The organism is Streptomyces sp. PA03-3a, assembly GCF_033792735.1.
Classification (GTDB): domain Bacteria; phylum Actinomycetota; class Actinomycetes; order Streptomycetales; family Streptomycetaceae; genus Actinacidiphila.
The window spans coordinates 55,985-171,327 of the sequence record NZ_JARAVM010000012.1 but is presented as its reverse complement, the minus strand read 5'-3'; the positions used below and the strand labels follow the sequence as shown (position 1 = coordinate 171,327).

The window sequence follows — 115,343 nt, the reverse complement described above, 5'->3', positions numbered from 1 at the left end:
CGCGCCCCGCGTGCGCGAAGCGGGCGGCTGCGGAGGGGAGGGCGGGTGCGCCCGCCGTTGCCGGCCTCTGCGGGTGATTCGGGGTGCTGTCGAGCGGTCGGCGGGAGATCAGGCCCTGCTTCGCCGGGGTACCGAGCGGGGGGCATCAAGCTCGCCTTCACCGGCATGGACGTCGGAACAGGGCCCGATCTCGGGAAGCACCCGCGGACGCCGGTCACGGCGGGCGCGCAGACCGGCACCACCGGAAACGCGAACCGCTCCGGAGCCTGAACCCCGGCCGCCCGCCACCCGCACCGCGTCGAGGGGAGAGCCGCCACCCACCCTCCGGTCCGCAGGCCGCCGCTCTGCGCCCCGAAGGGCGCGGGACGGCGGGAGAGCCGAACACAGGCACCGGAGGGCGCCGTCACCCGCGGGAACGCCTGGACGAGCCCGGGCCGGCCGGGCCGTGGAAGGCGGCGCGGTCGGCTGCGGCGGTCCCGCGGGCCCAGCCCTCGTGGTCGCGGCCCCTGAGGCGCTGCGTGCGGGTCTCGGGGAACATCGCGTCCGCGGCGCGGCCGACGGCGACCTCGCGGGCGGCCAGCGCGGGGAGGACCTCCGTGGCTCCGGTGGCCTGCGCGGCCTCCTCCGTCGCGTCGCGTGAGGCGGAGGCCAGGCGCTCGCCGACGCGGCCCGCGTAGGCGATGAGGAAGGACTCGCGGAAGTCCCGCGACAGGTCGCCGCCCCTGCCGCCCTTGCGGCGCGGGCGAGGCGCGGCCGGTTCCGGGGCGCCGCCGCCGCGCATGGCCGCCTCGGCCTGCACCAGCAGCGACGTGTACAGCACCTCCACGGCCTCCAGGTCGGCCTCCCAGCCCACGACCGTCGAGAAGCCGAACTCCGCCGACCACACGGCACGGCAGCGGTTCGCCTCCGCGACCGCGTCCAGCAGCAGGGCCTTCGGCGCCTCGTACGGGCGGTCCACGCCGATCCGCCGCGCGCCCGGGCCGCCGCCCGGCGCCGTACCCGCGACCAGCGCCTCGTCCACGCTGTGCCGCGCCATCAGGTGCTGGGCCTTCGCGCTCAGCGCCTCCGCCTCCTCCGGGAAGGCCGTGGACTCGGCCTTCGCCAGCAGCGCCCTGATCCGCCGCAGCATCGGGTGCCCCGTACCGGCAGACGCCGCCGGGGGCGCGGCCAGCGGGGTGATGCCGGGCAGCCGCCCCAGCAGGCGGACGAGTTCCAGCACGGCCGTCGCCACCGCGAAGCGGTCCAGCCGCTCCGCCGCCCCGTACGCCGTCAGGAGGCCCGCCGGGTCGCCGCCGTCCGCGCTCAGCCGGCCGGCGAGCCGCACGTGCTCGGGGCGCAGTTCACGGCGCACCATCCGCAGCACGTCCGCGTCCTGCCAGCCGCGCGCCCGGCAGCCCCGCAGCAGTCCGCCCACGGCGGTCACCACCGCCCGGCCGACCTCGTCCCAGCCGGCCTCCGCCGCCGCCATGGCCGACGCCCCGGCGTCCAGCGCCATCTCGACGTCCCCCTCCGCCGCCCCCAGAGCGCCGGAGAACGCCGCCTCGACCACCGTCATCGCATCTCGCACGGGGTTCAGGATCGCACCGACACGCCGCGTACGGAGTACGGTGCCCACCCGCCCGCGCGGACCGGGCCGGGGTGTGGAGCCGTGAGCACCGACAGCGGGCGCGCGGGCTGGGACATCCGCACGGCCGGACGCGCACGACGCCGCACGAAGGGCCCTGCTGCTGCCGGGCGCCCTGTGCACGGCCGAGCTCCTCGGCGTAGGCCGCCGGACACCCAAGACGCGGGCAGCGAAGGCCATGAACTGAGTGCGCACCGCGCCGATCCATTGCTCGGCCTGCCGCAACCGGGCCCGCTCGCTCCTCGCCGCGGCGTGCGGGACGTGGTGCCGGGCCGTGGACGCGGGCGCGTCCCCCGGGTGTGAACACGCCCTCACCGCGACGAACCGGACGCCGCGCGACCGGGCCGGTCATCCACCGGTCGCCCACCGGTCGTCCGGCGGACATCCGGTGATGGGACCGTGCGGACGTGACTCGCACGATGGCTCTCGGACTGGCCGGTACCGCCGCGCTGGCGGCCGGCGGCAGCGCCGCGGGGGCGCTGCCGGTACGGGACGGCATCGCGCTGCCGCACGGCGAGGCGGCGGCCGGGCTGCTGGTGGCGTACTTCGGCCTCGGCCTGCTCGTCGCGGCGTGGTGGCGGCTCGGCCGGCTGGTGCGCGGGCCCCGGCCGCCGTCGATCCGCGCCCTGCTGACGACCTTCGCCGTGTGGGCGGCGCCCCTGCTCCTGGCGCCGCCGCTGTTCAGCAGGGACGTCTACAGCTACCTGGCGCAGGGCGCGATGGTGAACGCGGGCATCGACGTCTACACGCACGGGCCGAGCGTGCTCGGGGGCACGGCGGCCGCCGAGGTGCCGGCGATCTGGCGGAACAGCCCCGCGCCGTACGGGCCCGCCTTCCTGGCACTGGCACGCTACGGAGCACACGCCGGGGTCGTCGGGATGCGGGCGCTGGCCCTGCTGGGCGTGGCCCTGTTCGCGACCCTGCTGCCGCGGCTCGCACGGCGCTGCGGCGCGGACCCTGCCGCCGCCGTGTGGCTCGGGGCGCTCAACCCCCTGGTGCTGCTGCACCTGGTGGCGGGGGCGCACAACGACGCCGTCATGCTCGGCCTGCTCGGTGCGGGCCTGGGCGCGGCGCTGGCCCGCCGTCCGATACCGGCCGCCGCGCTGGTGACCCTGGCCGCCCTGGTCAAGGCACCCGCCGCCCTCGGACTGCTCGTCGTGGCGAGCCTGTGGGCGGAACAACTGCAGGGCCGCTGGCGCCTGGCGCGCGCCGGGGCGGCCACGGCGGCGGTCGCCGGCGCGGCCACCGTGGCGGTCACCGCCGTCACCGGCGTCGGCTACGGCTGGATCGGCGCGCTGACCACGCCCGCCTCCGCCTCCAACTGGTCCCTGGTCAACGTCCTGGGCCGGTTCATCGGCACCCCGGACGTCTGGCGGCTGCTCGGCATGGCCGCCGCCGCGCTCGTCATCGCCGCCGTGTGGCTCTTCCGCGAGCGGCTCGGGCCGGTGTACGCCCTCGGCATCAGCCTGCTCGCGGTGGCGCTGCTGGGCCCGGCGATCCGCCCCTGGTACCTGCTGTGGGGGCTCGTTCCGCTCGCCGTCGCCGCGCCCGACGGCCGGGTGCGGCGGCTCGCCGCGCTCGCCAGCGCGGTGCTGGCCCTCGCGGTGCTGCCCAGCGGGTTCGCCGCCACGCCCCGTCAGATCGCCCTGGCGGCCACCGGTGCGGCCCTCGCGCTGCTGCCGCTCGCCGCGATACGGCTGGTCCGGCTCGTCCGTCCCGCGCTCGCCTCATGAGGCGGATCGTGACGGCGGCCGCCGCCGTGGCCGCGACCGCGCTGTTCCTGGCGACCGTGCCGCTGCACCGGCACTGGTTCGACCTCGGCGTCTACTGGGGCACCGTCAACGCCTGGGTGCACGAAGGCGTCGGTGTCTACGACTACCTCAGCCCCGGCACCGCGTACGGCTTCACCTACCCGCCGTTCGCCGCGCTGTGCATGCTGCCGCTGACCCTGCTGACCTGGCCCGCGGCCGTCGTCCTCGCGGCCGCGGTCAACATCTGCGCGGCGGCGGCCGTCCTGTGGTGGACGGTGTGGCCGATCGTGCGCCGCGAGGGCTGGACCCCCTGGTACGCGATGGTGCTGGCCGGGTGTCTGATGTCGCTGCTGGAACCGGTCCACGACACCTTCACCTTCGGGCAGGTCAACCTCGTCCTGCTCGCCCTGGTGCTCGCCGACACCGAACTGCTGCGCCGCGGCAGCCGCTGGGCCGGCTGCGCGATCGGCCTCGCCGCCGCCGTGAAACTGACGCCCGCGCTGTTCATCGGCTGGCTGCTGCTCGCCGGGCACCGCCGCGCCGGGCTCGCCGCGACCGCCACGGCGGCCGGGGCGACCCTGCTGGCGGCGGCCGTCGCGCCCGGCGCGTCCCGCGACTTCTGGACCCGGGCGATGTGGGACACCGACCGCGTCGGCTCGCTGTCGTATGCCTCCAACCAGTCGCTGCGCGGCACCTTCGCCCGGCTCGACGCCCCCACGTGGGTGTGGGCGGTGGCCGTCGTCGCGGTGCTCGCGGTGTGGGTGTACAGGGTCCGCGGGACCGACGTGGTGACGGGCGCCGCCCTCACGGGTGTGACGGCCTGTCTGGTCAGCCCGGTGACCTGGGTGCACCACCTGGTGTGGCTGATCCCCGCGCTGGCGGCGCTGGCCGGCAGGGCGCTGCGGCTGCGGACCCGCGGACTGGTGGTCGCGGCGATCGGCAGTTACGTCCTGCTCTGCAGCAGCCTCGTGTGGCTGTGGCGGGACGACCCCGGCACCGGCGGCGTGGGCGCCCTCGTGGGCGGCAGCGCCTACGTGTGGATCGGTCTGGGGATGCTCGTCGCACCCCGGCCCGGATGGCGTACCAGGGCGCGCCCGCGTCCGATCCTGGCTGACAGGGTGGGGGAGAGGGCCGGCTGACGGCCCGTCGGCCGTGCTGTCCGCCGAGCCCCCGAGGAGATCGACGCATGCGTGTGTCCCTGCGCCGGACGTTCGCCGCAGTGCTCATGACCGCCGTCCCCGCGCTGGCCGCCCTCCCCACGCCGTCCCCCGCGCAGGCGCACTCCCCCGCCGCCCTGGCACCCCTGCTCGGCGTGGGCGCGCCGAACTCCATCCCCGGCCGCTACATCGTCACCCTCACCCCGGGCAGCGACCCCTCCTCCGTCGCGAGCGCGGCCGGGATCACCCCGGCCCATGTCTACGACCGGGTGATGCGGGGCTTCGCCGCCCCGCTCACCGGACGGCAACTGGCGCGGGTGAGGGCCCTGCCCTCGGTGCGCGGTGTGGAGCAGGACACCACCGTCACCCTGCCCGCGGAGGACCGCGTGCCGGTCGCGACCGGCCGCCGTCTGCCGATCGGCGCGCCCCCGGCCGGCACCGGGCGCTTCTGGGGCCTGGAGCGGGTGAACAACCGCGCACCGGCCACCCACGGCTTCACCGTACGGGCGACCGGCGCCAAGGTCACCGCGTACATCATCGACAGCGGCATCGACTTCACCCACCCCGAGTTCGGCGGCCGCGCCAAGCCCGGCATCGACGAGATGGAGGACGACCGGAACGCCGCGGACTGCGCCGGCCACGGCACGCACGTCGCCGGCACGGTGGGCGGGGCGCACACGGGGGTCGCCCGCGCCGTCTCGCTGGTCTCCGTGCGGGTGCTGGACTGCGAGGCACGCGGCCCGAACTCCGGGATCATCGCCGGGATCAACTGGGTGGCCGAGCACGCGGCACGGCCCGCCGTGGCCAACATCTCGCTGGGCGGGCTGTACTCCCCGACGATGAACGAGAGCCTGGACGCACTGGCCCGCTCCGGGGTCTTCCCGGTCGTCGCGGCCGGCAACGACGACGTCAGCTCCTGCGTCATCTCCCCGGCGAGCGCCACGGAGGCCTTCACCGTCGCCGCGACCGACCGCGCCGACCACCGGGCGCCCTTCAGCAACTTCGGCAGCTGCGTCAACCTGAACGCGCCCGGCGTCGACATCGCCTCCGCCTTCCCCAACGGGCTGTACGCGATCATGAGCGGCACCTCGATGGCCGCCCCCCACGTCACCGGTATCGCCGCGCTCTACAAGGACACCTACGGGGACGCCGGCTTCGAGGTGCTGAAGAAGTGGCTGCTCGACCACGCCACCCGCTCCGCCGTCGCCGAACCATGGGGCACCCCGCAGCTGGTGGCGTTCACCGGCGACCTCTGAACGGCGGCGCCGGGCGCGCCGGCTTCGTCCGCCGTCCTCCTCAGGTGAGTTCGCGCGCGAAGTGCAGCGCCGTGATCGCCATGCGGTGTGCGTGGTAGAAGCGGTGCGCCCCGTGGTTGGCGACGCCGGCGTCCAGTTCCAGCCGCTCGCAGCCCACCGCCCGGGCCCTGGTCTCCAGCTCCGCCAGCAACCGCGTGCCCACCCCGGCGCCCCGCGCGTCCAGCGCCGTGACCATGTCGTCGACGAGCAGCGTCCGCCCTCTGCTGGTGGTCAGCACCCGGTGCGTGGCCACCCCCAGGTAACGCTCCCGAGCGTCCAGAGCCGCCGTGAAGACCACGCCCTGATCGTGCGCCTCCGCGGCGAACGCCGCGAACCCGTCGGCGGTCAGCGCGGGCCTCAACGCCCTGATCAACGGGCCTACTTCAGCGGTCATGGCCGGGTCACCAGGCTTCACGTCCACGAACGTCAGTTCCATGGCGTGATCCTAGGAGGCGCCAGCTCCCGCCGCCCTCCGGTACGGATCGACTTCCCCCGGCGTTCAGGCGAGTCGTACTCCATGCGACGAGAACGTGGCACGTTAGCCGGTTGGGCCACCCGTGACGCGGGAATCCTCAACGCCACGGTGGCGAATGTCCCGGTCTGGTAAGAAACGACCGTGGATCATCGCGTCTCGAGCGATGGTCCCGGGCTCACACGCTGGGAGAGATCGACATGCTGAAGCCCACTTGCTCCTGTGACAAGCACCCGGCCGAGGGAGAGCCCCCGGCCGGCACGAACCCCGGCCCCCGTTCCGCCGACGGCCCCGGCGCGGACGGCCCGGCCGCCTCCCCCGTCGACGATGCCTTGGCGCCCGGAGCCATCGGCGCCCTCGCGCCGTCCCGCTGACGGACGGCACGAGGGCGTCGAGCCTACGGGCGGCCCCATGGGGACGTCAGCTCTCCAGCTGCTCCCACCACCAGGAGATCGCCGGGAGCTCCACCGGGGCGTCGCTGCCGGACATCGGCGCCGGCGCCCAGGTGGTCGGCAGGTACGCCGGGTCCTCGGGGTTGAGGTAGCGCTCGCAGGTCGTGCCCCATTCGAGGTTCGCCCGGACCCAGTGCCCGAGCGAGGTCACGTACCGCTGCAGCTCGGGTGAGGCGGTACGGCGCACCTGCGCGCTCAACGCCGTGAAAAGGACCATGATCTGGTCGCGCAGGAACATCCCCTCGGACACCATTCCCTGGACGGGCTTGCCCGCGGCGTGCGCGAGGACGTCGAGCAAATTCTGGTTGTCGCCGTCGCGCACGTGCTCCTTGCGGTACGACAGGATGTCGTTGTCCCAGCCGGCCAGCAGGCAGGTCGCCTCGGTCAGCGCACGGACGTCGGGGCGCTCCAGCTCGGCCGGCGGCAGTTCGTACCCCTCCGCGATGTCGAGCATCATGACGCTGACCTTCATCGCGCCGTTGTGGATGCGCAGGAGAGCATACGTGTCGAGGTCGGGCGTGACCCGCTCGACGCGGTTGGCGGCCTCCCACACCTGGCTGAAGAAGTACATGCGCATGGCATCGGTCCAGCGACCCAACTGGACGGGGGTCGCCACCCGGCCCAGGCGCAGCCGCAGGTCCAGGAAGGCGGCCTCGAAGGAGTGGTAGGGACTGTCCGGGGACAGCGGAGGTTCGGGGGCCTCCAGGATGCGCAGCAGCCGGATCAGCACGCGGCTCAGTTCGCCGGGATCGTGCCCGAGTCGCCCCTCGTCGCAGTGCGCGTCGTCGAAGGCGAACAGCCACATACCGATGTCGGACGATATCTGCGTCGCCTCCCGGGTTCCGAAGGGCGAGGTGAGTGCGGCGAGCCGGCCCGCGCCGACGTGCTCCAGGCGCTGGCGCTGGGACTCGTCCTCGTAGAGACCGAACCGCCGGAGCCACTCGTTGGTGGTCTGGTCGAAGAGGTCCGCCAAGGGGTGCCTGGCGGGTGCGATCGGGCAGTAGAAGGGCGCCAGTTGGAGAGCGGGCACAGTGGTCACGGACATGCTCCTTCGAGCTTGGGGGAGGGCGGGCCAGGCCCGGGCCACCCTCCGCACTGCGTTGCCATGAACTCGCCAAATCACAAAGGGCGACACCCGGCCTCGCCACCGACGGGCACCGGCCGGGGGGCGGGAGGACGCCGCAGCGGAACGACGGGCCCACGCTCCACCGGCAATCACCTCTCAGCTGTCACGACCGTCCCACCTGTGACGCCCCGCACGGGTGGCGGAAATCGAACACAAGTGGATCATTCAACTGACAATTACTCCGGCATATGGCGGAGCAGTCAAGAGACCAAAACGCGTCACCTCAGCGACAGTTGACGCGCATTCCGGTTGTGTTCACGAGCGAGGTGTGTGCGCCCGATGCACGACCTTGGCCGAACCAGCCACGAAGGCCGTACGGCACGGAGGGCGCACGAACAGGCGCACGGGCGCATTCGCCCGTGCGCCCGTCATGAACCGGTCACACAGTGAGACAGAGTGCGGGTGTTACCGCCGCCGCAGTCGCGCGGCCAGCGTGCGCCACCAGGAACGGCGCGGCGCGGGAACCGCGGCCGCGGCCCACGGGGTGGTGTACTCCGGCCCTGCCGCGGGCGGCAGTTCCGCGCCCACCGTGGGCGCCTGCTGCGAAGGCCGCGGGCGGGTCGGCGTCTGCGGGATGCGGGGCTCCTCGCGCACCTGCGTCTCACGCGGCGCGGCCTCCTGGTCCCCGAGGGGCTTGGCCGGGCTGAATTCCGCGGGCAGCGCGACCAGGTGGCGCGTCATCCACGCCGAGCTCGACTCCAGCTCCTCCTCCGGCACGGCCAGCCGCAGGTCGGGCAGGCGCATCAGCAGCGTGTCGATGCCCGTGTCCACGATGGCGCGGGCGATGTCCCGCCCGGGGCACTCGTGCGGACCGCTGCTGAAGGCGAGGTGCGAACGGTTGCCGAACACCGGCGTGCTCAGGTCCGGGCGGACGCGCGGGTCCACGTTCCCCGCAGCGATGCCCAGCATGATCATGTCGCCTTCCTTGATCTTCTGCCCGGCCAGCTCGGTGTCACCGGCCGCCCACCGACCGGGGAAGGCCGCCATCGGCGGCTCGTCCCACAGCACCTGCTCCAGGGCGTCGGGCAGCGTCATGTGCCCGCCGGACAGGTGGGCACGGAAGCGGGGGTCGGTCAGCACCATCTTCAGCGCGCTCGAGATGAAGTTGACCGTGGGCTCGTTGGCGGCCACGAGGAGCAGCCGCAGGTGCTCCGCGATCTCGTCGTCGGTGAGCTCGGCGTCGTCGCGCACGAGCCACGAGGTCAGGTCGCCGCCGGGGTCCGAGCGCTTGCGCCGCACGAGCTGCTGGCAGGTCGCCAGGACGTAGTCGTTGCTGGCCAGGGCGGTCTCGGTGCCCCGCATCAGGTCACGGGCCGCCTCCACCAGCTTCGGCCCGTACTCCTCGGGCATGCCCAGCAGCTGGGTCATGACCAGCACCGGCAGCTGCTCGGCGAACTGGGTCACCAGCTCCGCCTCGCCGGACTGGCAGAACTCGTCGACCAGCTGGTTGGAGAAGCGGATGATGTGCTGGCGGATACCCCGGCGGTTGAGGCGACCCATGCTGGTCGTCACCGCTCCGCGCAGCCGCTCGTGCTCCGCGCCGTCGGCGAAGACGCACAGCGGCTGCCAGGCGACCATCGGCAGCAGCGGCGAGTCCATGGCGACGTTTCCCTCACGGAAGTGCCGCCAGATGCGGGAGTCCCGGGAGAACCGCGAGGGATTCCGCATGGCCTCGAGGTTCTCGTGGTGCCCAAGGATGATCCAGGCATCCAGGTCACCGTGCACGAGCACGGGGGCCACGGGCCCGTACTCGGCACGCAGTTTCTCGTAGAGGGCCGTGGGGTCGGCCTCGGCCTCGGGGCCGTAGAGCCTCCGCAAAGCGCCCGGGCCGAGGCCGTGGGCGGGGCATTCGGGGGGTGGGGTGGTCACGGGACGCTCCTGATCACAGGCGGGGAAGGATCACAGGGCCGATGCGGCGGCGAGGGAGTGGAGATGGCGCATGAGCGTCATCAGCACGTCACGGACGGAGCTGCGGGACCGGGCGTCGCACTCCACGAGGGGAACGTGATCCGGCAGGTCCAGGGCGGACCGCAGCTCGTCGAGCGGGTGTTCCGGCGACTCGGGGAAGGAGTTGACGGCGACGACGAACGGCGTGCCGCGCTCCTCGAGCCGCCCTATCACGTCGAAACTGACCTCGAGGCGCCGCGTGTCGACCAGCACCACCGCACCCAGCGCACCTTCGAAGAGCCCGTTCCACAGGAACCAGAAGCGCTGCTGGCCCGGTGTCCCGAAGAGGTACAGGACCAGTTCGTCGTTGATGCTGATGCGGCCGAAGTCCATGGCCACCGTGGTGGCCGTCTTGCGTTCCACGCCGACGATGTCGTCCACGCCCACGCCGGCCTGGGTCATCGTCTCCTCGGTCGAGAGCGGCCGGATCTCACTGACAGATCCGACCAGGGTCGTCTTGCCGACCCCGAAGCCCCCGACAATGACTATCTTGACCGCGGCGGCTGCCGATTCCGGCAGAGCGTCCTCACTCCGCGGCCCCCTGACGCCGATCGCGTCAGAGCCTTTCAAGTCCATGCATCACCGCCTCAATCAATGCAGCGTCGGGAAGAAGTGCGGGCGCGATGGGCGGTCGTGCCTCCACCCGCTTGTCGGCCAGCAGATCCGCGAGAAGAACGGTCACCACGCTGACCGGGAGGTTCAGGTACGCGGATATCTCGGCGACGGACAGGGGAGAGGTGCACAGCCGCAGGATCGCGGCCTGTTCGGGCGCCATGCCCGGGGGTGGCCCCGAGCGGGCCCGCACCAGGGTGACCAGGTCGATGGCGGTCTCCTCCGAGTTTCCGCTTCGACCCCCCGTCACCACGTAGAGCCGCTCGGGGTTTCCGTTGTCCCACTCCTCCGCAGGTCCGTCGCTCATACGGCCTGCCCGTCCCGGCGCGGAGGACTGGTCAGGTGTGCGCCGATCCGCGCGACCAGGTCCCGCATCCGATTGCCCATGAGCCCGGCGTCGACGCCCTCGTCGGCGAGGACCGCGAGATACGCACCCGCGCCGGCGGCCATGAGGTAGAAGAAGCCGCCCTCCACCTCGATGACGACCAGCCGCATCCGTCCGTCGCCGTGCGGGAACTCACCGGCGATGGCCGCCGCGAGGCTCTGCAGACCCGCGCAGGCCGCGGCCAGGCGGTCGGCCGCATCCGTGTCGCCACCGTACTGGGCCATGCGCAGGCCGTCCGAGGACAGCACCACGACGTGCCGGGTCTCGGGGACGCCCGTCGCCAGGTCCTTGAGCATCCAGTCCATGTTGGCCCGCTGCTGAATCACGGCTACTCACCCTTATCTAACGTCTCGTCACTGTTGCTGTCAGAGGAGGTGGCAGTGCTCTCACCGGACACGGCGCTGGTGAAGGCGGCCAGCCACATGCCCGGTTGCACAGGATCCTTGCCCGGCTTCGGGCCCGACGTGGCAGTGACCGAGCCGTCGGCGGGCACGGCACCCACCCGTGCACCGGGGGCGGGACGCGGGGCCGGAGTGCGCCGCCGCCGCTGGGGGAGCCCGTTCACGTTCCTCTCGTGCACGACCGGTACGTCGTCCTCCGCCCAGACGGCGGCGGGTGGGGACGGCCGGGGACCCGTGACGGCGTCCGCCGCGGCGGACGTCCCGGGCACGGGTGCCGTCCGGGGGTCGGAGGCGCGCTGGTCCGGAACCACGGGCCGGGGGCCCGAGACGGAGCCGATGCCGTGCGCGAGGCCCGTGGCGTTCGCCACTGTGGTGATGACGTCCTGCGGGACGATCACCACGGCGCGCACCCCGCCGTAGGCGGAGGAGCGCAGGGACACCTGGAAGTTCCAGGTCGCCGCGAGGCGCCCGACCACCGCGAGGCCGAGGCGGGGGGTCTCGCCCAGGTCGCCCAGGTCGAAGCCGGCCTGGGCCTCCGCCAGGGCCCGCTCGGCACGGGTGCGGGACTCCTCGCTGAGGCCGACGCCGCCGTCCTCGATCTCGATGGCGATGCCGGACTGCACCTCGACGGCGGTGAGATGGACCCTCGTGTGCGGCGGCGAGTAGCGGGTGGCGTTGTCCAGAAGTTCGGCGATCGCGTGGATCAGCGGCTCGACCGCGGGTCCTACGACGGCCACCTCCGTCACGGAGTGCAGCTCCACGCGGGTGTAGTCGGTGATGCGCGACATGGCGCCGCGCAGCACGCTGAACAGGGGTACGGCCCGTCGCCACTGGCGTCCGGGGCGGGCGCCGCCGAGGACGGCGATGCTGTCCGCAAGCCGGCCGATGAGGGCGGTGCCGTGGTCGAGCTTGAGCAGGTCCCCGAAGACCTCGGGGGTGCGGCCGTGCCGGTCCTCCATCTCCCGCAGGTCACTGGCCTGCTGGTGGACGATGGCCTGCACGCGCCGGGCGATGTTGACGAAGGCCCGCTGCGAGGACTCGCGGACGTCCTCCTCCGCGGAGACGGCCTCCAGCACCGAGTGCAGCATCCGCTGGTGTGCGCGCTGGAATCCGGGTGTGAGGCCCTCGGCGTCCTCGTCGATGTCCTTGAGCACATCGGCGACGAACTCGCCTCGCTGCAGCCGCGCCACCGCGTTCGGCAGCTGCTCCCGGGCGAGCCGTTCGGTCTCCGCCTCCTGGCGGGACAGCCGGAACTGCAGCTCTTCCTCACGCCGTACGAGCTGCTCACGCAGCGCCCGTACGGCAGTGCCCCTTCGGGCGGTTTCGGCACCAAGGACGGCCACGGCCACCGTGGCGGTCAGACCGCACCACAGCACCGCCTCCCGGGCGCCCGACGGGACGGTCCATACGGCCACGGCGGTGACCGCCGCGACTATGCCGACCGGCAATAACCACGCGGACGTGGCCGTGGGCCGGCGGTCTCCGGGGGACGATCCAGCACGAACCATCAGCATCCTCAGGTGATCGCTAGTCATGGAACGAACACAGCACGAGCAGGCGGAGTCCGGCCTCAGCGGCTGGCAATCGGCCATCGGCCGGCGGGTGCGCCTGACCTGGCGTAATTGCTACAACACGCTGAGCCGCAAGTAGCATAGCCGCTTCCATTCCGTGGCTGATGCCTCCTCAAGATGCCTTTGGCACATGCCGATTGACGTATCGATACAGGTTCCACGGCGCTCGCGCAAACTCCCCGCGATCACGGATCCCACACCCGAGGGCCATCGAATCGATCATGACGGGTGACCGATATAAACTGTTTGACCAAGGATGGCTCCATCGACTCCGACGCCGGTTCCCGCACCTCGGGAGGCCCCCATGAGCGAGCAGCAACACGCCGGGCCGGCCGCCTCCGCGAGGGCCCCGGGGCGCCGCTTGCGCACGTCACGCGGCCCCGGCGGGACGCGCCCCGGCCAGGCCCCGCAAGGGCGGCGGGCGGTTCGGGCGGCGTTCGCGGACGGTGCCGGGCCTCCCGCCCAGCGGCCGGCCCCCCGAGGTCTGCCCGGGCGGTACGGCGGGGCCCCCGGGAGCAGGGCGGTGCGACAACGGCGGACGCCGTCCCGCCGCGCGCGGTGCGCCCGGACCGCGGGACCCGGGAGGCGCGCAAAAATTCGCTTCACCCGGAAGAGTGACGGGTACTTGCGCGCGGCGCCTCCAGGGAGCAATGTCACGCGCGCGGGGAGCGGGGACGTCCGATGACGGCCCGCGAACTGCAGGGGCTCGCCGCGATCGTCACCGGCGGCGCCACCGGGATCGGGCTCGCCACGGCGGAGACTCTGGCGGCGCGCGGCGCACGGGTCGCCGTGCTGGACCAGGCCCCCGGCCGGGCACCGGGGCACGTGCACGCACTCGCCGCCGACATGGCCGACGACACGTCCGTGCGCTGGGCGGTCGGCCGGGCCGTGGAGGACCTGGGCGGACTGGACATCCTGGTCAACAACGCGGGGACCGGGGCCGTCGGCACCGTGGAGGAGAACCCGGACGGCGAGTGGCGCCGGGTGCTGGAGGTCAACCTCCTCGGCGTGGTCCGGGCGAGCCGGGCGGCGCTGCCGTTCCTGCGCCGCTCCCCGTACGCGTCGATCGTCAACATCTCCTCGGTCACCGCCACCGCCGGGCTCCCCCGCCAGGCGCTGTACGCGGCGAGCGAGGGCGCCGTCCTCGCGCTCACCCTGGCGATGGCCGCCGACCACCTGGCGGAGGGCGTCCGGGTCAACTGCGTCACCCCCGGCACCGTCGACACGCCCTGGGTGGAGCGGCTGATCGCGTCCGCCCCCGACCCGGCGGCCGAGCGGGCCGCCCTCCAGGCACGCCAGCCCAGCGGGCGTCTGGTCACCGCCCAGCAGGTCGCCGACGCCGTCGCCTACCTCGCCGGGCCCGCGGCCGCCGCGGTCACCGGCACCGCGCTCCCGGTCGACGGCGGCCTGCACGCGCTGCGCCCCACGCCTCCCCTCCCTCCGGAGCGGCTGCCCTGAGCGGCGCGGGGGCAGGGGCAGGGGCATGGCCGCACCGGCTCCCGCGCGAGGAGCCCCCGCGGACGGGACGTCCTAGCATGGGAGACACGTATCCGCGGACATGGGACGCCCCAGATGGTCACGCCGGAGAGAGGCGCGGCGGCGCCGGCGAAGGCGCCGTTCGACCTCGCCTACGCCGCGTCCGCGCTGATCGACGGCATGGGCACGATCGTCGGCTGGACGGCCGCCGCGGAGCACCTGCTGGGCTATCCGCCCGCGGAGGCGCTGCACCGCCCCGCCACGCTGCTGCTCGCCTCACCCGAGCAGGCCGCCGAGGCGGTGGAGCTGGCCGCCCAGTGGCGCGACCACGACATCTGGGGCGGTCTGGTGGCCGCCCGGCACCGTGACGGACGGCGGATCGAGGTGGGCCTGCGAGTGTCCGCCCTGACGGCGCCCGACGGGCAGGAGCGCTGGCTGGTGTCGGCCATCGACCTGGCCAAGACCCCGTCCTGGGCGGTGAGCAGTGCCATCCTGGAGGGCTTCCTCACCCGCTCCCCGATCGGCATGGCCGTGCTCAGCCCCGACCTGCGGTACGTGTGGCTCAACGACACCCTGGAGCACTTCGGCGGCGTGCCGCGCGAGCGCCGCATCGGGATGCGCCTGGCCGACGCCCTGCCCGGAATGGACACCGGGGCCATGGAGGCCGTCATGCGCGAGGTGCTGCTGACCGGTGAGCCGGCGATCGACCACGAGTTCCAGGGCTGGACGCTCGCCTCCCCCTACCACGAGCGGTCCTTCTCCACCTCCTTCTACCGCATAAACGACGCCGAGGGCAGGTCGATGGGCATCTGCTACATGGCCATGGACGTCACCGACCGGTGGCGCGCCCGGGCCAGGCTCGCACTGCTCAACGAGGCCGGGGCGTGCATCGGCAGCACCCTGGACGTCACCCGCACCGCCCAGGAACTGGCGGACGTGTCCGTCCCGCGGCTCGCCGACTTCGTCACCGTCGACCTGCTGGAACCGGTGCTGCGCGGCGGCGAGCCGCCGTCCGGCGGCGGGCTCGGCGGGGTGCCGCTGTGCCGTGCGGGGATGCGCTCGGTGAACCCGGGCACCCCCGAGTCGATCGTCGCGCCCGGCGAGCGGATCAAAGCCGGCGACACCTCCCCTCATGTGCGCTGCATGACCACCGGCCGGTCCGAGGTGGAGGGCGACATCGCCATCGACCGGGCGTCCTGGCTCACCGACGACCCGGCCCGGGCGGCCAAGATCCGCGAGTTCGGGATGCGGTCGGTGATGTGGGTGCCGTTGCGGGCCCGGGGCACCGTCCTCGGCGTGGTGACCTTCATCCGGCACCGCCGCCCCGACCCCTTCGAGCAGGACGACCTGCTGCTCGCGGAGGAACTCGTGGCCCGCGCCGCGGTGTGCGTGGACAACGCCCGGCGCTGGACCCGCGAGCACGAGGCGGCGCTCACCCTGCAGCGCAGCCTGCTGCCCCAGACGCTGCCCGGAGGCACGGCGCTGGAGGTCGCCTCCCGCTATCTGCCCACCGACATCCAGGACGGTGTGGGCGGCGACTGGTTCGACGTCATCCCGCTGTCCGGGGCGCGGATCGCGCTGGTGGTCGGGGACGTGGTCGGGCACGGGCTCACCGCGGCGGCCACGATGGGGCGGCTGCGTACGGCCGTCCACACCCTCGCCGACATGGACCTGCCGCCCGACGAACTGCTGGCGCACCTGGACGACCTCATCATGCGGCTCACCGAGGAGGAGAGCGCCGACCCCTCCGTGGCCGCCACCGTCACCGGCGCCACCTGCCTCTACGCGGTCTACGACCCGGTGACCCGCCGGCTGACCATGGCCCGCGCCGGGCATCCGCCGCCGGCGGTCGTCGACCCCGGCGGCCGGGTCACCTTCGCCGAACTGCCCGCGGGGCCGCCGCTCGGTCTCGGCGCCATGCCCTTCGAGTCCGCCGAACTAGAACTGGCCGAGGGCAGCGTCATCGCCCTCTACACCGACGGCCTGATCGAGACCTTCGGCGAGGACGTCGACGTCGGCCTCGACCGGCTCGCGCGCGCCCTGGCCCACCCCGAACTGCCGCTGCAGGCACTGTGCTCGGGTGTGCTGGAGCGCCTGCTGCCCGGTCCGCCCGCCGACGACGTGGCCCTGCTCGTCGCCCGTACGCACGCGTTCGCCCCGGACCGGTTCGCCGCCTGGGACCTGCCGGTCGACCCGGTGGTCGTCAGCGAGGCCCGCGCACTGGCCGGCCGCCAACTCGCCGAGTGGGGCCTGGAGGAGCTGCGGGCGACCACCGAACTGGTCGTCAGCGAGCTGGTCACCAACGCCATCCGGCATGCCTCGGGACCGATCCGGCTGCGCATGATCCGGCAGTCGGTCCTCATCTGCGAGGTCTACGACGGCAGCAACACCGTGCCGCGGCTGCGGCACGCCCGGACCACCGACGAGGGCGGCCGCGGGCTCTTCCTCATCGCCCAGCTCACCCGCCGGTGGGGCACCCGCTACACCGCCGACGGCAAGCTGATCTGGGCGGAGCAGGAGATCCCGGACATCCCCCGGGGTTGAGCCTTCGACGCGCGACCAGGGCGGTGGTGGTCGGCGAGATCGGGCGGCCCGTCGGCCCGCGCGGGCGGGGGCGGCGCGGGCCGGGGGCGTCGCGGCGGTCAGCCCTGGAACGCCGCCGCGTCCATGTACACGACCTCCCACAGGTGGCCGTCCGGGTCCTGGAAGCTGCGGCCATACATGGGGCCCTGCTCCATGGGCTCGTTCGAGGGGTGTCCGCCCGTGGCCAGGGCCGTGTCGGCCAGTTCGTCCACCCGCTCCCTCGACTCGACGCCGAGGCAGACGATGGCCTCCGTGGTCTTGGTGGCGTCGGCGACCTCCTTCTTGGTGAACTGCCGGAAGAAGGGCTCGACGAGCAGCATCGCGAAGATGCCCTCGCCGATCACCAGGCAGGCGGCGTTGTCGTCGGTGAACCGGTCGTCGAAGGAGAACCCGAGGCCCCCGAAGAACGCCTTCGACCTGGGCAGATCCTGCACGGGAAGGTTGACGAAGATCTGGGTCGACATGGTGCGCCTCGTTCCGTTCCGGGGGTTCTGTCAGTGGTCTGTGCTGAAGTAGATCCGTGGGCGCTCCGGAACTCATCGGAAGGCGGAGGAGAATCATGAGCGATCTCGCTGCACCCCCGGACGTGGCGCAGGAGCTGGAGCGGTACCGCGCGGAGCTGACCGGCTACTGCTACCGGATGCTGGGCTCGGCATTCGAGGCGGAGGACGCCGTCCAGGACACCATGGTGCGCGCCTGGCGCTCGTACGACCGCTTCGAGGGGCGCTCCAGCCTCCGCTCCTGGCTCTACCGCATCGCCACCAACGCGTGCCTGGACATCCTCGGCGGTACGGGGCGCCGCGCCCGCCCGATGGACCTGGCCTCACCGGGCGGCGCCGAGGGCCCGCTGCCCGGCACCCTGCCGGAGAGCACCTGGATCTCGCCCGCCCCCGACGGCCGCGTCCTTCCCGCGACGAGCGACCCCGCCGATCTCGCCGACCAGCGCGAGAGCGTGCGCCTGGCGTTCGTCGCCGCGCTGCAGCACCTCGCGCCGCGCCAGCGGGCCGTGCTCATCCTGCGGGAGGTGCTGGCCTGGAAGGCCGCCGAGGTCGCCGAGCTGCTCGACACCACCGTCGCGTCGGTCAACAGCGCGCTGCAGCGTGCCCGCGCCACGCTCGCCGCCGCCGGCCCGGCCACGACCGACCCGGCCCGTCCGCTCGACGAGGAGCAGCGCGCCCTGCTCGGCCGCTACGTCGCCGCCTTCGAGTCCTACGACCTCGACGCCCTCACCTCGCTGCTCCACGAGGACGCCACGCTGTCCATGCCGCCCTTCGGCCTGTGGCTGCGCGGTCCCGCGGACATCCGGGCCTGGATGCTCGGGATCGGCGCCGGCTGCCGCGGTTCGCGGCTGGTCCCCGTCACGGCCAACGGCACCCCGGGTTTCGGGCAGTACCGGCCCCGCCCCGGCGGGGGGCACGAGCCGTGGGCGCTGCAGGTCATCGAGATATCACAGGGCCGGATCACCGGGCTCAACTCCTTCCTCGACACCCAGCGGCTCTTCCCGCTGTTCGGCCTCCCCGCGCGCCTCGAGCCCGAGGCCCGCTAGCCCGCCCAGCCCGGTGAGCGCGAGCAGTTCCCGCAGCGCGCCCCCGGCGCCCCGCAGCCGTATCCGCCCGCCGTGGCGCCGTGCGGTGAGCTGCAGCCGTACGAGGGCGTCGACCAGCACGACGTCAGGGGCACCCTCGAGCCCTCCCACGTCGCACGTCACCGTGCCGCCGCCGCGCTCGGCCAGCAGTACGCGCACCCGCTCGGCCAGCGGCGCGATCCCGGCGCGGTCGAGCCTTCCGGTCAGGACGAGCACGGCGGGCCCACCGCCCGGCCTGGACGCGGGCGGAGGCGGGGGCGGAGGCGGGGGCGGCGCCGGCCGGGCCATGGGCGACCTCCTGGAGCGGGATCCGGGCGCGGGCGTACGGGTCCCGTACGCCTCGGTACATCCCTAGGACCGGCGGCGCGGCCGTAATCCATCGCCGCCGCGCGTCACCGTCCGAACAGCGCCGCGATCTCCCGGGGGTCCCAGGCCCCGTCCGCGCACTCCGCGAGGTAGGCCGCGATGCCGGGCAGGTCCCAGGCGCCCGTCTCCGCCAGGCCCTCGGCGATGTGCCGCAGGTAGATCCCGGACGGCCTGACGTGCTCGGCCCCGCCCGAGCCCCAGGGCGCGGTGAAGACGAGCACCGGGTGACCGTCCACGTCCCCGGGGTACAGCAGCGTCTCGTAGCGCCCGTCGCCGAGCCGGGCCCTGCCGTGCCGCAGCACCTCGCCGAGGTCGAGGTCGGCGCCCGGTGAACGGTACATCTCCTGGGCGACGATGTCGGAGAACTGACCTACCGTCAGCAGGTGGGCCCGGGCCCGCACTCCGCCGCCCGGCGCGTCGCCGTCGTAGAAGGCCCGGCCGCCCGACCAGACCGGCGAGCGCGTCGCGAAGTACATCCGCCCCGGCAGTTCCAGCGGCACCGACCGCAGCGGCGGCCGCGCGTCCCGGCAGCCCGGGTACTCCCGGCCGCCGCCGGGCGGCACCCCACCGGCGAGATAGCTGCCGAGGCGCACGAGGTGGGTGTTGGAGCCGTAGGCCGCGTACCAGACGACGCCGGGCGGCCGGTCCCGCCGGCCGACGCTCCGGGGCCCCACGCGCTGCGGTGTGGTCACCGTTCCATGATGCGGGTGCGAGCGTGCGCCGCGGGCTCAGGCGGCCGGCACCGTGCCGCGGATCTGCCGCAGGAACGCGGCGTTGTCCGGGGTCGCCCGCAAGCGCTCCAGCAGCGTCTCGAAGCTCCCGGGACCGCGCAGGGCCCGGCGCAGCCCGCGGGCGGCGCTCAGTTCGGCGGGGCTGAGCAGCAGCTCCTCGCGACGGGTCCCCGACGGGGCCACGTCCACGGCCGGGAAGACCCTGCGGTCGGCGAGCCCGCGGTCCAGGCGCAGCTCCATGTTGCCGGTGCTCTTCAGCTCCTCGAAGAAGTAGTCGTCGGCCCGCGACCCGGTGTCGACCAGCGCGGTGGCCAGGATGGTCAGCGAACCGCCCTCCTCGGCGAGCCGCGCGGAGCCGAACAGCCGCTTCGGGCCGAGCAGCGCCGCCGCGTCCACACCGCCGGACAGCGTCCGTCCGCCCGAGGACGCCGCGTTGTTGTGGGCCCGGCACAGCCGGGTGAGGGAGTCCAGCAGCACGACCACGTCCCGGCCGGTCTCGACCAGCCGCTTGGCCCGCTCGACGGCCAGTTCGGCGACGGCGATGTGCTGCCGGGGCGTGCAGTCGAAGGTCGAGGCGACGACCTCGCCCCGCACCGATCGCCGCATCTCCGTGACCTCCTCGGGGCGTTCGTCCAGGAGCACCACCATCAGGAGGCACTCCGGGTGGTTGTCCGCGACCGCGTCGGCCAGCCGGCGCAGCAGCATGGTCTTGCCGGCCTTCGGCGGTGCCACGATCAGCCCGCGCTGGCCCTTGCCGACGGGGGCCAGCAGGTCCACGACACGGGTCGTCAGACCGCCCTTCGAGCACTCCAGGCGCAGTCGCTCGGAGGGGTGGAGCGGGGTCAGGTCCGCGAAGTGCCGCCGCCCGCGGGCCTGGTCGGCGGCCCTGCCGCAGACCTGCTCGGCCCGTACGAGGGCGCGCGAGCGGCCGGCCGTGGCCACGCCTTCGACGACGTCGCCCTTGCGCAGCCCGTACCGCCTGATCACCTCCGGCGGCACCGGGACGTCGTGCGGACCGTGCGCGTAACCGGCGGTGCGCAGGAAGCCGCGTCCACCCTCGACGTCGAGGATTCCGGCGACGGCGACGAGCCGTTCCCGGGGAGCGGGGGGTGCGGTGGTCGTGCCGGTCTTGCCGATTGCGTTGGTCGCCATCGTTGCACTGGGGTTTGTGGACATACGTGGTCCTCGGAAGAAGGGCGCGCACGGCGGCGGAATCGGCCGGCCGCCGGGACACGCGGCAGAAGAGGCGAAGCCTCGGGGAGATCGCCGGCGCGGGGCACGGGCGAAGGGAAAACCGACCGCAGCGGACTGCGGGAGCGGACCGCGGGGCGGTCACGGGAAGGCACCGGCGCCGAAGAGCGGCGCGCAGGCGTGCACTTCGCACTGTAGCACCGCGTCCACCGGATTCCTGCCCCGCAGCGGGCGCGGGTTCGTGTGCGGCGCCGTTGCGGTTGCCGTCGGTGGATGTGTGCGAGTGCGTTGCGCCTGCGGCGGGCTGCCCCCCGCCCTCCCCCAGCCTTCGGCCGGGGGGACCCCCCTCCCGGATGGTTGGTGCGGGCCTACGCGCGCGTGGTGGGCCGAGGGCGGGGCCTCCGGGGCGGGGCATTCTGTTCAGAATATTTATGTGCATGGCGGGCACTCGCTCTTGCCACCCCGGATGCCGCACACCACATGCACGTCAGCGTCCAGAACGCCGCCCTCCCCCAGCCTTCGGCCGGGGGTGCCCCCACCTCCCCCGTCCCCTCCGTCTCGTTCGGCGGCCAACGCCCGGAGGGGGGTGCACAGGCGGCCCGGGGCGCCGCGCCTGCCCTACTCGCCGTCAGCCGCCTCTCGGCCGAAGGCCGAGGGGAGGAAGTGCGGGGAGAGGACTGAGGCGGTCAGCCCGATGTGCCGGGTAGCGTCGAGCCGCCGGGGGACGGCCGGGTGTAGAACCCGCCCTTCAGGCCCGCGATGACCCCTTCGACCGTGCCCTTCGCCGGCCGGTCGAAGCAGGCGCTGACCACGAGGCCCACGGCGGACGAGCGGTCCGGGTCCTGCCCCCAGGCCGTCAGTTCCCGCCGGCCGCCGAGCGCGCGGCAGCCGTCTCCCGCGTCCGCCACGCCCTTCACCGCGAACCGCCCCGGCAGGGAGCCGCCCGCGAGCTTCTCCACCTGCCGGAAGGAGATCAGCGCACCGCCCACGGCGACCTTGCCGACGGGTGGGCACACCGAGTAGGCGACCACCTCCTGCTTCGTGCACTCGGCGCGCTCCTTGAGGGGCTGCGCGGCGACGAAACCGACCACCCGGCCGTCCGGGGCCGTGGCCACCAGGGACGTCCAGCCACTGCCGGGCAGCTTCAGCCGCAGCCCGGACAGGGCGTCCAGGCTGACGAGGTCGTAGGCGGAGTCCGTGCTCCGCGTCGGCGACGGCGACGGCGACGGCAGGGGCGTCTCCGGAGCCGGCATCGCGCGGTCGGGGGACGCGGCGGGGACGACGTGCTGCCCCCGGGGCATCGCGGGGTCCGTGGGCTGCAGCAACGCGGCGGCGACCACCGCCGCCGCCGTGAGACCGCCGAGCGCGGCCGCCGCACCTGCGGCCACCCGGCGCCGTCTGTGCCGCCGCACCCGTCGCCTGATCTGCGCCATCCGGTCGTGGGGTGCGGGCGTCTGCGGCACGACGCGCTCCAGCAGCACCGCCAGCTCCCACTCCTCCTCCGGCTCGGGCTCAGCGTTCACACCGCTCACCACCCCTCGCGAGGCTCGGCACGGCCGCGAGCTGCCCCCGCAGCATGGTCAGCGCCTTGGACGCCTGGCTCTTCACCGTGCCGGGCCGGCAGCCGAGCACCTCGGCGGTCTCCTCGACGCTCAGGTCCTCGAAGTAGCGCAGCACGACCACCGCCCGCTGCCGCGCGGGCAGCCGGCGTATCAGCACCGCGAGCGACTGCTCCAGGTCGACCGAGGCGAACGGGTCCTCCACCGCCGTCACCACCGTGTCCGGAACCTCGCCGTGCGGCACCTCGCCGCGCCAGCGGCGCTGCCACCACGACGAGGCCGTGTTCACCAGCGCCCTGCGCACGTAGGCCTCCGGGTTCTCCCCGGCTATGCCCCGCCACTTCGGCCACACCTTGGCCAGGACCGTCTGCAGCAGGTCCTCCGCCAGGTGCGTGTCGCCGGTCAGCAGCCAGGCGACCCGCAGCAACCGCGGCCCGCGCGCGGCGACGAACTCCTCGAAGTCCGCCTGCGCATCCCTCACCGTGGTGTCCTTGCCATCGCGTTCCTGTCCGTGCTTCGAGCAGCCTCACACCCGTTCGAACCGACCGGGACGCCGGATCGGTTGCCGGGAATCCGTGCTCGTCCTCGTTCGTTGCCGCCTCGGACAGCCGCGCGGCGCGTGGGCGTCCCCAACTGACCGCAGAAGAAAGGGCGTTCTCCGTGGCAACCGCACCCGACCAGTCGGAAGCAAGGGGGGCCGGCCTGTGAGCAGCGTCACCAAGGGCCTCGCCAAGGTCGAGGTCCGGCTCAAATGGGATCCCAGTCCGCTCGGCGCGCCCGTGAGCGACCTGGACATAGTGGCCGCGACCTACAGCACTGCCGACCTCCACGGCACTCCGGCCTACCTCGTCCACTTCGACAGCCGCTCCCCGGACGGCACCATCACGCTCAACCGCGACAGCAAGACCGGTAAGGGGCTGGGCTTCGACGAGGTCATGACCCTCGAACTCCACCGGCTCAGCCCCGCGTACCAGCGGGTCGTCGTCGGCGTGGTCGTGCAGCAGCACGACGGCCGGATGACCTTCGGCGACGTCGCGGGCACCGGTGTGCACGTGGTCGAGGGCCACACCGACCTCGCCGCCTCCGACCTCGGCGAGGTCGCCACCGCCACGGCCGCCACCGTCGGCGAGTTCCGCCGCGGCGACACCGGCGAGTGGCGCTTCCGGCCCGGCGTCCACGGCTACGACGCCGACCCGGCGTCCTTCGCCCGCGTGATGGGCGGCGGCCCCTCCTGATCGCCGCCCGGGAACGCCCGTGCCCTCCCGCGACGTACGCGGGAGGGCACGGGCACCGCTGAGCAGCGCCCCCGGCCCCGGGCCGGGCCTGGCTAGACGACGCCCTGCGCCGTCATCGCCTCCGCCACGCGCAGGAAGCCCGTCACGTTGGCGCCGAGGACGTAGTCGTCCGGTGTGCCGCCGTACGCCGCGGCGGTGGCCCGGCAGTGGGTGTGGACGTCGCGCATCACCTGTGCGAGCCGGGCCTCGGTCCGCTCGAAGGTCCACAGCTCGCGGGAGGCGTTCTGCTGCATCTCCAGCGCCGAGGTCGCCACCCCGCCCGCGTTGGCGGCCTTGCCCGGGCCGAAGAGCACGTCCGCCTCCCGGAAGACCTCGATCGCCTCCGGGGTGCACGGCATGTTCGCGCCCTCGGCGATCGCCAGCACACCGTTCTTCACCAGCGTCCCGGCGTCCTGCCCGTCCAGCTCGTTCTGCGTGGCGCAGGGCAGCGCGACGTCGCAGGGCACGTCGAAGACCGAGCCGCGCTCGGAGTACCGTGCCGAGGGCCTGGCCTCCGCGTACGCCGACAGCCGCGCCCTGCGCACCTCCTTGATCTCCTTCAGCAGTTCCAGGTCGATGCCGGCCTCGTCGACGACGTAGCCGCCGGAGTCCGAGCAGGCCACCACGGAGCCGCCGAGCGCGCGCACCTTCTCGATCGCGTAGACGGCGACGTTGCCCGAGCCGGAGACCACGGCCCGGCGCCCCTCGAAGCCCTGCCCGCGCGTGGCCAGCATCTCGGCGGCGAAGTACACCGCCCCGTACCCCGTCGCCTCGGTCCGCGCGTGCGAGCCGCCCCAGGCGACGCCCTTCCCGGTCAGGACCCCGGCCTCGAAGCGGTTGGTGATCCGCTTGTACTGCCCGAAGAGGTAGCCGATCTCCCGTCCGCCCACGCCGATGTCCCCGGCCGGCACATCGGTGTGCTCGCCCAGGTGCCGGTGGAGTTCGGTCATGAACGACTGGCAGAAGCGCATGACCTCGCCGTCGGAGCGGCCCTTGGGGTCGAAGTCGGAACCGCCCTTGCCGCCGCCGATCGCCAGCCCGGTCAGGGCGTTCTTGAAGATCTGCTCGAAGCCGAGGAACTTCACGATGCCGAGGTCGACGCTCGGGTGGAAGCGCAGGCCCCCCTTGTAGGGGCCGAGCGCGCTGCTGAACTCCACGCGGAAGCCCCGGTTGACCCGCACGCCTCCCTGGTCGTCCACCCACGGCACCCGGAAGATCACCTGCCGCTCCGGCTCGCACATGCGCTCCGCGATCCGGGTCCCGAGGTACTCCGGGTGCCGCTCCAGAGCCGGCGCCAGCGAGCGCAGCACCTCCCCCACCGCCTGGTGGAACTCCGTCTCGCCGGCATTGCGCCGGCAGACGTCCGCGTAGACGGCCTCGATGTGAGCACTGACGTTCATGCGCGCCTTCCCTCGTCCGATGTCCCGGACGCGCCCGCCGTGGCGCCGCGTCCGTCCGTTGCCCTGTCAACGAGTACGGAGGGGCGGAGGCCATGTGTCAGCGGAGGGACGAATGTCCGCATCACCCGGAGCGCGAAGCACCTCACGACGCGGCACGAAATGACGCGCGAAGGGTAAAAGACGCAGGTCAGCTCGCGTTACCCAAGGTCATCACAGAAAAACCATATCGTGAACTTTTAAGCACAAGTTCACCAAACAATCCCCGTGCATCGCGCACGCATACGAGTAACGTGCTCCTGTTTTCGGCCAGTGGCTTGGGCGCCTGGGGGGGCTTCTGAGCGGCCACGGCCCAGGCGCCACAGAAGGCGTTGAGAGGAACGGAGCCCGGGAGACAAGCACGTTCGTGGCACTCTGCCGTGCCACGAACGGGGTCCTTTGCTGCCTCAACGCACCACCACATTCATGGGAGTTCCGCAGTCGTCATGGCTACGACACAGGTAGACGGAGGTGTGCCGCATTCCCGGCACAACGCCAAGCTGGCAAAACGTACCGCCGCGTGGCGGCCCGGCATCATGCCGTTCCTCCTCCCACTGGTGGCGCTGCTCGCCTTCAGTCTCTGGTCGTACACGCCCAGCGACTCACCACTGGCGTGGCTGATAACCATCTGCTGGGCACTGCCCGTCCCGGGCGTCCTCGTCTCGATCCAGGGCTTCCTGCTCATCCGCCGCCGGGCCCGCAAGACCCATCTGATGGCCCCGCCGGCCCTCGTCGAGCAGGACTTCCTCATCGTGCTGGTCCCGACCATCGGGCGGCACGACACCTACCCGGCCCTGGAGCGCTCCGTCCTGTCCTACGTGGAACACCTCCCGGAGTGGTTCCCGTACATGCGCGTCGACGTCCTCACGGAGGAGGGCTGCGAGGCCGCCGAGCGGATCGACCGGCTCGCGGCGACCAGCCCGCTGATCCGCGTGGTCACGGTGCCCAAGGCCTACGAGACCGCGAACGGCACCCGCTTCAAGGCCCGCGCCAACAACTACGCCCACGAACTGCGCATCGCCGAGGGCGAGGCCCTCGACCACGTCTGGGTCCTGCACATGGACGACGACACCGGCGTCGGCCCCGACACCGCGGCCTCCCTCGCCCAGTTCATCAACCGCCAGCGCCGAGCGACCCCGGACGAGGTCAAGCACATGGCGCAGGGCATCCTGACCTACCCCCGCGAGAACGCGGTGAGCATGCTCACCTGGTTCGCCGACGCCATCCGCCCCGCCGACGACATCGCCCGGTTCCGCGCCTTCACCGGCCTCGGCACCCCGGCCGCCGGCGTGCACGGCGAACTCCTCGTCATCCGCGCGACCATCGAGGCCGAGATCGGCTGGGACTTCGGCCCGAAGGAGATCGTCGAGGACGCCCGGCTGGCCCTGACCTTCTGCCGCCTCTACCCGGGCCGCAGCGACTGGTTCAACGGACGCTGCTACGGAGCGTCGCCGGCCAACGTCAAGGACTTCATCAAGCAACGCGAACGCTGGTCGTGGGGCCTGGTCGCTCTCTGCTTCAACCGCAAGGTGCCGCTGCGCTACCGCTGGTTCCTGACCATCTGCGTGGGCAGCTGGATCCTGGGCCCGCTGCAGCACGTCGGCACGATCGTGTTCGTCGCCTGGTTCATCGGCGACATGAACACCTCACCCGTGACCCAGTCGGTCGTCGTGCTCTGGTCGCTCAGCTTCGCCTACGTGATCTGGGCGTACTGGGAAGGACTGCGGCTCAACGCGATCGCCTCGGCGAACGGCAGGCGCAGGTGGTGGGAGCCCTTCGCGGTGATCGTCCTGCTGCCCCTGTTCTCCTTCATCGAAGGGCTCGGCGGCTTCAGGGGGCTCCTGAAGTTCATCCGCCGCGAGGAGAACAAGTTCGTCGTCATCGCCAAGCCCGCCTGACCCGGAAGAGACCGGCCTCTCATCATGAAGCGCACCCGTCTGCCCCTGCTCGCCGTGCTGCCCGTCACCGTCATCGCCCTCGTCGTCGCCGTGCCCTTCGTCGCCGGCGACCATCCGCTCCGCTGGGAGTCGGGCTCGCTCGTACCCAGCCTGGTGCTCGGGGACGAGGACACCGGGCCGTCGAAGGCCCCCTCCGGCGGGGACGGCGGCACCGCACCGAGCGCCTCGCCCTCCCCCACGGCGGAGACCGCCAAGGTGGACAAGGAGTGGAAGAAGGGTATGCCCCAGTGGGGCATCCAGCTCTACTGGGAGGACCACCCGGACCACGCCCTGGAGTACATCGACAAGCAGGCCCGGGTGCAGGCCGACTACCTCGTCGGCCTGCACGCCAACTCCGTCAGCGTGAGCTTCCCCTTCTACACCGGCGGCCGCTCGTCGACGAAGATCAGCAGAGGGGACAAGACGCCCACCCCCGAACGCATCGCCCGCGTCCTGCGGATCTTCCACGAGGCCGGCCTGCGCACGACCGTCCGGCCGATCATGGACGAGAAATCCCTCGACGCGAAGCCAGGCGGCTGGCGCGGGAACATCACCCCTGCCGACCGCGACGCCTGGTTCGCCTCCTACGAGAAGTTCCTCGCGCCCTACCTGAAGGCGGCGGACGAGGCGAACGCGGCGACCTTCGTCATCGCCACCGAGCTGAACTCCATGGAGGGCGACGCCCACTGGGACGCGCTCGTGGACGACGCCGAGAAACGTTTCTCCGGCGAGGTCGCGTACGACTCCAACTGGGACGCCTACGTCAACGGCCCGGTCCACATGCCCGTCAACCACCTGGGCATCGACGCCTACTTCCCCGTCAAGGTCCCGGACGACGCGTCGGTCGACACGCTCGTCGCCGGCTGGGACGACTGGCTGGACAAGAAGACCACCGGCCCCCTACCGAAGATCACGGTCGCCGAGGCCGGCATCGGCGCCATGGACGGCGGCTACCGCGCCCCCGGCGACTTCTACACCAAGCGCGCGGTCAACCCCGAAGTGCAGGCCACCTGGTACACCGCGGTCTGCAAGGTCGTCCGGGAACGCCACATGAGGGGCGTCTACTGGTGGTCGATCTACTTCGACGACGACCCCAGGACCGCGCCGGACGACAAGGTCGCCTCCCGGCTCGACTTCGCCGGCCGCCCCCTCACCGAGAAGGCCATCAAGTCCTGCTTCACCTCCGGGTACGCGGGCCCCGGCACCGACCCGGCGAACTGAGCGAGCGAGGCGATCGTGCGAGAAGCCATCATCCTGGTGGGCGGCAAGGGAACCCGCTTGCGCCCGCTGACGAACCACACCCCAAAACCGCTCCTGGAAGTCGCGGGCGCCTCCTTCATCCGGCACCAGGTGGCCAAGCTGATGGACGCGGGAGTGGAGCACGTCGTGTTCGCCACCTCCTACCTCGCGGCCCTGTTCGAGGAGGAGTTCCGGGACTTCACCCAGGGCCTGGAGATCTCCTACGCCGTCGAGGAGGTACCGCTCGGCACCGGCGGTGCGATCCGCAACGCCGGGCGCCTGCTGCGCGGCGGCGCGGACGCCCCGGTCCTCGTCCTCAACGGCGACATCCTGTCCGGCGTCGACCTGCGCGCGATCCTCGCGCGGCACGAGGACCGCGAGGCGGACGTGACCCTGCACCTCACGCGGGTCCCCGACCCGCGCGCCTTCGGCCTCGTCCCCACCGACCCTTCCGGAAGGGTGCTGTCCTTCCTCGAGAAGCCGAAGACGCCGCAGGAGTGCGTCACCGACCAGATCAACGCCGGCTGCTACGTCTTCCGCCGGTCCGTTCTGGACGCCGTCCCGGCCGGCCGCGAGGTCTCCGTGGAGCAGGAGACCTTCCCGCAACTCGTCGCCCGCGGCGGGCGCGTGTTCGGCCACACCACCGACGACTACTGGCGCGACCTCGGCACACCGCTGGCCTTCGTCCACGGCTCCGCCGACCTCGTCACCGGCAGGGCGGCCTCGCCCCTGGTGGGACCGCCCGCCGAGGCGCTGATCCACCCCACGGCCGAGGTCCACCCGACCGCCCGCGTCACGGGAGGCTCCACGGTGGGTCCCCGCGCCGTGGTCGGTCCGCGCGTGGTCGTCGACCGCTCCATCATCGGCGCGGGCGTGACCCTGGCCGAGGGAGCCCTGATCCACGAGTCCGTGGTGGACCACGACTCGGCGATCGGCAGCGGGTGCGTCCTGCGCGAGGCCGTGGTCGGCTGCCACGCCCGCGTCGGCGCGGAGAACGAACTGCCCGCCCAGCTGCGGCTGGCCTGCGGCATCGACATCCCCGCCGGCGGAGTGCGCCTCAGCGGCACGGCCGCCGCCTGCCCGACGATCCACTGAACCCGCGTCTACCGGCCGGCTCGACGCCCGGCCACGGGAGAACCATGACCCACCACCGCGCAACGGCCCCGAGGGCGGACCGCCTCCGGAAGTACCGGCCGGACATCCAGGGCCTGCGTGCCGTCGCCATCATGATGGTGGTCAGCATGCACGTCGGCGTGCTCGACATCCACGGCGGCGTCGACGTCAGCTTCGTGCTGAGCGGGTTCCTCATCGGCAGCCAGCTCCTCGCCGAGATCGAGAAGACCGGCAGGGTGTCGCTGAGCAAGTTCTGGGCGCGCCGCATGCGACGGCTCGCCCCGGGCACGGCCCTGGTCATCGTCGCCACCGCGGTCCTGTCGTGGGTCTACGCCAGCCCGCTCAGGTTCCGCGACCACATGACGGACGGCCTCAGCTCGGCGCTGAGTTTCATGAATTGGCGGCTCGTCGAGACCGGCACCGACTACTTCGCCAACGACGGGACGCAGTCCCCGTACCAGCACTTCTGGTCGCTCGGCATCGAGGAGCAGTTCTACGTGGCCGCCCCGCTGGCGCTCATCGCCACGGCCTGGCTCAGCCGCTCCCTGTTCCGCAACCGCGCCCTGGTGGCGCTGTTCCTCCTGGCCGTAGTGGGCGGCTCCCTGTACCTGTCCGTCACACAGACCGCGTCGAACCAGCCGCTGGCCTACTTCGGCACCCAGGCCCGCATCTGGGAGCTGGCCTCCGGCATCCTGCTCGCCCTCGCCGCCCCCTTCCTCTCCCGCATGAACCTGGCGCTGGCGGCCGTGCTCTCCTGGGCGGGGCTCGCCACCGCGATCGGCACCGCGCTCCTGATCACCAAGGAGACGCCGCTACCGGGGTACGCGGTGGGCGGTCCCGTGCTCGGCGCCGTCATGGTGATCGCCGGCGGCTGCGCCGCGCCCCGCTACGGCGCGGAGGTCATCCTGATCAACCCGGTGACCGACTTCATCGGCAACGTCAGCTTCGGCTGGTACCTGTGGCACTGGCCGCTCCTCATCCTGTGGCCGGACATCACCGGGCACGAGCTGGCCTACTCGGACCGCTACCGGGTGGCGTCGCTGTCGCTGATCCTGGCGGCCGTCATGTACTACAGCGTCGAACTGCGGTTCAGGAACAACAAGCAGCTGGTGGCGAAGCCCTGGAAGGGGATCTTCGCCGGCGGCACCGCCACCGCGGGAGCCGCGGCGGCCATGGCCGTCGCCCTCGTCGTCCCCCTGAACATCTCCGCCTCCGCCGTCGCCTCGAACGGGACCGCCGCCGGGTACCGCGGAGCGGACTCGGTGCGCAGCGCCGTCCTGCAGAAGCAGCTCTCCGGTGTGGCGGCGGGCGCCCTCCCCAACTCCCCCGAGGACCGCACGCACTTCGGCTGCATCGACAACACCGACGTCAAGACGTTCGTCATGCGCGACAACTGCGTCGTCGGCGACCGCCAGGGGAAGTCCACGATCGTCGTCATGGGCGACTCGCACGCCTGGCAGTGGGGCGACGCCTTCCACGAGATCGGGCGGTCGCTCCACGCGAGGGTCGTGACCGTGGCGAAGGGCGGCTGCTCGCCCGAGGTCTACGCCATCAAGAACCCGGAGCTGGACCGCGAGTACTCCGAGTGCGACAGCTGGCGGCAGTCGGCGTTCGAGGAGATCGACAAGCTCCGCCCCGACGTCGTCGTCATCACCAACCGCAGCCGCCAGGAGGCGACCGAGGACGGTGCCGAGGAGGCGTTCCAGGCCCTGGAGGACTCCGGTGCCGCGCTGATCTACATGACCGACACCCCGCAGCCCGGCAAGAACGTCCCGGACTGCCTCGCCACTCACACGCGCGACATCTCCGCCTGCAACCCCGAGCAGCAGGCCGCCATCGAGTTCCCCGACTTCCGCGCCATGGAACAGAAGGTGGCCGTGCGCCACGGCGCCGTCGTCATCGACGTGCTGCCCGCGTTCTGCGCGAACGGCGTCTGCCCGACGGTGATCTCCGACCAGATCGTCTACTTCGACTCGAGCCACATCACCGCGGGCTACGCGAAGTCCCTGGTGCCGTTCATCCAGCCCACCCTCAAGAAGGCCCTGGCGCACTGAGGCCCCCCGCTCCCGGGACCGGAGGGGGCTCCGCGGCCGTCGCCGCGCAGCCCCCTCGGGCGTCACGCGCCCCGGCCCGCCGTCCGCGGGCTACCCGGCGGGAATGGGCCGGGCGCCGATGCGGGCGCAGGCCCGGTCCTGGCCGAGGCCGTCGGCGGGCCAGACGACCTTGCCCGTGCCGCCGGGGTGGTAGCAGGCCACGAAGGACGTGGGGACGGGCTCGGACGGGCCCCACATCTCCTGCCAGCGCCTTTCACAGACCTTGCCCGGGTCCTTCGGGTCGAACTCCTTGACCGCGTGCGACGGCAGACCGGACAGGTCCGCGGTGCGCGACAGCGTGCGGGCGCACATCATCTGCGCCCCGGCGTCCTCGCCCCACGGCATCCCCCCGGCGACGGCCACGACGCCGCCCCCGGCCAGTGCGGCGAAGGCCGCGCCGCCGGCCACGAGGACCCGCAGCGACCGCCGCCCCGCGCCCCGCGGTCCCACCGCGCCCAGCACGGACTGCAGCGTCTCCCGCCCGTGGTCCGACCGCGCCCAGCCCTCGGCCCCCTGCGGGCGCAGCTCCCGGACGGCGTCCAGGACAGGGTCGTTCGTCATGCGTGTACCTCCGAATCGAGCGGGGAGAAGGATGCGGGACGCCGCTCCAGGGCGGCGCGGAACCTCTTGCGGGCCCGGTGGAGCCGCAGCGTGTAGGCCGCTCTGGTGCAGCCCAGGGTCCTGGCCGCCTGCTGCGCGCTCAGGTCGTACCAGCCGGTGAGCAGCAGCACTTCGCGGTCGGCCTCGGACAGCGACATCAGCACCCGGAACACGCGCTCGCGGTCGCCTATGCGGTCCTCGAACACCCCCTGCGGCGCACGGTCCATCACCGCGGCCATCCGCTCCGCGAGCGCCTGCCGCCGTACGTCCGAACGCACCCGGTTGGCCAGCAGCCGCCGCGCCGTCGCCAGCAGCCAGGGCAACGCGTCGTCGGGCACGGACCGCTGCTTGCGCCAGGCCAGCAGGAACGTCTCCGAGAGCACGTCCTGGGCCGTCTCCCTGTCCGTGCGGTGCAGCAGGTAGCCCATCACCCGGTCGGCGTGGGCCTCGAACCACTCTTCCACCGTCTCGTGCCCTCGCGGGCCCTCACGTGCCGTCATGCGCACCTTCCCCTCCCGGAACAGGCTGTCACTGGGGGAATGTCCGGCCGGGCGCCGACGATTACAGGCCGGGTCGGGGGGCGGGTCCGGTCCGAGGGGTTCAGGAGCGGCTCATGGGGCGTTCGGCGGTCACGAGCCAGAGCCGGGCGGTCAGCACGACGTCCCCGTCCGGGGTCGTGAAGCCGCGGAAGGCCTCCAGCGCGGCGTCGCGGGCGCGGGAGCGGGCCGTCTCGTCGGCCTCGTCCTCGCGCAGCCAGTACTGCACGGGCCCCCAGCCCATCAGGAAGTCGACCGCGTCCTCGGCGTCCCTCCCCCACAGCTGCGGGACGTCCACCGCGGTCGAGGTCACCCCGGTGAGGCCCGCCTCGGTCAGGATCCGCTCGGTGTACGAGGGATCGCCGAAGGAGGCCGGCCCGGTGTTCCCCGTGAAGTCGGGCACGGACACCACGGTCCCGATCGCCCGGTAGATCTTCGTCTGGTCCATGACCTGGTGTCCGCGCGAGCACACGAACGCCAGCCGCCCGCCGGGACGCAGCGCCCGGCGGAGGTTGGCGAACGCGGCGACGGGGTCGGCGAAGAACATCACCCCGAAGCGGCTCACCACCGCGTCGAAGCCCTCAGAGGCGAACGGGTGCACCTGGGCGTCGCCCTTCGCGAAGGCGACGCCGCCGAGCCCCTCCCGCCCGGCGGCGGCGACCGCCTCCGCCAGCATCGGCTCCGACAGGTCCACGCCGAGCACCGTGGCGCCCCGCCGTCCGGCGAGGCGCGCCACGCGCCCGGTCCCGCAGCCCACGTCCAGCACCCGGCTGCCCGCCACGACCGGAAGGTCGTCGAGCAGGTAGTGGTTCGCCGCGTCGTTGAGCGCGTCGTACCGCTCGGGATACGTGGCCCAGTGGCGCCCCTCGTACCCGTTCCACGCGTCGGACTGGTCCAGGTTCACGATCGGGTCGCCCATGGGACGAACCTACTGCGCGCGTCGGCCGCCCGGGGTGTCCGCCTTCCGCGCTACCAGGGAGCGGGGCCGTCCTCGTCGAAGTAGCCGCCGCTGGGGCCGTCGTCGGGGAGCGTGGCCAGCTTCACGATGATCCTGGCCCCCTCCTCGACCGTACGGGCGCCGGCGTGGTAGGTGAGGTCGGTGGCGGTCAGTCCGGGCGAGGCCGAGTTGATCTTTATGTGCCCGTACCCGGGCTCCCGCCGGAACGCCTGCGCGTACTGGACGGTGAGCATGTTCAACGCGGCCTTCGAGGACGCGTAGGGCAGGATGTGGTCGGCGTCGGCGTAGAGGGTGCCCGGCTCGCTGGTCACCGTCAGCGAGGCGGTGGTGCTGGAGACGTTGACGATGCGCGCGGCGGCCGAGACGGCCAGCAGCGGCAGCATCGTGTGCGTGACCGTGACCACGCCGAAGACATTCGTCTCGTACGTGGCTCGGACGTCCGCCGCCGTGGTGCTCAACGCGGGGGACTCGACGATTCCGCCGGCGTTGTTGACGAGGATGTCGAGGCGCCCGAACTCCCGCCGTATCCGTTCGGCGGCCTTCTCGACGCCGTCCACATCGGTGACGTCCAGTCGGACCGGCACGACACGAAGGCCCGCGGCCGCGAGTTCGGCGGCGGCGGCCTCGCCCCGCCGGAGGTCGCGGCTGCCGAGCAGGACGGTCGCCCCCGCGGCCGCGAGCTGCCGGGCGGTCTCGCGACCCAGCCCCTTGTTGGCGCCGGTGACCAGCGCCGTCGGGTTGTCGATCATGGAATCTCCTGTACGCGGCGAATAAACGGACCCGTGGGTCCACTTGTCGGCCACCGTAACCGGACCCGCGGGTCCGGTCAAAGGGATGTTCGTCACGGCGCGGGGAGCGAAGCGGCGTCCAGCGCGAAGACCTTGCTCGGCGAAACGGCCCCACCCCACCTGGGACAGGGGCTCTTGGCCGTCTGCGCGGGCCCCTTCGGGCCGCCGCTCACGGGCTTGCCGGCGCACGCCCTACACCGGCCCCGCGTCCGATCGGGTCGTCTTTGCCCTCCGCCGATGCGCGCCTGATGTACCGGGCTGCCGATTGAGCCATGAATGAAGCGATAAGTGGGATTAATTGCCGCTTGTCACTCCATCGAGCTCGAAGGAGACGCACGATGCGTCGTTTCAAGGCAGTGGCGCCGGTCGCGGCCACCGCGCTCGCCGCGGTCCTCGCCTACGGACCGCTCGCGCAGGCCACCGCTCCGGACCGCGACCCCGGCCCGCATGGCAACGGCGAGACGGTCATCAAACTGGACGACTCCGTGAGGGAATTCGCCGCCATCGACGTGGGCGGCCCGGGAATGAGCCTCGGCGACGAGGCCATCGGCTTCTCCGACTTCTTCCAGAACGGTCGCAAGGTGGGCACCGGCGGCTTCGTCTGCACCGTCGTCAGCCTCCAGAAGAGTCTCCGCCAGTGCCAATCCACCCTCCGGCTGACCAAGGGCGACATCACCCTGCAGGGCTTCGCGCCTTTCATCGTCAGCTTCCCGACCAGGTTCACACTCGCGGTCACCGGCGGTACCGGCGCCTACCGCGACGCCCGCGGCTACATGGACGGCGTCAACATCGACACCACGCATGGCAGGCTGACCGTCCACCTCACCAGGTGACCTCCGGGCGCCGCGCGCCACGGCCCGGGATGCGGACGAGCCGGAGCGCAGGGCCGGCCCGACCCCGCCGCACCGCCGCATGACGCTCCGCGTCCCCCGAAACCGGGACCGGAGCGAGACCCGCCCGCGCGGGAGAGCGCACCCGCCGCCGCCGGCGCATGCGACAGGCCGGAGAGCCCAGGCCACCGGCCGATACGGCCAGACCGCGAGCCGATCAGGGAAATGAGAAAGGGCCAGGTCGAAGTTACTGACCTGGCCCCTCTTCGGTGAGCCGCCTAAGGGAATCGAACCCTTGACCTACGCATTACGAGTGCGTCGCTCTGGCCAACTGAGCTAAGGCGGCAAGCCGCCGAGACAGCTTGGCATCGGCAGCGGCCACAAGTCTACACAGTTCTTGAGGGGCTCCTGACCAGGGTGCGACGGTGCTCCGGTCGCCGTCGGCCGGGGTCGGGCGGGGCCCCTCGGGGGTCAGCAGGTCTTGCCGTCCGCCGGGGGCGTGCCCTCGAGGAGGTAGCGGTTGACGGCGGAGTCGATGCAGTTGCTGCCGCGGGCGTACGCCGTGTGGCCGTCGCCGTTGTAGCTGAGGAGGACGCCCGAGTCGAGTTGGCCGGCGAGGGACTTGGCCCAGGCGTACGGGGTGGCGGGGTCGCGGGTGGTGCCGACGACGAGGATGGGGTCGGCGCCGGTGGCCTCGATGCGGTGGGGCTTGCCGGTCGGCGGAACGGCCCAGTAGGTGCAGATCATGCTGGACCACGCGAGGTTCTTGCCGAAGAGCGGGGATTCGGCGGTGAAAGCGGAGACGGACTGCTCGGCGGCCTGCGGACCGGACAGGGCCGGCGGAAGGTCGAGGCAGTTCACGGCGGCGTTGGCGAACATCAGGTTGCCGTAGTGGCCGCGGTCGTCCCGCTCGTAGTACGTGTCGGACAGCGTGAGCAGGCCGCTCCCGTCGCCCTTGTTCGCCTTGGTGAGCGCGGTGCTCAGGGTCGGCCACATCGACTCGTCGTACATCGCGGCGATCACACCGGTGGTGCCGAGCGCCTCGGTCAGCTTGCGGGAGCTGCCGGTCTTCAGCGGCTTGCCGTCCAGCTGCTTGAAGAGCGCGTCGAGGCGGCGCCCGGCGTCGGCGGTGCTCTTGGTGCCGAGCGGGCAGTCGCGGTGGGTGATGCAGTCCGCGGCGAAGGCGTCGAAGGCGGTCTCGAAGCCCGAGGCCTGACCGCGGCTCGCGTCGAGGGCGGAGATCGACGGGTCGACGGCGCCGTCGAGGACGAGCCGGCCCGCCTTGTCGGGGAAGAGCTCGGCGTAGGTGGCGCCCAGGAAGGTGCCGTAGGACTTGCCGACGTAGTTGAGCTTGCGGTCGCCGACCAGGGCGCGGAAGACGTCCATGTCACGGGCCGATTCCACCGTGCTGACGTGCTTGAGCAGCTTGGCCGAGCGCTGCTCGCAGCCGTCGGCGAACTTCTTGTCGGCGGCGACGAGCGCGTTGACCTCCGCACCGTCGTCCGGGGTGACGTCGGTCGCCGCGAAGGCGTCCATCTGGCTGTCGCTGAGGCACTCGACGGGCTCGCTGCGGGCCACGCCACGCGGGTCGATGGCGGCCATGTCGTAGCGGGAGGTGACCGCCGACGGGTAGCCGAAGGCCGCGTACTGCAGGTAGTCGATCGCGGAGCCGCCGGGGCCGCCCGGGTTGACCAGCAGGGTGCCGAGCCGCTTGCCTCCGTCCCCGGCCCGCTTCCGGGCGACGGCGAGCTTGAGGTCGGTCGCGGCCGACGGGTGCGCGTAGTCGAGGGGAACCTCCATGGTGGCGCACTGCATGCCCGGCATGTCCTTGCACTCGCGCCAGGACAGGCGCTGCTCGTAGTACGACCGGAGGTCGCCGTAGGAGTCCGCGGCAGCGCCCGAGGGCGGCGGCCCGCCGAGCGAGCCCGCCGGGGAAGACGCGGCGGCACTGCGGGTGCTGCCACCGGTCGTGCACGCGGACAGCATCAGCCCGGCGACGGCGAGGACGGTGCCGGAGGTACGGAGCAGGCGCGGGGTGTGCATCGAAGCCTCGGTTCCTCGTGGTGGTCATCTGGAGCGTATCCGCAGGGCCGGTGGCGAACCGCCGTCCACAGTCCTCGTACGGGTGATTCCGGCCCGCGCCGTCAGGGACGGTCCGGGCTGTCGAGCATCTCGGTCGCGTACCCGGCGACGAGGGCGAAGAGCCGCCGCCGCGGGGCGATGCCGTCGAGCACCCGGACCTCGGCGGACACGCCGCGCACCCGCCCGCGCAGGGCGAGCGCCGAGCGCCGGGCGTTCTCCTCTCCGGAGGGTACGGCGAGCAGCAACGCGGGGCGCGGCATGTCCCGTCCGGCGTAGCGGCCGTCGGCGGAGAAGTACGGCGGCGGACCGGAGCGGTCGATCTCCTCGTAGCCGCCCGATACGCCGATCGCCGTCGCGAAGCCCCGGGGGTCGGTCAGCTGCTGCCGCACGACGCAGTCCGCGTCCCCGTCGGCACCCAGCAGCGCCCGCGCGGGGCGGCCGGGCAGGACGCGGTAGAGGCGGGCGACCGCGGCCGGGACGGACGCGGGGCGCGCGCCCGGACCGTCGTCGCAGCGGGCGGGCAGCACCACCACGAAGGGGTCGGCGAGGCCCCGCAGCGACTGGGCGGCGAAGCCGGCGAACAGATCCGGGTCGGCGGGGTCGATGTGGGCCACGACCAGGGGGAAGTAGAGCCCTGCGGAGTCCGGGTAGTCGTACTGCGGGGGCAGCCAGACCCGCGTGCCGTCGGACAATTCGTGGAGCGTACCCCCGGCCGGGTGACCGAGGGTGCGCGGCGGCACCAGCCCGGCGTCCGCGGGATCGGACGGCACCGGCCGCGGTCTCGGCGGCGACGACGGCGGCCCGGCGGCAGTGACCTGGCGGTGCGGCGAGAGCGACGGCGACCCCGGGGGCAAGCAGACCCCCAGCGTGATCGCCACCGCGGCGGCCAGCGCGGACCCGGCCCCGCGCAGCACCGTGCCGGCGCGCTCGACGGGCAGTTCGTACACGCGGCCCGCGCGCTGCTCCCACCAGTGCCGCAGTGCCGAGCGGGCGAGCGCCACCGCGGCGGCCCCCGCCACGGTCAGCAGCGCGTACAGAACGACGACCTCGGCCACCTCGGGCACGTGCGGCACCACCTCGGGACGTCCCCGACGGTGCTTCGGGCACGGGTGGGCACCCGCGCCGGAGGCAGGGGGGAGCGCATCCCGTGCGCTGGATCACCCCCGCGGGGACAGCGGCCGGGGGCACCGCACAGCAGCCTGCGGCAAGGCCGGGCACACCGGGGACCGGCGACGCGCGGGCACCCCAAACGATCACCCGTCCGCCGGATGATCAAGGGCGCGGAGGCGGTCCGCGCGGCCGGTCGCGCGCGCCGGCGGTCAGCCCGCGCGCAGGGCCAGCGTCATCGCCTCGACGGCCAGCAGCGGCGCGACGTTCCTGTCCAGGGCCCCACGGCAGGCGAGCACCGCCTCGATGCGGCGCAGGGTGTTCTCGGGCCGCGAGCCCGCCGCGATCCGCTCGACGGCGTCCCGTGCCTCGACGTTCGCGATCGCGACGGACGTGCCGACCTGCACGGCCAGCACGTCCCGGTAGAAGCCCGCCAGGTCGGTGAGGGCCAGGTCGAGGGTGTCGCGCTGGGTACGGGTGGAGCGGCGCTTCTGCCGGTCCGCGAGATCCTTCATCACGCCCGCCGTGCCGCGCGGCATGCGGCTGCCCGCCCCCGCGGCCGCACCGAGCGCCGTGCGCAGCTCCTCGGTCTCCTTGGCGTCCATCTCCTCCGAGACCTGCTTGGCGTCCTCCGTCGCCGCGTCCACCAGCTCCTGCGCGGCCTTGAGGCAGCCGCCGACGTCGTCCACGCGCAGCGGCAGCCTCAGCACGGCCGCGCGGCGGGAACGCGCCGCCTCGTCGGTGGCGAGCCGGCGGGCCCGGTCGATGTGGCCCTGCGTGGCACGCGCGGCGGACTCGGCGATCACGGGGTCGATGCCGTCGCGCCGGACGAGCACGTCGGCCACGGCCGCCACGGGCGGGGTGCGCAGCACCAGGTGCCGGCAGCGCGAGCGGATCGTCGGCAGCACGTCCTCGATGGACGGCGCGCACAGCAGCCACACCGTACGGGGCGCCGGTTCCTCCACGGCCTTCAGCAGCACGTTGCCGGCGCCCTCGGTGAGGCGGTCGGCGTCCTCCAGCACGATCACCTGCCAGCGGCCGGAGGCCGGCGAGAGCGTGGAGCGGCGGACCAGGTCGCGGGTGTCCTTGACGCCGATGGAGAGCAGGTCGGTGCGGACCACCTCGACGTCGGCGTGCGTACCAACCAGGGTCGTGTGGCAGCCGTCGCAGAAGCCGCAGCCCGGCGCGCCGCCCGGGGCCCGGTCCGGGCTCACGCACTGCAGCGCGGCGGCGAAGGCGCGGGCGGCGGTGTCACGGCCCGCGCCGGGCGGGCCCGTGAACAGCCAGGCGTGCGTCATCTTCGACGCCGTGGGCAGCGCGGTGCCGGCGGCTGCCGCCGTCACGAAGGCGTCCGCGTCCCGCGCGGCGGCGGCCAACTGCTCCGTCACCCGGTCCTGGCCGACCAGGTCGTCCCATACCGCCATCGCGCCCGCCCGTCCTGTGGTGCCTGCACTTGCCTGCTCCGGCTCCACCATTGTCGGGTACGCCACCGACAGGATCGTGCGGGTGGTTGTGGTTGCGGCCGTTTGCTGTGTGCGGGTTGTTTGCGCCTGCGGCGAGCTGTCCCCGCCCTCCCTCCCGATTGCCCGGCGCGGTCGGTGACCGCCTCGCGGGGTGCGGGGTGGGCCGGGGGCGGGGCCTCCGGGGCTGCACGTCCTGGACTGGGTTATTTACGTGCATGGCGGGCGGTACTTGTTGTGCCCCGGGTGCCGCACACAAATATCCCGCAGCGTCCAGAACATCCACCCCTACGACCCCTCCCCCTCCGTATCGTCAGGCGGCTGACGGCCGGAGGGGGGTGAAGATGCGGTCCGGGTTGCCGCACGCGTCTTGCCGAACCCCACGGCGTCAGGCGTGGTCCGGAGGGGCTTTCGAAGGGCTCGGGCCGATGCCAGTGCTGGCTCGGCCGCTCACCGGAGGGCAGGGATACGCCCCTTCGTGCGCGCAATCTTGCTCGGCCTGCGGCCGGGAGGCCTCCTGCCGGTGGCAGCTTCCAGCGGTGCGGGGAGGGGCGGGCCCCATCACCCCCCACCGGGCGTTGGTCGCCCAACGAAACGGAGGGGGCGGGGGAGGTGGGGGCACCCCCGGCCGAAGGCTGGGGGAGGGTGGGCGTTCTGGACGCTGACGTGTATGTGTTGTGCGGCACGGACGGCACCAAGCGCAGGTGCCCGCCATGCACATAAATATGCCGTACAGAATGCCCAGCCCCGGAGGCCCCGTCCCCGGCCCACCACGAACCGCGCGAGGCCCGCACCAACCGCGCCGGATGGGCGTCCCCCCGGCCGAAGGCTGGGGGGAGGGCGGGCGGGCGGGGGAACCGCCCGCCGTAGGCGCAAAACAACCCGCACACGAGCAACCGGCCGCAACAAGCGACCCCGGTCCGGGGCGTCAGCCGGACACGCGGCGGTGTCGACGAGGCGCCGCCGGCTTGCGGCGGAGCATGACGAAGGTCGCGCCCGAGGCGATGCCCAGCGCTGCCAGGGCGGAGGCCACGCCCGCGGTGACGTCGGAGGGACCGGTCGAGGGGCCGGTGGAGGTCGACACGGAGGTGAGCCCCGCGGCGGGGAGGCCCGTGCCCGGGCCGGTGGACGCCGCGGCCGTCACCCCGGGCACGGCGCCCGCGGGGGCGGACGGGGCCACGGCCGCACTGCCCGGCGACGGCGTCGCCGTCCCGTCCGGGCAGGCCACGGTGAAGCGCTGCGGCTTCGCCTCGGAGCTGGCCCACCGGAAGCGGTAGGAACCGTCGGCGAGCACGACGCGGTCGCTGCTCCCCGTGCCCTGGTCGCCGGTGACCAGCGTGCCCACGACCGCGTCCTCGCCCCGGGCGTAGGAGACCGTCCAGTTGACCGGCTGGTCGGGGACGAAGCCCTCGGCCCTGAAGTAGAAGGTGCACACCGTGGCGCCGTCTTCGCGCGTCCGGCCCAGGGCCTCGTCGTAGAGGCGGACTCCGGGCCGGTCGGAGGGCGCGCCGGAAGCGTGCGCGGCCAGGCCCAGGAGGGCCGCGGCGGCGGCAGCGGCGGCGAGGGCCGCCGCCGTGGTACGGATGCGCATGTTCAGAGTGTCCCGGAGACCCGCGCGGAGGGCTGCGCCGGGGTCCATTTCCGGCCGACGACATTTGTGGAGTAACGGCGTCCATTTCCCCTCGTACAGGGGACACATGGGGCGCACGCTTACCCGAATTGGCTTATGCGCGCGGCAGTTGCGCCCGTGAGCCGCCGCTCAGAGCGACAGCCGCTGCACCCCGCCCGCGACCGCGCGCTGCTCTGGCACCTCCGTGCCCGTCCAGCAGGAGCCGCGCCGCGCCAGCAGACGGCGCAGCCAGACCTCCGTGGCGACCAGGTCGGTGAGCCCGTCGACGGCCACCGGTTCGCCTTCCGCCGCCGCGCGCAGGGCGGCCCGTACGACCCGGGCCTCGACGAGCCCGGCGTCGGCGAGCAGCGGGGCCTCGAAGAGGTCGAGCAGGTCGTCGACGGCCGAACGCAGGCCCGCGCGGACGGCGACGGCCGTGGAGACGTGGGAGTTGGCGCCCCAGCCGGGCGGCAGTTCGCGGATGCCCGCGCCCGCCAGGACGGAGCGCAGGATCGTGGCGCGGGCGCCGGGCTGGACGCGCAGCGTCTCGGGCAGTGCCCGGCAGGCCCGCACCACCTGGTTGTCCAGGAAGGGCGCGTGGAGCCGCTGGCTGCGCACCTCGGCGGCCTGCTCGAAGACCCGGTGGTCCGCGGCGTGCCGGGCGAGCGCGGCACGCGCCCGGCGCTCACCGGGGCGCTCCACCGTCGTGCCCGGCCGGGCCGCCGCGTCCTGGAGGCGAACCGATACTTCGGCCAGCGCCTCACCGGTCAGCCAGCGCGCCGCGGGGCCCGGCCGGCACCACGCGAGGGCGGCGAGCGACGCGGCCAGCGCGCCGCCGTGCTCCTCGAAGCTCCGGTCCAGCAGCCGCGCCGCCACGTCCTCCACACCCTGCCGGTAGCTGGTGCGGGCCAGGCGCCGCGCCGCCCGGTACACGGTGAACGGCACGAACACCGAGCGCCCCGAGGGCCCGTCCGCCCGCGCCAGGGCCGTGACGGGACGCAGCAGGCCGCGCCGCCGCCGGTCCATCAACAGGTCGGCCAGCCGCGCCGGATGGGCGTCCAGCACCTGCCGGGCGCCGTGCCCAACGAAGTGGTCGGCGCCGCCCGCCGCCAGGCGCCGCCGGTGCCGTTCCGCGGTGATCAGCGAGGGGCCCGGCTCGTCGGTGAGCGGCCCGCCGTCGAGGTCGGCGTACGGCAGGGACTCCGGTCCGCCCGGCACGACGACGTGGTGCAGCCGGGGGTCGGCGGCCATGCTGCGGGCGCGTTCCAACTCCGCCTCGCGCGCGTGGACGCTGCCCGTGGCGAGGTCGTTGAAGGTGACCGCCAGCAGGCGCTGTCCCGCGGCGGAGCCGTGCCCGAGCGGTGTGCCCGGCATCCCGGGCAGGCCGGCGGCGAGCAGGGCGAGCGTGGAGGAGGCACTGCCCCCGGACAGGTCGGCCCCGATGCCCGGCGCGGGGTCCTCGCCGGGGTCCGGTACGAAGCGGGGCTGCGCCAGCCGCGTCCGGACGGCGTCCACCAGGGCGTCCCGTATGCCGGCGATCGCGTGGTCCGGGTCGGCGTGGGCGGCCGGGGTGCCCGCGACGGCGAGCGAGGCGGTGGGCTCGTAGCCGCTGACCTCGGGCACCCCGTCGCGCATGATGAGCGCGTGCCCGGGCGGCACCCGGCGCACCCCGGCGTACGGGGTGCCCTCGCCGAGCGCCTCGGGGGAGTCGGGGCAGGCCAGCAGCGCCGCCAGGTAGGTCACGTCCAGGGCGGCCTCGGTGAGGTCGGCCAGCGGCAGCGCCGCCGTGCCGTACGCCGTGCCCCGCGCCCACTGGGTGTGGAACACCGGCCGGGCGCCCGCGAGATCGCCCAGCACCGTGATGCGGCGGCCGATCTGCAGGACGCAGGTGTAGCTCCCGGCCCAGGCCGTCAGATGGCGCAGCGCCCCGCCGCGCGCGGCGAACAGTCCCACCCGCAGGTCGGCGTCGGAGGCGGCGCAGCGGCCGAGCACCGCCAGCCGCGCCACGGAGCCGTTCTCGGCGTGGACGATCCGCACCTCGTCGGCGCGCCAGTCGCCCACCATCCACAGCGGATCGGGGTCGGCCCACAGGAGTTGGGCGCCGACGGGCTGCAGGGTGCGGCCGGGGCGCACGCCGGGAACCTGTCCCACGGCAGCGCTGCTCCACCCCACCAACCACCGCATCGCCGCCTCCACAGGTTGTGGATTACGTGGGCCGGCGTGGCCAACCGGCCCCTCGGCAGGCCGAACTGCCGCCCCGTCCGAGGAACATGCTGCCACGGAGCGGCGCGCAAAGAGGCGCATGAGGACATGGTTGAGCGCCGGACCGCGCTTCACGCGCGGTCCGGCGCGGGCCGGTTCGACCCAACTCCCCTTAGATCAAGGCCACTTGGAGCGAGCCGCGGGATTTCAAACGTCATTTTCCGGTCAATGCCCCAGGAGGCCGCATTCGCCCGTTGTGCGACATGTGGGGGTCGCGGTCCGGGAGGCGTGGCGCACCTCCCGGACCGGTCCGCCACCCGCGGGGATTGTGGTGACGGAGCCCCCTGACCCGCCACTACCCCCCATAGCCGCACATGAGAGCCGCGGGCCAACCCACGCCACCATGGAACCCCTACCGCACGAACCGGCACAGAGCGCGCGGATGGGCGCACAGCCGCATACGCCGGTAGCACGCGCCACAAGCAGGAGTCGCCAGGCCGCATTCAGGGCAGGAATCTCGCCATCCGGGACAACAGCTCTTAACGGGCGGGATACGGCGAACTACGCTGGGTTCACCCGAGAAGCGATGTCCCGGCAGCTCGGGGTCCGGCGCCTGCCCGGTGGCGGGTGGCGGCGGCCCTGGCACCCCTCCACAAGAGGCGCCGGGCCAGCCGTTGTTGTGCGTCGAGAGGGTGTGACAGGCGTGGCAGGCGTACGCGGCCCTCGCGCTTACGGCGAGAGGTGGTAGTGGTCATGACCAAAGAACCCCGAGGGCCCAACGAGAAACTGGGCACCCTTCTCGCCCTGGCCGGCATCAGCAACGCGGGACTCGCCCGCAGGGTCAACGACCTCGGCGCCCAGCGCGGTCTGACCCTGCGGTACGACAAGACCTCCGTCGCCCGCTGGGTCACCAAGGGCATGGTGCCGCAGGGCGCCGCCCCGCACCTCATCGCGGCCGCCATCGGCAGCAAGCTCGGCCGTCCCGTGCCGCTGCACGAGATCGGTCTCGCCGACGCCGACCCGGCGCCCGAGGTGGGCCTCGCCTTCCCCCGCGACGTCGGGGAGGCCGTCAAGTCCGCCACCGACCTGTGGAAGCTCGACCCCGGCCGCCGCGGCCCGGGCGGCGGCGGCATCTGGCAGAGCCTGGCCGGCTCCTTCGCGGTCAGCGCGTACGTCACGCCCGCCTCCCGCTGGCTGATAACCCCGGCCGACGCCCGCGTCGCCCGCGAGGACCCCGCCCCGGGCACGCACCACGTCGGCCACTCCGACGTCGCCAAGCTCCGCGAGGCCGCGGAGGACGCCCGGCGCTGGGACTCCAAGTACGGCGGCGGCGACTGGCGTTCGGGCATGGTCCCCGAGTGCCTGCGGGTCGAGGCGGCCCCGCTGCTGCTCGGCTCGTACAGCGACGAGGTCGGCCGCTCCCTCTTCGGGGCCACGGCCGAACTCACCAGACTCGCCGGGTGGATGGCCTTCGACACCGGCCAGCAGGAGGCCGCCCAGCGGTACTACATCCAGGCCCTGCGGCTCGCCCGCGCCGCCGCCGACGTCCCCCTCGGCGGATACGTCCTGGCGTCGATGTCCCTCCAGGCCACGTACCGCGGCTTCGCCGACGAAGGCGTGGACCTGGCCCAGGCCGCCCTCGAACGCAACCGCGGCCTCGCCACGGCCCGCACGATGTCCTTCTTCCACCTCGTCGAGGCCCGCGCCCACGCCAAGGCCGGCGAGAGCGCCGCCTGCGCCACGGCCCTGGCCGCCGCCGAGTCCTGGCTCGACCGCGCCCGCGACGGCGACGCCGACCCGCCCTGGCTCGGCTTCTACTCCTACGACCGGCTCGCCGCGGACGCCGCCGAGTGCTACCGCGACCTGCGCGTGCCCGGGCAGGTGCGCCGCTTCACGGAGACGGCGCTCGCCCGGCCCACGGAGGAGTTCGTGCGGTCGCACGGGCTGCGGCTCGTCGTCTCGGCCGTCGCGGAGCTCGAGTCCGGCAACCTGGACGCGGCCTGCGCGGCCGGGGTCAAGGCGGTCGAGGTGGCCGGGCGGATCTCGTCGGCCCGGACGACGGAGTACGTGCGGGACCTCCTGCACCGGCTGGAGCCGTACGGGAACGAGCCGCGCGTCGCGGAGCTGCGGGAGCGGGCTCGTCCCCTCCTGGCGGCCCCCGCGTAGGGCGCGGTCGCGGACGCCAGCCGTGCCGTCCCGCCGTCTCGCGCCCTCCGGGCGCAGAGCGGCGGGCCGCGGACGGGAGGGTGGTGCCGGCGGGGTTCAGGCCCGGAGCGGGGCCGGTTGTCCGTGGGGTTCGGGTCTTGTCGCCGTCCGCGGGTGCGGATGACGGGTCGCCACGCCCACCGTTCGTGTCGTGCGCCCGCCGTCACCGCCGTCCGCGGGTGATTGCCCGACCTCCCGCCGGCCGCCCGGCAACACCCGAAATACCGAGATACCCGCAGACGCAGGTCACGGCGGGCGCGCCCACCACTCGGCGAAGGCGTGGAAGCGGCCGTCTGCACCTGCGGACGGCGACGAGACCCCCGCCACCGGAAACGCGGCCCGCTCCGGCGCCTGAACCCCCCTCCCCGCGCCCACCCGCACACGGCCCAGGAGGGCGCCCCCACCTCCCCTCCGCAGCCGGCATCCTCGCGCCCGAAGGGCGCGGGACGGCGGGACGGCCGAACACCGACACCGTCACAGGTTTGCCGGGCGCCCCGACGGGCCAAGCCTTACGCGGGAGGTGACCGCGCGCATGGACACCGCGGACATCGTCGTCATCGGCGCCGGCATCGTCGGCCTGGCGACCGCGTACGCGATCACCCGTACCTCACCCGGCACGTCGGTGCTGGTCCTGGACAAGGAGGACGGCCCCGCGCGCCACCAGACCGGCCACAACAGCGGCGTGATCCACAGCGGCGTCTACTACCGCCCGGGATCCCTCAAGGCCCGGTACGCGACGCAGGGCGCCGCGGAGATGGTGAAGTTCTGCGCCGGCAACGACATCCCGCACGACGTGACGGGCAAGCTCATCGTCGCCACGGAACGCGAGGAGCTGCCCCGGCTGCACGCCCTCGTCCAGCGGGGGCGGCAGAACGACATCCCGGTACAGGAACTGGGTCCGGCCCAGATCGCCGAGCGGGAACCGCACGTGCGCGGCCTGGCGGCGATCCACGTCGGCACGACGGGGGTCTGCGACTTCACCGCGGTCGCCGCGGCCATGGCCCGCCTCACCACCGAAGGCGGCCGCGGCGAGGCCCGCATCGCGTACGGCAGGGAGGTCCGCGCCCTCCACCGCGACGGGCGCAGCGTGATCGTCGAGCCCCACAGCGGCCCGCCGGTCCGGGCCGGGGCGCTCGTGAACTGCGCGGGCCTGTACTGCGACCGCGTCGCCCGCATGGCCGGGACCGCGAACGAGGACGTCGCGGGCGTGCGCATCGTGCCGTTCCGGGGCGAGTACCACGAGCTGCGCCCCGACCGCGCCGGCCTCGTCCGAGGCCTGGTCTACCCCGTACCGGACCCCGCCTTCCCCTTCCTCGGCGTGCACCTGACCCGCGGCGTCGACGGCTCCGTGCACGTCGGCCCGAACGCCGTCCCGGCGCTCGCCCGCGAGGGCTACCGGCGGCGCACGGTGCACCCGCGCGACCTCGTCGAGACGGCCGCGTTCCCCGGGACCTGGCGGATCGCCCGGCGCCACTGGCGGTACGAGGCCGGCGAGATCCGCCGCTCGCTGTCGAAGCGGGCCTTCGTGGAGTCCGTGCAGCGTCTGCTGCCCGAGGTGACCGCCGACGACCTGGTGCCCGCGGCGGCAGGGGTGCGGGCGCAGGCCGTGCTGCGCGACGGGACGCTCGTCGACGACTTCCTCATCGCGGGCGACGGGCCCTTCGTCCACGTGCTGAACGCCCCCTCTCCCGCCGCGACGGCCTCGCTGCCGATCGGCCGGGAGATCGCCCGCAGGGCACTGGCGGTGCTGGGGCGTACGTAAAATCGACGCATCATGTCGAAGCCCCGCACCCCCCACTTCCCGGGCGGCCCCGCCTCCCACCCGCATCCGGACGCGCACACCGAGCAGCGCATCCGCACCTTCCACCCGCGTCGTGGCCGGGTCACCCACGGCCAGCGCGCGGCGCTGGAGCGGCGCTGGGCGGACTGGGGCGTCGACCTCGACGGCACGCCGCTGGACCTGGACAAGCTCTTCGCCGACGCGGGCCTCGCCCCGGACCGCCCAGTGGTCCTGGAGATCGGCTTCGGCATGGGCGACGCCACCGCCGCGATGGCCGCCGCCGACCCCGGCACCGGCATCCTCGCCGCGGACGTGCACACCCCCGGCCAGGGCAACCTCGTCCACCTCGCCGAGCGCGAGGGCCTGCGCAACGTCCGGGTCGCCAACGGCGACGCCGTCGTCCTGCTGCGCGACATGCTCGCCCCGGAATCGCTGGCCGGCCTGAGGGTCTACTTCCCCGACCCGTGGCCCAAGGCCCGGCACCACAAGCGCCGCATGATCCAGCCGGAGTTCGTCGCGCTCGCCGTGTCGCGGCTGCGGCCCGGCGCCACCGTGCACTGCGCGACCGACTGGGAGCCGTACGCCGAGCAGATGCTGGAGGTGCTGACGGCGGAGCCCGGCCTGGTGAACGCCTACGCCACCGCCAGCGGCTATGCCGAGCCGCGCCCGGCCTTCCGTCCGATGACCAAGTTCGAGCGCCAGGGGATCGCGAAGGGCCACGTCGTCCACGACCTGGTCTTCGAGCGCCGGTGATCGTCCGGCGGTGCGGTAATCGGTAACACCATCGCGCCGCGCGGCCGGGGCGCCGTAAGGTCATCGGGTGTCCTCGTACTCGCATTCGCCCGACTCGCCCCTCCCGAGCCCGGCGGCCCAACCCGCCGTACCCGAGTATCCGGAACACCAGCAGCGACCGCAGTTCGCGCTGCCCGCGCCCGGGCAGTGGCACTACAAGCCGCGCCGGCACTTCTGGGAGAACCGGACGTTCCGGCTGGTGGCGCTCTTCTCCGTGCTGGCGCTGTGCGGGGTGCTCATCCTGGCGCTGGTGCGCCGCCAGACCGGCACGGAGGGCTTCCTCGTCGGTCTCCTCCTGGCGGTCCTGCCGGTCCCGATCCTCGGCGGCGCCTTCCTCTGGCTGGACCGGGTGGAGCCGACCCCGCTGCGCAACGCGGTCTTCGCCTTCGCCTGGGGCGCGTGCGCCGCCACCCTGGTCGCCATCCTCGCCAACGAGTACGCGACGGAACTGCTCGCGACCACCTTCACGGCCAGCGACTCGCAGAGCGACATCTGGGGCGCCACCTTCGTCGCCCCCGTCGTGGAGGAGAGCGCCAAGGGCGCCGCCGTCCTGCTGCTCTTCCTCTTCCGCCGCCGCGACTTCACCGGGATCGTCGACGGCGTCGTCATAGCCGGGCTCACCGCCACCGGCTTCGCGTTCACCGAGAACATCCTCTACCTGGGCTCCGGCTTCGCCGAGGACCAGGCGTACGGGACCGACGGCGGCCTGGGCACGACGGCGGCGATGTTCATCGTCCGGATCGTGATGACGCCCTTCGCGCACCCGCTGTTCACCTCGCTCACCGGCATCGGCTTCGCCATCGCCGCCACCTCCCGCCCCGGCCGGGCCCGCCGCTGGCTGGCCCCGCTCGGCGGCTGGCTGCTGGCGATGGTCCTGCACGGCACCTGGAACGGCTCCGCCTCGTTCAGCCCGCTCGGCTTCCTCGCCGTCTACGCGACGGTGATGATCCCGCTGTTCGGCCTGCTGGTCTGGCTCGCGATCTGGTCCCGCTCGAACGAACTGAGGACCATCCGCACCCAGCTGCCGCTGTACGCCATGGCCGGCTGGCTCAGCCCGCCCGAGCCCGCCGCCATCGGCTCCATGAAGGGCCGCGGCCTCGCCCGCTCCGCCGCACGCGGCGCGCAGGGGAAGGAGGCCGCCCGCACGGTGCGCGAGTACGTGTCGTTCGCGACCTCGCTCGCCTTCCTGCGCGCCCGCGCGAACCGCGGGGCCGCCGGCGCGGACTTCCAGGCCCGGGAGCAGGAGCTGCTGCACCATCTGTGGGAGCGCAAGGCCGTCGCCCAGCCCGCGCTCACCCATGCGGCCCATGCCATCCGGCCGGCCTTCCCGCCCGTGTACCCGTGGGCGGGACCCCCGCCGGGGACCCCGTACGGGCCCTATCCGGCGCAGGTCCAGCCGTACGGGCAGCCGTGGCCGCAGCCCCAGGCGTGGCCGCAGGCCCAGCCGTCGCCGCAGGCCCAGCCGTCGCTCCAGCCCCAGGCGTGGCCGCAGCCCCAGCCGTCGCCGCAGGCCCAGCCGTCGCCCCAGCACCAGGCGTGGCCGCAGCCCCAGCCGTCGCCCCAGCACCAGGCGTGGCCGCAGCCCCAGCCGTCGCCGCAGCCCCAGGCGTGGCCGCAGCAACCCCCGCAGCAGGGGGCTGCGTACCCGCAGCGGTGGGGCCCCCGCCACCCCCAGGTGCCGCCGCAGCAGGGGTGGTACCCGCAGGCCGCCCCCTACCGGGACCCGCGGGGCGGCCGCCACCGCTGACTCCGGTTGCCCGCCCCCGCCGCCGGGGATGCAATGACCGGGTGAGCCCGCTGATACGAGGTACGAGCCGCTCCGGCCACCGTCCGCCCGGCCGCACCAGCTGGACGCGCACGGCAGTCGTCCTCGTACCGGTCCTCGCCGTCTCCACCGCCGTGGCCGTCGGCGCGGGCGCCGGGGTGGTGCCCGTCTCCCTCGCGATCTCACCGACCACGACCGCCCTGTCCGGCCAGAACATCCAGATCGCCGCGGACCGCCTGACCGGCACCGGCTTCACCCAGTACGTGACCATCGACCACACCGCCGAGGGCGACTTCCCCCAGTTCGTCTCCGCCATCGCCTCCGCCGAGCTGCACAACCTCTGCCAGTCCGTGGTGGGCTCCGTCCCCGGCTTCGGCCAGGTCACCCTGCGGATCAGCGCGGGCACAGGTGACAAGCCCGTCCACGCCGACCAGCTGATCGTCGACAGCGACGACCTCTCGGGCGACGCCGAGTTCCACGACATCCGCATCGGTGTGGACGCCTCGAGGACGGACACCGAGGGCGGGGCCCAGGGCCCGGCCGGCGCCGTGGGGCAGCAGGCCGAGAGCGTCACCATCGACCACCTGCGGCAGACCACCAAGTCCGTGAGCGCGGCCACCTTCCGCCTGAACGGCCTGCACATGACGGTCAAGAAGGGCGCCGACCCCTGCTTCTGACCCGAATGGGCGAGCGCGTACGACCATCGGGGTGATTGGGGACCTCGCCCGAGCGACCGATCAGACTGTCCCCCGGTTGACGGGATGTGCTGACCACCGAGCCCACCGGGTCACGGCCCGCCACGTCCCCGGCCGCCGTCGCCGCCTCCGGCCGCACCAGTTGGAAGCGGCTCGCCCTCGTCATGGTGCCGACCGTCGCCGCCGCGGGCGCCGTCGTCGCGAGCCTGGCCACCGGCGCGCTCGCCGCCTCCTTCGGGGTGTCAGCCAACTCCTTCACCGTCGCCGGAGAGAGCTTCCAGATCTCCTCCTCCCTCCTGGAGGGCGACGGCTTCGTCCAGTTCGGCGTCCTCGACCGGGGCCGTGACGCGGTCTACCCGGAGGCGCTCTCCGCCGTCCGCCGGGCCACCCTGCACGACCTGTGCCAGTCCGTCGTCCAGCCGGTACCGGTGATCGGCCCGGTCACGCTGCGGCTGACCGCGGACCCGGCGAGCGCCGACCGCCTCATCGCGGACACCCACGACATCAAGGGCGACGCCGTCTTCGAGAACATCCACATCGGCCAGGACGCCTCGACGGTGGACCAGGTCCCCGGCGTCCGGGGGCCGGCCGGGGCCTTCGCGCAGCAGGCCACGACCATCCGCATCCGCGACCTGCGGCAGGAGAACCGGTCGGTCAGCGCGGCCACGTTCCGGCTGCCGGACCTGCACGTGCAGGTGCTGCGCGGCGACCACTCCTGCTTCTAGGAGACGCCGCCGTGACCCGCATGCTGAGCCGCGCCGGAGCCCTCCGTTCCCGCTTCCGCGCCTGGCGCCGCAGCCGTCCCTTCTGGGCCGGCCTATGGACCCTCCTCGCCGGGGTGGAGATCCTCTCCATCCCGCTCGCCCCGCTCTCGCTCATGATCCACGAGGGCATCGCCGGTGTCTCCGGCCTGCTCATGGGCGTCTTCCTGGTCGTCCTGGGCCTCACCCTGTGGCTGGCCCCGCACTACCGCGCCTTCGCCGGCATCGCGACCCTCGTCTTCTCCGTCGCCTCGCTGGTGCTGTCCAACTTCGGCGGGTTCCTGATCGGCTTCCTGCTGGGCGTCATCGGCGGGGCCATGGCCGTCAGCTGGGTGCCGGACGGGGACGACGGCCGCGGCAGGCGTTCCCGGCCGGTGCCCGACTGGGGCGGCGGAGGCGGCGCCGCGGGGCCCGCGGTGGGCGCTCCGCAGGGCGGCCCCCCGGCGAGCACCCCTGACGGCACCCCGCCCCCGGCGGTCCCGCCGGCCGCCCCCGCGGGCGGCACGGAGCAGGCGCCGCCCACGGCCTCGGGCTCGGGCTCGGGCTCCGGCTACGGCTCCGGCTCCGTTGACGGCACGGACACAGCGGCGCTCCGCTCGGCCGTCCGCACGCAGGCCGTCCGCAACCGGGCCGTAAGGCTGCGGGCCATCGGCGCCCTCCCCGTCGGCGGGGCGCTGCTCGCCGGAGGCCTGCAGCCGATGGCTCCGATGGCTTCGATGGCCATGGCCCACGACGCCGGTGCGCCCAGGGGCGACGGCACCGCCCGGTCCGCCAAGGGCTACCGCAGCGCGGGCGAGGCCGTGTGCGACGTACTGGACGGCCTCTACCACGCCCGCAACCCCACCGCGCACGGCACCGGAACCGCTACGGGCAAGTCCAGGAACCGGGCCCCGGGCGGGCTCCACGCCGGTATCGAGGCGCAGGCCCCGCTCCCGGTCCGCGGCACGCTCGACGTCTCGCCCGGCGGCACACCGAAAGGCGCCGGGCCGGGCCCCGTACCGTCCCAGCGCGAGGCGCCGCAGCAGCCCTCGGGCGGGCTGCTGGGAGCGGTGGGCGACCTGCTGGGGCTGCGGGGCAGGCAGCCGTCCGCGCAGGCACCGGCGCCGCGGCGGCCGGGCGCCACCCCCTACGCGCCGCCCGCACCCCGCGCGGGAGGGTCCACGCGGCGTACGCGGCCCGAGGTCCCCGCGCCGTCAGCGGGCACCCCGCCCACCGGCCTCCTGTCCGGCAACAGGATCGGCCCCGACTCGCTGCTGGACCTGGTCGTCCCACGCCGCCCCTCCGACGGCGGCATGGACGAACCGCTCTCCCTGCTCCCCGCCCGCATCCGCCTGGGCACCCCCGACTCCCCCTGGTGCCTGCCGAAGGTCTCCCTGGAACTGTCCATCGGCGCGGCGGGCTACCGCGACCGCGTGATCACCGCCGAGCAGCCGTTCCGCGTGCTCACCCCGCTGCTGGTCCTGACCGGGCTGACGTACCACGGCATCACCGCCGTCCCCACGCGCGCCGGCGCCGAACGCGTCCTGGTCTTCACCGCCTGGCGCGCCGACATCGCGAGCCTGCGCCAGACGGCGGCCCTGCTCTCCCCCACCTGCGCCCGCCGCCACGCCCGCGACTGGACGCCGCCCTTCCACGGCCTGCCCGGGATCGGCCTGCCGCTGCTGGACATCGGGCTGCCCGGCATCGGGCGCGTCTCTCCCGAGCCGCCGCCGTGGGCCCCCTGCCAGGGCGAACTCGAGACGGACGCCCGGCCCTGGAGCACCACGACCGCCACCGGGCGCCCGGTCGTCCTGCTCACCCGGGTCCTCAGCGGCAACCTCCTCGGGCTGCTCCCGGTCACGTTCACCCCGGACATGCCGCCTCCGCTGCCGCCCGGGCTGACGATCCCCATCCCGCTGTTCTTCACGCAGGCAGTGGCCTACAACCAACTGCTGACCGCGCACCGGATCACAATCCCCGGCATGCACCAGCAGGCGTCGGCGTCACTCCGCTGACTGGCACACGACGGCGCTGGCCAGCAGCACGGCGGTCAGAGCGGTGACGACGAGGGCCCTACGAACAACGGACATGGCACACCTCAGTACAGCGGCGGACTGATTCGAGCAGGCCATAACTTACCGTCATCGCAGCACCACTCAACGTCACGTCGCCGTGGGGAGCCACCCGCCAGGGCTACGAAGTCCGTTGACCCCGGACCTGGATCCCGGCGAGCAGCTCGCGCGTGGCCGCCGCCACGGCGTCCACCGCCTCCTCGAAGGCCTCCCGGTTGTGCGCCGCCGGCGCCCGGAACCCGGAGATCTTCCGCACGTACTGCAGGGCCGCGGCCCGGATGTCCTCGTCGCCGACCTCGGGCGTCATCGGCGGGCGCAGGGTCTTGATGCTTCGGCACATGGCTCCAGTGTGCCCGCGCCCACTGTCAGGCCCACCCCGCGCGCGGCCGCCGGCCCCACCACCAGCCGCCCGCACCGCCCGGCGCGGCCGCGTCCTCCACCGTCAGCTCCATGTACCGGCCGTCCACCTCCCCCAGCGACTCCCCGAACAACTCCGCGACCGGCCCCGGCAGCCTCCGCACCAGCCCCGCCACCCCGTCCCGGCACACCAGCTCCCCCCGCGCCGCCCCCTGCCCGGTCTCCAGCCCCCGCACCACCCGCTCCCACGCCTCCAAATGCCCCCGCGCCTCCCGCAGCACGCTCCCCTCCACCTCCCACAACGCCTCGTCCACCTCCCCGTACGGCGCCCTCCGCAACGCCTCCATGGCCCGCTCGAACCCATCCGTGACCGGCGTCTCGCTCTGCCTCATGGCCTCATGCTCCGCCCGCACGGCGTGCGCGTCGCGCACTGCGCGCCACACGTGTCAGTCGCCCCTTTGGAACCGGATGCAGTCGGCGGCCCTCGCCCCTGGGGGCTCCTCGGCTCGGCCGCATACATCGAACACAAGGCAGCAACCCCATGGGCACGAACTGGCAGCGGACGCCTGGACCTTCTCCGTCATCGCTGCAGGCTGACGGCCTAACTCCTGTTGCAGAACTGATGCTTTAAGGTTCCTGCACCACTCCCCCGAGCGACCTTCTGTCACCGGCACGCAACACCACGTATCGCCCGAATCGGATCCGCCGTTCCTGGTGCGTCACGACATCAAGAGCATCGGAGGATTCCCCCATGGGACGAGTCAACGCGGTAACGCGCTACGTGTCGCAGGCCGCCCTCGCGACATCTACGGCAGTCGCCACGATGATCAGCTTCTCGACGCCCGCATCGGCAAGTGCCGTCGGGTACGCAAAGGTGGTCGGCTTCTGCATGGATGCCAAGGGACAGGAGCTTTGCCTCCCCACCACCACGCTCGGACACTTCGTGCGTGGCTCGGGCAGGAACGTGAACCGAGAGGAGGCATCCGTGCAGGACAGCTTTGGGATGGACAGCGCCGGCGGTAACTGGTGCAACTGGCGTATCGACTGGCGCTACTCAGACACGAACGGCCGTGTCTACCTCATCAGCAAGGGCGAAACGCACCGCAAGTGCACGCTGCACAGTTCGATCGGCCGTGTCGACACGACGCACCGCACGTTGAAGCACTACGGCAAGGCATGCGCGGACTTCTTCGTCGCTGGTACCAAGCGCGCGTCGCAATGCCACTTCATCACCGAGTGACAGCCGGAGCGACCATGCCTTCTCAAATGCACCCCTCACTGGCATCCCGCGCGCTGCGCGTCCTTTTGGGCGCGGGCGTGAGCTATGCACTCGCAACTGGATTGGTTCTACTCATCTTCGCTTTGCTCCCTCAAAACGCTCTGCGGTCCCTTCAAGAGTCGGGCTTCTTCTGGACCGTCCTCGCCACCGCGGTCGTCATCTTCGCGGCCGGAGCGCTGACCCTCCGAGGCCGCCGCGAGCGGTAAGGCCGCTATCCCACCGACCCTCGCTAGCCGATGCACACCAGCCCCGTGAGCAACACCGCGAATTCGTGACTTCGTACGCCCGTGTCGGGGACCGTGGGCGGGCGTTGAAGCACTGCGGAGGGGCCGGAGCGCGGGCCCCCGGGTGTCGCGGCATCGAGGAACAGGGCGGGATCCCCATGGGCAACAAGTCGCCGAACGTGCGGTCGGGTCGAATGATGCGGTGGGTGCTGACGGCGGGGCTCAGCTACCTGGGGGCGATGTTCGTCGTGCTCGGATGCCTGTCGCTGCTGCCGAAGCGGACGCAGACCTCGCTGTCGGAGACCGCCGTGGGGTGGGCCGTGCTCGGGGTGAGCGTCGTGCTGTTCACGCTGTTCGCGGGGCGGAGCCGCGGGCGGTCCTGACCCCTGGCGCAAACCCCCTCAGGCCCGCATCCACTCCCGGGTGCCGAACGAACCGCAGGAGCCGGAGGCGACCGTGGCCGCGAAGGCCAGGGCGGCGTCGAAGGTCGGCGGGGTGAGGCGGGTCGTGATCTGGGTGGCGAGGTGGTGGGCGAGGGCGCCGTGGAGGACGTCGCCGGCGCCGAGGGTGTCGACGACGGGGGCGACAGCCGGGACGGGAACCTGGCCGCCGGGCCGGAGGATGGGGGACGCGCCCTGGGTCACGGCGGTCCAGCGGACACCGGCGTCGTGGAGGAAGGCGAGCGCCTCGGCCGGGGTGGCGGTGCCCGGGGGGTGGAAGTCGGCCGAGCAGACGGCGACGTCGACGTAGGGGAGCAGGGTGGGCGTGGCGGGGCGCCAGCTGCCCGCGTCCAGGAGGGTGGGGACCCCGGCCGCGCGCGCGAGGCGGGCCGCGGGGACGGCGAGGGCCGGGTGGTGGGCGTCGACGAGGACGACGTCCGCGTCGCCGACCAGGACGGAGAGGTCTCCCGGCGGGGACACGGAGGCTCCGGAGGCCGCGTTGGTGGAGGCGACGGCGCGGTCGCCGGTGGCGGCGGTGACCAGGATCGTGGAGACCGCGGGGGGTTCGGGGGAGTCCGCGGTGAGGTTGATGACGTCGACGCCGAGCGCCGCGAGGTCCGCGTCGATCGCGCCGGCGAGGGGATGGCCGCCGAAGGCGGTGAGCAGGACGGCCTCGCCGCCGAGGTGGGCGAAGGTGGCGGCGGCGCCCGTGGCGGGGCCGCCGGCGGCGACGGTCTGGGCGCGGGCGGTGAGTTTCTCGTTCGGGGCCGGAACGTGGTCGACGAGCGTGATGACATCGAGAGTGCAGAGGCCTACGAAGAGTGCGCGCATGGGCGCATAGTGGCAGCAGGGGGCGTGCGTTTCCCGTCTTACGCGCCTCCTACGGGTGGGGGTGCACCATTTTTCCGCGAGACCCGACGCGCAGAGCGTCGGTGCCACTACGCTGAGTGCTCGCAATGGTGCGCGGGGAATGCCGTGAGCAGGAGGACCGCATGGGGAACGCGCGACCAGGTGGGGCGGGTCCGGCGGACGTCGAGGTGGTGCTGGCCAGAGCGCAGAACGCCTTCGACGTCGACGACCGCGTGCTGGGACGGCTGGCGACCGCGCTGATGGGCTGCACGGAGCTGGCGTCCTTCCGCCAGCGCAAGGGCCCGCCGCGCCGGCTGAGCCGCAGGACGTTGCGGCACTCGTTCCTGCTGGCCGACGGCAGTACGCAGATGCTGTGGGAGATCGAGCACAACACCGGCCCCGGCGGCGACGAACCGCTGTACGAGGTGTACTCGGACCCGGACGCGCTGGCCACCGCGCAGCACATGATCGACGCGCGCTTCGGCGAGCCCTCACCGGAGGAGCTGGAGGCGGAGGCGGCGGACTGGCTGGCGCGGCTGCCGCAGCTGGCGATGGACCTGACGCCCGGGCCCCGGCAGTACACGGAGGACCACTCCGCCGAGCACGCGTGGCGGGTGCTGCGGCGCGCCGAGAACACGGACGTACCGGGCGAGGAGCTGCGCAGCCGGCTGGGTTCGGCGGTCGGCCACGACATCGCGTACGTCACCGGGCGGCACACCAGGATCGGCACCGGCCGGGTCGCCGGCTGGACGCTGTACGAGCACGCCTTCCTGCTGGAGACCGGCGAGGAGATCAGCCTCTGGGAGGTCGAGCACACGATGACCCCCGACGGGCGGCCGGTCTGCGAGGTCTACGCCGACGAGACGGCCGCCTGCGACTCCGCCGACGTGCGGCTGGAAGGTCTCTGAGCGCGTTCCGGCCGCGTTCGGACCCGGCTCCGGCCCCGTTCGGACCCGGCTCCGGCCGGGTTCCGGCATGGTTCCGGATTGCGGCCGGGGTGCAGCCGGAGGAAATTGGGGCGTAGGCGTGTCGGTGGGAGGCGGGAGGTTCCCATGCCGGTCCTGGCGGAGGTCGAGTTCCCCGGTGTGACGGCCCTGCAGTACGAGGAGGCGAACCACCGCGCGGGGTTCGGGCCCGAGCATCCTCCCGCGGGCCTGCTCGCCCATTCCGCCGTGATCACCAACGAGGGGCTGCGGCTGGTGAACGTCTGGCAGTCCGCCCAGGCGCTCGAGGCCTTCATGGAAATCATGATGGCCGTCGCGAAGGAGTCCGGTTTCCCGGAGCCGAGCGGGCCGCCGAGGATCTCGGAGCTCTACAACTTCGTCGTCCCCTAGACACGGACCGGCGGCCCTGGATGACGGGGGGTGTCACCAGGACCGCCGGAGTTCGCGTGGTCGTACGGGGCCGTTCACGGTCTGCCGCGAAGAGCCGCGGCCGGTCGCGTCCCGGCCGGCCGCCTCAGACGGAGAGGCCCTTGCTGCGCAGCCAGCCCATCGGGCCGATCGGGTCGCCGCCGCCGGGGCGCACCTCGAGGTGCAGGTGCGGACCGGTGACGTTGCCCGTGGCGCCGACCCGGCCGATGGTGTCACCGGTGTTGACCTTGCCGGAGGTGACGATCATCGAGGAGAGGTGGCAGTACCAGAGCTCGGTACCGTCGTCGAGGGTCAGGATGATGCGGTAGCCGTACGAACCGGCCCAGCCAGCCTCGGTGATGGTGCCACTGTGGATGGCCTTGACCGGGGTGCCGGTCGGGGCGGCGAAGTCCTGGCCGGTGTGGGTGTTGGCCCACAGCGAGCTGGACTCGCCGAAGCCGGCGGTCAGCGTGTACGAGGAGACCGGCTTGACGAAGCTCTTGGCGAGCGCGGCCAGGCGCTCGGCCTCGATCTTCTTCGCGGCCTCCGCCGCGGCCTTCTTCTTGGCGGCGGCCTCGGCGCGGACCCGCTCCTGCGCGGCGGACTTGGCGGCCTTGGCCGACGCCTCCTGCTGTGCGGCGGTCCTGGCGGCCCGGTCGGCGGCGGTCCGCTGCTGCTGGGCCTGGTCGAGGATGCGGTTGCGCAGTGCCTCACCCGCGTCGGGGCTCAGGGCCTCGGCGACCTGCTTGGCCTCGGGGGCGCTGTCGTCCTCGACGAGGGCTCCGATGCCGGGCAGCTGCGACGCGTCGGGCAGATGGGGCAGGGAGACGGGGAGCGGGTTCTTGCCCTCGGCGGTGGCGACCCCTCCGACGCCGAGCACGGCCACGGCCGCGACCCCGAAGACCGCGGAACCGCGGCCCATGGAACGCTGCTTGGCGACGCGGTGCCGGGCGCGACGGGGGCCGGGGGACTCCTCGGTGGGGTTCCACGGCTCGGCCTGCGGGTCCTCGTGGGGTACGCCCTCGGCGTCCCGGGCGCTGCCGAAGGCCTCGAAGGCCTCGATGTCCTCCTGCCGCGGGAGGGCGGCAGGGGCCTCGTACGCCTCGGGCCCGGCGGCCTCGGGCTGCGCGGCGCCGGCGTCCTGGGAGGCCGTCTCCACGGCGGCGGCCGCGTCGAGCCAGCCGGCGGCCATGTTCCACTGGCCGGTGTCCCAGCCGTCGATGGCGTTCTTCGTCGGCGGTGCCTGCTCGGCGGCCGGGGGATTCCAGCCGGCGGCGATGTTCCACTCGGCGGTGTCCCACTCGGAGTACGCGGTCGCGGACCCCTGTTGCTGTCCGGGTATCAGGGCAGGCTCGTTCGACGCCACGCGGGCGCGCTCCTTTCCTTCCTTCTCGCCTACCGGGTTAGCTGACGGGTTCGGAGCAGGAAGGTCTCCTACGAGGACCGCGAACGGCCCCCGATTCACCCCAGGAAGTGGTTCCCCGGTTCCCGCGGACGGGATTCGGCAAGCGCACGGCGCCGCCCTGTCGGCGGCGGAATGACCGCGCTGCGTTATCGAACGTTAATAGAGGCGCCCGCCAATTCCAAGCCACTCAAGCGAGTTCATGACGGGAATCTATGGGGATGGACAGGGCATAAGTGGACATTGAGCCGTGACTGCCGTGACCTACGGGAAATGTGAGTGTGCATCAGTCGTTATGCGGAAGGGAGTGCCGCGCTCACGAGGAGTGATGGTCACCCCGGGCCCCGGCCGCCGAGCGCGCGCCCCAGACGGCCGCCGAGACGCTCCGCCGACGCGTCGGCGGAGCGGTGCGCCGCGAGCATTCCGTGCACTTCACGCTGCAGGACCCGGGTGAACGTGACGTAGTGCGCGGTCGCCGGACGGGCCCTGGCGGCCTGCAGCGCGCACCACAGCAGGGTTGTGTAACCGGGGGTCGCGGCGGACGGCGAGGGCGAGGGCTCCGAGCCGCGGCCCGCGGGGCGGTCGTAGAACCAGGCGCGGGGGTCGTGAGGATCGTCACAGTTGACATCCCCGGCCCCGTATGCAGAGCGTCGGGCGGGGGCGAAACCCGCGCTGAGCAGGGCATGTTGGGCGCCGTGCCCGGTCAGGAAGCGAATCAGGTCGGCGGCGTCGCCGGGGCGGTCGCTGGTGGCCGCCACGCCCAGGCTCTGCCCGCCCAGGGCGGCGACTCCGGGGAGCCGGGCCACGCCGAACCGGACACCGGGGGCGAGGGCGGCGTCAAGCCGGTTGTAGGCGTACGGCCAGTTGCGCATCAGCACGCTCTGCCCCTCGGTGAACTGGGCGAGGGTGACCGACTCGTCGGCCTCCAGGGACTCCGGGTTGAGGTTGTTGGCCGCGCCCAGCCGCCCGAGCTCGTCCAGGCCCTCGCGCAGCCCGTCCTCGGTGCCGATGTAGCGGCCGTCGCCGTCGACGAGTTCGACGCCCGCGGTCCAGAAGGTCTCCAGGGTGTTGACGGTCAGGCCCTCGTACGCGCGCAGTTGGGTGGTGTAGGCGGCGTGGCCGAGCGGGCGGACGTCGGCGAGCAGGTCGCCGATCTTGGCGTAGCCGCGCAGGTCAGCCGGACGGCGGCCGGCCTTGGCGAGGTCGTCCGTGCGGTAGTAGAGCAGGCCGACGTCGGTGTTGAAGGGCACGGCGTAGGTGCGGCCCTTCCAGCGGCCGGCGTCCGCGGCCTGGCGCAGGAAGTCACCGTCGACGAGGTCGGGGTCGAGCGGACGCAGCAGCCCGCTGTCGGCGAACTCGGCGATCCAGCTGATGTCGAGGTTGACCACGTCGTACGCGGCGGTACCGGACTGGAAGGCGCCGATCAGCTCGCTGCGCTGCTCGTCGGAGGCGGAAGGGAGCTCGACGAGCCGGGCGGGACGGTCCGGGTTGCGCCGGTTCCACTGGTCGATCAGGGCGCGCCGGACGCCGGGTTGCCCGCCGGCGGTGAGGTCGGCGTCGCTGGCGACGATCAGCGGCCGGGAGCGGTCGGGTTCCGGGGCCGGGGCGGTGGCGGGGCCGCCGCAGGCCGCGGTGGCCGGCACGAGCAGGGCGAGCAACGCGAGCAGCACGCCGAGGGCGCGGCGCCGGCGCCGTACGGCGAGCGGGGGCCGGAGGCTGCCGCCCGCGCCTGCGGGGCCCGTGGCGGTCATGACCCTCCCGAGGTGAGGCGGGTGATGGTCTCCGCGACCCGGTTCGGCAGGTCCTGCGTGGCCGCGAGGCAGGCGCCGCCGCCCTCCGTCACCGCCTTGTTGAAGCGCAGCGAGCAGCCGTAGCTCTCCAGGGAGACCACCAGCACGGGGACGTCCACGTCCGGCGGCTCCTCGCGGGCGCTGTCCTCGTCGTCGGTGACGAGGACGATCAGGGCGCCGGGGGAATCCGCGAGGGCGCGCGACCAGCGGCTCAGGGCGGCGGCCACGGGGGCGTCCCGCTCGACCGGTGCCAGCGCGCGGATCGCGGCGTCCCGCGCGGCCGCGTCGTTCGGCCCGATCGGCAGGAGGGTGCGGCCGGGCACCGCGGCGATGCCGTACCGGTAGCCGGAGGCGCGGGCCAGCACGGAGCGCACCGCGGGGACGTTGGCGCCGGCGTAGGAGGAGCTGGAGACGTCGACGGCGAAGAGGACCTCGCGCCGGGTGCCCGCGGCCCCGCCGTGGTCCCGCAGTGCGGCCTCGATGTCCCCGCGGCTGGCCGGTTCGCCGCCCGCCGGGGGGTCGGCGACGAATACGGCGCTGTCCAGCGGGGTGTCGCCGGCCGCGTCCGTCCCGCTGACGTCCGTGCGGAAGCCCTGCGCGGCCAGCGCCCGCTGCCCCGGGCCGGAACGGAGCCAACCGGCGAGCCGGCGCACCGCCTCGGCCCGGTCGGCGCGGTCGGCCCGGCCGGTCTCCCAGGTCACCGGCACGAGGGTGAGGTCGAGGGGCGGCACGTCGGCGGGGTAGTAGGCGGTGTACGGGTCGGACTGGTTGCCCAGGCAGGGGGGACGGGACTCCAGGGCGGGGGTGACGAGGCCGGCCAGGGTGGACTCGGCGGTGAGCAGCGCCTGTTGGGTGCCGCGCCGTTCGACCAGCCAGGTGCGGGCGGAGCAGGCAAGGGCCCGGTCGTCCGCCGGGGGCACGGCGTCGGTGGTGACCCGGGTGCCGGGCCTCAGGTGCAGCAACTGGTCCAGGGCCGCGTCCGACGAGTGCGGTTCCGCGCTGCGGACGACCACGTCCTGCGCGTGGGCGGCGTCCACCAGTTGCTGCGCGGTGCTGCCGGTGCGCCCGACGCCCTCCAGCGAGGTGGTCGCGGCGACGACGGCCGGGGAGTGCGCGAGGGTGACCGGTCGGCCGAGGGCGACGACGCTCTCCGGGCGCCGGGTCTCGGCCGCGACCTGGGTGGGGGCGGTGCCGGCCGCCGGTATCCACACGTCCGGGTGCGGCCCCACGTCCCGCAGCGGCAGCGCGCAGTCCCCGCCGCTCCCGCCGTCCTCGCAGGCGCGTTCCGGTTCGGCCCAGGCGGCGGAGGCGCGGAAGGCGGCGATGGTGCGGTCGGCCGGCGCCGCGTAGACGGTGGTGTTGATCTGGCCGCAGCCCTCGGGCCGGCCGCCGAGTGAGGCGGTGGTGCCGGTGGCCTCGCTGTCCTGGAAGACGTCCAGCACGGAGGCGAGCGCGGCGCGCGTCTCCGGCGAGGTGAGCACCCGCAGTTCGAGCGGGGCGGGGCACAGCGGTGCGGGGCGGTGCGCCCACGTCCAGCCGGTGACTCCGGCCGCGAGCAGCGCCAGGGCGGTGCCGGCGCCGACGGCCCGGTGCCAGAGCGGCTGGTGGGGGCCCGCCGTCCACGTCCAGGTGAACCCGGCGTACTGGGCGAGCCTGCGCAGCGGCGCCAGCCCGCGGGCCCCGCGGGCTGGGCGCGGGGTGAGCCGGGCCTGGGACAGGACGGTGTCGCCGGCGCTGTTGCTGGAGCGCTCGGTCGGGAACCAGGGGTCGTAGTCCACGCGCTCGTCGAGCGTGGCGGCGTACTCGCCGGCCAGTTCGTGCAGCCGGACCCCGAGCCGCTGCACGGTGACCGGGTCGTACGGGTCGGTGCCCTCGCTCAGCACCCGGACCAGGGCGCCGGTGAAGGGCGTCGGGTCGATCCCGTCGCCCTTGTGGATGCGCGAGCCGACAGCAGAGGAGGTGATCAGGGAGAACGGCCGCTCGGGCAGCGGCACCAGGCCGGCGTTGCCGGAGTAGCAGCAGTCCAGGACGAGGACGACGCGCTCCGCGCGCGAGGAGGCGAGCAGTCTCAGCAGGTCGCGGTACGGGATGCCGTCGAGACGGGCGCCGTCCTTGGTGGACTCCCGGGTCATCAGGTAGAGCTCGGGCTCACCGCTGCCCAGGTCGACGTAGCCGTGCCCGGTGAAGTAGACCAGCAGCAGGTCCTGGGCCTGGGCGGCGGCGGTGCCGATCAGCCCCAGCGCGCGGTCGCGGGTGCGCGGCTCGGTGAGGGTCTCCACGGTGCGCGGGATGAACCGGCCGAGGTTGCCGGCGACGAGTGCGGCGCGCAGCCGGGCCACGTTGGCCCGGGCGGAGGGGATGTTGGAGAAGTCCCGGGCGTGTTCGTACTGGGACACCCCGATCAGGACCGCCCGCGACCGGGACGCGAACGGTTCGTACGGCATGCCCGCCGGACCTCCCCAGGGCCGTCTTCCTCCGGATCTAGTTCTCCAGCGTCTGGCGGATACGGGCCGCCATCGCCTCCAGCTCGCCTCGGGTCAGGGCGTCCCTGCCGGTGAGGACGCACTCCACGTCGCCCGCGCGGACGGTGACGCTGAGCGAGTCGCCGGGCTGGTTGCGCAGGTGGTTGCGCAGGGCGCGGAGCAGCGTGAGCGCGGTGGCCTGCAGGGTCTCCTGGAGGATCATCAGCAGGAGGTCGTAGGCGACGCCCATGCTCTCGTCGGCGGGCCGCTCCCTGCGGACGACCAGCGGCGCCAGTTCCTCGTCGGCCCGCAGCCAGACCTCGAGTCTGCGCAGGTCCTCCGCCGCGTCCTTGCCGCCCTCCAGCTCAATGGTCACGTACGTGTCCATGACGCCTCCCCTCATCCCCAGCTTACGCTGACGTACCGTCATTCACACGCCTTGTGCGGGGAGTTGTGTGTAACCGGCAGGAAGTCGCGGCGTCCGGCCGGGGCCGGGGGTCTGTCCGCCCGCGGCGGCACGGCAGGCCCCGACGCCCGGGTACCCCGGTACGGGCGACTCCCCCGGTCCTGGAGCACTGGCCAACGGCTGCACGCAGGAGTGAGGCGAGCCCCGGGCCGGGAGTCTCCCCCGGACGAGGAGGGGGCTCGCCGGCCGGCCCTCCCGAGGCGGGCCACACGCCGGGGCGCCCGCGCGGGCTTCCGGGGCGTGTGGCGGGGCGGGCGGACCACGTACGGCGGCGCCCTCGGCGGCGTGTACGGACGCGGACGGCGGGACTCCGGCCCGGCGGGAGGCCCGTCCGCTTCCGGAAGCGGACGCAACGGCCGGACCGCCCGGAGGAGAGCCCTCCCTCCGGGTGGCCGCCGGCCCGTCCGGCCGTGCCGGGCCGCCTCATGATCGGCCGCCCATACTGGAACACATGGAGCACAACGCCGAGCTCAGGGACTTCCTGCGGGCCCGCAGGAACCGGCTGAGCCCGCAGGACGCCGGCATCACCGTCAGCGGTGCGCCGCGCCGTGTGCCGGGGTTGCGGCGGGAGGAGCTGGCGCGGCTGGCCGGGGTGAGCACCGATTACTACACCCGTTTGGAGCAGGGCAGGCACCTGAATGTCTCGGAGGCGGTGCTGGACGCCGTCGCCCGGGCCCTGCGGCTGGACGCGGCCGAGCGCGCCTGCCTCTTCGAGCTGGCGCGGCACCGCACCCCGCCCCGCCGCAGACCGGTGCGGCCGCAGCGGGTGCGCCCGGAGGTCCACCGCGTGCTGGACCTGCTGGGCGACCTCACCCCGGTGTTCGTCATCGGCCGCCGCACCGACGTACTGGCCGCGAACCGGCTGGCCCGCACGCTGCTCACGGACTTCTCCACACTGCCGCACCGCGACCGCAACCTCGCCCGCTTCATGTTCCTCGACGACGCGGCCCGCGACCTGCACCGGGAGTGGGACAAGCACGCCGCCGAGACGGTCGCCGCCCTGCGGCTGGACGCGGCACGCCACCCCGACGACCCGGGGCTGACCGAGCTGGTCGGCGAACTGACCATCAAGAGCGCGGAGTTCCGCGCCTGGTGGGCCGACCACAACGTGCGGCAGCGGTCGCACGGGGTGAAGCTCTACCACCACCCCGTCGTCGGCGACCTCACCCTGTCGTACGAGCATGCGCTCTTCCCCGGCGACAGCGACCAGCTCGTGTGCATCCACACCGCCGAGCCCGGCTCCACCTCCGAGGCGGCCCTGCAGCTGCTGGCCGCGTGGACCGGCTCCGACACACCCGCCAGCGGGTTCCCCGACCCCGAGCCCGACCCCCGGTGACGCCGCGAGGGCGGCACCGGCGTCGCGCCGGTGCCGCCCTCGGCGGGGGTGCCTCAGCAGCCGTCCGGCTTGATGCGGACGATCTGCGGGTCGTGGTCGCTCGCCTGGTCGGCGAACTCCGCGTTGATGTGCACCACGTCGTAGTCGAAGCGGCGCAGCGCCGGGCTGAGCAGGATGTGGTCCAGCGACTGCGAGTTGCCCTCGTAGACGTAGGTGTAGCGCTCCGGCTTCGGCAGCGTGGTCAGCAGGTCCTTCAGCACGCCGCCCGAGGTGAGGGTGGACACCGTGCCGGAGAACTCGTAGTCGTTGAGGTCGCCGAGGACCACGACGTTGGCGTCCCGGTCGGCCGCGAGCAGCGACTTCACGAAGGTGTTGACCTCGCTGGCCTGCAGCTTCCGCTGGGTCTCGGAGCTGCGCACCGGCTGCTGGTTGACGCTGTGCAGCGGCTGGTCGCCGCCCTTGGAGTTGAAGTGGTTGGCGATGACGAAGACCGGCCTGCCGTGGAAGCGGAACTCGCCCACCAGCGGCTTGCGGCTGGCGTTCCACGCCTCGCTGCCCGGGTTGATCCGGCCGGGGGAGACCGACAGCTCGGCGCCCTCGCGGGTCTTGACCGCCTTGACCGCGGTGGTGGCGTCGCCGCCGGCGCGGTCGGTGAACTGCACGCGGTGCGGGTTGAAGAGGAAGACCTGGCGGATGTTGCCGCCGGGCTCACCGCCGTCGGTGCCGTCCGTGGGGTCGACCGCCCGCCAGCTGTAGCGGGGGCCGCCGGCCGCGACGATCGCGTCGGTGAACTTCCGCAGGGTCTGGTCGGCGGCGACGGTGCCGTCGTCGGTGGCACCGTTGTTGTCCTGGATCTCCTCCAGGGCCACGACGTCGGGCGAGGAGAGGTGGGTGACGACGCCGTCGGCGAGCCGCGCGAACTTGTCGGCGGGGTCGGTGGGGTCGAGGTTCTCCACGTTGTACGTGGCGACCGCGAGCTCACCGCCCTTCTGCTTGCGGGTCACCTCGCGCTGCAGGCCCTTGTCGACCAGCGTGCCGAGCTGCGTGGCCTGGAGGCTGTAGCCGCCGAAGCCGTCGTAGTCGATCGCGCCGGTGGTGGTGCCCGCCAGCCGGTCGCCGACGTCGGCGGCCGGGACGTCCGCGGCCGCGCCGATCGACATGACCTTGATACGGCCGGTGTTGGGCTGGTCGTACGAGCCGTACACCGTGCCGCCGCGGCGGGTGGGGTTCTCGTCCGGCTTCACCGTCACCCAGACCTCGTGGTACTGGGTGGTGCCACCGACGACGCGGGCGTCGGAGAACCGCGCCAGCTCGCCCTCGTGGGCCTCGTAGAAGTCCAGCGCGTACCCGGCCGGGTCGAGCGGCAGGCCCTCGATGCTGCCGCCGCCGGCGTCGGGCGCGTACGCCGCCGGGACGGTGGCAGAGTCCAGCGTGACCGGCGCGGGCAGGGCGTTGCCCGCCGAGAGCACGGCGGTGGTCGGGGCGGTGACCTCGGTGACCGACTGGCTGCCGGTGCCCGGGTAGTACTCGGACACCTTGCCGGTCACCAGCACCTTGTCGCCGACGGCGACGGTGGGCGTGACGGAGCCGGTGTAGACGAACACGCCCTCGCTGGTGCGGGCGTCGGCGTCGGCCTCCGGATCCTGGATCCAGTAGCCCTTGGAGCCGGTGGTGCGGACGCCGGTGACGATGCCGGGGACCCGGGTGACCGTCTGGCCCTTGAGCGGGGAGACCCGGGTGGTGCCCTGGATGTCGTGGATGCGGGTGGTGCCGGGCTCGGTCGGCTCGGGGTCGGGCGTCGGGTCCGTGGTGCCGCCGCCCGGGGTCTGCCCGGCGGCGTTGACCGGGGTCGGCGCGCCGGCGGTGAGGTCGGCGGCGTTGTCGTCGGTGTCGGCCAGGGACGCGCCGCGGGCGACGGAGGCGGTGTTGCTCGCGCCGGTCGCGGGGCCGCTGCCCTCACGCACGACCGCGGTGCCGAAGCCGACGAGGTCGACCACGCGCGGGTCGGCCGTGCAGTCGGCGGCGGTGATGCAGGTCAGCGGGGTGGTGCCGTTGACCAGGGCGATGGTGCCGCTGGTTCCGCTCATCGCGATGGAGCCACTGGCGTCGGCGGCCGGCAGGGGCGTCGTGCCGCCGGTGCCGGCGGACTCCGAGACGAGGTAGCGGCCGCCGGGGGCGATCGCCCCGGTCAGCGCGGTCGCCTGCCACTTGGAGGAGGCGGACGGCGAACCGGGCAGGTACTGCACGCTGTAGCCCGACAGGTCGTATGCCGCCGCGCCGGCGTTCGCGAGCTCTACGAAGTCGTTGGTCAGCGTCGCGCCGGAGTTGCCGCCACCGCCGTACACCTCGGCGACGACCGCCTGGCTGGAGGGGGTCGCGTGGGCGGCGGGCAGCCCGGTCAGAACGACGGACGCGGCGATTCCGGTCGATATGAGCGCGAGCGCCGCGGCGCGGTTGCGGTGTCGGCTCGGTCTGGCGATCGGCACGAGGGTTTCTCCTATCGGGGTCCAACAGCCCGTCGACGACGGGCAGCGCACGGCGGACCGGCTCAAGTTACGCGCGTAGAACCAGACATGACAAGGGCGCCGGGGTGAATTCTGCGAGTCCGTCCGGGCGCGCGCCGTGCCACCGGGGCCACCGGTGAGCCCTCCGGTGCGCGGGCGCCACCGTTCGGGCGACCCCCCGATGGGTCACCCGGCGCGCCGGGACCGGCCGGGATTGCCACATTGATGACGTGCCGTCAGTAACCGTCGCCCACCTCACCCCCGCGGAGCCCGACGTGCGCCCATCCCCCGGACGGCCCGGCCGCCGTCACCGGCCCGCCCTCGCCACCGCCCTGCTGGCGGCCGCCGGCGTCCTGCTCACCCCGGCCCCGGGCACCGCCGCACCGGTGGCTCCCGTCGCCGGATGCGCCCCGGTCGCCTACGCCGGAACCGGCAAGCCCGGCCGCGGCGGCGACGGCGCGGCCGCCACCGCGGCCACACTGCACGACCCGGCCGGGCTCGCCACCGACACCACGGGCCGCCTCTACATCGCGGACTCCGCCAACCGCGCCGTCCGCCGCGTCACCCCGGGCGCGGCGGGCGCCGCGCCCGTCATCACGACCTTCGCGACCACCGACTTCGCCCCGTTCGGCCTCGCGGTCGGCCCGGACGGCACGGTCTACGTCTCCGGCGAGGGCAAGGCCGTGTCCGTGCGCCCCGACGGCCATGGCATCAAGACGCTGCTCACGGAAGCCGGCCGCCACGACGCCGTCGCCGTCGGCAAGGACCGCTCCGTGTACGTCTCGGGCGGCACGGGCGGCGGCCTGCGGCGGATCCCACCCGGCGGCAAGGCCCCGGTCCGCCACTTCCCGGGGGCGACCGTGGGCGCCCTCGCCGCCGACGGGGCCGGCAACGTCTACGCCGTCGTCGACGGCCGCGTCCGGCGCATCGACCACGACGGCCGGGCCACCCCCGTACCCGGCGCCGCCCGGCTCACCGCGGACGACGTCCACGGCCTCGCGGTCACGGAGGACGGTTCCCTCTTCTACCCGTCCCCGCGCGCCCGCACCTCCGGGACCGCGCCGCTGAACCGCCCCTGGGGCACCGCCCTCGCCCCCGGCGGACGGCTCTACGTCTCCGACCACGCCGCCCACCGGGTCTATGTCGTCGCCCGGCCCGTCCTCGTACCGGGGCGGCTGCGCGTCACGTCCGGCCCGCACGGCCACGCCACCGGCGACGTCCTCAAAGGCGTCGCCGGGAAGGGGACGACCGTCACCGCCCACAGCGAACCCGTGCGGGGCGTCCTCGTCCAGCAGGCCAACGGCCTCTTCTCCTACACCCCGCGCGAGAACTTCTCCGGCACCGACGCGTTCACCGCCACCATCACCGACGCCTGCCGGAACGCGACGACCCGCACCGTCCTGGTGCGGGTCGTCGCCAAACCCCTGCCGCGCGCCGGATGACGCGCGGCCCCGTCAGCCGCGCGCCTCGGCCACGGCCGCGCCGAGGGCCTCCTTGATGCGCGGGCCGAGCCGGGCGAAGCCCAGCTCCTTCATCGCGGCACGCAGCAGCTCGTCGTCCGAACGCGTCTCGCCGTCACCGTCGATCCACCGCACCAGCGCGGTCAGTTCCTTCGCCGAGTACGCCGTCACGGCCTTCCCCGGCGTGACCGCCGGCTTCCGCGGCCGCCGCGCGGCCGGCTTCGCCTTGGCGACGGGCTCGGGCTCGGGCTCGGGGGCGGCTTCCTCAGCCTCGACAACCGGCTCGGGCTCGGCAATCGGCTCCGCCTCGACGGGCGCCTCCTCCACCACCGGTGTCTCGGCCACCGGCACAGCCTCCGCCTCGACGACCGGCGCGGGCTCGGCCTCCACCACGGGAGCGGCCTCAACCACCGGCTCGGGCTCCACAACGGGCTCCGCCTCGACGGGCGCCTCCGCCGCAACCGGGGCCTCCGCCACCGGCACAGCCTCCGCCTCGGCAACCGGCTCGGGCTTGACGGCAGCAGCCTCCTCGGCGACCTCCGCCTCGACAACCGGCTCGGGCACAGCCTCCGCCGCGGGAGCGGCCTCAGCCACCGGCTCGGGCTCCACAACGGGCTCCGCCTCGACGGGCGCCTCCGCCGCGACCGGGGCCTCCGCCACCGGTACAGCCTCCGCCTCGACGACCGCCTCGGACTCGGCCTCCCCCACGGGAGCGGCCTCAACCCCCGGCTCAGGCTCAGGCTGCGCCTCGGCAACCGGCTCGGGCTCGGCCTCCGCCTCGACGACCGGCTCGGCCTCGACCGCAGCAGCCTCCTCGGCGGCCTCCGCCTCGACGACCGGCTCCGCCTCCGCGCGAGCCGCCCCCTCCGGCGCTTCCGACGCCGACGCGGCGCGCGGTTCGGGGACGACGGGGGTCTCCGTCTCGCCCAGCAGCGCGACGACCTCGGCGGTGTCCGCCCGCCGCTCCCTCAGTTCCTCGAGCACCTCGCCCAGCCCCTGATGCCGCAGGCGGTCACGGGTGGCCTTGAGGTTGGGCAGCCGGTACAGCGTGCCCTCGTCCGCGGCGAGGCGGTCGAGCAGCTCGGCGAGTTCCTCGAAGGGGAGGGTGTCCAGCGCGGCCTCGGGGCGCAGGAGGCGCCCCAGTTCGGTGAGCCCGGTACCGGCGGCCTCGGCGGCGCGGGAGGCCTCGTCGAGGAAGTCCGGGTCCGCGGGGAGCGCCGGGCGGCCGGCGCCGCCTAGGGCGGCCCAGTCGGTGCGTTCGGTGGCCGCGGAGGCGAGGGCGGTGTGCACGGCGTCGCGCCGCGGCCGTCCGGTGGCCAGCCCGCGCAGGCGTCCCCGCAGGGAACGGCGGCGCAGCCAGGCGACCTTCACACCGCGGTCCCGGCGCCAGGCGCCGCTCGCGGTGGCGGCGACGAACTCGTCCAGTTCGGCCTCGGCCACGTCGTACACGTCGGCGTTCAGCGTCCGCAGGGTGAGCCGTACGCGCAGCAGCAGCGACACGGTCCGGCCGCACTCGGCCACCGTACGGGGGATGTCGATGCCCAGGGCCTCGGCCGCCTCCAGGCGCTGGGCGGCGGCGCGCAGCGCGGGCAGGTCGCGGCCGCGCAGTTCCGCGAGGACGGTGGAGGCGGCGCGGGCCTCCTCGGGGCCGGCGACGGTGTCCACGGCGGCGTACCAGGCGTGGGTGTCGGTCGTCAGCGTGAAACCGCCGAGCTCCGCGTAGGCGCGCAGGTCGTCGCGCGTCTCCTCGGGGAGGGAGGCGATCTCGGCGGTGCTGTGCAAGGAGGGTGCGGTCATATGAGGTCCGGTTCCTGGCAAGTGCGGTGGGCGTCGGCGGCGTACGCGCGGCGGAGCGGCCCCGGGCCGGCGTGAGCGCGGTGGCCCCACGATACGGGCGCGGCACACCCCGGCGCACGCGCCCCGTCCGTAACGGCGGGCACGGCGGTACCGCCATGCACGGAGAGAGACGGGCCGGACGCCCCATGTGACCCCGGTGCCGTTCCGGGACTCCTGCGACCCCCGCGACCAAAGGGACAAATTGCATCAGGAGGCAACAGGAGGACTCCGTGGGATAATTCGAAGTGGGCACGAAAGGGATATTTTCGTGATCGACAAGACCGTGTGGGGCGGTTACGAGAGCGGCCGGCCTGACCGGAGCGGCCAGGCCGAGGCGTTCGACGCCATCGGTGACCGCTACGACGAGGCCTTCCCGCACAAGGAGGGGCAGTTCTCCGCCGGCCTGTGGCTCGTGGACACCCTGCCGCCCGGATCCCGTGTACTCGACCTCGGCTGTGGCACCGGACTGCCCACCGCCCGGCAGCTGAGCGACGCCGCGTTCGACGTCGTCGGGGTCGACCTGTCCGCGGGCATGCTCGAACTCGCCCGGACGTACGTCCCCGGCGCCGTCTTCCACCAGTTGGACATCGCCGACCTGCGGCCCGGCGGCCCGGTCCGGCTCGGCCGCTTCGACGCCGTCGCGGCCTTCTTCTCCCTGCTGATGCTGCCGCGTGCCGAGATCCCGCACGCGCTCCGCACGATCCACCATCTGCTCGTCCCGGGCGGGCTGTTCGCCCTGTCGATGGTGGAGGCCGACGTGGACGACTTCTCCATCCCGTTCCTCGGCTTCACCATCCGCGTCTCCGGCTACCTCCGGGAGGAGTTGCTCCACGTCATCGAGTCGGGCGGCTTCGAGATCGTCAAGGAGTTCTCGTACACCTACGCCCCGGCCTTCAGCGACGTACCGCCGGAGGAACAGGTCTTCCTCTGCTGCCGGCGGACCGGCTGAGGCGGGCGGGACCAGGGCGTGGCGCGGCACCGCACCCCCGGCGAGGACCCCGGCCCGGCCGGGGGCGGAGCGGAACGGCCCGAGCGGCACACCCACCGCGCCCCCTGGCCCAGGGACGCCGACGCGCCCCGCACGCCCGGGCAGCCGCAGACGGACCGGCTCCGCTACCTCGACGCGGCGACCCGGCGCATCGCCGCCGGCATGGACCTGGACGAGACCCTGCGCGAACTGGACGCGGCGGCCGTCCCCGCCTTCGCCGACGCGATCTTCGTCCATCTGCACGACCCGCTGCTGACCGGGGAGGGGGTCGAGGGCCCGGACGCCGCGGACGACGTCGTCCTGCACCTGCAGCCCACCCGGCGGCGCGCCCCGGAGCGGCCCTCGCCGGGGCTGCCGTCACCGGACGCGGAGGCCGCCGCGCCCGAGCCGCCGCAGATCGCGCTGCGGTGCGTCAACCGCCCCGCGCCGCAGGGGGTGTCGGAGTGCGTACGGCTGAGCACCACCGGCCGGCTCACCCGGTTGCTGAGGGAGGGCCGTCCGTGCTTCGGCGACGCGCCCGGCATCGCCCCCGCCGCCAGGGAACTGCTCGGTCCCGTGGTCGGCCCGCCCGGCACGCTGCCGCCGGGCCGCCGCCTGATCATCGCCCCGCTGCACGGCCGCAACCGCCTCATGGGCACCCTCGCCCTGCTGCGCCGCCCCGAGCGGGCCCCATTCACCGCCGACGACCTGCTGGTCGCCTCGCAACTGGCGACCCACACCGCGCTCGGCGCCCACAAGGCGCTGATGTACGGCCACGAGGCGTCCGTCGCCGACGCGCTGCAGCGCACCATGCTCCCGGCCTCCCTCCCCGAGCCCACCGGGGTCCGGCTGGCCAGCCGCTACCTCCCCGCCTCGGAGACCGCGCGGGTGGGCGGCGACTGGTACGACGCCATCCCGCTGCCCGGCAGCCGCGTCGCGCTCGTCGTCGGCGACGTGATGGGCCACTCGATGACCTCGGCCGCGATCATGGGTCAACTGCGCACCAGCGTGCAGGCGCTCGCCGGACTCGACCTGCCCCCGGACGAGGTCCTGCACCACCTCGACGACCAGGCCCAGCGGCTGGGCATCGAGCACATCGCCACCTGCCTGTACGCGGTCTACGACCCCATCTCGCACCGGCTGCTCATCGCCAACGCCGGCCACCCGCCACCGGTCCTCCTCCTCCCCGGCGGCAAGGGCGAGGTGCTGCCCGTGCCCGCGGGCGCGCCGATCGGCGTCGGGGGCGTCGACTTCGAGACCGTCGAGATGCCCGCGCCCACCGGGGCCACGCTGTTCCTCTACACCGACGGCCTGGTCGAGTCCCGCGGCCACGACATCTGGACCGGGGTTGAGAACCTGCTCGCCCGCGTCCAGACGCCCGGACGCGACCTCGTCCCACCGCCGCTGGAGGCCCTGTGCGACCAGGCGCTCGGCGACCTCGGCCCCGGCGGCTCCCGCGACGACGACATCGCGCTGCTCGCCGCCCGCTTCGACGGCTTCCCCACGCACAGCGTCGCCTACTGGTACCTCGCCCCCCAGCCCGAGACCGCCTGCCGCGCCCGCCGCCTCACCCGCCGCGCCCTGCACCGCTGGGGCCTCGACCCGATGCTGGAGACGACCGAACTCCTCGTCAGCGAGGTCGTCACCAACGCCGTCCGCCTCGCCTCCCGCCCCATCACGCTGCGTCTGCTGTGCACCGACGTGCTGCGCTGCGAGGTCGGCGACGACTCCTCCCTGGTCCCCCGGCTGCGCCGGGCCGGACCGGAGGACGAGACGGGCCGCGGCCTGTACGTCGTCGACCGCCTCGCCGCCCACTGGGGCGCGCGGCGCCTGGGCACGGGCAAGGTCGTCTGGTTCGAACTCCCCATCCCCGACGAGGTCCGCCGCCGCGGCGCGACCCCGGCGTAGGCCGCGTCTTAGGCCGCGTCGTCCCGGCGGCCGTCGGCGTGCCCGTCCGTCGACCACCTCACCGCGAGGGACGACTTGGCACCGCCGGCCACCCGCCGGGGCCCGGCACCCATCCGGTGGGGTCTCGGGCTTGTCACACCCCTGCCGCGGACCGCCTCCGCCATAAAAGGCAGGGCGAAACGTAATAATCCCGACATGCGCACACACATCGCCGCGACCGCACTGCTGCTCGCCGTCACCGGCCTCGCCCTCGCCGGCTGCGGCTCCTCCTCCGACACCACCGCCACGGCCCCCGAGTCCGCCGTGTCCTCCCAGTCCCCGGTGGCCAGGACCGACCAGGACAAGACCCTGCCCGACGCCGGGATGCCGTCCGCGCTCACGGACGCCGAGCGGGTCACGCTCATCGCGGCCCTGCAGGCCATCAACCCCGACTTCGCCAAGGACCCCGACAAGGCCATCGACGCCGCGCGCCAGCAGTGCAGCGCCATCAACAGCAACAGCGCCCAGGCCGACGCGGAGGCCGCCAAGCGCTTCACCTACCACGGCAACGAGCTCACCGAGGCCCAGGGCAAGGCCATCAACGACGCCCTCAAGCGCCTCAAGTTCTGCGGCGCCTGACCTCGCCGTCCGGGCTCCCGGAACGCTTCGGGCCCCCGTCCGGATGCACTCCGGCCGGGGGCCCTGCGGCGATGCGACGCGGTTGCTACCGCACGTCGACGTAGTCGCCGGTGGCGGAGACCGCCGGGGTCGTCGAGGTGCCCTCGAAGCGGAGGCGCCAGTAGCCGTCGTACGTGGCGGTGGTGGTCGCCTTCACGTTGCCGGACGAGTCCGAGTACACCGTCTTGACGGTCTTGTACGTGCTGGTGCCCGCCTTGCGGAACTGCAGCTCGACCGCCTGCTTGGTGTAGCCCTTGTAGGTGTTGGTCTCCCAGTTGGCGCGGGTCAGCTTGCCGGTCGCCGTGAGGGTCTTGCCCTTGCGGACGGGCTCCGGAGCCGCGTTGACCGTCAGCCGGGAGTAGCGCTGCACCCGGGTCGAGGCGAGGCCGCCCTGGTCGGCGTAACCGACCTGGGTCATGTCGAAGTCGGGGCTGAGCGGGTCCTGACCGTTGAAGGCCATGGCCAGGGCGCCGGCCTTCCACGCACCGGCGTCGGAGTTCAGCAGCTCGCCGTCGGCCGGGTAGATGTCGATGCTGCCCTTGCACGTGGCGGTGGTCGACGTCTTCACGGTGCAGGTGGCCGGGTCGTCACCGATCAGCTCGTTGACCGGAGCGTCGTACGAGCCCTTGTAGATGTACGGGCCGGTGAAGAAGTCGGCGGCGGTGATGTCCACCTCGGCGCCGTGGGTCAGCGTGTAGCTGACCGGGACGGCCACGTGCTTGGTGGTGCCGACCTTGATCGCCGCACCCAGCTTGACATTGGAGAAGGTGGCGTTCAGGGCGTAGGGCATGTCCTCCGCGTCGGCGGAGGCGCTGAACGCGGCCCTGTGGGAGGAAGCGCCGTGAGCGGCTTCCCGGATCTCGGCGACGCTCGCGCGGTAGGAGGCGGCGTCATCGGCCTGCGCCGACGGAACGGCGAAAGAGGCCAGGGCCAGGGCGCCGGACACGGCTGCCACGGTGGCTCGAATGTTCATGCATTCCCCTGAAGGAGAAAGCCCCCCGTAGACGATGCCGTCTTCGCGGGGCTCGGATTGATCGGAGTCAGGCGACTCGGGTGATCAGACGTGCGATCAGAGGGAATGGTTGTACGCGGGGTGAAATTTTCCGGCAGAAGCCGTGAAGGCCTGCGGCCGGACAGCCATCACATGCGGTGCACACCAGCCCACGGGGACCCGGTGAACCGGCGCTCCGGCCCTTCCCAGCGGGGCGTGGGCGTCCCCCTGGACGCGGACGCCGATCCGGACGCGGACATCACTCTCGGCTGGTCCGTCCCGGCTGGCGCCATCGTGTCGTGGACCGAGGGCGGCTCTCCGCCGGGAACGGCACGACATCGGCAGCATCAAGCTGTCCCGTCTGGATGCGGGGTCGACACGGCTCACGGTACCGCCCAGCACGACCCGCGCGTAGCCGCTCAACTTTGTCCGGCGTGAAGGGGTTGCCCACACCGCTCACCGCGCCTACCTGAATCACCTCGCGGCATGTGCGGCGTGCGAATCCCCCAGACCCGATGCGCTGCCGCCGACGCACTGTGGGGCAAGCGATGAGCGAGACCCCGGAGCGCGTCACGGGCACCTGCGCCCGCTGCCGGACGCGCACCGAGAACGGACGGCCCTACTCGTTGAAGTCCGGCTCCGGCCCGGGCGGCAGCTTCGTCCTCTGCGCCGGCACCAGGGCGTGCCGCCGGCGGGAAGGCGCTGCCGCCGGTCTCCGACGGCAAGCACACGGGAGGCTGACGGCCGAGGCCCCCGCCGCAGTTGCCGCGGTGGGGGCCTCGTAATTGGTGGGCCGCGTCGTCAAACCGCGCGCTCCACCTGGCAAGCCCGGCTCTGGCAGGCCGGGCACAGCTCGTGACACCCCTGGTCAGTGACTACGGTTCCCCAGCCGTGGCATACCTCGCATCCGCGGGCGAGCATCACGTTGGGGCGGGGCGGGGGTTGCGAAGCATCGAAGGCTCCGTAGGGCATTGTCGGCTCCTCAGAGGCGCAGCGATGCGACCAATATGGGGTATTTGTTCGGTTACTTCAGGTATACACCTCGCCGCCCGCTAATGGGCGCCTTCGCAGGCAAAGCCTGAAAGAGCCAGCGTGGGCCACTCATGCCGGAAGCGAGACGGGCCCCGACGCTTTGCAGCGGCAGAGGCCCGTCTTATGTGCGAGAACCGCGTCTGGGGGGTAGGCGGGGCCCTCAAGCGCTCTGACCGGCATCGCACCCGCCGAACCCGTGGCCGGACGGTCAGCCGCGCATACGGGTGACGGGCGACCCCGCCCGGCATGAGCCATGGGGATCCAGGGCGACGCCGCAATTCCAGGCTGCGCCCACTGACGGATACCTGCACGGGCAGAGCCGGCGCGACGGGCCCAGCTCGCCCAGAACGTATGCTCCCCGCCTCGCGCCGTCGAAGGGGCGGGGCATCGCGGGTCAGGTACTTGGGTTCACGATCGAGACATGGTCGGCGATCGGTCCGGTGGCCGGCGGGGTCGGTGGGCTCGTGGGCCTCGCAACGTTCGGGCTGGATCCCTCTCGACCTCCGTACCGACCTGACCACCGTGGTCGCTTCAGGAGGCCAGCGACTCGATCCGGAAGGCAAAGCTCATCTCGTCGATGAGGCCAGACCTGAGCTTCGGCGCGATGTAGGCCACGTCGTAGTCGGCCGGGTCCAGGGCGGGCGCATGCACGCGCAGGCCGTTGCCGTCCTCGGTGAGGATCAGCGTGCCGGTGGTGGTGCGGGCCAGGCGGCGCAGCTGGTCGTGGCCCAGGACGAGCGGCACGTCCAGGTCGCCGCGGGCGAGAGAGTCGGTGCCAGCGCCCGCCGTGACGATCTCGGTGTAGGGGCCGAACATGTCGTACATCTCGTAGGCCGTCTCGTACACCGACGCGTGGCCGAGAAACTCCAGCGTCCCGCCGTCGCTGGCCTCGCGGACCTCGACACCGGACAGCGGGGCGCGCACCGCGGCGCGGGATCCGGTCGGCTCGCCGCTGCGCCGCTGCGAGGGGCGGTCGGCGCGCTGGCGCACGTTCTGGGCTCGGGCCGCCGCGGCGGCGGCCATCGGGGTCGCGTTCATGACGCTGCTCCGGGGGCGGCTGGAGGTGTGGGCGGTGTTGCCGAGCTCGTACTGGCGCCAACCGTCGGCGGTGGGCTCGACCTCGATGCGGTCTCGCTCCAGGTTCCAGGTGTGGTCCATGGCGTCCTCCGGGCGTGACGCGGCCCGGCGTCGCTGTCTGCGTCCGCCGGGCCGGGGTCGGTGTGGTGTCAGGCGGTAGGCCGGAAGAGACAGACGAGGGCGACGCGTTCGCTGGTCATCGCCTTACCCTCTGCGGCCGCCATGTTGTACAGCGTCCAGCCCTCGGCCTCGATGGCTTCGATCTGCTCGGACATGCCTTCATCGGGGCGGTGGACTTGCTGCTGGTGTTGGCCTCGATGAACTTGTAGACCAGGACGCGCTGTCCGGCAGCGCGGGCCCTCTTGGCTTCGGTCCCTGCGACCTGGGCCTTGGCGTCGTTGATGAATCCCATGGGATCGCCCCCCCTGTGGCGTCGGGTGTTGGGCCACTGTGGCAGGGGGTGTCCGGGTACGCGACGGTTATGACAGTGCTGTGACATGCCGAAGGCCCCGACCGGAAGGGGTGGTCGGGGCCGGGGTGTGTGGGATCAGCCCTGCTCTTCGTCGATCTCATTGAGGAGGCGTACCAGGGTGGCGGTGTTGACGCCTTCGCACTCGTCGGGGCGGTCGGGTTCCTGGGCGTTGTCGCTGACCTGGGTGGCGTCTTGCTTGGCCAGGGCGGCCTTGCAGGCGGCTAGATCGGGCTCGGAGCTGCTGCAGCCCGTGAGGGCCAGGGTGGCCGTGGTGATGGCTGCGAGGGCGAGGGCAGCGGTTCGGGTGCGCATGGTTCCCCCCATGGGCTTGCGTGGTTGAGGGGGGACATCATGCACAGGGATTGGTGCTGCGTGTCTGCTGCTGTAGCGGACCTGTGACATGCCGAAGCCCCCGGGACGCAGGGCCTCGCCGGGGGCTTTCGGGCATGGTGATCTGCCGCGAGTGTTACACCCGTGAAGGATGTCCGTCCGTCCGCTGTGATGGTGTGGACGCCGGCCCAGCTGGGCGCGTTCCTCGACGCGGCCGAGAGCGACCGGCTATACGCCTTCTTCCATCTGATCGCGCACCACGGGCTCCGCCGCGGTGAAGGCGTCGGCCAGGACTGGGAACACGTCAGCCTGGACCAGCTCACGGTGACCGTGGCAAAGTCCATCACCGTCGACGGCTGGACGCCCTACGAGGCCGCCCCGAAGACCGAGGAGTCCGCGGGGACCGTCCGGATCGACCGCGGCACGGCGGACGTTCTGCGGGCTCACAGGGCGCGCCAGGAGGCCGAGCGGGACGAGCTGCTGCAGGCGGGCCTGCCGGTGTACGACACGGGCAAGGTTTTCACCCAGCCCGACGGGTCCTGGCTTCATCCCGAGACGGTGTCGGAGACGTTCCGGCGGATCGTCCGGGAGGCCGGGTTGCCCCCGATCAACCTTCGTGATCTACGTAACGGCGCAGCCGCGCTCATCAAGGCGGCAGGCGGAGACCTCCATGACGCGAAGGAAAAGCTGCGGCACTCCACGATTGTGCTGACGAGTGATACCTATATGGCCCTGTTTGAGGAAGCCACCGAGGAGTTGACCGAGCGCGCGGCCGCGGTGGTCCCCCGGGCCCGGAAGTCGGAGATCGCCAGCACCCCCGTTCACGCATCGCTCACGCAAGAGCCCGGAGAAGAGGCTGCGGCCCCACCGGTCGGAACCGGTGGGGCCGCATTCACGCAGGACAGCGGTGGCGAGACCAACCGCCTGCGGGTAGGCCGTGTGGGACTCGAACCCACAACCAATGGATTAAAAGTCCACTGCTCTGCCAATTGAGCTAACGGCCCGCACCCCGCAGCATAGCCGGACGGCGGCCGTGGCTCCGAGCGCATTCGGCCCGTGCGGCGCGGCCGCCGCCGGCGAGGGGCGGGAACGGTCAGCCGGGGGTGTCGGCCGGGGCGGGTGCGGGGACCTCGACGGAGGCGGGACCCCGGTCGCGGAGGAACCAGTGGCGGGCCGAGACGAACCACCACGTCGCGGCGAAGCCGAGGACCACCAGGACCGCGATCGGCGCGTAGTTGAAGGTGTCGACCGTGACCGGGCTGACCTGGGGCAGCATGAAGAGCACGGTGATGAAGACGACCCAGGACACGGCGATGACGCCGATCGGGCGGGACCAGCGGCCGAGATGCCAGGGGCCGCGCTCGAAGTCGTCGCCCTTGCCGAGGCGCAGGAAGGTCGGGATGACGTACGCGATGTAGAGGCCGATGACGGCGATGGAGGTCACGGCGGCGTACGCGGTCAGGTTGATCAGGTACGGCAGGCCGAGGACGAGCGCCCCGAGCGCGGCCAGCCAGACGGCGTTGGTGGGGGTCTTCGTGCGCGGGTTGATGCGGTGCCAGACCGCGGAGAAGGGCAGCGCCCCGTCGCGCGAGAAGGCGTAGATCATGCGGCTGTTGGCGGTGACGGAGGCCATTCCGCAGAAGAGCTGGGCACCGATGACGACCAGCAGCAGGAGCTTGCCGCCGACGTTGCCGAGGCCGTCGATGAGGATCTGCGCCGGGGGGACGCCGGTCGGCGTGCCGAGGACCTCGTCGTACGACCGGATCGCGTACGTGAAGCCGAGCAGCAGCACGAAGCCGGCGATCCAGGAGATCCAGATGGAGCGGACGATGCCGCGCGGCCCGGCGGTGGCGGCGTCGTGGGTCTCCTCGGTCATGTGGGCCGAGGCGTCGTAGCCGGTGAAGGTGTACTGCGCCATCAGCAGGCCGAGCAGGACCACGTAGAAGCTGCTGCCCCAGCCGGTGTTGTTGACGAAGTGGGTGAAGACGAAGGACGTCGACTGGTGCCGGTCCGGGACGAAGGCGAGCGCGCCGACGATCAGGCCGACGCCGAGCACGTGCCACCAGACGCTGAGGTCGTTGAGGAGAGCGACGATGCGGACGCCGAAGGTGTTGAGCAGTCCGTGCAGCACCAGGATCGCGGCGAACAGGAGGATCGTGTGGCCCGGGGTGCTGCTGAACCCGAACTGCAGGTCCAGGTAGGCGTTGAGGAAGCTCGCGGCGCCGAAGTCGATGCCCGCGGTGACGGCGACCTGGCCGAGCACGTTGAACCAGCCCGCGAACCACGCCCAGGCGGCGGCGCTGCGCGGCGGGGCGAGCCGGTGGGCCCAGTAGTACAGACCGGCGGATGTGGGGTACGAGGAGCAGATCTCGGCCATCGCCAGACCGACGACGAGCGTCATCAGGCCCACGACCAGCCAGCCCCAGGTGATCACGGCGGGGCCGCCGGTGTTCATGCCGAACGCGTAGAGGGTCAGGCAGCCGGAGAGGACCGAGATGATGGTGAAGGAGACCGCGAAGTTGGAGAACGCGGACATCCGGCGGGCCAGCACCTGGGTGTAGCCGAGTTGGCGGAGGCGTTCCTCGTCGGTGACCGCGCCCGGGGGCCTGGCGGCCTCGTCCGGTCCTTTAGGAATTGTCATGCCCCCAGCGATTCCCCCGGCGGGGGCATGACATGCGCCATGTCCTGTCCGGAAGTGGACGGAAACTCCCGTGACCGGGGTCACAGGGAACCCGGTGGCCCGAACGGACACTCCGGTGGTGTGGAGACGACACTGAACGAACGACTGCGCTCGGGGGACCGCGCGGCGTTCGGCGGGCTGTTCGACGCCCACGCACGGGTGGTCCACGCGCACGCCCTGCGGGTGACCGGTGACTGGGCCACGGCGCAGGACGTGGTCTCGCTGACGTTCCTGGAGGCCTGGCGGCTGCGCGGGAAGCTGGGCACGGAGGTGGTGAACACGCGGGCGTGGCTGCTGGGCATCGCCACCAATGTGCTGCGCAACACCGCCCGGACGGCCCGCCGCCACCGGGCCGCGATGTCGCGCCTGCCGCCGCGGCAGCCCGTGCCCGACTTCGCCGACGAGGTCGTCGGCCGGATCACCGACACCCAGCGGCCGGCGGCGGCGTCCCGGGCTCTGGCCGGACGCCGCCGCGCCGACCGCGAGGTGTTCACCCTGTGCGTGTGGGCCGGCCTGGACTACGCGGCCGCCGCCGAGGCGCTCGGCATCCCGGTGGGCACCGTCCGCTCCCGGCTGTCACGGGCCCGCGGCCGCCTGCGCGCGCTCGCCGAGGCCGAACTGGCGCACGGCGTCGACGTTCCCGGGGCCCGGGCGGCAGCCGAGCCCGAACCGATGCCGATGCCGATGCCGATGCCCAAGGAGAGGAACCGATGAGCGCCGCCGACCCGCTCCGGCCGGAGCAGCGCGAACGGGCCGAGGCCGGGGAAGGCGCCCTGCTGCTGCCCGCCCCCGCCGCCCCCGGCCTCGATCCGGACACCCACGGCCTGCTCAAGCGGCACTTCCTGGACGAGATCGCGGGCGGGACGCCCACCGCATCCGACGGCCGTTCCCCGCCGTCGGCTGACGCCGGTGCTGGCACCGGCCGCGGGCGTCTGCCTCCTGCTGCTGGTCGTCGCCGTCGGCCTGCGGGCGCTGCACACCACCGACGGCACCCGCGCCGAGCCCCCCGCGTCCCCCGCCGCCGTACGGCTGCTGGGCCGCGTCGCACTCGGCGCCGACACGGCGTCCGCCCGCGCCGTCCGCGCCGTCGGCGACGACCAGTACGCGTACATCAAGGTGACCGGACACGCCACCGCACTGGACGGGGACACCGGCGCCACCGAACCCACCGACGATTCCGGCGAGTTGTGGACGTCCGTGGACGGCAGCGGCCGTACCCTGACCCGCGACCGCGGCGGCGACCGGTGGGACGACGCCCCGGACCCGGGAGCCTGTCCGCACCGACGTACCGCTACCTGGAGGCCCTGCCCACCGAGCCGGACGTCCTGCTGGCGCGGATCCGCCGGGAGTCCGACCCCCAGTACGGCCCCGCCGTGGACTCGACCGTCGGCGCGGACCAGGGCGCCTTCGTCACCATCGGCGAACTGCTGCGCGGTGGGAGCGCCCCACCGGCCACCGCCGCCGCCCTGTACCGGGCCGCCGCGCTCATCCCCGGGGTGATCACCGTGCCCGACGCGGTGGACGCCACGGGCCGCCGCGGGGTGGCGGTCGCCCGGGCGCACAACGGCGAGCGCGTCGAGTGGATCTTCGACAGGAGGACACTGCGCCTGCTCGGGGAACGCACCGTGCTGATGGAGGACGGTGCGTGGGGGGAGACCGGCACCGTCGTAGAGTCGATCGCGTTCACCGCCGGCGGCATCTGCGACCGGGCCGGCGCGACTCCCCCGGACGCGCGTCCGGGGGACTGAACGAACGCCGGGAGCCCGGCAGCGAAGTGCTGCCGGGCTCCCGGGTGTTCAGCTGTTCGGTCGTCCGGTTGTCCACCCGGACCCGAGGTCAGCCGTTGCGCTTCCAGCGCGGCTTGTCCGTACGGCGGTCGAAGCCGCTGCCGCCGGGGCGGTGGTCGTCACGACGGCCGTACGGGCGGCGGTCGTTGGCGTCGCGGTCGCGGTTGAACGCCGGGCGGTCGTCGCGGCGGTCCCGGTTGAAGGGGCGGTCACCACCGAAGTGCCGGTCGCGGGACTCGTGGGAGCGCGCCGGACGGTCGTCGCGGCGGTCGTACGAGCGCGCCGGGCGGTCGTCACGACGGTCGAAACCGCGGTCACGGTCACGGTCGCGGTTGAACGAGGGACGCTCGTCACGGCGCTCACGGTTGAACGACGGACGCTCGTCACGACGGTCCCGGTTGAACGACGGACGGTCGTCACGGCGCTCACGGTTGAAGGACGGACGCTCGTCACGGCGGTCCCGGTTGAACGACGGACGGTCGTCACGGCGCTCGTACCCGCGGTCACCGCGGTCACCGCGCTCGCGGAACGACGGGCGGTCGTCGCGACGGTCGTCACGGCGGCGCTCGTAGTTGCCCCGGTCGTCGCGGCGCTGGAAGGTGCGCTGCTCCGGCGCGGACGACTCCGCGGCGGGGGCGGCGACGGTCGCCGCGGCGGCGACCGCCTCGGCGGCCTCGGCCTGGGCGGCGGCCACGGCGGCCTCCGGGTCCTCGCCGCGCTCACGGGCGGCGCGGGCGGTGAGGCGGTCGGCCTCGTCGCGCAGCTCGGCGGCCCGGCGCTGAGCGAGCTCCAGGGACTTGGTGAGGTCGGCGACCTCGCGCTCGGCCTGCTGGGCGGCGTTGCCGGCCGCGTCGGCCTGTACCTCGGTCAGCGACCGGGCGCCGGTGATCTTGGCCACGTCCTCGTCGAACGCCCCGGCCCCGCCGACGACGTGGCGCGAGGCGTCGACGCCCGCGTCCTCCATCAGGCGGAAGATCTGCTTGCGCTGGTGCGGCAGGGCGAGCGAGACGACCGTGCCGGACTGGCCGGCGCGGGCGGTACGGCCCGAGCGGTGCAGGTAGTCCTTGTGGTCGCCGGCCGGGTCCACGTTGAGGACGAGGTCGATGCCGTCCACGTGGATGCCGCGGGCCGCGACGTCGGTGGCGACGAGGACGTTGACGTAACCGTCCTTGAAGTCCGCCAGCGTGCGGGTGCGGGCGCCCTGGGTCATGCCGCCGTGCAGGGCGTCGGCCTTGACGCCCGCGTCGCGCAGCTGCTCGGCGACGCGGTCGGCACCCATCTGGGTGCGGACGAAGATGATCGTGCGGCCCTTGCGCGCCGCGATGGCGGCGGTGACCGGCGCCTTGTCCTTGGGCTTCACGACCAGGACGTGGTGCGTCATCGTGGTGACCGCGCCCGCCGAGGGGTCGACCTCGTGCGTGATCGGGTCCTTGAGGTACCGCTTGACCAGCGTGTCGATCTCGTTCTCCAGCGTGGCGGAGAACAGCAGCCGCTGGCCGCCCTGCGGGACCAGGTCGAGGATCTCGGTGACCTCGGGCAGGAAGCCCATGTCGGCCATCTGGTCGGCCTCGTCGAGGACGGCGATCTGCACCTGGTCCAGCGCGCAGGCGCCGCGCTCGATCAGGTCGCGCAGCCGGCCCGGGGTGGCGACGAGGATGTCGACACCGCGCTCCAGGGCGTAGATCTGGTTCTGCATGGAGGTGCCGCCGCAGACGACCTTCATCTTCAGGCCGAGCACGTCACCGTACGGCTGCAGCGCGTCCGCGACCTGCATCGCCAGCTCGCGGGTCGGGGTGAGGATCACACCGCGCGGGTGCTTCCGCTCGGTGCGGCCCTCGGCCAGGGAGGTGAGCAGCGGCAGACCGAAAGAGAGGGTCTTGCCGGAGCCGGTGCGGCCGCGGCCGAGGATGTCGCTGCCGGCCAGGGCGTCGGGGATCGTCGCCGCCTGGATCGGGAAGGGGGTGGTGACCCCGTTCTGCGCCAGCTTGCGGACGATCGACTCGGGCAGCCCGAGGTCGCCGAAGGTCACGGTGGGGGTCTCGGGAGCGGTGGGCTCCTCGGTGACGGCCTCGTCGGTGACGGCCTCGTCGGTGACGGCCTCGTCGGTGACGTCGGTGTCGATGGGCATGGCGGAACGGTCGGCAGTGTCAATAGACATGCTGAAGCTAAAACCTCTCGGAGATTTCGGCACGCGCCAGCTCCGGAGGTTGCTTACAACCGCCTCGATGCGGTCAGCCACAGGAGAAAAGGAACGCGCCAACGCGGCGCGCTTCGGTTCGGCGCCGGGCAGTGGGATCAAACGATCTGCCAGCATACGCATACGAGACCGCTTTGGCCAATTCGGTCCCCTCGGTCCCCCATGCTCCCCACTCTCCCGCTCCTCATGGTCCTCACGCGGCACCGTTCACCGAGGGCGCGCTGGACGGCGACGGCTCGGGCGAGCCGTCCCCGGACGGCGGCGGGGAGCTGTCGCCGGGCGAGGACGTCGCCGACGGCCGGTCCGACGGGGGCGAGGACTGCGAGGGCCGCCCCGAGGACGAAGGACGCCCCGAGGGCTTGGCGCTGTGGGAGCGGCCCGGGCCCTGGGTCGGCCCCGGCACCGACTCCTGCGCCGACACCGAGGGCGAACCGGCCCCGGGCGCGAAGGCCCCGGGCCGCCCCTCCACCCCGCCCGAGCCGCCGCCGGGCATGACCATTCCGCCGTCCTGCCAGGTGCCGCCGGCGCCCCCGGCCTCCCCGGCGACACCGGAGGAGGCACCCTTCGGCTGGGCGTCGTCGTCCGCGCCGCCCACGCTCACGCAGCCGGTCACGGAGCCCAGGGCGAACACGGGCAGGAGCAGCACGGCCGCCGTTCGCGCGCGGGCGGTGGCAGGGGTCACGGGGGCACCTCTGATGGATATGGCGGGACGGGTGGGGCCGGTGGGTCCCACGGGTCCGGCGGGCGGCCGTCGCGGGATCGGGTTCCGCGCTGCCCAACGGACACGCGGCCCTCGGGGACACGCCCGTACGGGCGGGAGCACGGCCGGACGGCGGCCCGCCCGCCCCGGCGCGCGCACCCGAACGGCTTCCGCCCCGCGACCCCTTGGCGCGTCCCCTTGGCGCGTCCCCTTGGCGCGTCCCCGGCACCGGAATCCGCGCCGGACGCTGCCCGAACGGCCGTCCGTCCCGGACAATGGCGGTGTGCTGGAGATGTCACGCGAAGCGTTCGAGGAACTGGTCAGCGACGCGCTGGACCGGATCCCACCCGAGCTGGCCCGCGTCATGGACAACGTGGCGGTCTTCGTCGAGGACGAACCGGACCCCGCCGATCCGGAACTGCTGGGCCTGTACGAGGGGACGCCGCTGACCGAGCGCGGGGAGTGGTACGCGGGCGTCCTGCCGGACCGGATCACGATCTACCGGGGCCCGACCCTGCGCATGTGCGGCACCAAGGAGGAGATCGTGGAGGAGGTCGCCACGACCGTCGTCCACGAGGTGGCACACCACTTCGGCATCGAGGACGAGCGCCTGCACGAACTCGGCTGGGGGTGAGCCCCGGTCACCCCCGCGGGCCCGCGGGGGACTCCGTCCGGCGGCGCATGCCTCGCGACGGCCCGGGGCATACGTCGGCAATGGTCCGTGTTCGATCTCGTGTGCCTCGTATCCGTGACCTGTGGCGGCGCCGCACCGCCGCACCACCCGCCCCGTCGCTCACCGCCTCCCCGGCCCGCCCGTACCTGGGCGCCCTGGGGCTGCTCGCGGTGACGCTGGTGGGCGGCTGGCTCGGCCTGGTGGTGCTGGGCAGCATCGAGGAACCCGTCGGCCCGATGAACACCCGGATGTCGCTGCACCCGTCCTGGACCGGGGACACCGAGGTCAACGTCTCCCCGCTGGGCGCCCTCCGGCTGGACAGCCACGACGGCCCGCTCCGCCTGGTCGTGGACGTCGACACGCTCGACCCCGAACGGGCCCGGACCCTCGTACGGCACCCCGAGCGGATCAGCGGACTGCAGAGCGAGGTCACCGCCGACGTGCAGCACAGCACGGCCGAACTCGCCCTGCGGTCCTCGGTCGCCGCGCTGACCGGCGCCACCGCCCTCGGCCTCGCCGTCTACCGCAGGCCCCGCCGCGCTCTGGCCGCGGGCGGGCTGTCCCTCGCGGTGCTGGTGGCCTGCGCGGGCACCGCGTACGGCACCTGGAACCCGCGCAGCGTCCTGGAGCCCCGGTTCTCCGGGCTGCTGAGCAGTGCCCCCTCGGTCGTCGGCAACGCGCGCAGCATCGTCAGCGACTTCGACATCTACCAGCAGGAACTCGCCCGCCTGGTGACGAACATGACCCGGCTGTACGACGCGACGTCCACGCTGCCGGCCTACAACCCCGACCCGACCACGCTGCGGGTGCTGCACGTCTCGGACATCCACCTCAACCCCGTGGCCTGGCAGATCATCGAGTCCGTCGTCACCGAGTACAAGATCGACGTGATCATCGACACCGGCGACCTGATGGACCACGGCACCGCCGCCGAGAACGGCTTCACCTCCGCCATCCCCGACCTCGGCGCGCCCTACGTCTTCGTCCGCGGGAACCACGACTCCATGGACAGCCAGCGCGCGGTCGCGGGCCGCGCCAACGCGCACGTGGTCGACGACGGCCGGTCGGTGGTCGTCAAGGGGCTGCGCATCGCCGGCATCGGCGACCCGCAGTTCACCCCGGACCGCTCGGTCGAGGCGGCCGGCGACCCGTCGGAACGGGTGGCCGGGCAGAAACTCGCCGAGGCCGTCCGGCGGCAGAACGCCACGGGCGCCAAGGTCGACATCGCCGTCGCCCACAACCCCATCGCCGCCGCCCAGACGGACGGCATCGTCCCCCTGATCCTCGCCGGGCACACCCACACGCGGAACGTCGGCGTCCTCGAGAACGGCAGCCGGCTGATGGTGCAGGGCACGACCGGCGGCGGCGGACTGCGCGCCGTCGAGGGCGACACCCCCCAGAAGGTGGAGGCCTCCGTGCTCTACCTGGACCAGGACACCCACGCGCTCCAGGCCTGGGACGAGATCACCCTCGGCGGGCTCGGACTGTCCACCGCCGAGGTCTCCCGCCACCTCCCGGAGGAGGTGGAGCCGGGCCGCGCCCCGTCCCCCTCGCCGCCCTTCGCCTCCCCTTCCGGGAGTCCCTTCGTCACGCCCTCCACGACCGCGACGAGCAGCCCGTAAACCGTTTTGGCGATCCCCCCTGGCATCCCATATGCTGCTGACGCGTCCGATGGCCGAAGATCCGCCGGCGGACCGTTCAGCCCTCATCGTCTAGTGGCCCAGGACGCCGCCCTTTCAAGGCGGTAGCACGGGTTCGAATCCCGTTGGGGGCACATACGTCTGCGTCGTCCCGCAGGCCATGCGCGTTGGCAGTGCAGCCGGTTCACCGGCGGCGCTGCCTTCTGTGTTTTCCGGGCCCGCACCGGTGCCGTCCGCCGCAGGCCCGCAGGTCACACGTGCGTCGCACCACCCGGGGTCTGATACGCTGGTCCAGCGAGATCGGCCCGCCAGTGCGTGTCCGACCGGTCACCGAGAATCATCGACCGGGAGCCAGGCATACGGCGATCCGTCTCTCGCACAGCGCGGCGGAATCCCGTTGGGAGCACGCACGAACGTGTGGGAGACTGTCTCTCGCGCAGAGCGCAAAGCAAGGTCCTGTGGAGCAGTTTGGAGTGCTCGCCACCCTGTCAAGGTGGAGGCCGCGGGTTCAAATCCCGTCAGGACCGCGCTGGCTGGGTAGCTCAGTTGGTACGAGCGATCGCCTGAAAAGCGATAGGTCGCCGGTTCGACCCCGGCCCCAGCCACCAGCAACCCCCGTCGAGATCCTCGGCGGGGGTTTCGCGTTGCCCGCACGGTGGGCGCCGTCGCCCTCGTGGTGGCGGCCGACCGGGTGGCCGCCGGCCCGGCGGCAACTGACGTCACGCGCCGCCGAGTCGCGCCGCGGCACCGGTGCCGTGACCGGACCCCACCGGCACCGCCGCACCCCGGCCACCCGGGCCCGCGGGGCGGGAACGCACGGGCGTAATGCGTTCGCCCGTGGGGCGCGGCGGATGCGATGCTGGAACGCGTATGTCTACGCAGCCCCCCTCCCCCGCATTCGGCGAGCTCGGCGCACGACTGGCCGAGCTCTCCCTGCGCGACGCGCACCGCCTCGGCCGTCGCCTGGACGGCGCACGCCGCATCCGCAAGCCCGAGGCCCGCTCGGCCGTGCTGACCGAGATCGGGGCGGAGATCGACAAGGCCGCGCTGAAGGTCGAGGCGCGGCGCACCGCCATACCCGCGATCAGCTACCCGGAGCAGTTGCCGGTCAGCCGGAAGAAGGACGAGATCCTCGCGGCGATCCGCGACCACCAGGTCGTGATCGTCGCCGGCGAGACCGGTTCCGGGAAGACCACGCAGATCCCCAAGATCTGCCTGGAGCTGGGCCGCGGCGTCCGCGGCCTGATCGGCCACACCCAGCCCCGCCGGATCGCCGCCCGCACGGTGGCCGAGCGCGTGGCGGAGGAGCTGCACACCCCGCTGGGCGAGGCGGTGGGCTGGAAGGTCCGCTTCACCGACCAGGTCGGCGACAACACGCTGGTCAAGCTGATGACCGACGGCATCATGCTGGCCGAGATCCAGACCGACCGCGAGTTGCAGCAGTACGACACGATCATCATCGACGAGGCGCACGAGCGCAGCCTCAACATCGACTTCATCCTGGGCTACCTCGCCCAGCTGCTGCCCCGCCGCCCCGACCTCAAGGTCGTGATCACCTCCGCCACCATCGACCCGGAGCGCTTCTCCCGGCACTTCGGCGACGCCCCGATCGTCGAGGTCAGCGGGCGTACGTATCCGGTCGAGGTGCGCTACCGCCCGCTGCTGGCGGAAGGAGACGGGGACGCCGACGACACCGACCGCGACCAGATCACCGCGATCTGCGACGCGGTGGACGAGCTCCAGGCCGAGGGCCCGGGCGACATCCTGGTCTTCCTCTCCGGCGAGCGGGAGATCCGCGACACCGCCGACGCCCTGAACAAGAGGCAGCTGCGCCTCACCGAGGTCCTGCCGCTGTACGCGCGGCTGTCCTCCGCCGAGCAGCACCGGGTCTTCCAGCGCGGAACGGGCCGCCGCATCGTGCTGGCCACCAACGTCGCGGAGACCTCGCTCACCGTCCCGGGCATCCGCTACGTGATCGACACGGGGATGGCCCGCATCTCCCGCTACAGCCACCGCACCAAGGTGCAGCGGCTGCCGATCGAGCCGATCAGCCAGGCCAGCGCCAACCAGCGCAAGGGCCGCTGCGGCCGGCTCGCGGACGGCATCTGCGTGCGGCTGTACTCCGAGGACGACTTCCTGTCCCGCCCGGAGTTCACCGACGCCGAGATCCTCCGCACCAACCTCGCCTCCGTCATCCTGCAGATGACCGCGGCCGGGCTGGGCGACATCTCGCGCTTCCCCTTCATCGACCCGCCGGACGCCCGGAACATCAAGGACGGCGTGCAGCTGCTCCAGGAGCTGGGCGCCCTCGACGGGCAGAAGCTCACCCAGACCGGCCGCAAGCTCTCCCAGCTGCCGGTTGACCCGCGGCTGGCCCGCATGGTGCTGGAGGCGGAGCGCAACGGCGTCGTACGCGAGGTCATGGTGATCGCGGCCGCGCTGTCGATCCAGGACCCGCGCGAACGTCCCCAGGACAAGCAGCAGCAGGCGGACGAGAAGCACCGCCGCTTCGCCGACGAGACCAGCGACTTCATGGCGCTGCTCAATCTGTGGCGCTACGTCCGCGACCAGCAGAAGGCGCTGTCCTCCTCGGCCTTCCGCCGGATGTGCCGCACGGAGTATCTGAACTACCTGCGCATCCGCGAGTGGCAGGACATCTACAGCCAGCTGCGCACGGTCGCCAAGACGATGGGCATCCACCTCGCCGAGGGCGACCACGAGGTCAACGCCCAGCACGTCCACCAGTCGCTGCTGGCGGGCCTGCTGTCGCACGTCGGGCTGAAGGACACCGACAGCAAGAACGAGTACCTGGGCGCCCGCAGCGCCAAGTTCGCCGTCTTCCCCGGCTCGTCGCTCTTCAAGAGGCCGCCGCGGTGGATCATGTCCGCCGAGCTGGTGGAGACCTCACGGCTGTGGGCGCGGGTCAACTCCCGCATCGAGCCCGAGTGGATCGAGCCGCTCGCCCAGCACCTGGTGAAGCGCTCCTACAGCGAGCCGCACTGGGAGAAGGACCAGGCGGCGGTCGTGGCGCTGGAGAAGGTGACGCTGTACGGCGTGCCGATCGTCGCCGACCGCAAGGTCAACTACGGGAAGATCGACCCGGAGACCAGCCGCGAGCTGTTCATCCGCAACGCGCTCGTCGAGGGCGACTGGCGCACCCACCACCAGTTCTTCCACGACAACCGGAAGCTGCTGGCCGAGGTGGAGGAGCTGGAGCACCGGGCGCGCCGCCGCGACATCCTCGTCGACGACGAGACGCTCTTCGACTTCTACGACCGCCTGGTCCCCGAACACGTGGTGTCGGGCGCGCACTTCGACTCGTGGTGGAAGCACAAGCGCCGCGACGAGCCGGAGCTGCTCAACTTCGAGCAGTCCATGCTGATCAACGAGAACGCCGAGGCCGTCACCAAGGACGACTACCCCGACTCGTGGCGCCAGGGGAAGCTCAAGCTCCGCGTGACGTACCAGTTCGAGCCGGGCGCGGACGCGGACGGCGTGACCGTCCACATCCCGCTGCAGGTGCTCAACCAGGTGACCCCGGACGGCTTCGACTGGCAGATCCCGGGCCTGCGCGAGGACGTGGTCACCGAGCTGATCCGCTCGCTGCCCAAGGCGATCCGCCGCCACTACGTGCCGGCGCCGAACTACGCGAAGGCCTTCCTGGACCGGGTCGTGCCCGTGCAGGATCCCCTTCCCGAGACGCTCGCCCGCGAACTGCAGCGGATGGTGGGCGTGCCCGTCACCGCCGAGGACTTCGACCTCGCCAAGGTCCCGGACCATCTGAAGATCACCTTCCGGGTGACCGACGAGCGCCGGCGCAAGCTCGCCGAGGACAAGGACCTGGAGGCGCTGAAGCTGCAGCTGCGGCCGAAGACCAAGGCCGCGATCAGCAAGGCCTTCGACGCCGCGGGGTCCATCGGCATCGAGCGCCGCACGGGGCTGAAGCAGTGGACGGTGGGCACCCTGCCGCGCACCTTCGAGACGCGGCGGTCCGGGCAGCCGGTCAAGGCGTACCCGGCGCTGGTCGACGAGGGCGAGAGCGTGGGCGTGCAGCTCTTCGACACCGAGGCCGAGCAGGCCGCGGCGATGTGGCGCGGCACCCGTCGGCTGATCCTGCTGAACGTGCCCGCGAACCCGGCGAAGTTCGCCGCGGACCGGCTGTCCAACCAGGACAAGCTCGCGCTGTCGCGCAGCCCGCACGGCTCGGTGAACGCCCTCTTCGACGACTGCGTCACCGCGGCCGCCGACCGGCTCATGGCCGAGCACGGCGGCACCGCCTGGGACGAGGAGTCCTTCCGCAAGCTGTACGACTCGGTGCGCGCCGACCTCGTCGAACTGACCGTCAGGACGGTCGCCCAGGTGCGCCAGGTGCTGGCCGCCTGGCAGGCCTGTGAGCGCCGTTTGAAGGCCACCCAGAGCCTCGCCCTGGTGGCGAACCTGGCGGACGTCAAGGAGCAGCTGGGGGCCCTCGTGGGGCCCGGTTTCGTGACGTCCACGGGGGTGCGCCGGCTGCCGGACCTGCTCCGCTACCTGGTGGCCGTCGACCGGCGGCTGCAGCAGATGCCCACGGGCGTCCAGCGGGACACCACGCGCATGGAGAAGGTCCGGGAGATCCAGACCGAGTACGCCGAGCTGCTGGCCGCCCAGCCGGCCGGGCGGCCGGTCCCCGAACGGGTGCGCGAGATCCGCTGGATGGTCGAGGAACTGCGGGTCAGCTACTTCGCGCACGCCCTCGGCACGGCATTCCCGGTATCGGACAAACGCATCTTCAAGGCCCTCGACGAAGCCTGGGGCTGATCGGGTTCGCAATCACCCTCTGACCTGCTGTACAGTCTTCCTCGCGGCCAAGGAACGACGGCCGCGAAACCTGGTCCTGTGGAGCAGTTTGGAGTGCTCGCCACCCTGTCAAGGTGGAGGCCGCGGGTTCAAATCCCGTCAGGACCGCAGCAAATGCAAGGCCCGCGTCCAGCGAAGGACGCGGGCCTTCTTGCTGTGCGCGCGGCGGCCGCCGTGGCCGCGATGCGGTTGCGGAGGGGGCCGGTCCCCTGGTTCCGTCCGTTCACGCGTGGTACGCCTGGCACATGAGCGCGACGCCGAGGGACCCGGGCCCGATGCCCCGGGGCGTGACGCGGGCACTGCTGCGCGCGCACCTGGCGGCCGCGGCGGGCGGCGGGCGCCGGCACCTCACCCGGCACTGCCCGGTGTGCCACCGGCTGATGCGGCTGGCGCTGCGGCGCGCGGCCGTCCCACTACCGCAGGAGAGCGGAGAGGAACAGGACTCCGGCATGTGACGGGAGTCACGTGAAAAGTTCTGACTCTGAGGGAACTTGGGGCCTCCTGTGGGACCGTCAATTTAATATGTGCAATTGCACTCATGACAGAGGGCCCAGTCCTCACAACACGGACACACCACACGCACAAAAAAGATCGCACCGGAGCCGGCGGACTCCGATGCGATCAACGTTCCTACGGGCTTCCCTGATGGGGGCAGGGACCCTTCGGATCGGACGTCGTGGCGGGTTGGGGGCCCCGCGCGGACGTCCGTTTGTTCAGGTCAGGCCTCGCTGCGCTGCTGCGGAATGCCCGCGAGCAGTGCACGGACCTCCGCCTCGCGGTAGCGGCGGTGCCCGCCGAGCGTGCGGATGGACGTGAGCTTGCCAGCCTTGGCCCAGCGCGTGACCGTCTTCGGGTCCACGCGGAACATCGTGGCGACCTCAGCGGGGGTCAGCAGCGGCTCGGCATCAGGGGTGCGAGCGGTCATGAGCGGCCTCCTCGAGAGAACCGAACCAACACGGTTCTTTCCTCTAAATTCTGCACCTTGACCCGCGTTGCCCGAAATGGCGGACGCGGGCCGAGTCGGTAATAGGACGAACGGCTTGTCCTTGGCACTACAACTACACCATCTGTCCAGCCGTGTCGGCCAAACCGATGGATTTGCCCTCTGAGGTGTCTAAGCTCGACGGAAGCCGATGGACCGGGCCATAACGGACAGTCACACCTGAGTGACGATCAGTCACAGCCAACCCACGAGCCACAGCCCCACCTCAAGGGGATGCAATACCGGACATTCCGCTCAGAGCGAGCGGAAAGAGGTCCTTCCGGACCCGATGTCCCATATTGTCATGGGGGGTGGGGATGAGGGCAAGACCCCTAAACGTGCTTTAGGTCACGCTTAGGCCAAAGGTACCGGTCGGCCGGACTCAGGACCAAAGTCCCGCCGCCCACCCGCCGGCTCCCGACGGTCCCTCAACTCGCGTACTGGAGCTCCCGGACGGCCCGCCACCGGTCGGTGAGCCGCTCGTACGCCTCGCCGGCCCGGGTGCCGTCCTCGTCCCGCAGCGCCGCCAACGCGTCCGCCACGTCGGCGGCGGACCGGTCCCCCGCGAGGGAGTCCGGGGCGATGGCGTGGACGAGCCCCCCGTAGTCGAGTTCGACCAGGGAACGCGGGTGGAACTCCTCGAGCCAACGCCCTACATCTACCAGGCCGTCGATCAAAGGTCCCTCTTCGAGTGAATCCTTGAGCACCCGCAGCGCCCGGGCCGTCCGCCGGCGGGCCTGCACCATCGGCGTCCGGTAACGCATCACCGGCTGCTTGGACTCGCCCGCGCCCGCGGGTTCGTACTCCCGCTCGGAGTCGTCGAACAGCGCGAACCAGCGCACCGGGACGTGCCACGTCGCCCCGCGGATCCAGGGCCGGGCGTCGGCGTTCTCGGGCTTCTCCGCCCGCCACGCCGCGAAGTCGGCCTCCGCCTGCTCGCGCGTGGCCCTGGGCAGCACCGCGTCCACCACGGGGACGGGGAACTCCTCGACCAGTTCGGACAGGGCGAGCCAGCCGCGCAACCGGGTGCGCCAGGGGCATACGTGGGTCACGCCGTCCACGACGGCGACGAAGGCCTCCCCGCTTTCCCGGACCGGTACGGAGAGGGGCGGGACGGAGAGCAGACCGGCCAGCGACTGGCGCAGTTCGTCCTGTGCGGTCCGCTGCACGCCCTGGGCGGCGTACCGGTACCAGTAGCCGCGGTCGGGCTCCGGGAAGGCCGCCAGCGGCTCGTACACCCGCAGATACGCCGCGTACGGGACCAGCACCGATGACAAGCCCACACCCGCTCCCTCGTGACGGCTTCCGCGCCCTGGCATCGTCCCACGTCGCTTCCGGCACGGGGAGTGATCCACGACACTGGGAAGATGTTCAGGGCCGGGTGGTTCTAGTCTTCTGCCGACCGGCCCTCCCCCACCCACCCGGAGGGCGACCTCTGGACATTCGGGAGTCACCACAGTGACCGACGTACGTCAGACACCCGGCATCGTCTCCACGCTGTTCCGATCGGAGCAGGGCGGTCACGAGCAGGTCGTCTTGTGCCAGGACCGCGCCAGTGGCCTCAAGGCCGTCATCGCGATCCACTCCACCGCCCTGGGCCCGGCCCTCGGCGGCACCCGCTTCCACGCGTACTCCTCCGACGAGGCGGCGGTCGAGGACGCGCTCAACCTCGCCCGCGGCATGTCGTACAAGAACGCCCTCGCCGGCCTCGACCTCGGCGGCGGCAAGGCCGTCATCATCGGCGACCCCGACATGGACAAGTCCGAGGAGCTGCTGCTGGCCTACGGCCGCTTCGTCGCCTCGCTCGGCGGCCGCTACGTCACGGCCTGCGACGTCGGCACCTACGTGGCCGACATGGACGTGGTCTCCCGCACCGCCCCGCAGTGGACCACCGGCCGCTCGCCCGAGAACGGCGGCGCCGGCGACTCCTCCGTGCTGACCGCCTGGGGCGTCTTCCAGGGCATGCGGGCCTCCGCCCAGGCCAAGTGGGGCGACCCCACGCTGCGCGGCCGCAGGGTGGGCGTGGCGGGCGTCGGCAAGGTCGGCCACCACCTGGTGGAGCACCTGCTCAAGGACGGCGCCGAGGTGGTGATCACCGATGTTCGGGGCGAGGCCGTCGACCGGATCATCTCCCGTCACCCGGGGGTAACCGCCGTCTCCGACGCTGACGTCCTGGTCCGCACGCCGCTGGACGTGTACGCGCCCTGCGCGCTCGGCGGCGCCCTGAACGACGACTCGGTGCCCGCCCTCACCGCCTCGATCGTCTGCGGCGCGGCCAACAACCAACTCGCCCACCCGGGTGTCGAGAAGGACCTGGCCGACCGCGGCATCCTGTACGCGCCCGACTACGTCGTGAACGCCGGCGGCGTGATCCAGGTGGCGGACGAGCTGCACGGCTTCGACTTCGACCGGGCCCGCGCCAAGGCGACGAAGATCTTCGACACCACGCTCGCCATCTTCGAGCGCGCCGCCGCCGACGGCATCCCGCCGGCCGCCGCCGCCGACCGGCTGGCCGAGCAGCGCATGGCCGAGCGCACCCCGGCGGAGAGCTGGCTGCGCCCGTGACCCACGGGGCCGCGGCACGTCCGCGGCCCCTCCGGCACGCCCCCGTCCGCGTGTGAAGGGGCGTGTCTTACATCACAAAGCGGACACCCGCGGGGCGCTCCCGACGTACGGTGTGCGCGCGTCCTCGCGTGTCGGGGCGGCTCCGGGCGGGCCTCGGCGACGAGGACGGCGGGCCGGACATCCGACCGTTACCACGCCCCGGCAGCCAGACCGCGGCGGAAGAAGGTAAAATCGCGACTGACCAGCCAGGACGGGGCCATCGACGGCTCCTGCTCCGACGCGCGTCGTGCGGGCGACGTACCGTGCGGCCTCGGAAGCAGGTACCGTTGAAGTCCTACGGACCGGGACTCTCACCCGAGGGCCCGTTCCACATCGTGAACGCGTGTCAAGACTCGGGGCCGTCGAGCCCCACCGTTGAGGGGGTCGAGCCAATGGGGCGCGGCCGGGCCAAGGCCAAGCAGACGAAGGTCGCCCGCCAGCTGAAGTACAACAGCGGCGGTACGGACCTTTCACGTCTGGCCGAAGAGCTGGGCGCATCGTCGACACTGCCGGTCAATCCGGAGGTACAGGAAGACGACGATGACGACGAGCTGGAAGACGACCCGTACGCACGGTACGCGGATCTCTACGGCGACGACGAGGACGACGACGAGGACGACGAGTCCCAGTCCTCATCACAACGCCGTCGCGCTTGACGCAGCACATTCCGTTCCAGCTTGACCACTGACCCGGTCCGGGCACCGTCCGGACCGGGCTTTGTGCTGCTCAGACCCGTCAGCCCGCGTAGTCCCCGGTCAGCTCGACGGCCTCGGCGTGCTCGCCGCGCTCCACGATCCCGCCGGCCACCCAGGCGTCGAGGCCACGGTCGGCCAGCGTCGTCAGCGCCACGTCCACCGAGCCCTCGGGCACCACGGCGACCATGCCGACGCCCATGTTCAGGGTCTTCTCCAGTTCCAGCCGCTCCACGCCGCCGAGCTCGCCGACCGTGCCGAACACCGCGCCCGGCGTCCACGTCGAACGGTCCACCGTGGCGTGCAGGTGGTCCGGGACGACCCGGGCCAGGTTGTTGGCCAGACCGCCGCCGGTGATGTGCGAGAAGCCGTGCACCTCGGTCGTACGGGTCAGCGCCAGGCAGTCCAGCGAGTAGATGCGGGTCGGCTCCAGCAGCTCCTCGCCGAGGGTGCGGCCGAACTCCGGCACGTCCCGGTCCAGCGCCCAGCCGGCCCGGTCGAAGAGCACGTGCCGGACGAGCGAGTACCCGTTGGAGTGAAGACCGGAGGACGCCATGGCGATCACGACGTCACCCTTACGGATGCGATCCGCGCCCAGCAGCCGGTCGGCCTCGACCACGCCCGTACCGGCGCCGGCGACGTCGAACTCGTCCTCGCCCAGCAGGCCCGGGTGCTCGGCCGTCTCGCCGCCGACCAGGGCGCAGCCGGCGAGCACACAGCCCTCGGCGATGCCCTTGACGATGGCCGCGACCCGGTCCGGGAAGACCTTGCCGACGCAGATGTAGTCGGTCATGAAGAGCGGCTCGGCGCCGCAGACGACCAGGTCGTCGACGACCATGCCGACGAGGTCGTGGCCGATGGTGTCGTAGACGCCCATGCGCCGGGCGACGTCGACCTTGGTGCCCACGCCGTCGGTGGCGGAGGCCAGCAGGGGCCGCTCGTAGCGCTTGAGCGCGGAGGCGTCGAAGAGCCCGGCGAAGCCGCCGAGACCGCCCACGACCTCCGGGCGGGTGGCCTTGCCCACCCATTCCTTCATCAGCTCGACCGCGCGGTCGCCCGCCTCGATGTCGACTCCCGCCGCGGCGTAGCTGGCACCGGTGTTCTCGGACATGGCTGTGTTGTGTCCTTGCGTCGAATGCTTACGGGCGACGGAGCGCGTCGGCCGCGTCGGGGCCGCCGGCCAGCTCGGTCTCCAGAAGGTGCTTGCCGAGCAGCTCGGGGTCCGGCAGCTCCATCGGGTACTCGCCGTCGAAGCAGGCCCGGCAGAGGTTGGGCTTGGCGATCGTGGTCGCCTCGACCATCGCGTCGATCGAGATGTACGACAGCGAGTCCGCGTCCAGGGACTTGCAGATCTCGTCGACCGACAGACCGTTAGCGATCAGCTCCGCGCGGGTGGCGAAGTCGATGCCGAAGAAGCACGGCCACTTGATCGGCGGCGAGGAGATCCGGATGTGGACCTCCGCGGCCCCGGCCTCGCGGAGCATCCGGACCAGCGCGCGCTGCGTGTTGCCGCGGACGATCGAGTCGTCCACGACCACCAGGCGCTTGCCCCGGATGACCTCCTTGAGCGGGTTCAGCTTCAGGCGGATGCCCAGCTGCCGGATGGTCTGCGAGGGCTGGATGAAGGTGCGGCCCACGTACGAGTTCTTCACCAGGCCCGAGCCGTACGGGATGCCGCTCTCCTCGGCGTAGCCGACCGCGGCCGGCGTGCCGGACTCCGGGGTCGGTATCACCAGATCGGCCTCGACCGGGGCCTCCTTGGCCAGCCGGCGGCCCATCTCGACCCGGGAGAGGTAGACGTTGCGGCCCGCGATGTCGGTGTCGGGGCGGGCGAGGTACACGTACTCGAAGACGCAGCCCTTGGGGCGGGCGTCGGCGAAGCGGGAGGCGCGCAGCCCGTTCTCGTCGATGGCGATCAGCTCGCCCGGCTCGATCTCGCGGATGAAGCTCGCGCCCACGATGTCCAGCGCGGCGGTCTCCGAGGCGACGACCCAGCCGCGCTCCAGCCGGCCCAGCACCAGCGGGCGGATGCCCTGCGGGTCGCGGGCGGCGTAGAGCGTGTGCTCGTCCATGAAGACCAGGCTGAAGGCGCCCTGGACGTCGGGCAGCACCTTGCGGGCGGCGTCCTCGACGGACAGCGGCTTGCCGTCCTCGTCCACCTGCCCGGCGAGCAGCGCCGTCACCAGGTCGGTGTCGTTGGTCGCCGCGACCCTGGTCGCCCGGCCGTTGCCCTGGGGCAGCGCGGCGACCATCTCGGCCAGCTCGACGGTGTTGACGAGGTTCCCGTTGTGGCCGAGCGCGATGGAGCCGCTGGCCGTGGCGCGGAAGGTGGGCTGGGCGTTCTCCCAGACCGACGCGCCGGTGGTCGAGTAACGGGCATGCCCGACCGCGATGTGGCCCTGCAAGGAGCCGAGGGAGGTCTCGTCGAAGACCTGGGACACAAGGCCCATGTCCTTGAAGACCAGGATCTGGGAGCCGTTGCTCACTGCGATGCCCGCGGACTCCTGTCCGCGGTGCTGCAGGGCGTACAGCCCGAAGTAGGTGAGTTTGGCGACCTCTTCGCCGGGGGCCCAGACACCGAAGACGCCGCAAGCGTCCTGGGGGCCCTTCTCGCCGGGGAGCAGGTCGTGGTTGAGTCGTCCGTCACCACGTGGCACGGCACCGAGTCTAGGGCAGGTTCCGGTGTCGTCCGAACGGGGGAACCCGACAAAAGCGCGTTCTATGCGCGTAAACCCATGGGGCACTTGGGCATGTGACCTTGGTCTAGGGACGCAGTCCGGGGTCGCGGACCATGGCCGTCAGCTCGGCCGCGGCGCGTGTCGCGGGGGACGGGCGGCGCCGCCTCCGCTCCCACCACGGGAAGGCGACGGCCCCCAGCGAGAGGTCCTCAAGGCCCCTCACGCGGCGCACGACCAGCCGGCCGTCCGGGGTGCGGACGACCCGGGTCACGTCGGCCCACGGGACGTACCGGGTACGCAGGTACCGGCGGACCGCGAGGCCGTCGGGACCGGCGGTGATCCGCCAGGTGATCATGGACGCCGCCTTCTCGACGAGCCACAGGCTGCCCAGGACCGACAGCGCCGAGCGCCACCAGTCCTCGCCGGAGAACGCGGAGGCCGCGTTGGAGCCCACCTGGAAGACGAGGACGCCCACCAGGAGCAGCGCGCCCAGGGTGCGGCCGGCCGCACCGCCGTGCCAGCCGACGGGGGCGGTGGCGGGCTTCATGGCGGCCGCCGCCTCGGCGACCCGTGCCTCCGCCTCCCGGCGGTGCTCGCCGGGCCCCTGCGGCTCGTTGTCGGGGGCCGGCTCCGTCCACCGCCGCGCCGGTGAGTCCGTCGTGGCGAACAGCACGTCGCCGGAGGCCGTGGCGCCCACCAGCACCAGTTCCACCCCCTCGGCCGGCAGGCCGAAGAGCACGCACTCGCCGCGGGCCCACGCGCCGGGCCCGGCCGCGCGGTACGTCAGGACCGGCGGACCCGCGGCGCCGTCCACCGGGCGGATCACGGTGCGACCGTCCTCGCGGCCGCACAGCACCCGGAGCGCGGGTGCGGGCCGACGGCGCAGCGACCGGACCCGGAACGCGGCGACCGCCCCCGACAGCAGCAGCGTGGCACCGGCGCCGCCCGCCGTGAGCGTCAGCAGCTGCAGCCCCGCGCGGTCCTCGTAGGGCTCCGCGGCGAAGCGCCGCCATTCCCCGTCGACGAGTACGGGCAGCCCGGAGCCTCGCTCGTGGTCCTCCGGCCACCTCACCCCGACGCGGTGCCGGGTGCCGTCGCCGAAGCGGGTGACGACGTGGTCCTCGGCGCCGTTGGCGACGACGACCGCCTCCACGCGGGCGGCCGCGGCCGCGTGCGCCCGGTCCGCCCGGTCACCGGACACCGCGATGCCGGCGGTCACCGCCGCGACCACCAGGCCCGCCAGACCTGCGGCGATCCGGACCACGCCCCGCCGCACCGGCGCGGCCCGCTCCGGTACCGGGAGCAGCACCTCTCCCGCGGCCTCCAGGGCCAGCGCGCGCTGCCGGCGGCGCACCCGCAGCCGTACGAAGGCCGCGGCCCAGCCCCAGCACAGCGCGGCCACCACCGCCGCGTCCGCGGCCCGTCCGGCCCCGCCGTCGGCCCGGAAGGCAGGATCGGCCATCCAGAACAGCAGCAGGGGCGCGGACAGCAGCGCCGCCTCGGGCAGCAGGAACAGCCATGCCACGTGGACGAAGAAGCCGATCGCGCCGATCGCGTACAGCCACATCGGTCCGCAGGGCGCCGCCACCGTGCACACCGGGTCCCACCCGACGGGGACGACCGCCGCGAGCACCGCCACCACCAGCGTCGCTGCGGCCCAGACCGGCCGTGCCCACCCGGGCAGGCGCGCGGCGGCCCAGCGCCGGGCGTCGGCGGCGAGCCATGGGCGGGCCGGCATGCCGGCCGGTGCGGTCGTCGAGGTCACCGGCGCATTATGGGGGCGCCTGGGTCCGCCTCAGCCCCGCAGGGGGAGGTACGGGGCCAGGTCGGCCCGCTCGCCGCTCGCGGAGACCGCCGCCGAGGCGAGGGCCTCGGCCCAGGACGTACGGCCGGTGGCGAGGCGGATCCAGGTCAGCGGGTCCGTCTCGACGACGTTGGGCGGGGTGCCCCGGGTGTGGCGGGGCCCGGGCACGCACTGCACGGCCGCGTACGGCGGGACGCGGACCTCGACGGAGTTGCCGGGCACCGCGACGGCGAGGGTGTCCGCCAGGAGCCGTACGACGGCGGCGACGGCCTGCCGTTCCAGCGGGACGGGCACACCGGTCGCCCGGGCGAGGTCGTCGCTGTGGACGACCAGTTCGAAGAGCCGGGTCACCAGGAAGTCCGTGGACCGCATCGCGCCGGGCGGGACGGCCACCAGTCGCTCGGGCGCCACCGCTTCGTCGAGTACCCCGGCGAGCCCCTGGGCGGCCTCCTCCAGCCGGGCGGCGGCGTCCGCGCCCTCCGTGGCGGCCTCCCGGGTGCCGTCGGCCGGCGGGCCGGCGGAGCACGCCGCCGAGCGGGCCCACGTGGCGAGGTCGAGGTCCGCTTTCGCCGGGGCGGGCGCGGCCACCACCCGGGCGACGGCCTCCACCTGCCGGGCGACGTGCACGACCAGCGCGCGCACGTCCCACCCCGGCAGCCCGGAGGGCGCGGTCAGCCGATCCTCCGTCAGTCCGCGGGCCGCGCCCACGACGTGGCCGACCTGCGCGGTGAGCGCGGCACGGGTCCTGGCGGGGTCGTAGGTGCGGGCCTTGCGGGCGGCGGGCGGCATGCCCGCAGCCTACGCGCCGGCCCGGCCCGCACCCCGACCCGGCGATCAGGCCTGGCGCGGGCGCTCGAAGGTGAGCAGCAGCCCCTGCACGGCGCCCGGGCCGATGCGGCCCTTGACGTCGGCCGAGGTGATCGCCTTCAGCTGCCAGCCGTCCTCGGCGTGCTTGTTGAGCGTCTTCTCCAGCTTGTCGTCGTCGATGGCGTCGCCTACCAGCGACTCGCGGAAGCTGACGACCTTGTACTCGTGCATCGTTGACACCCTTTGTCGTACCGGTGGTTGCGGAACGCACAGTAGTACCGCCGGGTTACGCGGGCCGGACCGGTCCCGCCGCCCGGTCGACGAGGGTGCCGTCCTCGGAGTCGGCGGAGAGCAGCACCAGTTCGGCGCCCTCGTACGGTGTCCCGAACAGCAGGGAGGTCCGCAGCGCGTCGCCGCGGAACCCGGACGGCGGCTCGGGTTCGGGGTCCACCGGGCAGGAGAACAGCGCCCTGCGGCCCGCGTGGTCGTCGGCCGCGAACACCCACGTACGGCCGTCCTCGTCCTCCCGGGTGAGCACGCGCAGCACCGGATGGGCGCCGCGCCGCAGGGCGCCCGCCCGCACCCGGGCCACGACGCCCACCGCGAGCAGGGCACCGCCCGCCGGCGCCGCCAGGCGGGTCGGCGTCGGAACGGCGGCCGCGCACAGCAGCGAGCCGAGGGCGATGGTGGCAAGACCGCGGCGCAGCGCCGGGAGGGGCTCGGGGAGCGGAAGCCGTACGCCCCGGGCGGCGTTGGCGGCGAGCAGCCGCTGCCGGCGGTGGACCGCCGTACGGTGCCGGGCCCCGCACCAGCACAGCAGCAGCGCGGCGACGGCGGGGACCGCGGCCTGCGGTTCGACCCGCCAGACCAGGAGTGCGGCGAGCACCGGGGCCGTCACGAGGGTGAGTCCCGGCAGTCTGCGGAGCCAGTACAACTGGACGGCCGCCAGCCCGTAGTGCGCCGCCCCGAAGGTCTCCGGGGCCGCCACGGCGGCGGCTGCGGCGGCCGCCACGAGCGCCAGGGCACCCCAGCGCGGGCGGGCCCACGCGGCGGGGCGGCACGCCGTCCAGCGCATGGCGTCACGGCTGCGCCACCGGGGCAGTTCGCCGGGGGTATCGCGCTCGCTCACGCCTGGAGTATGAGGCCAAGCACCGCCGCGCGGTCAGGGCCCCGGCAACGCGCCCCCGCGCCGGGCGGCACGGGGGCGCGTGCGGAGGGCGGACGGATCAGGCCAGGAGGGCCGGGATCGTGTCCTCGTGAGCCGTGCGGAGCTCGTCCAGGCCGATGCTGAACTCGCCCTGCAGCTCGACCGCGTCACCGTCGACGACACCGATCCGCGTCGCGGGCAGACCGCGCGCACCGCACATGTCGGTGAAGCGGAGCTCCTCGCTGCGCGGCACCGAGACGACCGCCCGGCCCGCCGACTCCGAGAAGAGGAACACGAACGGGTCGAGGCCGTCCGGCACGACCAGCCGCGCGCCGTTGCCGCCGCGCAGGCAGGACTCGACGACGGCCTGGACGAGCCCGCCGTCCGACAGGTCGTGCGCCGCGTCGACCATGCCGTCGCGGGAGGCCGAGATGAGGATCTCGCCGAGCAGCTTCTCGCGCTCCAGGTCCACCGCCGGCGGCAGTCCGCCGAGGTGGTCGTGGACCGCCTGGGACCAGGCGGAGCCGCCCAGCTCCTCCTTGGTGTCGCCCAGCAGGTAGAGCAGCTGGCCCTGGTCCTTGAAGGCGACCGGGGTGCGGCGCGTGACGTCGTCGATCACGCCGAGCACCGCCACGACGGGCGTCGGGTGGATGGCGACGTCACCGGTCTGGTTGTAGAGCGAGACGTTGCCGCCGGTGACCGGCGTGCCCAGCTCCAGGCAGCCGTCGGCGAGGCCGCGGCAGGCCTCGGCGAACTGCCACATCGCGGCCGGGTCCTCGGGCGAGCCGAAGTTGAGGCAGTCCGAGACCGCCAGCGGCTTGGCGCCGGAGGTGGCGACGTTGCGGTACGCCTCCGCCAGCGCCAGCTGCGCCCCGGTGTACGGGTCGAGCTTGGCGTAGCGGCCATTGCCGTCGGTGGCGACCGCGACGCCGAGGTTGGTGTCCTCGTCGATGCGGATCATGCCGGAGTCCTCCGGCTGGGCCAGCACGGTGTTGCCCTGTACGAAGCGGTCGTACTGGTCGGTGATCCACGACTTCGACGCCTGGTTGGGGTGGGCGACCATGGTCAGGACCTGGGCCCGCAGCTCCTCGGCGGATGCCGGGCGCGGCAGCTTGTTGGCGTCGTCGGCCTGGAGCGCGTCCTGCCACGCGGGGCGGGCGTAGGGGCGCTCGTACACCGGGCCCTCGTGGGCGACGGTGCGCGGCGGGACGTCGACGATCTGCTCGCCGTGCCAGAAGATCTCCAGCCGGTCGCCGTCGGTGACCTCACCGATGACGGTGGCGATCACGTCCCACTTCTCGCAGATCTCCAGGAAGCGGTCGACGTACCGCGGCTCGACGATGGCGCACATGCGCTCCTGCGACTCGCTCATGAGGATCTCCTCCGGCGAGAGCGTCGCGTCGCGCAGCGGCACGGTGTCCAGCTCGACCCGCATGCCGCCGGAGCCGGCCGAGGCCAGCTCGGAGGTGGCGCAGGACAGGCCGGCGCCGCCGAGGTCCTGGATGCCGGCGACCAGCTTCTCCTTGAAGATCTCCAGGGTGCACTCGATGAGCAGCTTCTCCTGGAAGGGGTCGCCGACCTGGACGGCGGGGCGCTTGGTCGGGCCGGTGTCGGAGAAGGTCTCGGACGCGAGCACGGAGACGCCGCCGATGCCGTCGCCGCCGGTGCGGGCGCCGTAGAGGATGACCTTGTTGCCGGCCCCGGAGGCCTTGGCCAAGTGGATGTCCTCGTGCTTCATCACACCGACGCACAGGGCGTTGACCAGCGGGTTGCCCTGGTAGCAGGCGTCGAAGACGACCTCGCCGCCGATGTTGGGCAGGCCCAGGCAGTTGCCGTAGCCGCCGACGCCCGCGACGACGCCCGGCAGGACGCGCTTGGTGTCGGGGTGGTCCGGCGCGCCGAAGCGCAGCGGGTCCATGACGGCGACCGGGCGGGCGCCCATGGCGAGGATGTCGCGGACGATGCCGCCGACGCCGGTGGCCGCGCCCTGGTAGGGCTCGATGTACGAGGGGTGGTTGTGCGACTCGACCTTGAAGGTGACCGCGTAGCCCTGGCCGACGTCCACGACACCGGCGTTCTCACCGATACCGACCAGCAGGGCGTCGTTGGCGGGGGCCTTCTCGCCGAACTGGCGCAGGTGGATCTTGCTGCTCTTGTACGAGCAGTGCTCGGACCACATGACGGAGTACATGGCGAGCTCGGCACCGGTGGGGCGGCGGCCGAGGATCTCCCGGATGCGGTCGTACTCGTCCTGCTTCAGACCGAGCTCGGACCACGGCTGCTCGGTGTCCGGAGTCTCGGTGGCGTGCTTCACGGAATCGAGTGTCATGACGCGTGAACCAGCTTCTTGAGGATCGAGGTGAAGAATCCGAGGCCGTCGGTGCGGCCGGTCCCGATCAGCGACTCGACGGCGTGCTCGGGATGCGGCATGAGGCCCACGACATTGCCCGCGGCGTTGGTGATGCCGGCGATGTCCCGGAGCGAGCCATTGGGGTTCCAGTCCGCGTAGCGGAACACCACACGGCCCTCCGCCTCCAGCTCGTCGAGGACGCGCTCGTCGGCGACGTAGCGGCCGTCGATGTTCTTCAGCGGGATGCTGATCTCCTGGCCCTGCTCGTAATCGGCGGTCCAGGAGGTCGAGTTGTTCTCGACGCGCAGCTTCTGGTCCCTGCAGATGAAGTGCAGGTGATTGTTGCGCAGCATCGCGCCCGGCAGCAGATGCGTCTCGGTGAGCACCTGGAAGCCGTTGCAGATACCGAGGACGGGAAGGCCGTCCTTGGCACCGGCGATGATCGACTCCATCACGGGCGAGAAGCGGGAAATCGCCCCGGCCCGGAGATAGTCGCCGTAACTGAATCCACCGGGCAGGACGACGGCGTCCACCTGGTGGAGATCCTTGTCACGGTGCCACAGCGGCACCGGTTCGGCGCCGGCGACGCGGACCGCGCGCTGGGTGTCCCGGTCGTCGAGCGTCCCGGGGAAGGTGACGACACCGATACGTGCGGTCACGACTCCACCTTCACGGTGAAGTCCTCGATCACGGTGTTGGCGAGGAAGGTCTCGGCCATCTTGCGGATACGGGCGAGGGCGGCGTCGTCGACCGGCCCCTCCAGTTCGAGCTCAAAACGCTTGCCCTGGCGGACGTCGGCGATTCCCTCGAACCCAAGACGCGGCAGCGCGCGCTGCACCGCCTGGCCCTGGGGGTCGAGGATCTCCGGCTTGAGCATGACGTCGACTACGACGCGTGCCACGGTCACTCCCGGTGGTGTGCTGCGGTGAGATGTCCCCACCGTACCCCGCCGAAAAATCTACGCGGGTAGATATTCCAGGATGGTCACGGTATATCCGTCGGCCGGATTGCCTCCGGGACGCCCGGAGGAATTGGCCGAGCGGTTGCGGCGAAAAAGAGCGGACCGGTAAATGGAAAAGCATTGACCCCGGCCCTGAGGCTTCGATACAACAACGGGGCAAACGCAGGCCCCAGGCCTTCTCCATTGAAAGGACCGGCATCCATGGCGCAGCGCGTAGTGGTCACGCTCTCCGACGACCTCGACGGCGGTGAAGCGGCGGAAACGGTCTCTTTCGGCCTCGACGGCAAGTCGTACGAGATCGACCTGTCCGCCGGCAACGCCGACAAGCTCCGCGAGGCCCTCGCGCCCTACGTCGAGGCGGGACGCCGCCGCAGCCGGCTCGGCAAGGCCTTCAAGCACACCTCGCTCGCCCCCGACCCGGCCGCCGTACGCGCCTGGGCGCTCTCCCGGGGCTTCGACGTGCCGCCGCGCGGCCGCATCCCCAAGAAGCTCTACGAGGCGTACGCCGAGGCCGGATGACCCTCCGGGCGGCGCCCCGGACCGCAAGGCGGAGGCGCCGCGGGAATCACCCGGAAGAAGCGATTGGACAGCGACCCCTGTTGATCCGCTAGAGTCTGGAGCACGCCGAGGGCGGGCCGAAAGGCCAGGCTCCCGGGCCACGCGGGTGTAGTTCAGTAGTAGAACATCCCCCTTCCAGGGGGAAGGCGCAGTGTGCGATCCCTGTCACCCGCTCTGATTGCTCGACCGATCCTGAGGATCGGGTACAGTAGTCGCCGTGCGGACGTGGCTCAGTTGGTAGAGCATCACCTTGCCAAGGTGAGGGTCGCGAGTTCGAATCTCGTCGTCCGCTCTTGAAAGAGGACCCCGGTCGAATCATCGACCGGGGTCCTCTTCGTTTTCCCGGCCGTGGCGGCGGTGTGACGGTTCCCACAGCGCGGACACCCGAACTCCCCTCCGGCGGGCGGTTATCGCCGCGACGCGGCGTCCCTGCCCGCTCCGGGGCCGGCCGCGCACCGGGCTCCCGAGCGTGCCGTGGGCCGCCCTGCGGCCCGTCGTGGGACCGGAGTTGGCGTCCGCCGGCGAACACGGCCGCGGGCGCCCGCAGGCCCTCGAAGGGGCCCTCGCCCGCGCGGTGCGCCCGTCGCGGCACTGCGGGACACGACGCGGGCAACCCGCCGTGCCGGGGTGTGTGCCCAAGGCCCCGCGCGTTGGCTATAGTGGATGACGCACCGCACGGGAACGCGCGGAGCAGGCGGACGTAGCTCAGTTGGTAGAGCGCAACCTTGCCAAGGTTGAGGTCGCGAGTTCGAGCCTCGTCGTCCGCTCAGCAGGAAGGCCCCGGTCGTGACGACCGGGGCCTTCGGTGTTCCTGGGACGGCTGGGCCGTTCGGCGTCCGGCGCGGACACCGCACGCGGACCGCGTGCCCGTGGCGTCCCGGCCACACCCGCCGCACGCCGGCACACACCCGCCGCCCGCCCGCCCGCCGCCCGGAGAGAAGCGGCGGGCACGCGGGCCGCGGACGGGCTACCAGCTGAGGCCGGTGAGCCGCTCGTACGCCTCGATGTACTTGGCGCGGGTCTGCTCCACCACCCGCTCCGGCAGGGCCGGCGGGGGCTGCTCGCCGCGGCGGTCCCAGCCGGACTCCGCGGAGGTCAGCCAGTCGCGAACGAACTGCTTGTCGAAGGAGGGCTGGGCGTGGCCCGGCTGCCACAGGTCCGAGGGCCAGAAGCGCGACGAGTCCGGGGTCAGCACCTCGTCGGCGATGGTCAGCACCTCACCGTCGAAGCCGAACTCGAACTTGGTGTCGGCCAGGAGGATGCCGCGCTCGCGGGCGATGTCCCGGGCCCGGCCGTAGACCGCGAGGGTGCTCTGGCGCAGCTGCGCCGCGGTGTCGGCGCCGACCTGGCGGGCGACCTCCTCGTAGCTGACGTTCTCGTCGTGCTCGCCCACCTCGGCCTTGGTGGCCGGGGTGAAGATCGGCGCGGGCAGCTCCGAGCCGTTCACCAGGCCCTCGGGGAGGGTCACCCCGCACACCGTGCGGTCGGTGTCGTACTCGAGCAGGCCGGAGCCGGCCAGGTAGCCGCGCGCGACGCACTCGACGGGGATCATGTCCAGTCGCTTGCAGATCGTCGTCCGCCCCTCCCAGTCGGCGGGGGCGCCCTCGGGGACCTCGGTGGACAGCACATGGTGCGGCACCAGGTCGGCGATCTGGTCGAACCACCACAGCGACAGCCGGGTCAGGACGCGCCCCTTGTCCGGGATCTCGGTGGGCAGCACCCAGTCGTACGCGGAGATCCGGTCGCTGGCGACCATCACCAGCTCCCCCGCCTCGTTCTGGTACAGCTCGCGCACCTTGCCGGTGTGCAGGTGCACCAGGCCCGGCACCTGCGCGGGCTCGGGCTTGTGGACGAATACGGACATGGGTCCTCCCCGATCGGCGGTTCGGTTCCCGATTCTCCCGTATCGGTGCCAGGCGGGCGCGACGCGGGGTCAGCCGTGCTTGCAGATGTGGTCCAGGAGGTTGGCGGTGGCGCGCTGGATACGGGGGTCGACGTGGCCCGGGCGGTCCAGCGCCGGGGACCAGGCGAAGGTGCCGGAGGCGAAGACCAGCGCCCCGCCGGGCGCCCGGTACAGGGAGGTCTCCTGGTGCGCCCGGCGGCCCGCCGAGTCCTCGTACGGGGAGTGCGCGAGCAGGATCCGCTCCATGTAGTCGGGCAGCGGTGTACGCGGGAAGTAACGGTCCGCCTCGCCCGCGACCAGGCCCGGGATCTCCTCGCCCTCCTCGGCGCCGGTGGCCTCCCACAGCCAGTGGCCGGCGTTCCGCACCACCAGCGGGGACGGTTCGGGCACCCGGCCCGCGTACTGCACGCCGATCAGCAGCTGTTCGGGCTCGCCCATGTCGCGCCACAGGGCGCTGCGGCCCGGCGGGTGGCCGCGGCGCTTGCGGCAGCTGAGCAACCGGTCGGGGTCGCCGGACGGGGAGGGGCCCAGCTCGGTCTGCCAGTACATGGTGTTGGCGGACAGGAAAACCAGTGAGGTGCCGCCGTCCCTGGCCGCCTCGACGGCGCGCCGCATGGGGACCGTCCAGTACTCGTCGTGACCGGGGAAGACCATGCCCCGGTAGCGCGAAGGATCGATCCGCCCCGCGTGCAGGTCGCGGGCGTCGGCGTAGGCCAGGTCGTAGCCGTAGCGCTCGGCCCAGCGGATGAAGTCGTAGGCGTGGCCGACGTGCAGCGGGAGCCCCGCGCCCGCGTACGGGCGGTCGAAGGAGACGGTGACCGCGGCCTCCTCCTCGCCCAGCAGGCGGCCCTTCTCGTCCCACGCGTGGTACAGGCTGGCGCCCGTGCGGCCGTCCTCGGGGTAGAGGTTGTACGCCTGCCAGGTGACGTCGGGCAGCAGCAGGAGCAGATCGGCCGGCCGGTCGTCGCGCACGGTGAACGGGATGTGGCTGCGGTAGCCGTCCTGGGTGGTGAGGACGGCGACATAGGCGCCGGGCTTCCAGTACGAGGGCACCTGCAGCCGCCAGGACTGCCACCAGTGGTGGCAGGAGACCGTGCGCCCGGCCGCCAGCGGTGTGGGCTGGACGATGCCGGACAGCCGGGGGCTGGACGTGAACTGGGCGGCGCCGTCCCCGCTGTAGTGGCCGATCCGGTAGACGTCGATGCCGAAGCTCTGCGGCGGGTCGACGGTGATCCGGAAGTCGATGGCGTCGCCGGGGGCCACGGAGGCGCCCGGCGCGAAGCCCTTGACCTGGCACCGCACGTCGTCCGCGGCGCGCGGACCGGGTACGCGGGGCGTACGCCCCACGGTGTCGCCCGGGGAGCCCCCGGGTTCCCCGCGGCTCGCCGCCAGGTCGACGTACCAGGGCACAACCTGGCCGGTGTCGTCCAGATACTGCACCGCACCACGCAGCCACGGCACCGGGCCCTGCCCGAAGGGGTCGGTGACCCCGTGCGCCAGTGCCCCGGACTGCCAGCGGCGGACCTGCTCCTTCACCACGATGGTCCCCTCCTCGTCGTCCCCCGAGGTGGTGTGCATGTGCGCACATCCAGCACATCACACGATGCGCTGACTTGGTTACTGTTCGTGGTGCATTATCGCCAGGATTTCACGCCGGGGCGGACAAACCCCGCCATTTTTCCGTCAGATGAGCCGTATCGGCTTCTCGGGGCGTACGCCCACGGCACTGAGCCAGGAACGCAGGGGGGCGGCGTCGCCGTTCTCCACGAGCCGGAGCACGGGCCAGGCCAGATCTCCCTTGCGTACCCCGCCGACCAGCAGCGCCGGTCCGTCCAGCCAGTCCAGGCCCGGGGCGGCGCCGGCGGTGTCCACCGCGGCGCAGCAGACCATCGCGGTCACGTGGTCGGTGAGCAGCTCGCGGCCGGTCCGCGGCGGGAGCAGGTGGTAGACGGGCGTGAAAGCGCCCTCGGGCGGGACCTGGCCGGCGGACTCCTCCCGCACGGCCGCATCGCGCACGGCCTCCTCACGGGCCACGTGCCGGGTGATGCGGGCCGCCAGCTCCTCGCCGCCGCCCGCGGAGAGCCGCTCCAGCACCCGGGCCAGGGTCGCACGCCCCGGTGCGTCGCAGTCGTCCACCGCGCTCCTGGACGCGCCGGAGGCCACGGATATGCGCCGGCTCCCGGGGACCCCCGCGGGCTCGTGCACCTCGTCCAGGACGCTGACCAGGCGGGAGGCGTCGCTGCGCCAGATGCGGTCCACGACCTCCTGCGGATAGGTGTCCCAGCCGACGGGCGCCCACTCCGGGCCGGACCGCCGCGGGCCGCCGTGGAACAGCCGGGCGGCGAGCAGCGAGGCCGCCTCGTCCACCGTGCCGGGCTCCTCCAGCAGGTCGCACGCCGGGCGCTCGCCGAGGCGGGTCTCGAAGCCCTCGGCGAGCCGGTCCCGCCGGGACAGTTCGGTCAGGGCCGCGACCACGCCCGCGTCGAGGCGGGACGGCCAGCGCCCCATGCGCCAGGCGGGCAGCGCGACCCGGGTCAGCAGCCGGTCCCACCCCGCGTAGGCCAGCCCCACCTGCTCCTGGGCGACGATGCGGAGCCCGTAGTCGACGGCCTGGGCCCGCTCGGAGGCGGAGGCGGCCACCGCGCGCTCCATCTCCGCCGCGTGCGCCCGGCAGCCGCGCAGCAGCAGCTTGGCGACCCAGCCCAGGAACCCGTACGCGGGGCGGCGCACCAGGCCGACCGCCGAGGACTCCCGAGGGGCGGTGGCCACGCCGACGGCGGCGTCCAGGCCGCGCACGAAGCGGCGGGCGGCCGCGATGTCGGGATCGGCGGCCGGGCCCGTACCCGCCACGACGGGGGCGAGCAGGGCGCGCAGCTCGGCGACCCGCATCCACCACATGAACGGCGAGCCGATCACCAGCGCGGGCGCCTCGGACGGCGCGCTGCGCCGCCGCCGGTGGGTGCGGTCCTCCAGCCAGCTGTCGCAGTCCGGGGTCAGCTCTATCGCCGAGGGGGCCGGCACCTGCAGGCGGACGGCCAGGTCCCGCACCATGCGGTACAGGTCGGGGGCGGATGCCTCGGAGACGGCCACGGTCGGGCTCACGGCCGGCCTGGCCCGTACGATCACCGCCGCGACACCGGCCGCGAGCAGCAGCACGAGCAGCGCGCCCGCGACGACCGCCCAGCGCAGCACCTCGGAGGCGTCGCCGACGATGCGGCCCGTCGCGCCGCCGACCAGCAGTACGACAGCCACCGCCGCGGGCAGCAGCGCGACCGCCAGCGCGGCGCTGCGGATGCGCAGGACGGCGAGGGCGCGTGATCGCGCGTGACCCTCACCTGCTTCCCCGGCCAACGGTGTGCTCACCCCCAAGCTGCTGACGCGACTGCATGCCCCCACTGTCGCACCGCCCACCGACACCGCAATGCCGGTAGGGCCGATAGTGCGGTGACGACGGGGTGCCACAGTGCGCTTGCCGGGCACAGTAGTTGGGCTCGGGGCTCACGTCAGCAGGATGGCGAAGGCATCACCCCTTGGAGTGGCCTTGCCCGCTGATTCAGGCCTGGGCGGCCTTCTCTGCGATATCCGAACGGTGGTGCGAGCCCTTCAGCCCGATACGTCCCACCGCCCGGTAGGCACGCTTCCTGGCCTCGGCCAGATCGGCACCGGTGGCCGTGACGGACAGTACGCGGCCGCCGGCGCTCACCACGCGGCCCTCCGCGTCCGCCGCGGTGCCCGCGTGCAGCACGTAGGCGTGCTCGTCCCGCTCCGCGACCTCGTCCAGGCCCGTGATCGGGTCGCCGGTGCGCGGGGTGCCGGGGTAGTTCTCCGAGGCGACGACCACCGTCACGGCGGCGCCGTCGCTCCAGCGCAGCGGCGGGAAGTCGGCCAGCCGGCCGGTCGCCGCGGCGCGCAGCAGGCCCGCCAGCGGGGTCCTGAGCCGGGCCAGCACGACCTGCGTCTCCGGGTCGCCGAAGCGCGCGTTGAACTCGATCACCCGCACACCGCGCGAGGTGATCGCCAGCCCCGCGTACAGCAGTCCGGCGAAGGGGGTGCCGCGGCGGCGCAGCTCGTCGACGGTGGGCTGGAGCACCGTGCGCTCCACCTCCTCGACCAGCCGCGGATCGGCCCACGGCAGCGGGCTGTACGCGCCCATGCCACCGGTGTTGGGACCCTCGTCGGCGTCGTGGGCGCGCTTGAAGTCCTGCGCGGGCTGCAGCGGGACCACCGTCTCGCCGTCGGTGACGGCGAACAGGGAGACCTCGGGGCCGTCCAGGTACTCCTCGATGACGACGCGCTCGCAGGAGTTGGCGTGCGCCCGCGCGGCCTCCAGGTCGTCGGTCACCACGACGCCCTTGCCCGCGGCGAGACCGTCGTCCTTCACGACGTACGGGGCGCCGAAGGCGTCCAGCGCGTCGTCCACCTCGGCGGGGGTGGTGCACACATAGGAACGGGCGGTCGGCACGCCGGCCGCGGCCATCACGTCCTTGGCGAACGCCTTCGAGCCCTCCAGGGCCGCCGCCTGCCCGGAAGGACCGAAGCAGTCGATGCCGCGGGCGCGCACGGCGTCGGCCACACCCGCCACAAGGGGGGCCTCCGGGCCCACCACGACGAAGTCGGCGCCGAGCCGCTCGGCGAGATCCGCCACGGCCGCGCCGTCCAGGGCGTCGACCGCGTGCAGCTCCGCCACCTCGGCGATGCCGGCGTTCCCGGGCGCGCAGTGCAGCGACTCCACGTCGGGGTCGAGGGAAAGGGCACGGCACAGGGCGTGTTCGCGGGCTCCGCCGCCGATCACAAGCACGTTCACGGTGCCCAGGGTATCGGCTGCCGCCCTCCGCCCCGCGGGCCGGTCGCCACGGCTGCCGGCTCACTCTTTCGGGTGCCCGCGGCGCGGACCCATACCTGATCAAGCAACTCGTAAGGGCGGAAACTGCCGGATGACGCTCGCGGGGTCAGCCGTTCGGCGGTAAGAAGGTGCCTCGTCATCGGAAGTCGCGAGGGAGCGTGCAGGTGAGCCAGCCGGACATGTATCCCGAGGAGGTCCCCCGGGAGAAGCCGAAGCGGCGCGCGCTGCACAGGCAGGAGGACCTGCGGGCGCTGCCCTTCCCGCTCGGCGACTGGGGGGAGCCGGCCGAGCGGCTGGAGGAGCTCTACCGCTGGGTGGAGGCGGACGCCCTGCGCACCGTCGAGTGGTACCTCGCCGACCGCCTGCGAAAGCGCCGCTGGGCCCGGTCGCTCCGGGTCGGCGCCGCCCTCTTCGCCACGTCCGGCGCCGTGCTCGCCGTCATGGGCGCGGGCGGCCGCATCCGCTGGGCGTACGCCGCGCTGGTGCTGGCCGTCGTGTGCGTGGGCCTGGACCGCTACCTCGGGCTGACGGCGGGCTGGATGCGGGACATGGCGACCGCCCAGGCCGTGCAGCGCCGGATGGAGGCGCTGCGCTTCGACTGGGCGTCCGAGTCGGTCCGCGAGGTCCTGGGCCCGACGGAGGGCACGGCGGCCGAGGCCGCCGAGCGCTGCCTTTCGGTGCTGCGCCGCTTCAGTGAGGACGTCTCGGAGCTG

At 73.1% G+C, this 115,343-nt stretch carries 94 protein-coding genes, 9 tRNA genes, 1 pseudogene and 1 riboswitch (1 of these 105 cut by a window edge); of the genes and pseudogenes, 47 read left to right on the top strand and 57 right to left on the bottom strand.

Translation table 11 applies throughout. The annotated features are described in order from the left end of the window. Positions 1–403 precede the first annotated feature (403 nt). On the bottom strand, positions 404–1,567 hold the full coding sequence (locus PV342_RS17140; protein ID WP_500317730.1) for a DUF2786 domain-containing protein: 1,164 nt from the start codon (positions 1,565–1,567) through the stop codon (positions 404–406). 476 nt (positions 1,568–2,043) lie between these two features. Between PV342_RS17140 and mptB the strand changes: the two genes are divergently transcribed. From mptB to PV342_RS17125, 3 genes are read left to right on the top strand one after another with little or no spacing between them, the layout of a single operon-like run. Further along, positions 2,044–3,357: a polyprenol phosphomannose-dependent alpha 1,6 mannosyltransferase MptB gene (mptB, locus tag PV342_RS17135; protein WP_500317769.1), complete on the top strand. Its 1,314-nt coding sequence runs from the start codon at positions 2,044–2,046 to the stop codon at positions 3,355–3,357. Further along, positions 3,354–4,514 (top strand): glycosyltransferase family 87 protein, encoded by a 1,161-nt coding sequence (locus PV342_RS17130; RefSeq protein WP_500317729.1) that lies wholly within the window; start codon positions 3,354–3,356, stop codon positions 4,512–4,514. The genes mptB and PV342_RS17130 overlap by 4 nt, the downstream gene beginning before the upstream one ends. Positions 4,515–4,561: 47 nt before the next feature. After that, positions 4,562–5,788, top strand: a complete 1,227-nt coding sequence (locus PV342_RS17125; RefSeq protein WP_500317728.1) for a S8 family peptidase — start codon at positions 4,562–4,564, stop codon at positions 5,786–5,788. Positions 5,789–5,828: 40 nt separating this feature from the next. Here PV342_RS17125 and PV342_RS17120 read toward each other — a convergent pair whose 3' ends face one another. After that, positions 5,829–6,263 (bottom strand): GNAT family N-acetyltransferase, encoded by a 435-nt coding sequence (locus PV342_RS17120; RefSeq protein WP_500317726.1) that lies wholly within the window; start codon positions 6,261–6,263, stop codon positions 5,829–5,831. A 236-nt stretch (positions 6,264–6,499) separates the two neighbouring features. Here PV342_RS17120 and PV342_RS17115 point away from each other — a divergent pair, with 236 nt between their 5' ends. Further along, the gene (locus tag PV342_RS17115) at positions 6,500–6,673 is read left to right on the top strand and encodes a hypothetical protein (protein ID WP_500317725.1); all 174 of its coding nucleotides are present in this window, start codon (positions 6,500–6,502) and stop codon (positions 6,671–6,673) included. Between the two features lie 46 nt (positions 6,674–6,719). On the opposite strand, the gene PV342_RS17110 is transcribed toward PV342_RS17115, so the two are convergent. The 6 genes from PV342_RS17110 to PV342_RS17085 all read right to left on the bottom strand — a co-directional run bounded on the left by PV342_RS17110 (position 6,720) and on the right by PV342_RS17085 (position 12,730). After that, complete coding sequence (locus tag PV342_RS17110) at positions 6,720–7,790, bottom strand: terpene synthase family protein (RefSeq protein WP_500317723.1); 1,071 nt, start codon at positions 7,788–7,790, stop codon at positions 6,720–6,722. 492 nt (positions 7,791–8,282) lie between these two features. Then, positions 8,283–9,746, bottom strand: coding sequence for a cytochrome P450 (locus PV342_RS17105; RefSeq protein ID WP_400805376.1), 1,464 nt, complete (start codon positions 9,744–9,746; stop codon positions 8,283–8,285). A gap of 30 nt (positions 9,747–9,776) precedes the next feature. Beyond that, positions 9,777–10,400 (bottom strand): GTP-binding protein, encoded by a 624-nt coding sequence (locus PV342_RS17100; protein ID WP_391576625.1) that lies wholly within the window; start codon positions 10,398–10,400, stop codon positions 9,777–9,779. Beyond that, positions 10,381–10,743 (bottom strand): DUF742 domain-containing protein, encoded by a 363-nt coding sequence (locus PV342_RS17095; protein ID WP_400805374.1) that lies wholly within the window; start codon positions 10,741–10,743, stop codon positions 10,381–10,383. The genes PV342_RS17100 and PV342_RS17095 overlap by 20 nt, the downstream gene beginning before the upstream one ends. Continuing rightward, entirely contained in the window at positions 10,740–11,126 is a 387-nt protein-coding gene (locus PV342_RS17090) for a roadblock/LC7 domain-containing protein (protein WP_391577014.1), read from the bottom strand. Before PV342_RS17090 ends, PV342_RS17095 begins: the two co-directional genes overlap by 4 nt. A gap of 23 nt (positions 11,127–11,149) precedes the next feature. Continuing rightward, entirely contained in the window at positions 11,150–12,730 is a 1,581-nt protein-coding gene (locus PV342_RS17085; RefSeq protein ID WP_400805390.1) for a sensor histidine kinase, read from the bottom strand. 744 nt (positions 12,731–13,474) lie between these two features. Between PV342_RS17085 and PV342_RS17080 the strand changes: the two genes are divergently transcribed. Then, a complete protein-coding gene (locus PV342_RS17080) occupies positions 13,475–14,251 on the top strand; it encodes an SDR family NAD(P)-dependent oxidoreductase (RefSeq protein WP_400805372.1) in 777 nt (258 codons plus the stop codon). 114 nt (positions 14,252–14,365) lie between these two features. Next, positions 14,366–16,813, top strand: coding sequence for a SpoIIE family protein phosphatase (locus PV342_RS17075; protein ID WP_500317719.1), 2,448 nt, complete (start codon positions 14,366–14,368; stop codon positions 16,811–16,813). A 98-nt stretch (positions 16,814–16,911) separates the two neighbouring features. Here PV342_RS17075 and PV342_RS17070 read toward each other — a convergent pair whose 3' ends face one another. Further along, a complete protein-coding gene (locus tag PV342_RS17070) occupies positions 16,912–17,316 on the bottom strand; it encodes a VOC family protein (protein ID WP_386987900.1) in 405 nt (134 codons plus the stop codon). Positions 17,317–17,411: 95 nt separating this feature from the next. Between PV342_RS17070 and PV342_RS17065 the strand changes: the two genes are divergently transcribed. Further along, entirely contained in the window at positions 17,412–18,398 is a 987-nt protein-coding gene (locus tag PV342_RS17065; protein WP_500317716.1) for a sigma-70 family RNA polymerase sigma factor, read from the top strand. Here the strand turns inward: PV342_RS17065 and PV342_RS17060 are convergent. The 5 genes from PV342_RS17060 to PV342_RS17040 all read right to left on the bottom strand — a co-directional run bounded on the left by PV342_RS17060 (position 18,300) and on the right by PV342_RS17040 (position 22,765). Then, positions 18,300–18,653, bottom strand: coding sequence for an STAS domain-containing protein (locus PV342_RS17060; RefSeq protein ID WP_329187136.1), 354 nt, complete (start codon positions 18,651–18,653; stop codon positions 18,300–18,302). The two genes, PV342_RS17065 and PV342_RS17060, sit on opposite strands and share 99 nt — an antisense overlap. A 176-nt stretch (positions 18,654–18,829) precedes the next feature. Then, positions 18,830–19,495: a histone deacetylase gene (locus PV342_RS17055; RefSeq protein ID WP_386987896.1), complete on the bottom strand. Its 666-nt coding sequence runs from the start codon at positions 19,493–19,495 to the stop codon at positions 18,830–18,832. 36 nt (positions 19,496–19,531) lie between these two features. Further along, a complete protein-coding gene (rho, locus tag PV342_RS17050; RefSeq protein ID WP_500317714.1) occupies positions 19,532–20,710 on the bottom strand; it encodes a transcription termination factor Rho in 1,179 nt (392 codons plus the stop codon). A 701-nt stretch (positions 20,711–21,411) separates the two neighbouring features. Next, entirely contained in the window at positions 21,412–22,248 is an 837-nt protein-coding gene (locus tag PV342_RS17045; protein WP_500317712.1) for a hypothetical protein, read from the bottom strand. Next, complete coding sequence (locus PV342_RS17040) at positions 22,238–22,765, bottom strand: SigE family RNA polymerase sigma factor (RefSeq protein ID WP_018558472.1); 528 nt, start codon at positions 22,763–22,765, stop codon at positions 22,238–22,240. The genes PV342_RS17045 and PV342_RS17040 overlap by 11 nt, the downstream gene beginning before the upstream one ends. A 223-nt stretch (positions 22,766–22,988) precedes the next feature. Between PV342_RS17040 and PV342_RS17035 the strand changes: the two genes are divergently transcribed. Further along, entirely contained in the window at positions 22,989–23,519 is a 531-nt protein-coding gene (locus tag PV342_RS17035) for a TerD family protein (RefSeq protein WP_500317710.1), read from the top strand. 92 nt (positions 23,520–23,611) lie between these two features. On the opposite strand, the gene gdhA is transcribed toward PV342_RS17035, so the two are convergent. Then, positions 23,612–24,958: an NADP-specific glutamate dehydrogenase gene (gene gdhA / locus PV342_RS17030; protein ID WP_400805363.1), complete on the bottom strand. Its 1,347-nt coding sequence runs from the start codon at positions 24,956–24,958 to the stop codon at positions 23,612–23,614. Positions 24,959–25,467: 509 nt separating this feature from the next. On the opposite strand from gdhA, the gene PV342_RS17025 reads away from it, so the two are divergent. The 4 genes from PV342_RS17025 to PV342_RS17010 are packed head-to-tail and all read left to right on the top strand — an operon-like array spanning position 25,468 to position 31,337. After that, positions 25,468–26,892, top strand: a complete 1,425-nt coding sequence (locus tag PV342_RS17025) for a glycosyltransferase family 2 protein (protein ID WP_500317708.1) — start codon at positions 25,468–25,470, stop codon at positions 26,890–26,892. A gap of 24 nt (positions 26,893–26,916) precedes the next feature. Continuing rightward, positions 26,917–28,152 carry a glycoside hydrolase family 113 gene (locus PV342_RS17020; RefSeq protein ID WP_500317706.1) on the top strand — a complete coding sequence of 412 codons (1,236 nt, stop codon included), beginning with the start codon at positions 26,917–26,919 and terminating at the stop codon, positions 28,150–28,152. A 15-nt stretch (positions 28,153–28,167) separates the two neighbouring features. After that, on the top strand, positions 28,168–29,265 hold the full coding sequence (gene manB / locus PV342_RS17015) for a mannose-1-phosphate guanylyltransferase (RefSeq protein ID WP_400805358.1): 1,098 nt from the start codon (positions 28,168–28,170) through the stop codon (positions 29,263–29,265). A gap of 44 nt (positions 29,266–29,309) precedes the next feature. Then, complete coding sequence (locus PV342_RS17010) at positions 29,310–31,337, top strand: acyltransferase family protein (protein ID WP_400805356.1); 2,028 nt, start codon at positions 29,310–29,312, stop codon at positions 31,335–31,337. A gap of 90 nt (positions 31,338–31,427) precedes the next feature. On the opposite strand, the gene PV342_RS17005 is transcribed toward PV342_RS17010, so the two are convergent. From PV342_RS17005 to PV342_RS16990, 4 genes are all read right to left on the bottom strand, one after another. Next, on the bottom strand, positions 31,428–31,937 hold the full coding sequence (locus PV342_RS17005; RefSeq protein ID WP_500317704.1) for a hypothetical protein: 510 nt from the start codon (positions 31,935–31,937) through the stop codon (positions 31,428–31,430). Continuing rightward, entirely contained in the window at positions 31,934–32,476 is a 543-nt protein-coding gene (locus PV342_RS17000) for an RNA polymerase sigma factor (RefSeq protein WP_500317702.1), read from the bottom strand. Before PV342_RS17000 ends, PV342_RS17005 begins: the two co-directional genes overlap by 4 nt. Before the next feature lie 100 nt (positions 32,477–32,576). After that, complete coding sequence (locus PV342_RS16995; RefSeq protein ID WP_500317701.1) at positions 32,577–33,431, bottom strand: class I SAM-dependent methyltransferase; 855 nt, start codon at positions 33,429–33,431, stop codon at positions 32,577–32,579. Between the two features lie 50 nt (positions 33,432–33,481). Continuing rightward, entirely contained in the window at positions 33,482–34,219 is a 738-nt protein-coding gene (locus PV342_RS16990) for an SDR family NAD(P)-dependent oxidoreductase (protein WP_500317699.1), read from the bottom strand. A gap of 377 nt (positions 34,220–34,596) precedes the next feature. Here PV342_RS16990 and PV342_RS16985 point away from each other — a divergent pair, with 377 nt between their 5' ends. Further along, positions 34,597–35,091 (top strand): allene oxide cyclase barrel-like domain-containing protein, encoded by a 495-nt coding sequence (locus tag PV342_RS16985; protein WP_400805348.1) that lies wholly within the window; start codon positions 34,597–34,599, stop codon positions 35,089–35,091. 269 nt (positions 35,092–35,360) lie between these two features. On the opposite strand, the gene PV342_RS16980 is transcribed toward PV342_RS16985, so the two are convergent. The 6 genes from PV342_RS16980 to PV342_RS16955 form a co-directional block, all read right to left on the bottom strand. Beyond that, a tRNA-Thr gene (locus PV342_RS16980) sits at positions 35,361–35,434 on the bottom strand. Positions 35,435–35,559: 125 nt separating this feature from the next. Continuing rightward, entirely contained in the window at positions 35,560–37,131 is a 1,572-nt protein-coding gene (locus PV342_RS16975) for an alpha/beta hydrolase (RefSeq protein WP_500317697.1), read from the bottom strand. Positions 37,132–37,232: 101 nt separating this feature from the next. Continuing rightward, positions 37,233–38,234, bottom strand: a complete 1,002-nt coding sequence (locus PV342_RS16970) for an alpha/beta hydrolase (protein ID WP_500317695.1) — start codon at positions 38,232–38,234, stop codon at positions 37,233–37,235. A gap of 255 nt (positions 38,235–38,489) precedes the next feature. Next, positions 38,490–39,701, bottom strand: coding sequence for a DNA polymerase III subunit delta' (locus PV342_RS16965; RefSeq protein ID WP_500317767.1), 1,212 nt, complete (start codon positions 39,699–39,701; stop codon positions 38,490–38,492). Positions 39,702–40,665: 964 nt separating this feature from the next. Then, positions 40,666–41,328, bottom strand: a complete 663-nt coding sequence (locus PV342_RS16960; RefSeq protein ID WP_400805342.1) for a hypothetical protein — start codon at positions 41,326–41,328, stop codon at positions 40,666–40,668. Between the two features lie 168 nt (positions 41,329–41,496). Then, positions 41,497–43,530, bottom strand: coding sequence for an asparagine synthase-related protein (locus PV342_RS16955; protein WP_392604339.1), 2,034 nt, complete (start codon positions 43,528–43,530; stop codon positions 41,497–41,499). 771 nt (positions 43,531–44,301) lie between these two features. Here PV342_RS16955 and PV342_RS16950 point away from each other — a divergent pair. From PV342_RS16950 to PV342_RS16920, 7 genes are all read left to right on the top strand, one after another. Continuing rightward, the gene (locus tag PV342_RS16950) at positions 44,302–45,714 is read left to right on the top strand and encodes an NsdA family TPR-like regulatory protein (RefSeq protein WP_018558441.1); all 1,413 of its coding nucleotides are present in this window, start codon (positions 44,302–44,304) and stop codon (positions 45,712–45,714) included. Between the two features lie 571 nt (positions 45,715–46,285). Then, the gene (gene lhgD, locus PV342_RS16945; protein ID WP_400805340.1) at positions 46,286–47,515 is read left to right on the top strand and encodes an L-2-hydroxyglutarate dehydrogenase; all 1,230 of its coding nucleotides are present in this window, start codon (positions 46,286–46,288) and stop codon (positions 47,513–47,515) included. Positions 47,516–47,527: 12 nt separating this feature from the next. Further along, positions 47,528–48,286 (top strand): tRNA (guanosine(46)-N7)-methyltransferase TrmB, encoded by a 759-nt coding sequence (gene trmB / locus PV342_RS16940; protein WP_386987856.1) that lies wholly within the window; start codon positions 47,528–47,530, stop codon positions 48,284–48,286. A 67-nt stretch (positions 48,287–48,353) separates the two neighbouring features. After that, on the top strand, positions 48,354–50,072 hold the full coding sequence (locus PV342_RS16935) for a PrsW family intramembrane metalloprotease (RefSeq protein ID WP_500317692.1): 1,719 nt from the start codon (positions 48,354–48,356) through the stop codon (positions 50,070–50,072). 41 nt (positions 50,073–50,113) lie between these two features. Beyond that, entirely contained in the window at positions 50,114–50,767 is a 654-nt protein-coding gene (locus PV342_RS16930) for a DUF6230 family protein (RefSeq protein WP_400805336.1), read from the top strand. A gap of 86 nt (positions 50,768–50,853) precedes the next feature. Next, on the top strand, positions 50,854–51,510 hold the full coding sequence (locus tag PV342_RS16925) for a DUF6230 family protein (RefSeq protein WP_329187089.1): 657 nt from the start codon (positions 50,854–50,856) through the stop codon (positions 51,508–51,510). Between the two features lie 20 nt (positions 51,511–51,530). Beyond that, positions 51,531–53,540, top strand: a complete 2,010-nt coding sequence (locus PV342_RS16920; protein WP_400805388.1) for a DUF6114 domain-containing protein — start codon at positions 51,531–51,533, stop codon at positions 53,538–53,540. 178 nt (positions 53,541–53,718) lie between these two features. Here PV342_RS16920 and PV342_RS16915 read toward each other — a convergent pair whose 3' ends face one another. Both PV342_RS16915 and PV342_RS16910 read right to left on the bottom strand, forming a co-directional pair. Continuing rightward, positions 53,719–53,937, bottom strand: a complete 219-nt coding sequence (locus PV342_RS16915; protein ID WP_018558434.1) for a DUF2277 domain-containing protein — start codon at positions 53,935–53,937, stop codon at positions 53,719–53,721. A 25-nt stretch (positions 53,938–53,962) separates the two neighbouring features. After that, a complete protein-coding gene (locus tag PV342_RS16910) occupies positions 53,963–54,346 on the bottom strand; it encodes a hypothetical protein (protein ID WP_158689707.1) in 384 nt (127 codons plus the stop codon). A 359-nt stretch (positions 54,347–54,705) separates the two neighbouring features. On the opposite strand from PV342_RS16910, the gene PV342_RS16905 reads away from it, so the two are divergent. Further along, complete coding sequence (locus PV342_RS16905; protein WP_386987844.1) at positions 54,706–55,194, top strand: hypothetical protein; 489 nt, start codon at positions 54,706–54,708, stop codon at positions 55,192–55,194. 469 nt (positions 55,195–55,663) lie between these two features. Next, on the top strand, positions 55,664–55,840 hold the full coding sequence (locus tag PV342_RS16900) for a hypothetical protein (RefSeq protein WP_360999941.1): 177 nt from the start codon (positions 55,664–55,666) through the stop codon (positions 55,838–55,840). A gap of 18 nt (positions 55,841–55,858) precedes the next feature. Here PV342_RS16900 and PV342_RS16895 read toward each other — a convergent pair whose 3' ends face one another. Beyond that, complete coding sequence (locus tag PV342_RS16895) at positions 55,859–56,728, bottom strand: PfkB family carbohydrate kinase (protein ID WP_386987838.1); 870 nt, start codon at positions 56,726–56,728, stop codon at positions 55,859–55,861. A gap of 161 nt (positions 56,729–56,889) precedes the next feature. On the opposite strand from PV342_RS16895, the gene PV342_RS16890 reads away from it, so the two are divergent. Continuing rightward, on the top strand, positions 56,890–57,654 hold the full coding sequence (locus PV342_RS16890; protein WP_018558430.1) for a DUF6227 family protein: 765 nt from the start codon (positions 56,890–56,892) through the stop codon (positions 57,652–57,654). Positions 57,655–57,798: 144 nt separating this feature from the next. After that, positions 57,799–58,080 carry a hypothetical protein gene (locus tag PV342_RS16885; RefSeq protein WP_400805314.1) on the top strand — a complete coding sequence of 94 codons (282 nt, stop codon included), beginning with the start codon at positions 57,799–57,801 and terminating at the stop codon, positions 58,078–58,080. Between the two features lie 124 nt (positions 58,081–58,204). On the opposite strand, the gene PV342_RS16880 is transcribed toward PV342_RS16885, so the two are convergent. The 4 genes from PV342_RS16880 to PV342_RS16865 all read right to left on the bottom strand — a co-directional run bounded on the left by PV342_RS16880 (position 58,205) and on the right by PV342_RS16865 (position 64,140). After that, the gene (locus PV342_RS16880; RefSeq protein ID WP_400805387.1) at positions 58,205–59,290 is read right to left on the bottom strand and encodes a M23 family metallopeptidase; all 1,086 of its coding nucleotides are present in this window, start codon (positions 59,288–59,290) and stop codon (positions 58,205–58,207) included. A 185-nt stretch (positions 59,291–59,475) separates the two neighbouring features. Continuing rightward, positions 59,476–59,615: riboswitch (cyclic di-AMP (ydaO/yuaA leader) on the bottom strand. 217 nt (positions 59,616–59,832) lie between these two features. Next, entirely contained in the window at positions 59,833–61,251 is a 1,419-nt protein-coding gene (locus PV342_RS16875; RefSeq protein WP_500317688.1) for an extracellular solute-binding protein, read from the bottom strand. Continuing rightward, positions 61,248–63,734: a caspase, EACC1-associated type gene (locus PV342_RS16870; protein ID WP_400805312.1), complete on the bottom strand. Its 2,487-nt coding sequence runs from the start codon at positions 63,732–63,734 to the stop codon at positions 61,248–61,250. The genes PV342_RS16875 and PV342_RS16870 overlap by 4 nt, the downstream gene beginning before the upstream one ends. A 37-nt stretch (positions 63,735–63,771) precedes the next feature. Continuing rightward, positions 63,772–64,140: an effector-associated constant component EACC1 gene (locus PV342_RS16865; protein WP_018558425.1), complete on the bottom strand. Its 369-nt coding sequence runs from the start codon at positions 64,138–64,140 to the stop codon at positions 63,772–63,774. A gap of 529 nt (positions 64,141–64,669) precedes the next feature. On the opposite strand from PV342_RS16865, the gene PV342_RS16860 reads away from it, so the two are divergent. Then, a complete protein-coding gene (locus PV342_RS16860; RefSeq protein ID WP_018558424.1) occupies positions 64,670–65,554 on the top strand; it encodes a helix-turn-helix transcriptional regulator in 885 nt (294 codons plus the stop codon). Between the two features lie 53 nt (positions 65,555–65,607). Here the strand turns inward: PV342_RS16860 and PV342_RS16855 are convergent, their stop codons facing one another. After that, positions 65,608–67,986 (bottom strand): DUF8508 domain-containing protein, encoded by a 2,379-nt coding sequence (locus PV342_RS16855; protein ID WP_500317765.1) that lies wholly within the window; start codon positions 67,984–67,986, stop codon positions 65,608–65,610. Positions 67,987–68,288: 302 nt separating this feature from the next. Between PV342_RS16855 and PV342_RS16850 the strand changes: the two genes are divergently transcribed. Then, positions 68,289–69,500, top strand: coding sequence for an Ig-like domain-containing protein (locus PV342_RS16850; RefSeq protein WP_500317686.1), 1,212 nt, complete (start codon positions 68,289–68,291; stop codon positions 69,498–69,500). Positions 69,501–69,512: 12 nt separating this feature from the next. Here PV342_RS16850 and PV342_RS16845 read toward each other — a convergent pair whose 3' ends face one another. After that, entirely contained in the window at positions 69,513–71,315 is a 1,803-nt protein-coding gene (locus PV342_RS16845; protein ID WP_500317684.1) for a hypothetical protein, read from the bottom strand. A gap of 307 nt (positions 71,316–71,622) precedes the next feature. On the opposite strand from PV342_RS16845, the gene PV342_RS16840 reads away from it, so the two are divergent. The 3 genes from PV342_RS16840 to PV342_RS16830 all read left to right on the top strand — a co-directional run bounded on the left by PV342_RS16840 (position 71,623) and on the right by PV342_RS16830 (position 74,847). Beyond that, entirely contained in the window at positions 71,623–72,303 is a 681-nt protein-coding gene (locus PV342_RS16840; RefSeq protein ID WP_386987820.1) for a class I SAM-dependent DNA methyltransferase, read from the top strand. 18 nt (positions 72,304–72,321) lie between these two features. Then, entirely contained in the window at positions 72,322–74,229 is a 1,908-nt protein-coding gene (locus tag PV342_RS16835; protein WP_500317682.1) for a SpoIIE family protein phosphatase, read from the top strand. Positions 74,230–74,424: 195 nt separating this feature from the next. Continuing rightward, positions 74,425–74,847 (top strand): hypothetical protein, encoded by a 423-nt coding sequence (locus PV342_RS16830; RefSeq protein WP_386987816.1) that lies wholly within the window; start codon positions 74,425–74,427, stop codon positions 74,845–74,847. A gap of 85 nt (positions 74,848–74,932) precedes the next feature. Here the strand turns inward: PV342_RS16830 and PV342_RS16825 are convergent, their stop codons facing one another. The 4 genes from PV342_RS16825 to PV342_RS16810 all read right to left on the bottom strand — a co-directional run bounded on the left by PV342_RS16825 (position 74,933) and on the right by PV342_RS16810 (position 78,770). After that, positions 74,933–75,859, bottom strand: coding sequence for a hypothetical protein (locus tag PV342_RS16825; RefSeq protein WP_400805308.1), 927 nt, complete (start codon positions 75,857–75,859; stop codon positions 74,933–74,935). A gap of 1,581 nt (positions 75,860–77,440) precedes the next feature. After that, a complete protein-coding gene (locus tag PV342_RS16820) occupies positions 77,441–78,067 on the bottom strand; it encodes an HK97 family phage prohead protease (protein ID WP_400805307.1) in 627 nt (208 codons plus the stop codon). A 68-nt stretch (positions 78,068–78,135) separates the two neighbouring features. Continuing rightward, positions 78,136–78,261, bottom strand: a complete 126-nt coding sequence (locus PV342_RS16815) for a hypothetical protein (protein WP_400805305.1) — start codon at positions 78,259–78,261, stop codon at positions 78,136–78,138. Positions 78,262–78,533: 272 nt separating this feature from the next. Further along, on the bottom strand, positions 78,534–78,770 hold the full coding sequence (locus PV342_RS16810) for a hypothetical protein (RefSeq protein WP_400805303.1): 237 nt from the start codon (positions 78,768–78,770) through the stop codon (positions 78,534–78,536). Positions 78,771–78,959: 189 nt separating this feature from the next. Here PV342_RS16810 and PV342_RS16805 point away from each other — a divergent pair. After that, positions 78,960–79,466: pseudogene (locus PV342_RS16805) on the top strand (site-specific integrase); the annotation flags it as partial. Positions 79,467–79,719: 253 nt separating this feature from the next. Here PV342_RS16805 and PV342_RS16800 read toward each other — a convergent pair. After that, positions 79,720–79,792 (bottom strand) — tRNA-Lys (locus PV342_RS16800). A gap of 89 nt (positions 79,793–79,881) precedes the next feature. Further along, a complete protein-coding gene (locus tag PV342_RS16795; protein WP_500317679.1) occupies positions 79,882–81,429 on the bottom strand; it encodes an amino acid permease in 1,548 nt (515 codons plus the stop codon). Between the two features lie 120 nt (positions 81,430–81,549). Between PV342_RS16795 and PV342_RS16790 the strand changes: the two genes are divergently transcribed. Further along, complete coding sequence (locus tag PV342_RS16790) at positions 81,550–82,182, top strand: RNA polymerase sigma factor (RefSeq protein ID WP_400805299.1); 633 nt, start codon at positions 81,550–81,552, stop codon at positions 82,180–82,182. 530 nt (positions 82,183–82,712) lie between these two features. Then, a complete protein-coding gene (locus PV342_RS16785; RefSeq protein WP_500317677.1) occupies positions 82,713–83,216 on the top strand; it encodes a CU044_5270 family protein in 504 nt (167 codons plus the stop codon). Between the two features lie 88 nt (positions 83,217–83,304). Here PV342_RS16785 and PV342_RS16780 read toward each other — a convergent pair whose 3' ends face one another. Then, complete coding sequence (locus PV342_RS16780; RefSeq protein ID WP_500317676.1) at positions 83,305–85,413, bottom strand: DEAD/DEAH box helicase; 2,109 nt, start codon at positions 85,411–85,413, stop codon at positions 83,305–83,307. Positions 85,414–85,645: 232 nt separating this feature from the next. Further along, entirely contained in the window at positions 85,646–86,134 is a 489-nt protein-coding gene (locus PV342_RS16775) for a hypothetical protein (RefSeq protein WP_400805293.1), read from the bottom strand. A 301-nt stretch (positions 86,135–86,435) separates the two neighbouring features. On the opposite strand from PV342_RS16775, the gene PV342_RS16770 reads away from it, so the two are divergent. From PV342_RS16770 to PV342_RS16735, 8 genes are all read left to right on the top strand, one after another. Then, a complete protein-coding gene (locus tag PV342_RS16770) occupies positions 86,436–86,786 on the top strand; it encodes a metallopeptidase family protein (protein ID WP_018558408.1) in 351 nt (116 codons plus the stop codon). 80 nt (positions 86,787–86,866) lie between these two features. Further along, a complete protein-coding gene (locus PV342_RS16765; RefSeq protein ID WP_396348312.1) occupies positions 86,867–88,447 on the top strand; it encodes a metallophosphoesterase family protein in 1,581 nt (526 codons plus the stop codon). A 79-nt stretch (positions 88,448–88,526) separates the two neighbouring features. Beyond that, a tRNA-Glu gene (locus PV342_RS16760) sits at positions 88,527–88,599 on the top strand. A gap of 318 nt (positions 88,600–88,917) precedes the next feature. Next, positions 88,918–88,992, top strand: a tRNA-Asp gene (locus PV342_RS16755). A gap of 4 nt (positions 88,993–88,996) precedes the next feature. Continuing rightward, positions 88,997–89,073 (top strand) — tRNA-Phe (locus PV342_RS16750). Between the two features lie 262 nt (positions 89,074–89,335). Beyond that, on the top strand, positions 89,336–93,262 hold the full coding sequence (gene hrpA / locus PV342_RS16745; RefSeq protein WP_500317673.1) for an ATP-dependent RNA helicase HrpA: 3,927 nt from the start codon (positions 89,336–89,338) through the stop codon (positions 93,260–93,262). Positions 93,263–93,334: 72 nt separating this feature from the next. After that, positions 93,335–93,409, top strand: a tRNA-Asp gene (locus tag PV342_RS16740). A gap of 137 nt (positions 93,410–93,546) precedes the next feature. Continuing rightward, entirely contained in the window at positions 93,547–93,756 is a 210-nt protein-coding gene (locus tag PV342_RS16735; protein ID WP_400805287.1) for a DUF6274 family protein, read from the top strand. 263 nt (positions 93,757–94,019) lie between these two features. Here the strand turns inward: PV342_RS16735 and bldC are convergent, their stop codons facing one another. Both bldC and PV342_RS16725 read right to left on the bottom strand, forming a co-directional pair. Next, positions 94,020–94,226, bottom strand: coding sequence for a developmental transcriptional regulator BldC (gene bldC / locus PV342_RS16730; RefSeq protein WP_003949541.1), 207 nt, complete (start codon positions 94,224–94,226; stop codon positions 94,020–94,022). A gap of 485 nt (positions 94,227–94,711) precedes the next feature. Then, positions 94,712–95,602: a DUF8083 family protein gene (locus PV342_RS16725; RefSeq protein WP_051102021.1), complete on the bottom strand. Its 891-nt coding sequence runs from the start codon at positions 95,600–95,602 to the stop codon at positions 94,712–94,714. Positions 95,603–95,741: 139 nt separating this feature from the next. Between PV342_RS16725 and PV342_RS16720 the strand changes: the two genes are divergently transcribed. Next, complete coding sequence (locus tag PV342_RS16720) at positions 95,742–96,848, top strand: Leu/Phe/Val dehydrogenase (RefSeq protein ID WP_089222632.1); 1,107 nt, start codon at positions 95,742–95,744, stop codon at positions 96,846–96,848. Positions 96,849–97,174: 326 nt separating this feature from the next. Beyond that, a complete protein-coding gene (locus PV342_RS16715; RefSeq protein ID WP_234018540.1) occupies positions 97,175–97,543 on the top strand; it encodes a DUF3073 domain-containing protein in 369 nt (122 codons plus the stop codon). Positions 97,544–97,622: 79 nt separating this feature from the next. On the opposite strand, the gene purM is transcribed toward PV342_RS16715, so the two are convergent. From purM to purS, 9 genes are all read right to left on the bottom strand, one after another. Beyond that, on the bottom strand, positions 97,623–98,690 hold the full coding sequence (gene purM / locus PV342_RS16710; RefSeq protein ID WP_018558401.1) for a phosphoribosylformylglycinamidine cyclo-ligase: 1,068 nt from the start codon (positions 98,688–98,690) through the stop codon (positions 97,623–97,625). 28 nt (positions 98,691–98,718) lie between these two features. Beyond that, positions 98,719–100,236, bottom strand: coding sequence for an amidophosphoribosyltransferase (gene purF / locus PV342_RS16705; RefSeq protein ID WP_329186985.1), 1,518 nt, complete (start codon positions 100,234–100,236; stop codon positions 98,719–98,721). A 106-nt stretch (positions 100,237–100,342) separates the two neighbouring features. Further along, positions 100,343–102,022, bottom strand: a complete 1,680-nt coding sequence (locus PV342_RS16700) for a hypothetical protein (RefSeq protein ID WP_500317668.1) — start codon at positions 102,020–102,022, stop codon at positions 100,343–100,345. 30 nt (positions 102,023–102,052) lie between these two features. Beyond that, entirely contained in the window at positions 102,053–102,850 is a 798-nt protein-coding gene (locus PV342_RS16695) for a maleylpyruvate isomerase family mycothiol-dependent enzyme (protein WP_500317666.1), read from the bottom strand. Between the two features lie 45 nt (positions 102,851–102,895). Continuing rightward, positions 102,896–103,099 carry a DUF4177 domain-containing protein gene (locus tag PV342_RS16690; protein ID WP_400805279.1) on the bottom strand — a complete coding sequence of 68 codons (204 nt, stop codon included), beginning with the start codon at positions 103,097–103,099 and terminating at the stop codon, positions 102,896–102,898. Positions 103,100–103,154: 55 nt separating this feature from the next. Then, positions 103,155–103,997: a hypothetical protein gene (locus PV342_RS16685; protein WP_500317664.1), complete on the bottom strand. Its 843-nt coding sequence runs from the start codon at positions 103,995–103,997 to the stop codon at positions 103,155–103,157. 97 nt (positions 103,998–104,094) lie between these two features. Further along, positions 104,095–106,344, bottom strand: a complete 2,250-nt coding sequence (gene purL, locus PV342_RS16680; RefSeq protein ID WP_018558395.1) for a phosphoribosylformylglycinamidine synthase subunit PurL — start codon at positions 106,342–106,344, stop codon at positions 104,095–104,097. Then, positions 106,341–107,024, bottom strand: coding sequence for a phosphoribosylformylglycinamidine synthase subunit PurQ (purQ, locus tag PV342_RS16675; RefSeq protein WP_089222638.1), 684 nt, complete (start codon positions 107,022–107,024; stop codon positions 106,341–106,343). Before purQ ends, purL begins: the two co-directional genes overlap by 4 nt. Further along, positions 107,021–107,266 (bottom strand): phosphoribosylformylglycinamidine synthase subunit PurS, encoded by a 246-nt coding sequence (gene purS, locus PV342_RS16670; protein WP_026250862.1) that lies wholly within the window; start codon positions 107,264–107,266, stop codon positions 107,021–107,023. The genes purQ and purS overlap by 4 nt, the downstream gene beginning before the upstream one ends. Before the next feature lie 261 nt (positions 107,267–107,527). On the opposite strand from purS, the gene PV342_RS16665 reads away from it, so the two are divergent. From PV342_RS16665 to PV342_RS16650, 4 genes are all read left to right on the top strand, one after another. Continuing rightward, a complete protein-coding gene (locus tag PV342_RS16665; protein ID WP_018558392.1) occupies positions 107,528–107,845 on the top strand; it encodes a histone-like nucleoid-structuring protein Lsr2 in 318 nt (105 codons plus the stop codon). 141 nt (positions 107,846–107,986) lie between these two features. Next, positions 107,987–108,058 (top strand) — tRNA-Gly (locus tag PV342_RS16660). Between the two features lie 45 nt (positions 108,059–108,103). Then, positions 108,104–108,176: transfer RNA gene (locus tag PV342_RS16655), tRNA-Gly, on the top strand. Positions 108,177–108,578: 402 nt separating this feature from the next. Then, a tRNA-Gly gene (locus PV342_RS16650) sits at positions 108,579–108,651 on the top strand. Positions 108,652–108,851: 200 nt separating this feature from the next. Here PV342_RS16650 and PV342_RS16645 read toward each other — a convergent pair. From PV342_RS16645 to purD, 4 genes are all read right to left on the bottom strand, one after another. Beyond that, positions 108,852–109,748, bottom strand: coding sequence for a phosphoribosylaminoimidazolesuccinocarboxamide synthase (locus PV342_RS16645; protein WP_400805273.1), 897 nt, complete (start codon positions 109,746–109,748; stop codon positions 108,852–108,854). A gap of 69 nt (positions 109,749–109,817) precedes the next feature. Further along, on the bottom strand, positions 109,818–111,365 hold the full coding sequence (locus tag PV342_RS16640; protein WP_396348320.1) for a N,N-dimethylformamidase beta subunit family domain-containing protein: 1,548 nt from the start codon (positions 111,363–111,365) through the stop codon (positions 109,818–109,820). 105 nt (positions 111,366–111,470) lie between these two features. Then, on the bottom strand, positions 111,471–113,150 hold the full coding sequence (locus tag PV342_RS16635; protein WP_500317662.1) for a hypothetical protein: 1,680 nt from the start codon (positions 113,148–113,150) through the stop codon (positions 111,471–111,473). A 190-nt stretch (positions 113,151–113,340) separates the two neighbouring features. Next, positions 113,341–114,591, bottom strand: a complete 1,251-nt coding sequence (gene purD, locus PV342_RS16630; protein WP_018558388.1) for a phosphoribosylamine--glycine ligase — start codon at positions 114,589–114,591, stop codon at positions 113,341–113,343. A gap of 203 nt (positions 114,592–114,794) precedes the next feature. Between purD and PV342_RS16625 the strand changes: the two genes are divergently transcribed. Further along, on the top strand, positions 114,795–115,343 hold the 5' portion of the coding sequence (locus tag PV342_RS16625; protein ID WP_329186973.1) for an SLATT domain-containing protein. The gene runs 201 nt beyond the window's last position; 549 of the gene's 750 nt are visible here — the first part of the coding sequence; it begins with the start codon at positions 114,795–114,797; the stop codon falls past the right edge of the window.

What these genes read in the sequence shown, in the direction of transcription:
- mptB (WP_500317769.1), top strand. Translation starts at nt 2,044, where the DNA reads ATGGCTCTCGGACTGGCCGGTACCGCCGCGCTGGCGGCCGGCGGCAGC.
- PV342_RS17130 (WP_500317729.1), top strand. Translation starts at nt 3,354, where the DNA reads ATGAGGCGGATCGTGACGGCGGCCGCCGCCGTGGCCGCGACCGCGCTG.
- PV342_RS17125 (WP_500317728.1), top strand. Translation starts at nt 4,562, where the DNA reads ATGCGTGTGTCCCTGCGCCGGACGTTCGCCGCAGTGCTCATGACCGCC.
- PV342_RS17120 (WP_500317726.1), bottom strand. Translation starts at nt 6,263, where the DNA reads ATGGAACTGACGTTCGTGGACGTGAAGCCTGGTGACCCGGCCATGACC.
- PV342_RS17115 (WP_500317725.1), top strand. Translation starts at nt 6,500, where the DNA reads ATGCTGAAGCCCACTTGCTCCTGTGACAAGCACCCGGCCGAGGGAGAG.
- PV342_RS17100 (WP_391576625.1), bottom strand. Translation starts at nt 10,400, where the DNA reads ATGGACTTGAAAGGCTCTGACGCGATCGGCGTCAGGGGGCCGCGGAGT.
- PV342_RS17095 (WP_400805374.1), bottom strand. Translation starts at nt 10,743, where the DNA reads ATGAGCGACGGACCTGCGGAGGAGTGGGACAACGGAAACCCCGAGCGG.
- PV342_RS17090 (WP_391577014.1), bottom strand. Translation starts at nt 11,126, where the DNA reads ATGGACTGGATGCTCAAGGACCTGGCGACGGGCGTCCCCGAGACCCGG.
- PV342_RS17085 (WP_400805390.1), bottom strand. Translation starts at nt 12,730, where the DNA reads ATGGTTCGTGCTGGATCGTCCCCCGGAGACCGCCGGCCCACGGCCACG.
- PV342_RS17080 (WP_400805372.1), top strand. Translation starts at nt 13,475, where the DNA reads ATGACGGCCCGCGAACTGCAGGGGCTCGCCGCGATCGTCACCGGCGGC.
- PV342_RS17075 (WP_500317719.1), top strand. Translation starts at nt 14,366, where the DNA reads ATGGTCACGCCGGAGAGAGGCGCGGCGGCGCCGGCGAAGGCGCCGTTC.
- PV342_RS17070 (WP_386987900.1), bottom strand. Translation starts at nt 17,316, where the DNA reads ATGTCGACCCAGATCTTCGTCAACCTTCCCGTGCAGGATCTGCCCAGG.
- PV342_RS17065 (WP_500317716.1), top strand. Translation starts at nt 17,412, where the DNA reads ATGAGCGATCTCGCTGCACCCCCGGACGTGGCGCAGGAGCTGGAGCGG.
- rho (WP_500317714.1), bottom strand. Translation starts at nt 20,710, where the DNA reads ATGTCCACAAACCCCAGTGCAACGATGGCGACCAACGCAATCGGCAAG.
- gdhA (WP_400805363.1), bottom strand. Translation starts at nt 24,958, where the DNA reads ATGAACGTCAGTGCTCACATCGAGGCCGTCTACGCGGACGTCTGCCGG.
- PV342_RS17020 (WP_500317706.1), top strand. Translation starts at nt 26,917, where the DNA reads ATGAAGCGCACCCGTCTGCCCCTGCTCGCCGTGCTGCCCGTCACCGTC.
- PV342_RS17010 (WP_400805356.1), top strand. Translation starts at nt 29,310, where the DNA reads ATGACCCACCACCGCGCAACGGCCCCGAGGGCGGACCGCCTCCGGAAG.
- PV342_RS17005 (WP_500317704.1), bottom strand. Translation starts at nt 31,937, where the DNA reads ATGACGAACGACCCTGTCCTGGACGCCGTCCGGGAGCTGCGCCCGCAG.
- PV342_RS17000 (WP_500317702.1), bottom strand. Translation starts at nt 32,476, where the DNA reads ATGACGGCACGTGAGGGCCCGCGAGGGCACGAGACGGTGGAAGAGTGG.
- PV342_RS16995 (WP_500317701.1), bottom strand. Translation starts at nt 33,431, where the DNA reads ATGGGCGACCCGATCGTGAACCTGGACCAGTCCGACGCGTGGAACGGG.
- PV342_RS16990 (WP_500317699.1), bottom strand. Translation starts at nt 34,219, where the DNA reads ATGATCGACAACCCGACGGCGCTGGTCACCGGCGCCAACAAGGGGCTG.
- PV342_RS16985 (WP_400805348.1), top strand. Translation starts at nt 34,597, where the DNA reads ATGCGTCGTTTCAAGGCAGTGGCGCCGGTCGCGGCCACCGCGCTCGCC.
- PV342_RS16975 (WP_500317697.1), bottom strand. Translation starts at nt 37,131, where the DNA reads ATGCACACCCCGCGCCTGCTCCGTACCTCCGGCACCGTCCTCGCCGTC.
- PV342_RS16965 (WP_500317767.1), bottom strand. Translation starts at nt 39,701, where the DNA reads ATGGCGGTATGGGACGACCTGGTCGGCCAGGACCGGGTGACGGAGCAG.
- PV342_RS16960 (WP_400805342.1), bottom strand. Translation starts at nt 41,328, where the DNA reads ATGCGCATCCGTACCACGGCGGCGGCCCTCGCCGCCGCTGCCGCCGCC.
- PV342_RS16955 (WP_392604339.1), bottom strand. Translation starts at nt 43,530, where the DNA reads ATGCGGTGGTTGGTGGGGTGGAGCAGCGCTGCCGTGGGACAGGTTCCC.
- PV342_RS16950 (WP_018558441.1), top strand. Translation starts at nt 44,302, where the DNA reads ATGACCAAAGAACCCCGAGGGCCCAACGAGAAACTGGGCACCCTTCTC.
- lhgD (WP_400805340.1), top strand. Translation starts at nt 46,286, where the DNA reads ATGGACACCGCGGACATCGTCGTCATCGGCGCCGGCATCGTCGGCCTG.
- trmB (WP_386987856.1), top strand. Translation starts at nt 47,528, where the DNA reads ATGTCGAAGCCCCGCACCCCCCACTTCCCGGGCGGCCCCGCCTCCCAC.
- PV342_RS16920 (WP_400805388.1), top strand. Translation starts at nt 51,531, where the DNA reads ATGCTGAGCCGCGCCGGAGCCCTCCGTTCCCGCTTCCGCGCCTGGCGC.
- PV342_RS16915 (WP_018558434.1), bottom strand. Translation starts at nt 53,937, where the DNA reads ATGTGCCGAAGCATCAAGACCCTGCGCCCGCCGATGACGCCCGAGGTC.
- PV342_RS16910 (WP_158689707.1), bottom strand. Translation starts at nt 54,346, where the DNA reads ATGAGGCAGAGCGAGACGCCGGTCACGGATGGGTTCGAGCGGGCCATG.
- PV342_RS16905 (WP_386987844.1), top strand. Translation starts at nt 54,706, where the DNA reads ATGGGACGAGTCAACGCGGTAACGCGCTACGTGTCGCAGGCCGCCCTC.
- PV342_RS16895 (WP_386987838.1), bottom strand. Translation starts at nt 56,728, where the DNA reads ATGCGCGCACTCTTCGTAGGCCTCTGCACTCTCGATGTCATCACGCTC.
- PV342_RS16890 (WP_018558430.1), top strand. Translation starts at nt 56,890, where the DNA reads ATGGGGAACGCGCGACCAGGTGGGGCGGGTCCGGCGGACGTCGAGGTG.
- PV342_RS16885 (WP_400805314.1), top strand. Translation starts at nt 57,799, where the DNA reads ATGCCGGTCCTGGCGGAGGTCGAGTTCCCCGGTGTGACGGCCCTGCAG.
- PV342_RS16880 (WP_400805387.1), bottom strand. Translation starts at nt 59,290, where the DNA reads ATGGCCGCCGGCTGGCTCGACGCGGCCGCCGCCGTGGAGACGGCCTCC.
- PV342_RS16875 (WP_500317688.1), bottom strand. Translation starts at nt 61,251, where the DNA reads ATGACCGCCACGGGCCCCGCAGGCGCGGGCGGCAGCCTCCGGCCCCCG.
- PV342_RS16870 (WP_400805312.1), bottom strand. Translation starts at nt 63,734, where the DNA reads ATGCCGTACGAACCGTTCGCGTCCCGGTCGCGGGCGGTCCTGATCGGG.
- PV342_RS16865 (WP_018558425.1), bottom strand. Translation starts at nt 64,140, where the DNA reads ATGGACACGTACGTGACCATTGAGCTGGAGGGCGGCAAGGACGCGGCG.
- PV342_RS16860 (WP_018558424.1), top strand. Translation starts at nt 64,670, where the DNA reads ATGGAGCACAACGCCGAGCTCAGGGACTTCCTGCGGGCCCGCAGGAAC.
- PV342_RS16845 (WP_500317684.1), bottom strand. Translation starts at nt 71,315, where the DNA reads ATGACCGCACCCTCCTTGCACAGCACCGCCGAGATCGCCTCCCTCCCC.
- PV342_RS16830 (WP_386987816.1), top strand. Translation starts at nt 74,425, where the DNA reads ATGCGCACACACATCGCCGCGACCGCACTGCTGCTCGCCGTCACCGGC.
- PV342_RS16825 (WP_400805308.1), bottom strand. Translation starts at nt 75,859, where the DNA reads ATGAACATTCGAGCCACCGTGGCAGCCGTGTCCGGCGCCCTGGCCCTG.
- PV342_RS16820 (WP_400805307.1), bottom strand. Translation starts at nt 78,067, where the DNA reads ATGGACCACACCTGGAACCTGGAGCGAGACCGCATCGAGGTCGAGCCC.
- PV342_RS16815 (WP_400805305.1), bottom strand. Translation starts at nt 78,261, where the DNA reads ATGTCCGAGCAGATCGAAGCCATCGAGGCCGAGGGCTGGACGCTGTAC.
- PV342_RS16810 (WP_400805303.1), bottom strand. Translation starts at nt 78,770, where the DNA reads ATGCGCACCCGAACCGCTGCCCTCGCCCTCGCAGCCATCACCACGGCC.
- PV342_RS16795 (WP_500317679.1), bottom strand. Translation starts at nt 81,429, where the DNA reads ATGACAATTCCTAAAGGACCGGACGAGGCCGCCAGGCCCCCGGGCGCG.
- PV342_RS16780 (WP_500317676.1), bottom strand. Translation starts at nt 85,413, where the DNA reads ATGTCTATTGACACTGCCGACCGTTCCGCCATGCCCATCGACACCGAC.
- PV342_RS16765 (WP_396348312.1), top strand. Translation starts at nt 86,867, where the DNA reads ATGGTCCGTGTTCGATCTCGTGTGCCTCGTATCCGTGACCTGTGGCGG.
- hrpA (WP_500317673.1), top strand. Translation starts at nt 89,336, where the DNA reads ATGTCTACGCAGCCCCCCTCCCCCGCATTCGGCGAGCTCGGCGCACGA.
- PV342_RS16735 (WP_400805287.1), top strand. Translation starts at nt 93,547, where the DNA reads ATGAGCGCGACGCCGAGGGACCCGGGCCCGATGCCCCGGGGCGTGACG.
- bldC (WP_003949541.1), bottom strand. Translation starts at nt 94,226, where the DNA reads ATGACCGCTCGCACCCCTGATGCCGAGCCGCTGCTGACCCCCGCTGAG.
- PV342_RS16725 (WP_051102021.1), bottom strand. Translation starts at nt 95,602, where the DNA reads ATGCCAGGGCGCGGAAGCCGTCACGAGGGAGCGGGTGTGGGCTTGTCA.
- purM (WP_018558401.1), bottom strand. Translation starts at nt 98,690, where the DNA reads ATGTCCGAGAACACCGGTGCCAGCTACGCCGCGGCGGGAGTCGACATC.
- PV342_RS16695 (WP_500317666.1), bottom strand. Translation starts at nt 102,850, where the DNA reads ATGCCGCCCGCCGCCCGCAAGGCCCGCACCTACGACCCCGCCAGGACC.
- PV342_RS16690 (WP_400805279.1), bottom strand. Translation starts at nt 103,099, where the DNA reads ATGCACGAGTACAAGGTCGTCAGCTTCCGCGAGTCGCTGGTAGGCGAC.
- purL (WP_018558395.1), bottom strand. Translation starts at nt 106,344, where the DNA reads ATGACACTCGATTCCGTGAAGCACGCCACCGAGACTCCGGACACCGAG.
- PV342_RS16665 (WP_018558392.1), top strand. Translation starts at nt 107,528, where the DNA reads ATGGCGCAGCGCGTAGTGGTCACGCTCTCCGACGACCTCGACGGCGGT.
- PV342_RS16645 (WP_400805273.1), bottom strand. Translation starts at nt 109,748, where the DNA reads ATGTCCGTATTCGTCCACAAGCCCGAGCCCGCGCAGGTGCCGGGCCTG.
- PV342_RS16640 (WP_396348320.1), bottom strand. Translation starts at nt 111,365, where the DNA reads ATGCACACCACCTCGGGGGACGACGAGGAGGGGACCATCGTGGTGAAG.